Annotated in this window: 94 protein-coding genes (2 of these 94 only partly in view); 41 read left to right on the plus strand and 53 right to left on the minus strand. The window is 36.7% G+C overall.

All coding sequences use genetic code 11. The features are described 5' to 3' along the window. The 17 genes from PZ898_RS07045 to PZ898_RS07125 all read right to left on the minus strand — a co-directional run. A protein-coding gene (locus tag PZ898_RS07045; protein WP_277695150.1) for a hypothetical protein crosses the window boundary here: on the minus strand, positions 1 to 815 show its 5' portion. It extends 91 nt beyond the left edge of the window; the window shows 815 of its 906 coding nt (coding positions 1-815); it begins with the start codon at positions 813 to 815; the stop codon falls past the left edge of the window. Between the two features lie 112 nt (positions 816 to 927). Further along, positions 928 to 4,455, minus strand: a complete 3,528-nt coding sequence (locus PZ898_RS07050) for a hypothetical protein (protein ID WP_277695151.1) — start codon at positions 4,453 to 4,455, stop codon at positions 928 to 930. A gap of 85 nt (positions 4,456 to 4,540) precedes the next feature. Next, a complete protein-coding gene (locus tag PZ898_RS07055; RefSeq protein WP_277695153.1) occupies positions 4,541 to 7,543 on the minus strand; it encodes a PKD domain-containing protein in 3,003 nt (1,000 codons plus the stop codon). After that, positions 7,533 to 10,394, minus strand: a complete 2,862-nt coding sequence (locus tag PZ898_RS07060) for a hypothetical protein (protein ID WP_277695154.1) — start codon at positions 10,392 to 10,394, stop codon at positions 7,533 to 7,535. Before PZ898_RS07060 ends, PZ898_RS07055 begins: the two co-directional genes overlap by 11 nt. A 24-nt stretch (positions 10,395 to 10,418) precedes the next feature. After that, a complete protein-coding gene (locus PZ898_RS07065) occupies positions 10,419 to 13,469 on the minus strand; it encodes a baseplate J/gp47 family protein (RefSeq protein ID WP_277695155.1) in 3,051 nt (1,016 codons plus the stop codon). Positions 13,470 to 13,558: 89 nt separating this feature from the next. Next, positions 13,559 to 13,969, minus strand: coding sequence for a GPW/gp25 family protein (locus PZ898_RS07070; RefSeq protein WP_034699502.1), 411 nt, complete (start codon positions 13,967 to 13,969; stop codon positions 13,559 to 13,561). 153 nt (positions 13,970 to 14,122) lie between these two features. Further along, on the minus strand, positions 14,123 to 14,413 hold the full coding sequence (locus PZ898_RS07075; RefSeq protein WP_034699500.1) for a PAAR domain-containing protein: 291 nt from the start codon (positions 14,411 to 14,413) through the stop codon (positions 14,123 to 14,125). A 5-nt stretch (positions 14,414 to 14,418) separates the two neighbouring features. Beyond that, on the minus strand, positions 14,419 to 16,164 hold the full coding sequence (gene vgrG, locus PZ898_RS07080; RefSeq protein WP_120231701.1) for a type VI secretion system tip protein VgrG: 1,746 nt from the start codon (positions 16,162 to 16,164) through the stop codon (positions 14,419 to 14,421). Position 16,165: 1 nt separating this feature from the next. After that, on the minus strand, positions 16,166 to 16,885 hold the full coding sequence (locus PZ898_RS07085; RefSeq protein WP_123279999.1) for a LysM peptidoglycan-binding domain-containing protein: 720 nt from the start codon (positions 16,883 to 16,885) through the stop codon (positions 16,166 to 16,168). After that, positions 16,885 to 17,046 carry a DUF5908 family protein gene (locus tag PZ898_RS07090; protein WP_167348777.1) on the minus strand — a complete coding sequence of 54 codons (162 nt, stop codon included), beginning with the start codon at positions 17,044 to 17,046 and terminating at the stop codon, positions 16,885 to 16,887. The genes PZ898_RS07085 and PZ898_RS07090 overlap by 1 nt, the downstream gene beginning before the upstream one ends. Before the next feature lie 202 nt (positions 17,047 to 17,248). Further along, positions 17,249 to 17,716, minus strand: coding sequence for a phage tail protein (locus PZ898_RS07095; protein WP_047388278.1), 468 nt, complete (start codon positions 17,714 to 17,716; stop codon positions 17,249 to 17,251). Between the two features lie 2 nt (positions 17,717 to 17,718). Then, the gene (locus PZ898_RS07100; protein WP_034699490.1) at positions 17,719 to 18,150 is read right to left on the minus strand and encodes a phage tail protein; all 432 of its coding nucleotides are present in this window, start codon (positions 18,148 to 18,150) and stop codon (positions 17,719 to 17,721) included. A gap of 34 nt (positions 18,151 to 18,184) precedes the next feature. Then, positions 18,185 to 19,558, minus strand: coding sequence for a phage tail sheath C-terminal domain-containing protein (locus PZ898_RS07105; RefSeq protein WP_062671653.1), 1,374 nt, complete (start codon positions 19,556 to 19,558; stop codon positions 18,185 to 18,187). Positions 19,559 to 19,581: 23 nt separating this feature from the next. Continuing rightward, complete coding sequence (locus PZ898_RS07110; protein WP_034699490.1) at positions 19,582 to 20,013, minus strand: phage tail protein; 432 nt, start codon at positions 20,011 to 20,013, stop codon at positions 19,582 to 19,584. A 36-nt stretch (positions 20,014 to 20,049) separates the two neighbouring features. Continuing rightward, positions 20,050 to 21,771 (minus strand): phage tail sheath C-terminal domain-containing protein, encoded by a 1,722-nt coding sequence (locus PZ898_RS07115; protein WP_277695158.1) that lies wholly within the window; start codon positions 21,769 to 21,771, stop codon positions 20,050 to 20,052. Between the two features lie 86 nt (positions 21,772 to 21,857). After that, positions 21,858 to 23,576 carry a phage tail sheath C-terminal domain-containing protein gene (locus PZ898_RS07120; protein ID WP_277695159.1) on the minus strand — a complete coding sequence of 573 codons (1,719 nt, stop codon included), beginning with the start codon at positions 23,574 to 23,576 and terminating at the stop codon, positions 21,858 to 21,860. Between the two features lie 56 nt (positions 23,577 to 23,632). Continuing rightward, the gene (locus tag PZ898_RS07125) at positions 23,633 to 24,217 is read right to left on the minus strand and encodes a DUF4255 domain-containing protein (protein WP_062671648.1); all 585 of its coding nucleotides are present in this window, start codon (positions 24,215 to 24,217) and stop codon (positions 23,633 to 23,635) included. A 571-nt stretch (positions 24,218 to 24,788) separates the two neighbouring features. Between PZ898_RS07125 and PZ898_RS07130 the strand changes: the two genes are divergently transcribed. The 6 genes from PZ898_RS07130 (at position 24,789) to PZ898_RS07155 (ending at position 32,817) form a co-directional block, all read left to right on the plus strand. Further along, a complete protein-coding gene (locus PZ898_RS07130) occupies positions 24,789 to 25,109 on the plus strand; it encodes a hypothetical protein (protein WP_062671646.1) in 321 nt (106 codons plus the stop codon). 46 nt (positions 25,110 to 25,155) lie between these two features. Next, entirely contained in the window at positions 25,156 to 26,595 is a 1,440-nt protein-coding gene (locus PZ898_RS07135) for a contractile injection system tape measure protein (RefSeq protein ID WP_216444286.1), read from the plus strand. Positions 26,596 to 26,703: 108 nt separating this feature from the next. After that, positions 26,704 to 28,158: an ATP-binding protein gene (locus PZ898_RS07140; protein ID WP_120231707.1), complete on the plus strand. Its 1,455-nt coding sequence runs from the start codon at positions 26,704 to 26,706 to the stop codon at positions 28,156 to 28,158. A 24-nt stretch (positions 28,159 to 28,182) separates the two neighbouring features. Beyond that, positions 28,183 to 31,884 carry a glycohydrolase toxin TNT-related protein gene (locus PZ898_RS07145; RefSeq protein WP_277695160.1) on the plus strand — a complete coding sequence of 1,234 codons (3,702 nt, stop codon included), beginning with the start codon at positions 28,183 to 28,185 and terminating at the stop codon, positions 31,882 to 31,884. An 11-nt stretch (positions 31,885 to 31,895) separates the two neighbouring features. Further along, positions 31,896 to 32,411 carry a hypothetical protein gene (locus PZ898_RS07150; RefSeq protein ID WP_120231709.1) on the plus strand — a complete coding sequence of 172 codons (516 nt, stop codon included), beginning with the start codon at positions 31,896 to 31,898 and terminating at the stop codon, positions 32,409 to 32,411. Positions 32,412 to 32,478: 67 nt separating this feature from the next. Beyond that, complete coding sequence (locus PZ898_RS07155) at positions 32,479 to 32,817, plus strand: hypothetical protein (protein WP_062671637.1); 339 nt, start codon at positions 32,479 to 32,481, stop codon at positions 32,815 to 32,817. A 131-nt stretch (positions 32,818 to 32,948) separates the two neighbouring features. On the opposite strand, the gene PZ898_RS07160 is transcribed toward PZ898_RS07155, so the two are convergent. Continuing rightward, complete coding sequence (locus PZ898_RS07160; RefSeq protein WP_277695161.1) at positions 32,949 to 33,344, minus strand: Rid family hydrolase; 396 nt, start codon at positions 33,342 to 33,344, stop codon at positions 32,949 to 32,951. A gap of 182 nt (positions 33,345 to 33,526) precedes the next feature. Continuing rightward, a complete protein-coding gene (locus PZ898_RS07165) occupies positions 33,527 to 34,120 on the minus strand; it encodes a Crp/Fnr family transcriptional regulator (RefSeq protein WP_062671909.1) in 594 nt (197 codons plus the stop codon). A 529-nt stretch (positions 34,121 to 34,649) separates the two neighbouring features. Between PZ898_RS07165 and PZ898_RS07170 the strand changes: the two genes are divergently transcribed. The 3 genes from PZ898_RS07170 to PZ898_RS07180 all read left to right on the plus strand — a co-directional run bounded on the left by PZ898_RS07170 (position 34,650) and on the right by PZ898_RS07180 (position 37,249). Then, entirely contained in the window at positions 34,650 to 35,471 is an 822-nt protein-coding gene (locus PZ898_RS07170; RefSeq protein WP_062671912.1) for an alpha/beta hydrolase, read from the plus strand. A gap of 62 nt (positions 35,472 to 35,533) precedes the next feature. After that, complete coding sequence (locus PZ898_RS07175; RefSeq protein WP_131797481.1) at positions 35,534 to 35,632, plus strand: tetratricopeptide repeat protein; 99 nt, start codon at positions 35,534 to 35,536, stop codon at positions 35,630 to 35,632. A gap of 105 nt (positions 35,633 to 35,737) precedes the next feature. Then, a complete protein-coding gene (locus PZ898_RS07180; protein ID WP_277695162.1) occupies positions 35,738 to 37,249 on the plus strand; it encodes a serine hydrolase in 1,512 nt (503 codons plus the stop codon). Positions 37,250 to 37,352: 103 nt separating this feature from the next. On the opposite strand, the gene PZ898_RS07185 is transcribed toward PZ898_RS07180, so the two are convergent. The 3 genes from PZ898_RS07185 to PZ898_RS07195 all read right to left on the minus strand — a co-directional run bounded on the left by PZ898_RS07185 (position 37,353) and on the right by PZ898_RS07195 (position 42,202). Continuing rightward, on the minus strand, positions 37,353 to 37,871 hold the full coding sequence (locus tag PZ898_RS07185; RefSeq protein WP_062671916.1) for a DUF2911 domain-containing protein: 519 nt from the start codon (positions 37,869 to 37,871) through the stop codon (positions 37,353 to 37,355). Between the two features lie 34 nt (positions 37,872 to 37,905). After that, positions 37,906 to 39,597 carry a sodium:solute symporter gene (locus PZ898_RS07190; protein WP_216444280.1) on the minus strand — a complete coding sequence of 564 codons (1,692 nt, stop codon included), beginning with the start codon at positions 39,595 to 39,597 and terminating at the stop codon, positions 37,906 to 37,908. 100 nt (positions 39,598 to 39,697) lie between these two features. Beyond that, positions 39,698 to 42,202, minus strand: a complete 2,505-nt coding sequence (locus PZ898_RS07195; protein WP_277695163.1) for a PIG-L family deacetylase — start codon at positions 42,200 to 42,202, stop codon at positions 39,698 to 39,700. 459 nt (positions 42,203 to 42,661) lie between these two features. Here PZ898_RS07195 and PZ898_RS07200 point away from each other — a divergent pair, with 459 nt between their 5' ends. Continuing rightward, a complete protein-coding gene (locus tag PZ898_RS07200) occupies positions 42,662 to 43,879 on the plus strand; it encodes a hypothetical protein (RefSeq protein WP_062671921.1) in 1,218 nt (405 codons plus the stop codon). Positions 43,880 to 43,912: 33 nt separating this feature from the next. On the opposite strand, the gene PZ898_RS07205 is transcribed toward PZ898_RS07200, so the two are convergent. Continuing rightward, entirely contained in the window at positions 43,913 to 44,452 is a 540-nt protein-coding gene (locus PZ898_RS07205) for a hypothetical protein (RefSeq protein ID WP_277695164.1), read from the minus strand. Between the two features lie 90 nt (positions 44,453 to 44,542). Here PZ898_RS07205 and PZ898_RS07210 point away from each other — a divergent pair, with 90 nt between their 5' ends. The 4 genes from PZ898_RS07210 (at position 44,543) to PZ898_RS07225 (ending at position 47,145) form a co-directional block, all read left to right on the plus strand. Then, a complete protein-coding gene (locus tag PZ898_RS07210; RefSeq protein ID WP_002977873.1) occupies positions 44,543 to 44,776 on the plus strand; it encodes a helix-turn-helix transcriptional regulator in 234 nt (77 codons plus the stop codon). Between the two features lie 265 nt (positions 44,777 to 45,041). Continuing rightward, positions 45,042 to 45,863, plus strand: coding sequence for an FRG domain-containing protein (locus PZ898_RS07215; protein WP_277695165.1), 822 nt, complete (start codon positions 45,042 to 45,044; stop codon positions 45,861 to 45,863). A 40-nt stretch (positions 45,864 to 45,903) separates the two neighbouring features. Continuing rightward, the gene (locus tag PZ898_RS07220) at positions 45,904 to 46,515 is read left to right on the plus strand and encodes a hypothetical protein (protein WP_277695166.1); all 612 of its coding nucleotides are present in this window, start codon (positions 45,904 to 45,906) and stop codon (positions 46,513 to 46,515) included. Between the two features lie 144 nt (positions 46,516 to 46,659). After that, the gene (locus PZ898_RS07225; protein WP_277695167.1) at positions 46,660 to 47,145 is read left to right on the plus strand and encodes a hypothetical protein; all 486 of its coding nucleotides are present in this window, start codon (positions 46,660 to 46,662) and stop codon (positions 47,143 to 47,145) included. Between the two features lie 210 nt (positions 47,146 to 47,355). On the opposite strand, the gene PZ898_RS07230 is transcribed toward PZ898_RS07225, so the two are convergent. From PZ898_RS07230 to PZ898_RS07240, 3 genes are all read right to left on the minus strand, one after another. Beyond that, complete coding sequence (locus PZ898_RS07230; protein WP_277695168.1) at positions 47,356 to 47,994, minus strand: hypothetical protein; 639 nt, start codon at positions 47,992 to 47,994, stop codon at positions 47,356 to 47,358. Positions 47,995 to 48,406: 412 nt separating this feature from the next. Beyond that, on the minus strand, positions 48,407 to 49,078 hold the full coding sequence (locus PZ898_RS07235) for a hypothetical protein (RefSeq protein WP_277695169.1): 672 nt from the start codon (positions 49,076 to 49,078) through the stop codon (positions 48,407 to 48,409). A gap of 87 nt (positions 49,079 to 49,165) precedes the next feature. Next, complete coding sequence (locus PZ898_RS07240; protein ID WP_277695170.1) at positions 49,166 to 49,441, minus strand: hypothetical protein; 276 nt, start codon at positions 49,439 to 49,441, stop codon at positions 49,166 to 49,168. Positions 49,442 to 49,537: 96 nt separating this feature from the next. On the opposite strand from PZ898_RS07240, the gene PZ898_RS07245 reads away from it, so the two are divergent. From PZ898_RS07245 to PZ898_RS07260, 4 genes are all read left to right on the plus strand, one after another. Beyond that, positions 49,538 to 49,990 (plus strand): PA2169 family four-helix-bundle protein, encoded by a 453-nt coding sequence (locus tag PZ898_RS07245; RefSeq protein WP_277695171.1) that lies wholly within the window; start codon positions 49,538 to 49,540, stop codon positions 49,988 to 49,990. A gap of 107 nt (positions 49,991 to 50,097) precedes the next feature. Then, positions 50,098 to 50,646: a type 1 glutamine amidotransferase domain-containing protein gene (locus tag PZ898_RS07250; protein ID WP_120231722.1), complete on the plus strand. Its 549-nt coding sequence runs from the start codon at positions 50,098 to 50,100 to the stop codon at positions 50,644 to 50,646. Positions 50,647 to 50,768: 122 nt separating this feature from the next. Continuing rightward, complete coding sequence (locus tag PZ898_RS07255; protein ID WP_277695172.1) at positions 50,769 to 51,086, plus strand: hypothetical protein; 318 nt, start codon at positions 50,769 to 50,771, stop codon at positions 51,084 to 51,086. 47 nt (positions 51,087 to 51,133) lie between these two features. Continuing rightward, positions 51,134 to 51,304, plus strand: coding sequence for a lmo0937 family membrane protein (locus PZ898_RS07260; protein WP_047433678.1), 171 nt, complete (start codon positions 51,134 to 51,136; stop codon positions 51,302 to 51,304). 78 nt (positions 51,305 to 51,382) lie between these two features. Here the strand turns inward: PZ898_RS07260 and PZ898_RS07265 are convergent, their stop codons facing one another. Then, a complete protein-coding gene (locus PZ898_RS07265; protein ID WP_277695173.1) occupies positions 51,383 to 53,293 on the minus strand; it encodes an amidohydrolase in 1,911 nt (636 codons plus the stop codon). 487 nt (positions 53,294 to 53,780) lie between these two features. Between PZ898_RS07265 and PZ898_RS07270 the strand changes: the two genes are divergently transcribed. Together PZ898_RS07270 and PZ898_RS07275 are read left to right on the plus strand one after the other, a co-directional pair. Next, positions 53,781 to 56,177 carry a hypothetical protein gene (locus PZ898_RS07270; RefSeq protein WP_277695174.1) on the plus strand — a complete coding sequence of 799 codons (2,397 nt, stop codon included), beginning with the start codon at positions 53,781 to 53,783 and terminating at the stop codon, positions 56,175 to 56,177. Between the two features lie 371 nt (positions 56,178 to 56,548). Beyond that, on the plus strand, positions 56,549 to 57,025 hold the full coding sequence (locus tag PZ898_RS07275; RefSeq protein WP_277695175.1) for a hypothetical protein: 477 nt from the start codon (positions 56,549 to 56,551) through the stop codon (positions 57,023 to 57,025). A 111-nt stretch (positions 57,026 to 57,136) separates the two neighbouring features. On the opposite strand, the gene PZ898_RS07280 is transcribed toward PZ898_RS07275, so the two are convergent. Then, positions 57,137 to 58,798 carry a lamin tail domain-containing protein gene (locus PZ898_RS07280; RefSeq protein WP_277695176.1) on the minus strand — a complete coding sequence of 554 codons (1,662 nt, stop codon included), beginning with the start codon at positions 58,796 to 58,798 and terminating at the stop codon, positions 57,137 to 57,139. Positions 58,799 to 59,141: 343 nt separating this feature from the next. Here PZ898_RS07280 and PZ898_RS07285 point away from each other — a divergent pair, with 343 nt between their 5' ends. After that, complete coding sequence (locus tag PZ898_RS07285) at positions 59,142 to 59,627, plus strand: GNAT family N-acetyltransferase (protein WP_277695177.1); 486 nt, start codon at positions 59,142 to 59,144, stop codon at positions 59,625 to 59,627. A gap of 12 nt (positions 59,628 to 59,639) precedes the next feature. Here the strand turns inward: PZ898_RS07285 and PZ898_RS07290 are convergent, their stop codons facing one another. From PZ898_RS07290 to PZ898_RS07300, 3 genes are all read right to left on the minus strand, one after another. Further along, positions 59,640 to 60,443, minus strand: a complete 804-nt coding sequence (locus PZ898_RS07290) for an SDR family oxidoreductase (protein ID WP_277695178.1) — start codon at positions 60,441 to 60,443, stop codon at positions 59,640 to 59,642. 77 nt (positions 60,444 to 60,520) lie between these two features. After that, the gene (locus PZ898_RS07295; protein ID WP_062671945.1) at positions 60,521 to 61,078 is read right to left on the minus strand and encodes a Crp/Fnr family transcriptional regulator; all 558 of its coding nucleotides are present in this window, start codon (positions 61,076 to 61,078) and stop codon (positions 60,521 to 60,523) included. Positions 61,079 to 61,333: 255 nt separating this feature from the next. Continuing rightward, entirely contained in the window at positions 61,334 to 62,197 is an 864-nt protein-coding gene (locus PZ898_RS07300) for a LysR family transcriptional regulator (RefSeq protein ID WP_123279619.1), read from the minus strand. A gap of 202 nt (positions 62,198 to 62,399) precedes the next feature. Between PZ898_RS07300 and PZ898_RS07305 the strand changes: the two genes are divergently transcribed. Then, a complete protein-coding gene (locus PZ898_RS07305) occupies positions 62,400 to 63,269 on the plus strand; it encodes an alpha/beta hydrolase (protein ID WP_277695179.1) in 870 nt (289 codons plus the stop codon). 57 nt (positions 63,270 to 63,326) lie between these two features. After that, positions 63,327 to 64,289 (plus strand): zinc-dependent alcohol dehydrogenase family protein, encoded by a 963-nt coding sequence (locus PZ898_RS07310; protein WP_277695180.1) that lies wholly within the window; start codon positions 63,327 to 63,329, stop codon positions 64,287 to 64,289. A 105-nt stretch (positions 64,290 to 64,394) separates the two neighbouring features. Here PZ898_RS07310 and PZ898_RS07315 read toward each other — a convergent pair whose 3' ends face one another. From PZ898_RS07315 to PZ898_RS07325, 3 genes are all read right to left on the minus strand, one after another. Continuing rightward, entirely contained in the window at positions 64,395 to 64,856 is a 462-nt protein-coding gene (locus PZ898_RS07315; RefSeq protein ID WP_216444264.1) for a MaoC family dehydratase, read from the minus strand. 356 nt (positions 64,857 to 65,212) lie between these two features. Beyond that, positions 65,213 to 65,407: a cold-shock protein gene (locus PZ898_RS07320; RefSeq protein ID WP_123279622.1), complete on the minus strand. Its 195-nt coding sequence runs from the start codon at positions 65,405 to 65,407 to the stop codon at positions 65,213 to 65,215. A 55-nt stretch (positions 65,408 to 65,462) separates the two neighbouring features. Next, positions 65,463 to 66,179 (minus strand): DEAD/DEAH box helicase, encoded by a 717-nt coding sequence (locus PZ898_RS07325; RefSeq protein ID WP_228432471.1) that lies wholly within the window; start codon positions 66,177 to 66,179, stop codon positions 65,463 to 65,465. A gap of 444 nt (positions 66,180 to 66,623) precedes the next feature. Here PZ898_RS07325 and PZ898_RS07330 point away from each other — a divergent pair, with 444 nt between their 5' ends. Then, positions 66,624 to 67,571, plus strand: coding sequence for a beta-1,6-N-acetylglucosaminyltransferase (locus tag PZ898_RS07330; RefSeq protein WP_277695181.1), 948 nt, complete (start codon positions 66,624 to 66,626; stop codon positions 67,569 to 67,571). A gap of 110 nt (positions 67,572 to 67,681) precedes the next feature. Then, complete coding sequence (locus tag PZ898_RS07335) at positions 67,682 to 68,893, plus strand: crosslink repair DNA glycosylase YcaQ family protein (protein ID WP_277695182.1); 1,212 nt, start codon at positions 67,682 to 67,684, stop codon at positions 68,891 to 68,893. A 73-nt stretch (positions 68,894 to 68,966) separates the two neighbouring features. On the opposite strand, the gene PZ898_RS07340 is transcribed toward PZ898_RS07335, so the two are convergent. Beyond that, positions 68,967 to 70,475 carry an adenosine kinase gene (locus PZ898_RS07340; protein WP_277695183.1) on the minus strand — a complete coding sequence of 503 codons (1,509 nt, stop codon included), beginning with the start codon at positions 70,473 to 70,475 and terminating at the stop codon, positions 68,967 to 68,969. A 432-nt stretch (positions 70,476 to 70,907) separates the two neighbouring features. On the opposite strand from PZ898_RS07340, the gene PZ898_RS07345 reads away from it, so the two are divergent. The 7 genes from PZ898_RS07345 (at position 70,908) to PZ898_RS07375 (ending at position 82,487) form a co-directional block, all read left to right on the plus strand. Next, entirely contained in the window at positions 70,908 to 71,339 is a 432-nt protein-coding gene (locus PZ898_RS07345; RefSeq protein WP_131797483.1) for a hypothetical protein, read from the plus strand. Between the two features lie 105 nt (positions 71,340 to 71,444). After that, entirely contained in the window at positions 71,445 to 72,530 is a 1,086-nt protein-coding gene (locus tag PZ898_RS07350) for an efflux RND transporter periplasmic adaptor subunit (RefSeq protein WP_123279627.1), read from the plus strand. A 15-nt stretch (positions 72,531 to 72,545) separates the two neighbouring features. Further along, complete coding sequence (locus PZ898_RS07355) at positions 72,546 to 75,707, plus strand: efflux RND transporter permease subunit (protein WP_277695184.1); 3,162 nt, start codon at positions 72,546 to 72,548, stop codon at positions 75,705 to 75,707. Further along, positions 75,700 to 77,169: a TolC family protein gene (locus PZ898_RS07360; RefSeq protein ID WP_277695185.1), complete on the plus strand. Its 1,470-nt coding sequence runs from the start codon at positions 75,700 to 75,702 to the stop codon at positions 77,167 to 77,169. The genes PZ898_RS07355 and PZ898_RS07360 overlap by 8 nt, the downstream gene beginning before the upstream one ends. A gap of 545 nt (positions 77,170 to 77,714) precedes the next feature. Beyond that, complete coding sequence (locus PZ898_RS07365) at positions 77,715 to 77,867, plus strand: hypothetical protein (RefSeq protein WP_157885756.1); 153 nt, start codon at positions 77,715 to 77,717, stop codon at positions 77,865 to 77,867. Positions 77,868 to 78,058: 191 nt separating this feature from the next. Further along, positions 78,059 to 81,013 (plus strand): SusC/RagA family TonB-linked outer membrane protein, encoded by a 2,955-nt coding sequence (locus PZ898_RS07370; protein WP_277695186.1) that lies wholly within the window; start codon positions 78,059 to 78,061, stop codon positions 81,011 to 81,013. 10 nt (positions 81,014 to 81,023) lie between these two features. Beyond that, complete coding sequence (locus PZ898_RS07375; RefSeq protein WP_062671974.1) at positions 81,024 to 82,487, plus strand: RagB/SusD family nutrient uptake outer membrane protein; 1,464 nt, start codon at positions 81,024 to 81,026, stop codon at positions 82,485 to 82,487. 324 nt (positions 82,488 to 82,811) lie between these two features. Here PZ898_RS07375 and PZ898_RS07380 read toward each other — a convergent pair whose 3' ends face one another. Together PZ898_RS07380 and PZ898_RS07385 are read right to left on the minus strand one after the other, a co-directional pair. Continuing rightward, the gene (locus PZ898_RS07380) at positions 82,812 to 83,324 is read right to left on the minus strand and encodes a hypothetical protein (RefSeq protein ID WP_062671976.1); all 513 of its coding nucleotides are present in this window, start codon (positions 83,322 to 83,324) and stop codon (positions 82,812 to 82,814) included. A gap of 74 nt (positions 83,325 to 83,398) precedes the next feature. Beyond that, on the minus strand, positions 83,399 to 83,908 hold the full coding sequence (locus PZ898_RS07385) for a DUF305 domain-containing protein (protein WP_228432473.1): 510 nt from the start codon (positions 83,906 to 83,908) through the stop codon (positions 83,399 to 83,401). 174 nt (positions 83,909 to 84,082) lie between these two features. On the opposite strand from PZ898_RS07385, the gene bla reads away from it, so the two are divergent. The 5 genes from bla (at position 84,083) to PZ898_RS07410 (ending at position 88,397) form a co-directional block, all read left to right on the plus strand. Then, positions 84,083 to 84,973: a class A beta-lactamase gene (gene bla / locus PZ898_RS07390; protein WP_277695187.1), complete on the plus strand. Its 891-nt coding sequence runs from the start codon at positions 84,083 to 84,085 to the stop codon at positions 84,971 to 84,973. Continuing rightward, positions 84,974 to 86,014: a serine hydrolase domain-containing protein gene (locus tag PZ898_RS07395; RefSeq protein ID WP_277695188.1), complete on the plus strand. Its 1,041-nt coding sequence runs from the start codon at positions 84,974 to 84,976 to the stop codon at positions 86,012 to 86,014. 518 nt (positions 86,015 to 86,532) lie between these two features. Beyond that, a complete protein-coding gene (locus tag PZ898_RS07400; RefSeq protein WP_062671985.1) occupies positions 86,533 to 87,093 on the plus strand; it encodes a hypothetical protein in 561 nt (186 codons plus the stop codon). Positions 87,094 to 87,173: 80 nt separating this feature from the next. Then, the gene (locus tag PZ898_RS07405) at positions 87,174 to 87,893 is read left to right on the plus strand and encodes an ATP-binding cassette domain-containing protein (RefSeq protein ID WP_277695189.1); all 720 of its coding nucleotides are present in this window, start codon (positions 87,174 to 87,176) and stop codon (positions 87,891 to 87,893) included. 18 nt (positions 87,894 to 87,911) lie between these two features. Beyond that, positions 87,912 to 88,397 carry a hypothetical protein gene (locus PZ898_RS07410; RefSeq protein WP_277695190.1) on the plus strand — a complete coding sequence of 162 codons (486 nt, stop codon included), beginning with the start codon at positions 87,912 to 87,914 and terminating at the stop codon, positions 88,395 to 88,397. An 83-nt stretch (positions 88,398 to 88,480) separates the two neighbouring features. Here the strand turns inward: PZ898_RS07410 and PZ898_RS07415 are convergent, their stop codons facing one another. Both PZ898_RS07415 and PZ898_RS07420 read right to left on the minus strand, forming a co-directional pair. Then, a complete protein-coding gene (locus tag PZ898_RS07415) occupies positions 88,481 to 88,831 on the minus strand; it encodes a hypothetical protein (protein ID WP_147367576.1) in 351 nt (116 codons plus the stop codon). A 132-nt stretch (positions 88,832 to 88,963) separates the two neighbouring features. Then, positions 88,964 to 90,901, minus strand: a complete 1,938-nt coding sequence (locus tag PZ898_RS07420; RefSeq protein ID WP_062671992.1) for an SPFH domain-containing protein — start codon at positions 90,899 to 90,901, stop codon at positions 88,964 to 88,966. A 442-nt stretch (positions 90,902 to 91,343) separates the two neighbouring features. Between PZ898_RS07420 and PZ898_RS07425 the strand changes: the two genes are divergently transcribed. Beyond that, positions 91,344 to 91,781 (plus strand): hypothetical protein, encoded by a 438-nt coding sequence (locus PZ898_RS07425; RefSeq protein WP_277695191.1) that lies wholly within the window; start codon positions 91,344 to 91,346, stop codon positions 91,779 to 91,781. 135 nt (positions 91,782 to 91,916) lie between these two features. Here the strand turns inward: PZ898_RS07425 and PZ898_RS07430 are convergent, their stop codons facing one another. Next, on the minus strand, positions 91,917 to 92,717 hold the full coding sequence (locus PZ898_RS07430; RefSeq protein WP_277695192.1) for a patatin-like phospholipase family protein: 801 nt from the start codon (positions 92,715 to 92,717) through the stop codon (positions 91,917 to 91,919). Positions 92,718 to 92,994: 277 nt separating this feature from the next. Between PZ898_RS07430 and chrA the strand changes: the two genes are divergently transcribed. Next, positions 92,995 to 94,119: a chromate efflux transporter gene (chrA, locus tag PZ898_RS07435; protein WP_277695193.1), complete on the plus strand. Its 1,125-nt coding sequence runs from the start codon at positions 92,995 to 92,997 to the stop codon at positions 94,117 to 94,119. Positions 94,120 to 94,269: 150 nt separating this feature from the next. Here chrA and lpdA read toward each other — a convergent pair whose 3' ends face one another. Together lpdA and PZ898_RS07445 are read right to left on the minus strand one after the other, a co-directional pair. Continuing rightward, complete coding sequence (gene lpdA, locus PZ898_RS07440) at positions 94,270 to 95,658, minus strand: dihydrolipoyl dehydrogenase (protein ID WP_047378183.1); 1,389 nt, start codon at positions 95,656 to 95,658, stop codon at positions 94,270 to 94,272. A gap of 228 nt (positions 95,659 to 95,886) precedes the next feature. Further along, complete coding sequence (locus PZ898_RS07445; RefSeq protein ID WP_277695194.1) at positions 95,887 to 96,150, minus strand: hypothetical protein; 264 nt, start codon at positions 96,148 to 96,150, stop codon at positions 95,887 to 95,889. A 188-nt stretch (positions 96,151 to 96,338) separates the two neighbouring features. Between PZ898_RS07445 and PZ898_RS07450 the strand changes: the two genes are divergently transcribed. Together PZ898_RS07450 and PZ898_RS07455 are read left to right on the plus strand one after the other, a co-directional pair. Then, positions 96,339 to 96,725 (plus strand): hypothetical protein, encoded by a 387-nt coding sequence (locus tag PZ898_RS07450; RefSeq protein ID WP_277695195.1) that lies wholly within the window; start codon positions 96,339 to 96,341, stop codon positions 96,723 to 96,725. A 125-nt stretch (positions 96,726 to 96,850) separates the two neighbouring features. Beyond that, positions 96,851 to 97,738, plus strand: coding sequence for a hypothetical protein (locus PZ898_RS07455; protein WP_062672003.1), 888 nt, complete (start codon positions 96,851 to 96,853; stop codon positions 97,736 to 97,738). A 54-nt stretch (positions 97,739 to 97,792) separates the two neighbouring features. Here PZ898_RS07455 and PZ898_RS07460 read toward each other — a convergent pair whose 3' ends face one another. From PZ898_RS07460 to PZ898_RS07510, 11 genes are all read right to left on the minus strand, one after another. Continuing rightward, on the minus strand, positions 97,793 to 100,456 hold the full coding sequence (locus PZ898_RS07460) for a beta-glucosidase (protein WP_277695196.1): 2,664 nt from the start codon (positions 100,454 to 100,456) through the stop codon (positions 97,793 to 97,795). After that, positions 100,456 to 101,898 (minus strand): alpha-L-fucosidase, encoded by a 1,443-nt coding sequence (locus PZ898_RS07465; protein ID WP_277695197.1) that lies wholly within the window; start codon positions 101,896 to 101,898, stop codon positions 100,456 to 100,458. The genes PZ898_RS07460 and PZ898_RS07465 overlap by 1 nt, the downstream gene beginning before the upstream one ends. A gap of 50 nt (positions 101,899 to 101,948) precedes the next feature. Next, a complete protein-coding gene (locus PZ898_RS07470; protein ID WP_277695198.1) occupies positions 101,949 to 102,848 on the minus strand; it encodes a TIGR01777 family oxidoreductase in 900 nt (299 codons plus the stop codon). A gap of 123 nt (positions 102,849 to 102,971) precedes the next feature. Beyond that, a complete protein-coding gene (locus PZ898_RS07475) occupies positions 102,972 to 103,676 on the minus strand; it encodes a DUF2071 domain-containing protein (protein WP_062672012.1) in 705 nt (234 codons plus the stop codon). 17 nt (positions 103,677 to 103,693) lie between these two features. Then, on the minus strand, positions 103,694 to 104,170 hold the full coding sequence (locus PZ898_RS07480) for an SRPBCC family protein (protein WP_277695199.1): 477 nt from the start codon (positions 104,168 to 104,170) through the stop codon (positions 103,694 to 103,696). Between the two features lie 32 nt (positions 104,171 to 104,202). Next, the gene (locus PZ898_RS07485) at positions 104,203 to 105,015 is read right to left on the minus strand and encodes a DCC1-like thiol-disulfide oxidoreductase family protein (RefSeq protein ID WP_277695200.1); all 813 of its coding nucleotides are present in this window, start codon (positions 105,013 to 105,015) and stop codon (positions 104,203 to 104,205) included. Positions 105,016 to 105,538: 523 nt separating this feature from the next. Then, a complete protein-coding gene (locus tag PZ898_RS07490; RefSeq protein WP_277695201.1) occupies positions 105,539 to 106,234 on the minus strand; it encodes a hypothetical protein in 696 nt (231 codons plus the stop codon). An 11-nt stretch (positions 106,235 to 106,245) separates the two neighbouring features. Continuing rightward, positions 106,246 to 106,749 (minus strand): transcriptional regulator, encoded by a 504-nt coding sequence (locus PZ898_RS07495; protein ID WP_277695202.1) that lies wholly within the window; start codon positions 106,747 to 106,749, stop codon positions 106,246 to 106,248. 156 nt (positions 106,750 to 106,905) lie between these two features. Further along, positions 106,906 to 111,426 carry a TonB-dependent receptor plug domain-containing protein gene (locus tag PZ898_RS07500; protein WP_277695203.1) on the minus strand — a complete coding sequence of 1,507 codons (4,521 nt, stop codon included), beginning with the start codon at positions 111,424 to 111,426 and terminating at the stop codon, positions 106,906 to 106,908. A gap of 3 nt (positions 111,427 to 111,429) precedes the next feature. Further along, positions 111,430 to 114,198: a hypothetical protein gene (locus PZ898_RS07505; RefSeq protein ID WP_277695204.1), complete on the minus strand. Its 2,769-nt coding sequence runs from the start codon at positions 114,196 to 114,198 to the stop codon at positions 111,430 to 111,432. 66 nt (positions 114,199 to 114,264) lie between these two features. Further along, a protein-coding gene (locus PZ898_RS07510) for a T9SS type A sorting domain-containing protein (protein ID WP_277695205.1) crosses the window boundary here: on the minus strand, positions 114,265 to 115,343 show its final stretch. The gene runs 1,234 nt beyond the window's last position; only the last 1,079 of its 2,313 coding nucleotides appear in the window; its start codon lies off the right edge, out of view — the gene reads right to left on this strand; it ends in the stop codon at positions 114,265 to 114,267.

Consider the following 115,343-nt stretch of genomic DNA (forward strand, 5'->3'; position numbering starts at 1 on the left):
CTTAGGAATCGTATCCATCTTATTCCGCTTTTTTTGAAATTCTCAGGTGCATTTTGCTCAAACTCTCTTATATTATCCGGTATTGCGAGCATACCATTAGTCAGGTAGATCAAACTTCCTATACCTGGTCTAAAGGGACTTAAAGTTACTTTCATTTTCCAGGCAGGAGATGTTCCGAAACAAAGAGAATCCCGGTTCAGATCATCTACCCCAGACAAGCAGTAAGCTTCTACTCCCCATATTCCTGAGTCAAATTTCACAAAATCCGACCATTCCGAAATTCCATTGGGTCTGCAATATTTTCTTATTCTTATGTATAAAGGAGTTTTATCCGGAATATTTCCATTTCTCATGTCAATATTTTCAAATTGGGTATAACTTACATCACTAAAGCCCACCTTTGAATAAATAATATCTTCATCTTTAAAAGCAGGATCTTTCGCTATCTGGTACTCCAATGCCGCAAGATTACTGGTATTAAAGACCACGTAGTTCATTACCAGCTGCCCATCCTCCAGTACTTTTACATCAAGAACCTTCGGAGTTTCACAGGAAGAACTGCACCCTCCAACGTTCAATGTAGCATTGCTTTTAGCCACAACTCCATTTACTCCCAGTTCAACATCCAGATTGTAAGTACCCACCTCCTGTATACCAGGCAGTTTTATTGAATTACTATCCTGAAGCACTGCATTCCTTATATCAACAGTTTCTACATTTGTGGATCCCGGTGGATAATTGTATTTCACAGAAGCATCTGTTATTGTCTCGGAAGATTGATATTGTATTTTAAATGAAACATCACATTTTTCCATTATATTATGTTTATTGTTGTTATTTATTTTTCTAGTATGTAAGGGATGTTGTAATTATTCCAAAAAATAAAAAAACACCCCTTTATATCATATAGCACAAAGAATATGTTCCTTAATCCACTCTTATTTCTGCTACATCAACTTCAAATGCATCACTATTAGCATCTTTGACTAAAAGCTGGAATTTATATTTCCCAACCTGTAAATCTTTGATGGTAAGAGTCGGTTCATTAACATTTTCAAGGATTACATCCGGACCTTCTAATTTGCTCCAGAAATACAGAAGCACATCTGCTCCTCTACCCCATCCTTTCAGTCCCAATTCTCTAAAACGTAAATTAGACAAAAGAATATTCTGATTACCACCGGCACTGGCTAAAATAGTGGGCAGCTCAACAATACAGCAATTTTTATTAGGAAAGCTAATGCTATTGATTACAACCGTTGGACGATATTCATTTTTATAGGAAAGAATGTTTGAAGTCACTGAATTATTTTCTCCATCTACTACAACCGCTTTATATAGATTTGTACCAACCCCGTTTATAGAATCTGTAAATGTAGCCACCGTAAGATTGCCAATAAACACATTCCATGTAGCCCCGTTATTGGTGCTTTTATGAATCTGAATATTGGTAATATCACCATCAGGATCACTTGTATTTACACTAACTGTGTAACTACAAGCAGACTGTGTACATACCCTGTCTTCAATTCCGTCTGTATCAGTCCATTTGATCGACACAACAGGTGGGTTATTTTCTTTTTTATAAGACAGAATATTTGAAGTTGTTGTATTGTTCTTTCTATCTGTAACAATTGCTTTATACAATTGTGTACCAGCTCTGTTGATGGTATCTGTAAATGAAGTTCCAGTAAGATTACCAATAAACAAGCTCCATGAAGCTCCATTATCAGTACTTTTAAAAATCTGAATAGTTGCAATATCTTCATCCTGATCCGTTGCATAAACGTCAATGGTAAAACTACAAACCGACTGTCTGCATAACCTGTCCTCAATTCCTGAATTATCTTTCCATCTGATCAATGCAGTAGGTGGGTGATTATTCTGATCTTTTTCAATTCCAATATCATCAAATCCCGGAAGATTCACAGTGTCTCCCGCTTCTCTACATGAACCCACCAATCCGAATCTAATATCGTATTTACCTAAAGGCAATTTGATTGATCTTCGCGGATTGTATGATCCGGATTCATAATGCCATCCATTTTCCTGGTCATTTGAATCATAAATATTCAAGCCTGTTACTCCATTCAGATCTTTAGGTAAATCCCAATCAAATGTGAATGTCTGGGTACCATCACCATTATCAACAACGGAATATTTAATATTTGAAATCACAGGACACTCTTTGGTCAGTGGTAAATTTACAGCTACCGCCTGGGTACAGCCATTACCAATCACCTTCACTCTTACTGTTGGAATCCTTGAAGGATCCAGATTGTAATACTTATAACTCAGATATCCATTTTCATCCGGATTGACAGGGGTCCAAACATCAGTCCCCAGGAAATCCCAGCTGTATGCATAGTCGGCAAAGTTTGCTCCGGAAACTTTAAAGTTTACTATTGTTGCGGTTGAATCTCCTCCAGGATAAATAACAGGTTGAACAACTTCTACTTTTATATCCGGTTCCGAAATCACTTTAATGCTGCAATCAGTAGGTTTTCCATTGACAGTAAAGGTAATTTGCTGATCATAGAACTGTTCTTCCACAGCCTTCGGATCAAAGACATATTGTCCATTGATAAATTTCACACCATTACTGATATTTGCTTTCACAACACCATTCATTGGGGATACTGTAAAAGGTACAGGATTGGATTCAGCACAGATAACAGAAGTTGGCAAACTTAATTTGACAATCGCTTTTGGAGTACAACAGATGTATGGAAGTGAAAAGTCTGCAATAACTTTTGGATTTTTTATGGAATCATAAACCAGGATAAAAGTACCTCCACTTTTTACTCCCCGCTTATGTTCCAATCCCGAATTCTTTTCTACGTATTCATTGAAATATGCTTTTGACAGGTCTTTATTTCCTTTTAATTCTTCCAAAGACAAGAGCATAATATCAAATCCCAGCTGCAGCTTATCCTTGATTTCTTTTATCTGTTCAAAAGCAACCTGATAATCCATTCCCTGATGACCTTCTATATTATAAAACGAATAGTTATCTATGTTGAGATGTAAAGGATTTTCCTGTTCGGATTTTCCTATTAACACCCAATCCGTATCAAATGTTAGATTGCTGTCAGAAGACCTATTGCTTGTTTTATCAAAGTTCCATGCTTTTAAGAAATCTTCTGTAACCGTGTAATAAAAAGGAATTGCTTTATTACTCAGAGGATTTAATTTTTGTGATGGAGTAATTTTTACCTTTTCCTTATTTCTAATAATATTATCAGGATTAAAATATCCTACTTGCTGATTAAAGCGATTAATCAGGGTTTTAACTTTTTGGGTTGCTTTATCATCATCCAAAGCAGGCGAGTTATAAAACTGGTGTCTTGAGAAATCCAATTGGAGATCTGATTGTAATTTCCCAAGCATGATGTGTTTAGGAAAAGAAACAAAATCCGGAAGACATTTGGTGAATGCTTTGGGAAGCAATTCTATAATTTCAGAATAGGTATCCATTAAATCCTTTACGACATCATAAGCATACTGAAACCCTGAATCCTGATTAAAAATTCTGGTAAATGATGCTTTAAATGTATCATGGTTGGCGGTTGAAATCCCTACTATTTTACCGATTGCATCCATTCTATCAAAAACCATCTTCCCAAAATTTGTTTTATCCAGAGCTTTGATATATATATTCTTTAAATCAGAAGCGCTCAACTTTTTTTCTGAAACAAACTGTTCTAAAATAACCCGGTTTTGTTTCACCGGCTCCATGATATCTTCGATAAACAAAGGATGAGGCTGAAGACGATCTTTTCTTTTCAGTTGAACCTCACCTGTTATGGGGTCAGGTAGCGTAAAACCATCTTCTCCAAGAATATGATTGATCCCACTTGCTGTAGTAACTAATACTTTAAGGTTTCTGATTTGTTGTATTCCATGATTATCACAATCAACTCCTCTACAAGGTTTAATTTCTTTTTCATAGTCTTCCAAATACAGCAGCAGGTATTTGTCTTCTAAATTTGTAAGACTATTAATAGGTTGAAAATCTGATATTGCTTCCTGAGCTGTTGCCAATTCCCATAGTTCAATCTGCTCGCTTCCCTCGTAAAATGACGGGTATTTTATTTTAAAATTATCATATATTTTAAAATGGGTGAAGTCTTTATTTGCCAGATCAACCGTCTTCAGATCACTCATGTACAGATCTTCACTCTTCTTACTCGTATTGTTCAGGGTTAATAAATCGCCGTCGGTGGTAAGTGCTACTCCCTGAGAAAGCTGTATACTGCTGAGCAGCCTGTTTTTATAAATAAGGTTTGGTTTGAGACCGCATACAATACCCACTCCCTGCAGCAATACTCTGGACAAACGGTCCTGATCTTCGAAAAAATCCAGGAACTCATTGAACTGATCAGGATCTTCTATATACTGCCCTTTACTGAATTTACGGTATTGGACTGCTATATTACTTAATTGATTCTTCATTATTGTTCATTTTTAATGATTTATTAAGGTCTTTTAATAAACTTCATAGACAATTGAGACTGCCTATGAAGTTATTATCTGACTATTATTTTGTCACTCCTGTACAAGGGTTTATTTTCAGGAAATTCCCGTTTGGATATCCTTTATAAATAGGAACTGTAGCGTTTGCCAAGTAGATTTCCGTATAAGCAACATCCTGGTGGCAACCAGTAGGTGGTCTGTTATTAACTGGTAAAGCACATTCAAGAGAAAACTCTACAAAACCATCTGATGATTGTGATGCCATTTGCTTAGCTTCAGCCTGAGTAATGATAATTTCATTATATCTGCTCAATGCAGGAGTACCTGGTTTATGGTTACCTCTATCCTGATTACCTCCTGTATTACTTAAATGGATATTTCCAATAAAGCCAGGGTATGGATTGACCCCTCCTATTACAATATCATTTCCTTTTAAGTTGAAAGTAGCATCATTACAAACGTGGCCTTGGTCTACATCATCTCTGTACTGAATAACCACTCTCATCCCACTTAAACATGCAATAGTGGATTGACCTTTTAATTTTAGCGGAGCTAATTTATAGACCGTACTACAGCCGTTAGCATTGGTTACTGTAAGTGTTGGATTGAAAGTTTTTTCCTGTCCTGCAACAAGTTTATATACATGGAGTTTTTTATTAGCAGGTGCCTCATTATGGATGATTGGAGTACCATCATCAAAATTCCAGGTAAATGTAACCCCTGTAAAGTCTCCGGTAACATTAAATTCAACCGTAGCATCCGGATTGTTTGCATTTTCGTCCATCGTAGGAGCATCATAACTCACAGTACCGGTAGTAACAGATACGTTTGGCTGTGCGTACACTACCATTTGTGCTTCAACAGGATCATCATTAACGGTAAACGTAATCGTCTGTCCGAAATAAGCTGCGTTAACCAGACCAGGATCGAAGAAGCTTTGACCTCCGGATTGTGTAACTGCAGGAATCGGAGCACCATTCACAAATGCTTTTACTTGTCCGTCTAACGGAACAATGGTCATCAACACCGGAGCATCTTTCTGACATAGTTTGTTTGCCGGTAAGGACAGGAATGCAGGATCCTTTTTAGAACAACACAGATAAGGCAGTGAAAAGTCCGCAAGAACCTGATTTTCATCTTCTGAGTAATAAATCAATGCGAAAGTTCCGCCCGGCTCTACTCCTGCCTTATGTTCAAGGCCCGATTTTCTTTCTAAGAATTCGCTTAAAAGCTCACTTACCACATCGTCTTTTTTAGGATCCTGTTTTACTACTGTAACGCCATCTGAAGATCCTTCTTTTGAGAATTCAGCCTGGTTCAGCAATCTCAGCTGTTCATCCAGTTTAGAAATGTTCAGTAAAGTACTCTGTGAATTAAGTGTTCTGTTGCTGACATCGCTGGAAATGGATATCAGCTGCTTTCTGAGTTCATCAATAGATACTGTTTTTTCACGGATTGGCGGCTCGCTACCAGGCTTTCCTCCTTTTTCCAAAACCAATGCAATGACATCAAAAGCTAATCCGTATTGTGTTTTAAGATCATTGATGTTTTGCAATGCTGTTTTATAAGGCATTCCCAGGTGACCTTCAATTCTATAAAAATCATTATTGTCAATGTTATAATTCAGTGGATTCTGGATAAAATCTTCTCCTGCTAAATTGGCTGTATGATAGCTTAAATTGTAAGCTGCTCTATCTGTTTTTGTTTTTTCAAAATTCCATTGGGCTAACAAGGATTTGTCTACGTTATAGTAATATGGTATTGCCTTATTACCCAATCTTACATTCATATTTGAAGGTGTAATTTTAATTCGTCCGATATAGGTTTGAAATCCATTAACCTTCTGCACAAAACGATTGGCAAGCATTACAACTCTCTCATAATTCTCATCATCATTAGTAGTAATAGGTGAATTATAAAAACTGTGACGGAAAGGGATATATTTTCCTAATTCCTGCTTTGCTCCGACTGGCCCTAACATAAGGTGCTTAGGAAATGAAGCAATATCCGGACAACATTCAGCATTCAGATGCAGGATCAGCCCTTTTATTTCGTTGTAGGTGTCAATTAAGTCTTTTAATAAATCATATCGGTATTGATAATCTTCTAAGCCTGGAGAAGTGCTTGTCAGCAAAGGGTTCAGTTTATCAAAAAGCGTCTGCCCACCCAGATTCATATTTACGTTAAAAGCTCCTGCAATAGAGGTAAAACCATCACTTAATTCTGCAACAGTACTGATAGCACCTTGAAATTTTGTTTTTAACTGCGGCGCGGTTTTTACAAGAGGATCCAGAATAACTCTTTTCGCCTCTATATGAGGTAAACTGTCAAAAAGCTTTTCATAAGTATTGTGCTGCTTATAGATCGCATCTTTTGCGTCACCTTTCGTGATAAGCTCTGAAACAGATGCAGAATCTGCCAGAAGCACTTTAAGATTAGCAACCTGCTCTGCTCCATTGTTGTCACAATCTGCATCCTGACATGGGGTTTCATCATTAGAATAACTTTCCAGATACAGAATTACAATTTTATCATTTAATGAACTGTAAATCTCTCTTACCTGTTTAAAATCTGCAGCATTAGCTCCTTCGTTCACTAACTGTGTATACTCTTGTGTGGTAAACAATTCTAAAAGAGGAATTTGCTGTCCTCCGATACGAAAATGCTCATACCCCAGAACATCAACATAATTTCTATAGTATCTGTAATTTTTAGCATCGAAATCTATAACAGCCTCTGATTTTTTGCTTACTGCCTGACGCAGTGTTATCAAGTCTCCATCAGTAGTAACCCCGGCTCCCTGTGTAATCATAATAGTATCAAGAGGAATCTCAAGATCCATATCTCCGGGTCTGGATGTTTTTTCTGTTAAAGTAGGTAAGATTTCAAGTTCCACATATTTTGATTGAAAACCGCATACCACTCCTACGCCGCTCAGTCGGGTTCTTGATAATCTGTCCTGATCTTCAAAATAGTCTATAAATTCGTTTAATTGCCCTTCTGTTAACGCCTGATTGTCGTTGAACTTTCTATATTGGGTTGTTACATTGTCTAATTTAGTGTTCATTATTTTTCATTTTTTTTGATAAGTTCGATTGTCCTAATATGATCTTTCCGTCCAGCGTGTCGTTATCATTGGCATCACAGTCTAAAAGTCTTCCTGGTCGATAAATATTGTTTAAATGGCTGAGAGCATTCAGTAAATCCGTAATGCTGTTTCCAAGATTCGTAATATTATTTCTCGATTTATCTGAGAGGTATTTTTTAAATGCTGCTTCAAATTCGGCCAAATCGTTCTGAGCAGTTTGTTTTTCACTCAAACGGTCTCCCACCCAGCAGATTTTTGCTAAAACATGAGCAGGGATTTCCTGCCTGATCACGGTTTCCGCATAACGTCTGAAATCCGGATCCTGGAAACGGTAAGCAAACCCCGGAAGGACAACACTTACCCTGTAAGAATAAGGATCAAACACATCCACATCTGTTTCACAACCTTCACAAGAAGACATAAAGGCTTCCGAATATTCTATCGGATCTGTTGCAGGGTTTTCTTCCTCCAGATCATACATTATTCTGAAAGTACCTCCGATAGACATACAGCCAATACCTCCCATGAGTTTATAATCCTTAGTGGTTGGCTTTAATAATAAGTGCTCAACAAGGAAAATACCCTCTTCTGTAAATTCATACTTGAAATACTTCACCGTTGCCTTAATTCCGTCTTTCAATTCTTTCAAATCTGAATAAGGGTTGGTTTTTTTGTGGACAGCAATTACATTTTGTTCATCGGTATCATCTACAATTTCAAAATAATAGTTACCACCCAATGAAACACGGATTTTTATATTTCCAATGAAACAGTATCCCTTTTCACATGCTTTTAATTTTTCCAATGTAACTTCAGGATGTTTCTCATCTAAGATGTCTAATGCATTCTGAAGATCTTCCTCATCAATCTGAATGGTTTGATAAATGGCATCATTTAGGTTTTTTATAGCAATATGCTCAGTCGTATAGCTATTTACAGATGATAAGATAATATTACTGCCGGCATCTTTTATTTTCCAGGTATAAGTATTTTTACCAGCATTATCTGTTGTTTCAATAATGGATACCGGTGTTTGAGATAAGTTTCTCTGAGTATAATCTTTAATCCCCAGCAAGCGGGCAATTCTTTTCTGAACACCTGAAATATTACTGGTATTCCAAAGATCTGAATCTCCAATTAAGGTATAATTATATCCCAACCCTCTGTCTTTACTTAATGATGAATATTCTTTCAGGAAATTTTCTTTGTTGTTTAAGACAATTTCATCGGTGGATTTCCCATACAATGATTTCATTAAGAAGGTATAGTCGCTGAATGTTTCAGCAAAACGGGAGATCAGATGATCCAAAACTTCGTTACGGCGTTCCACGCTGTTATCCAGCTCTTCATATAACGAATCTGTAAGTTGATCATCACTCTCAGTATCATAGTCAGAAACCAGTTCATCAAAGCCTTTAATATTCTTAAGAGCCTGGGTAAAAAAGGTTCTTTTTAACTTACCATTAATGCTTAACACTTCTTTTACTTTTTCCAGGTGTTTGAAATAGCCGGCAAGGATCTGATCAAAAAATAACAAATACCCTTTCATTTGTTTGGCCAGGGCTTCTCTCTCCGGGGATGGATTTCCAATAATTCCAGATTCTCCTACTCCATAGGTATCCGGGAATTCATTCAGAATAGTAGCGTAGTTCGCAATATCATATGAAGTTCCTTGTGGCAATATCAATTCTTTATTCTGCCTTGCATCTTCTCTAAGTACTTCTTCTTCTCTTTTAAGGGTTTCTAAGTAATCCTGAACTTTTTTGTCATTGATATTTAACGGAAGAGATCCTTTGCTGTAACTGAATGAACTCAGTTCACACAGTTCCGGTTTTCTGCCTTTTTCAATACAGATCAGCCAATCATTATTTTGTTTGATCACACTGTCACAACCTGCAATAGACACGTCATGAATTTCTTTAACCCCATCAATTTTCATGATTTCACTGATGATATCGGAAAGACGAACTTCTGTTCTTAACTGGCTGTTTTTAAGCTCTTCCGTATCGATAAAGCCATTCTCAAGAAGCGGACCTTCAAAAATCTGATCTGTAGTCAGACCTTTGTCCAGCATTTGTTTCAGCGAATAAAAATGAACCTCCGGAGACAGATAATTATTGATTGTTCTGATGACTTTAGCATGCACCAGTTCTTCATCTGCTTTGCTGACAAGTCCGATACGGGCACACACTGCAACCTTCTGTATTTCAACTTCTTTAATTTCTGCCAGGTCTTCACAAAGCCCTCTATTAGCATGATAACTGTCTAATATTTTGATATTGACATTGGATTTTTCACATCCGACACCATCCGCATCAATATCTTCAGCGTAATCTACATAAAGGTCGTACAATCCTTTTATGTTAAAACTTTTTGTCTTTTCTCCGATAGGTTTAAAGTCTAAATCCCCGGTTTTACAATCGACATATAATTTTTCATTTTTAGGAACCAGCCAACAGTTACGGATTGGTCTTTTAAGACTTCCAGCCGTGCTGATATCGATAAACAACTTTCTGTAGTCCAGTTCGTTTAAAGGTCTTGAGGGTAAAATTTCTGCAGCCTTTAAAAACTGGGTATGAATGTCTTTATTTGCATCATCAGATGCTAAGATATCTTCCATGTTCAGGTTCATCCTCATCCCAAGATCCGTTATGGCATAACTTAAAACTTCCAGAGTGGTGATACCAGGATCATGAGAGTTATAATCGGTCCAGAGTTTTCCTCCTAACTTTTCTATATATTCAATTCCTGTTTTGCGTAGAAAATGAAAATCTGTCTGATCCCCGGTTTCTATATTTTTTGATATACTAATATGTTTATTTTCTGACATGATTATGTTTCTTCTTGTTTATTATTAAATACATACCTGTTCTGTAATCGTGACATTGTGCTGCTTGGCAGATACCAGAATTGATTTCGGATCTACTTCAATTAAAGATTGTCTTTGCAGGACATTATTCACAAATATTTTAATCTCATCAATGTAATCCACATAATACAACTGCTCCAGATAATTAACCAACTGATTAATATTCAGTTCTACATTAAAATCAATATTTTCAGAATCTGTAAAAGCCCATGGCGATATATATTTTTTAATATCTTCGTCCAGCTGTTTGATGTAAAATGCTTCATCATACTGCTCAAAGAACCTGACCTTTGTTTCTACTTTTGCTTCTTTATAATTGGGATTAATGACCTGAGCTTTCACGTGCATTGTATTTAATTCGTTTACATAATTTTGAATTTTATTCAATGAAGCACGGCTTACTCTCGGCTGATAGACATCAAAAGCATTTTTATTTTTAATATTCGGAACCACCATCAGGGTCACATGGCCCGGCGCCATATATGAATCTTCGGAAGTATGATTTAAACATTTTACCTTAAAGACTTCCGGGAATTCCTGCAATACCAAATGTTCGTAATCCCATTGGGTAATGGCTCTGTGCTTATGTCTTAATCGTTCACTTACCCGTCTGTAAAACTCCGTATCTGTTTCCTTGTATTTACCATCAAACGAGTTATAAGGCTGGCTGACAGATTTTACCTGAGGAACTCTGGTGATAAGCTTAGTAATGGTTTTCGCTTCCAGTCCGTTATTGAGATGAGACAGGTCATTATCCTGATTCTCGAAGGTTGCTAAAGCAGCCTGAGTGTAGATTCCCTGGATTTTGCATACGGCATCATAACTTCTTTGTGATCTGGCTCTGATCCAGACTAATCCATCGGTAAATCTTGTATGACTTTTATCGATATCTTTAGGTACTTTAAACTTGACAATCCCTGATTCCAGGAACTTTCTGGGCTCGTTTTGCAGCATATAATCCGACAAACTTTTCCATGTATTGTTTGAAAGGATATTCCATTCTATAAATTCTTTTTCAAGGAAAGTATCCACCAGAGGGTTTTCACTTCCTTCCAGCATTTGAATTAATAGAGACACGGTAGTCTGAGGCATTGCTTCCAGACCGATGTACAATTCACCTCCGTTTTGGTGTACCGGTACAATGCTTTTGGTTTCGACTTCCTTTTCGTATTGACCGAACACGTCTTCGTGATACAGCTGTACTTCTTTATTTTTTGAAGCTTCTCCGGCAGATTCTTTTTCCAGATACGAATACACATTTTCTTTCGCGCTGTAATTCAGCTCTATATCTTCAGCAAAAGGAATATATGGCTCGTTAGGAATAAGTTTTTTAAAGCTCGGATTACTTGATAATGCCAATGTATACAGTTTAGGGTATACATCCTGTAATGACGACTGGTTCAGCGTTACTCTGATCGTCTCACTTGTTCCGGCTTTATTACTTGCATTATTTACGGAAAACTGGATTTTATAAGCGTCTTTTACTTTCGTGAATACATCAATATCATTAGCCTTTTCATACCAGATTTCCTTATCCAGCAAGGCAATATCTGCTTTAAAATAAGCGTCAGAACCTACGATTGAGGAGCTTTTTAAGGCCTCAAAATCAGTTAAGCTGATATTTTGATTTGGCTGAATAACATATCCGCTGTATAAATCTTTTATAGAGTCCGGAGCATTCTTCCAATTGATCGTGATGTCTGCATTTTGCCATTTTTTGGAAAACAGTTCAGGACATTTGATATAGAAATTAGATCCTTTAACAGGTTGTGCGGTGAAAGGATAATAAGGCTTTTCTGAATTTAACGCCCCATTGTCATTTTCTAGCTGAATAGATTTTACTCCCTTTACATCAACTGCTATTTCGATGTTCTTTATTGATTTTTCTGAAAGAGCTTCATACACATCATAGTATTTTTCTCCTTCAATCATCAATCTTACTACAGGAAAGCTGGTTTGAAATGTTTCTGCCAGCACTTCTTTATTGTATTTAACAACAGCCGGGAACTCTTTTTGTAATGTAATAGAAAGTTCTAATCTTTCTTCTTCGTTTTTAATACATGTTAAATCAGCACCTGATAACCATTCTTTCTCTCCGCTGCAAAGCACTTTGATATTATTTTTAATCTCTGTTTTTGAAAGGCTTTGTAATTTCTGGGTTGAGTTCTTATTAAAATCAATCTTAAGAGTAATGGTACGCTCTCCTTCTTTTAAATCAAGTAATGAGGATGCTATGGAAAAACCCAGTTTGGCTTTTGGAAGTTCCTTATAAATAGATTTATTGGAAACGGTTTCATCAGAATTATATCCAAACGGCCACCAATAATTGTTGTTTTCCGGCAATTTATCACCCAATCCGTCAGCAGAGTTGGCTACGGGAGCCATTTTCAGTTCTCTGTTTTCCACGTCATTTAAAAAACTTTTGATCTCAACTACTTTTGCCTGATTGGCTATAAGTTCATCACCTGTTTTATAAATTCGTTTTTTGCCATTAGCATCTTTATTCCCATCCAGTAATGTACCGGCTGGAATTTTTTCCTGAATCGCTTTTTTGGCGAGTTCAAAAATCACATAAACTTTGTCTGATTTGGCATCATTTTTCTCAATTTGAAGAATTTCATTATAATAGAAATCCAGGTGCCTTTTCGTCAGATTATTGAAGGCTTTTTTTGAGAAATCCAATAATTTTAAAAAGCAAACAAATAATGTCAGGTGAGGTGTCAGGCTGCTATCCTGTTCAAACTGGGACATAAGATCTGTAACCTGTTTTTTCATACTTTTATACTCAACGCTTTCTCTACGCGGGATAGGGTCGGCATCAGCACCCAGAAAGAAGTTTCCCCACTTTCCTTTGGGTTTTGTATTATCATCTTTGTCAAAATAGTTTACATGTTGAGCAAAATTGTTTGCGAATAATAGCCAGTCAAACAAATCGAAATCGTGTAACTCAAGATTCTCAGGATCTAGTTCTGCTAAAAAGCGCTGCATTTGTGATTTTCCTTCACGATAATGTGAAAATGTATCTGTTTTTTTCATTTGTTTATATTTATCTTTCTATGGTCAGATGCAATACTTATTGTAGTGTTTGGTAGTATTCAAAATGGCTACAGACATCCCGTAATTCATTATATTTCGGTAGCTTCTCCTTTGTAAAAAGGGAAAACCATATTGCTTCTTGTATTAGTATTTCTTACTTCGTAGTCAACTTGTATTAAAACTTCACCCTGAAGTTCTTCCTGAGTATCAATTTCAATACTTAGAATATTGATTCTGGGCTCATGATATAAAATAGCACGCTCAACGATTCCTTTCATTTGGGTAATCAGCGTTAAGTCCAGAGGTTTAAAGAGCATTTCCTGCAAGTCACACCCATAATTTGGGAACATGACACGTTCACCAGGGCGTGTTGACAATAAAATCTTAAGGCTGTTATTGATGTCTTCTACATCTGTGGTCATGACCAGTTTTCCTTCAGTCTCGTTAAACTCAGGCGGAAAACTCCAGCCTGTTCCTAAAAAATCTGTATTTATTTTCATACGTTATTTGTTATATTGAATGTTCACATCCTGCATCTGTGCATAGAGTTTTTGGTTATTCTAACCGCTTTATTATTGATGTTTTACATTTTTATGTTGAGTCGGATTCTATGTATATGGGAGCTTATGATGGCATTAAAGCTGTCTTCCCTATTATCCGCCTATTAAAACAGTAGCGTCACCTGCGGTTATTACCCCTCCATGAGCGGTAGAATCTCCCATTCTGGCGGCAGGTTTCCCGCCTATCAATACGCTTGAAGATCCTGACGCAATGGTGTCCGGTGGCCCTGTACATACTGCTTTATCTCCTTGTCTTGCTGCAGGCATTCCGCCGATAAGGACCGTGGGTTCTCCTGCCGGAATGATAGGACCTCCTACATGGGGAACTGTTCCTGTTACCATAGGACAGGTATGCATATCTGTAATTCTTGCTGCCGGTTTCATGATTATTAATTAATTTTAACTTGAGATCCTTTTACTACGGTTACTGCTCCTGATTTAAGCTCTGAACCAGAACTTCCTTCTGCTTTGAACTGAGCACTTGCTTTTACATTGATATTCGTTCCTTCCATATTGATATCACCCTTTGCTTTGATCTTGATGTCTTTCCCGCTTTCCATACTAATACCATCTTTGTTAAGGGTAAGAATATTAGAATGTTCGTCTTCTATTTTAATAACATCTGCATCTTCATCTACAATCACTTTTTTGCCTTTTGGGGTTTCGAGCGTATATGAAATTTTGTCATCATTAAAGATCATTTTCATTTTGCTTCGGGTCACAAATCCTTTTTCATGATTATCATCAGAAGCTACAATGGGAGCAGGTTTTGCACTACTGTTCAGCATTCCAAGTACCACAGCATCATTGGGATCATCATTAATAAATCCGATAATGACTTCGTCTCCGATTTCCGGTCTGAAGAATGATCCTCTGTTTTCTCCTGCATCAAGGGTGGCTATTCTTGCCCAAATCCCTTCTTCTTCGTTATTAATGATAGGAATCTGCACTAAAATTCTATCTTCTCCGTCCGGATCTGATTCCAATTGAGACACTACTCCTACATGCAATCCGCTTATGGCAGGAATAATTCCTGAACCTGGCATTTCACTTACATCATAGGTTTCTGAGAACCATGTTGGAGAAAGTCCGAACTGAGCGTCCACCAGCCAGTTTCCTTCAGCAATTTCATGACGGACACCGGTTACGTATATTTTTCCGTTGAATCGGTTTCCAACGCCTTGCAGTGTCAAAGTAACTCCCGGTTTCACAGATGGAATTCCCTGGAATTTTACTCTTCCTCTTGTTTTGGCTAATTGCTGGAAGGTTGCTTTGGCATCACCCCATTCCTGCAGTTCTCCCTGAGTGAGGTTTCCACCATGTTTAAGCTGCAGGTCTTCGATTCCGAAAACATCTGCTAAATCACCTGATGAAAGATTTCCGTTGAGGTTGACAGCAGGATCCTGAGCTTCCACTTCAGTCAGTTCCTGATCGGTATAGCTCCATGTTTTGGCTGTAATCTTGTTGAACTGGTCTCTGGCATCAATTTCTCCGTCAAATTCATGTACAGATGATCCATAAACCACTGTTTCTACGGCTTCACCACTAAAATCAGGTTTAGCGATTTTGATGGTTCCGTCTTCAACGGAGCAAAGTTTACCGTTGACCTGTGCTCTGGTGAGCATAAAATCCCAATCGGAAGCCTGGTACTGAACCAATTCCTTATGTGAATTCGAAGTCGTTTCAACATCGGCAGTAAGTCCGTTATTACCAACCAATTCTTCAATAACATCACTGTCTGTACTTTCGTAGAAATATTTGCTTTTTCTTCCTAAGGTCATTTTTACAGCCTTATCTCTGCATTCTACAATCAGATAAGAAGAACCGTTTCTGATTTTGATATTGTGCTTTACGACAACTCCTTTAAAAATGGTTTCTTCTTCAGAATGGTATCCAGCGGTGATCTCGATTTCTTTTCCGGGAATTAACAGATCTTCATTACTGAGCTTGAAATCCTGCTCCGGTACACTTCCATCTAAAATAACAATGCGGGCATAAGGAATTCTGTTGAATTCTTTTTCCACGATAATGTTTTTCACTCCGTACTTCCCCGGCAGTTCTGTGCCTCCAGACATCACCTTATAGGTAACTAAATCCGGATTTTTTGCTGTTTGTATGTATCCGCTATTATTCATATTATGAAACTTTTTCTAACGGCGGAAAGAATAATTCCTGCCCTGGTTTTAGCTGTCTGAAATTGACAAGATTGTTTATTTTAGCTACCTCCAGATAGTATTTGGAATCTCCGTAAATTCTTTCGGTCATTAAGGGCAATGTATCCCCGGCTTGTACTGTTCTTTTATGAGTAAGATCCGGAGATTGCAGATTTTCAATTTTACCGGCAAGTTTCGGACTTGTAGATTCACTGAAGGTTGCTTTTCCTATAGCTCGTAAAGGCTGGCCTTCGTTGTCAAATAGTTTATATTCTAACGTTAATTCAGAAAGCACTCCTTTAAATTCAAAACTCCCCCAGTTAAGGATAACATTATAGGGTTTATGGATAGAGCCTTCGAGCTCACCTGTCGCCTTATAAAAATCTTCAATCTGTTTTGTTACAGCTGTTTTTGCAAAAGATTTTCCTTTAATTTTATTGATCAGTTTAATACCGGAATTTGCTTCCGTAACTCCTGTCCCATCAAATAGAAATTCTAATTGCAAATCAGGTGAAGCTGATGAGGTATATCCTAAATTAGGTTTAGAATTACCATCTGCCTGGTCTTTATTATATTTCGTTTTATAGGTCATGGAAAAACCTGTCGGATTGATAAAAGCTTTAAAAGCACCGCTCTGAATTCTTTTATCATAATCAGAGTTTTCGTAGGTTCCGATTGTTAGTTTTTGAATTGCTCCTCTCATTATCTTTCTTTTTTACGGTGTTCTATCTTTGCTGCCTGTTCTACACTTTCGCTGATGGCGCGCATGAGCTGTGCTTCATCTACCGATGTGGCAGTTGTAGTTGCTTCTGCTTTTTCGTCCACATTTATTTTAATGTGAAGCTCTTTTATTTCTATTGGCATTTCGTTTGTTTTTTAATGATCATTAATATTCAAAACACTAATAACCAATGATTTAACATGTTTATTTAAAAAAATCCAAGCACATGAAGGGTGTGTTCAGTCTCTGTTATAGACCAATCTGTTGTTTTTTTATGAAAAAAGATTTGGGTAAAATTTATCTTTAAACTAACACACGTTCAAGTGCTTAGATTTGATTTAGAAATTACAAGCCTAAGCTTGCTAACGATGAGGGTATTGTGAAATATCTATATTTCAGTTCTATTGTTTCAATAGCAAGTTTGCTTTCTTCTGCGTTGAATTCGGATACTTCCCATCTTACGGGGTATGCTCCCACTACATTCCAAACCATTAGGGGTGCTGTAGACTGAATCCCGCCTGAAAGAGTAATGATCAGGTCTCTGGGTTCAAACTGGAAGTTTTCCATCGCATTTCTACACCAGCTTATCAATCCGGAACTTACGATTAACCCACGCTTAAGAACTAAATTAGGATATTTGGGTCTCAAAGGAAGCTGGTGTGTAAACCTGTTTTCGCCTCCTTCGGCATATTCTTCAGTTCCAATTTCTGTTGATAAACCAGATATAGATTGAAATCTGGAGTCAATACCCTCTGTTGTTGAAATCCCGTTAACAATAAAAGAGAAACTGGTTGGAGGATATAAAACTGCCATGATTAGTTATTTTCAATAGTTAATCCTTCGTGGGCAATTTCTAAGGTTTCGATAGCCACCTCATTCCCTTCAGCTTTCAGATCTGTTGATTGCAATTTAAGCGGGAATGCATTTTTCACTTTCCACGTTACTGCAGGAGCTCCTGTTTCATCCAGAAGGGAGATCGTGATAGATCTGCGCTCTACTGTACTTAGCTGAATACTTTGGAACCAATCGAAATATTCGTTATCAGTTTTGAAAGTTCCTCTTTTTAAAGTGATGTTACTGAAAGTTTTCATTCCAGGCATCTTAATCTTACTGAAATCAGGACTTGCGCCATGTCTGTATTCAATTAAAGCTGCTTCAACATTTAAACCGCTGACTTCCTGAAAACCTACTTTTGTTCCTCCCCAATCTACTTCAAAGGCAAACTTTACTAATGGATATGTACTCATAATATTTTTATATTTAATTGTTATTTAATTGATTTTATGCTTCCTGTAATTTATGTGAAAAACGTAACACAATAAATTCAGCAGGACGTACTGCAGCCATACCGATTTCGATGTTCATTCTTCCTTCTAAAATATCCTGAGCCGACATTGTTTTGTGCAGACCAACGCTTACGTAATAAGCTTCTTCCGGCTTGCTTCCTGCTAATGCTCCATCTCTCCACTGCTGATCAAGGAAATTCTCAATCATAGCCTGTACACGAACCCATGTATTAGCAGTATTCGGTTCAAAAACGAAACGTTCTGTAGCTTTCTTCACAGACTCTTCTACCATGTTGAAGAATCTACGTACAGGTACATATTTCCATTCGTTACTGTTTCCGTCTAACGTTCTTGCTCCCCAGACTAATGTTCCTTTTCCGGTAAAAGTTCTGATCGCGTTGATTGATTTTCCTGCTACCGCATCTACGTTCAATCCTTCTTGCTCTTCATGAGAAATTTTCGCTACAGGTGCCAGTACATTGCTGATTGCTAAGTTGGCAGGTGCTTTCCATACTCCGGAAGTACTGTCTACTTTAGCATAAATCCCAGCCATTGATGAAGATGGAGTCAGTACCACTCTTTTAGAGGCAATGACTGTCTGAGCCTGATTGTATAATGCTGAACTTTTTGATTTCAACCATGCTAAATTGTTTTCATTCTGAGGCATTGTAACGTCTACAAGTGCTCCTGCAGCATTGATTTCTTTATAGCTATCGATTTTAACGTCTTTATCATCAAAGCTATAGCTTAACACTGTTTCTAATTTTGGATAATATGCAGCTCCATATTTTAATCCTGTAGCGTTTACTCCGGCTCTAAAAGCAGCAGCATCTTCAAAAACATCCATAATAACGAATCTGTCTTTCAAATCTTCTGCCTGATCCAACGCTTTATTGTAAAGTTTATAAGCATCTGCTCCTAGAACTTCAGCATCCGGGAAAACAATAAGCGTTGGTTCGTCTTCTTTTTCCAATGATTTTAATCCGAACCATAAACCGCCGGCAAGTGTTTCTGTTCCTAAGGCAGGAGTTTTATCATAATCTGCCACTGAAACGACATAACATGGACCTCCACCATTGGCAAAGTACATTTGCATCGCATAATGCATTTTATAAGGACTTAGTTTGGCGTTGTCTACTTTTGCCGTTACCACAGTATCTTCAATCGAAATAGAGATCGCTGTTTTTTCATTTTTTGCTCCTCCAAAAATGGTTTCATATTCCAACATAGAAGAGATTCTTGTCGGTTCATTTCTTGGTCCTTTATCCGTATGTCCGATAAAAGCAGGGATAGCCGTTTCTACTTGTGCTACAGAGGGTGGGAATTTCGCAATTTCTTCTACGTAAACTCCAGGTGTTTTGTAATTCATTTGTTAAAAATTTAAAGTTAATATTAGTTATTTTCAATAGTTAATCCTTCGTGGGCAATTTCCAGTGTTTCAATAGCCACCTCATTCCCTTCAGCTTTCAAGTCTGTTGATTGCAATTTAAGCGGGAATGCATTTTTCACTTTCCACGTTACTGCAGGAGCTCCTGTTTCATCCAGAAGGGAAATCGTGATGGATCTGCGTTCTACTGTACTTAGCTGAATACTTTGGAACCAATCGAAATATTCGTTATCAGTTTTAAAAGTTCCTCTTTTTAAAGTGATGTTACTGAAAGTTTTCATTCCAGGCATCTTAATCTTACTGAAGTCAGGACTTGCGCCATGTCTGTATTCAATTAAAGCTGCTTCAACATTTAAACCGCTGACTTCCTGAAAACCTACTTTTGTTCCGCCCCAATCTACTTCAAAGGCAAACTTTACTAATGGATATGTACTCATAATTTATTTTTAATTTTAATTGTTATTTAATTGATTTTATGCTTCCTGTAATTTGTGTGAAAAATTGAGGACGATAAATTCAGCAGGACGAACTGCAGCCATACCGATTTCAATGTTCATTCTTCCTTCTAAAATATCCTGAGCCGACATTGTTTTGTGCAGACCAACACTTACGTAATAAGCTTCTTCCGGCTTGCTTCCTGCTAATGCACCATCTCTCCACTGCTGATCAAGGAAATTCTCGATCATAGCCTGTACACGAGTCCAAGTATTGGCAGTATTCGGTTCAAAGACGAAACGTTCTGTAGCTTTCTTCACAGACTCTTCTACCATGTTGAAAAATCTACGTACAGGTACATATCTCCATTCATTGTTGTTTCCGTCTAATGTTCTTGCCCCCCAGACTAACGTTCCTTTTCCTGCAAAAGTTCTGATCGCGTTGATTGATTTTCCTGAGGTAGCATCTACATTAAGCATCTCCTGTTCTTTGCTGGAGATTTTTACAGCAGGTACATCTACCAGGCTAAGCCCTAAATTAGCCGGTGATTTCCATACTCCGGAAGTACTGTCTACTTTAGCATAAACTCCGGCAATTGCAGATGACGGTGCCAGTACTACTGACGCAGACTGAATTGCTTTTTTAGCCTGATTATACATTTCAGAATTAGCAATCTTCAATTCTGCTAAAGTTGTAATACCAGATGCACCGGTAACTGAAATATCAGCATCTTTGAAATCATAGCTTAAAACAGTCTTCAGTTTTGGATAATAAGCCGCACCATATTTCAGACCTGTAGAAGTTACTTTGTCTCTAAAAGCGGCAGCGTCTTGAAGAATATCCATAATGACGAATCTGTCTTTTAATAATTCTGCCTGATCTAAAGCCTTATTATACAAAGCATAGATTTTGCCGATAGCAACAGAATTACCCGCTCTGGAAGTAACAAGACTGCTGGCAGCAAGAGCATCAGTCTCCATAGTAGAAGCTGTAGTAAAATCTGTTTCAAGAGCAGTAGCAACAGCCTGAGCAGCAGCCTTAACCGTAGCAACCGTAGCATTAGCAACAGCAGCAGCCACCTTAACTGCGGCTACAACAGCCTGACCACCCTTAGCACCAGCAACCTGTAAATCGTTAGGATTAGCAACATTAAACTCAGCTGCCTTAGCAACTGCAGCCGCAACTGCAGCGTCTACATTAGCCCCTGCAACAGCATCTGCAACCACACCTGCAATACTTTTAGCGGCAGAGGCAATATTTTTAGCATATACCGTTTTAGCAACAACAGATTGAGCATCAGCAACATCAGCAGCAGAAGGAGCTAAACTTTGAAGATCCGGGAAAACGATCAGGGTAGGTTCGTCTTCTTTTTTTAGTAATTCAAGACCTGATAAAAAAGCTTCTGCCGGTGTAGGAGCACCTACAGCCTCTGGACTTTTATAATCTCCTACAGAAACAATATAACAAGGACCTCCACCATTGGCAAAATACATCTGCATGGCATAATACATTTTAAAGTCGCTTACCTTAGTTGGAATTGCTGTTGCAACACCATCTTTGAAAGCTACAGCGAAGATTTCAGGGTTTGCTTTTCCAAAAATTTCTTCATACTCCAACATGGAAGCAATTCTTGTTGGTTTATTTTTCGGTCCATCCGCTGTATACCCAATAAAAGCAGGGATAGCCGTTTCAACTTGCGCTACGGAAGGGGGAAATTTTCCTTGTTCCTCCACGTAAACTCCAGGGGTTTTGTAATTCATTTTAAAAAATTTTACGTTAATATTAATTATTCCTCGAAGTAAAACTTCGGGTATTTATTCGTGATTGATTTATTGATTTTATCTTTCTAGAACTGTTGTAATTTGTGCGAGAAGTTGAGTACAATAAACTCTGCAGGACGCACTAATGCTATTTTAAGGTCTACATTCATTATAGTAGTTCCTTCTACTCCTTTCACAGTTACTTCATAAGCTTCTTTCGGAGTACTTCCTGCCAATGCACCTTCCATCCATTGCTGGTTAAGAAAATTTTCCAGCATTGTTTTTGCCCGTAACCATGTGTGAGGGATATTAGGCTCATTCATAAACTTGTTGAGGGCATCGTTGACCGATTGTCTGATCATATTATAATAGCGGCGTACATGTACATACTTCCATTCGTTATCTTTCCCTTCATCATTTTTATCTTTTCCTTCAAGCGTTCTGGCTCCCCAGATTAAGGTACCTTTTCCTGTAAATGTTCTGATCGCATTGATGGATTTCCCGAAAGCATCTATATTTAAAGCAGCCTGTTCCTGATCTGAAATTTTTTCTGTCGGGGTAATAACGTGGCTGATATTGATATTTGCCGGAGCTTTCCACACTCCTCTTGTGCTGTCTATTCTGCCATATACTCCTGCTATTGCTGATGATGGCGGTAAAACAACTTTTAACGACTGCATTTCTTTTTTCACCTGATTATATAATGCCGAATTGGATGATTCCAGATTTTTAAGGGTAATCCCATCTGCATTTCCTTTTTCGTCTTTTACCCCGAGAATTGCCGTTTTTAAATCAGTAAACTCTCCGGTGAAACCAGGTGCATTTTCATCTGAGCCATCAGGGACCATAAAATCATCTATTGTTCCGTCATAAATGGCTTCTAATACAATCTGTGCCTCAGAAATTGCTACGGTTAAAGCATTTTTTTTATCACCTGCATCTGCATTTTCATTCACTTCTTCTGCTATCGCAATAGCCTGCCCTAATAAATCGGCAAGGACGTAAGCATCCGCAGATCCGGTTGAGATTTCGGCACTCGCCAAACTTTTTAATTCATCTAAAGCAGCAGTCTCCCCAGCGTAAAAAAGAGCACTTCCTTGCCCTGCTTTTTGCAAACCGGCATGTACTATAGGTGTTTTAGTCTCATCAAAAGTATAATTCAAAATGGTTTTTAAGTGAGGAAAGTAAGCGGCTGCATGATTGGTTGGGTTTACTTTATTTCTAAAAGATTCAATCGTGGTAAGATTGTCTGATTGGATCACAGAATTTCCGTAATAGGTATCCAGTATAACAAATCTGTTTTTAGTCTCATCTTTAGCTTTATCAATAGCCTGATTGTAAATGCTATAAAACTCAGATTCATTGGTAAGCGAAATAGCATCAGGGAAAATAATAAGAATCGGTTCTTTAATTTTTTTATGATCGATTTTAGCCAGTCCCGCTTCCAATGAGGATAATTGTACTTGTACTGATGTATAATCCCCTACAGAAATGATATAACACGGTCCTCCGCCATTGGCAAAATACATTTGCAGCGAATAATACATTAAAAATTGTACCTGAGGTGCTACAATAGTTGCTCCTTTGCCTTCTACATCCTGTAGCTGGATATTCTCTTCTTTTGCTTTTCCAAAATATTGCTCATATTCTAAAAGAGAACGGATGATGAATGGCTCATTATACCCAACAGGGAGTAATTCGGTATACCCGATAAATACTGGCATAGCCGTTTCTATGTAGGCAACTGAGTATGGAAGTTTCGTAATTTCTTCAACAGAAACACCTGGTGTTGCTGGATTTAACATGTTCAAAAGTTTAAAGGGTTATTAGTTTTTAGTTTTTTAGTTTTTTGTTTTTATGATTAATCAACTTTAATACTCTGTATATTAATGTCATTAATTAATTTAACAGGAACTACCTCCTTAGCTGCAATTTTTATCACACTGATTTTATATAAAGCGGAAGGCATTATTTTTCCGCCTAATAAGCCCCATACGTAACTTAGCTGTTCAAAGGGAATGGAATGCAGTTCAATTCTGAAGCTGAAATTATTTTCAGGCTCAAGGTCAACATACTCCAGAACATTCTTAGCCTGAAATATCTCAATAACTTTTGAAATACTCAGTAAAGATTTGCTGTACGTACTTCTGTTGGCAGCAATCATTACATATAGATTTAAGTAGGCAGGAGTACTTTCCTTATCATATCGGACCGGATTGTTTTCCACTACAACCGGCTGATACCTTGATCTGTTTTTCAATGTTGATTCTTCCTCAATATTGAGCAGACTAATTACTACTTTGTTACTAAGTCCTTCAGTGTTTTCATCATGTTTTGCGATGTCATCAACGATAGCAATTTCAATCTCACCAGGAACGTTAGGATCCCATAAACCATCCGGAGCATTTAGCTGATTTTTTAAAACTGTTAATACTTTATTAATCATAATTTCTGTTCTTAATTATTATGGTGCAAACATACAATCACCCCCCGTCAAAAGACAAATATTTTGGGCGCTCAATACAGTCTTTGCAGTAAATAGGATTTTAATTCTTATCAAAGAAAACTAAAAACAACACCATTAATTCACTGAAGATAAATGCATTAAAAACGACATTTAAAAATAAAATTCTAACCTGAAGATTTTTATCCTTTAATTATGGTCAATTTCAGTCTGCCAACTGGGCTTTTATTCTGTTTAAAAAGTCCTTTGTATTTCAACCTAAGATTATGCCTTAATGAAATAGTTGTTTTTAGTGGTTTCGCATTTTTTGAATGGTACGTATTCGAATATGGTGATTGATTTTCTAAAGTATAAGTTCACCAAAAAATATAGGCTTTCCTGATGAGAAAGATCAGCTTTTCTGCATCCGGTAATTTCCAAAAGGTATAAATCCGCATCCTTAGAATATGATTTTGTCTTTTACTGCAAAGACAGAATAGAGCGGCCTTATAATTCGAAAAATAGGATCTCTTCTTTCTAATTTTGACCCAATAATTTTAAAAACATTAATCATATGAACATTAAAAATCTTTTCAGTAAACGCAATGAAATCATTGGCGGTCATTTTAATGAACTACGTTCCAAATTGGGTATGGCAGATCAGAATGAAGAAGCTATTTTCTCTTTAAGGGAAGAAATTTGTAATGCATGTCCTCTAAAAAACGGTAACAATTGCAACGCAATGAAATGGCTTAATCCAGAGACTCTGGAAGTAATAGATGGTCCAAAAGATGGATTTGTAAGAGGCTGCGGATGCAGATTGAGTGCCAAGCAGAGATCAAGATTCAGTCTTTGTCCTGCAGGTTTCTGGGGTGGAGAATTCGACAAAAAGTAGAACTGTCCGATGTTTCTCAATATTGTATCATTTAAACCTATTTAATGTGAAGCAAAATCATATCATTCAGAAAGTTTTTCTTGAAATCACCGTCAACAACAAGGAAAAGGCTCTTCGTATAAAAGACGATATTAACAGCTTTTTGTCTATTGATGTTTTCCCGGAAATAGAAAAACATATTAAGGCTTTAGAAGATAAGCTGGCTGGTCATACCCTGCAGATTCCCCGTTTAGAATTAAATGTGGAAGTAACAAGCAGCGCATTAAATACGGAGTTAAAAGGTCAAATAGCTGAACTCTTTAAAGATGAATTGTCGGAAATTACCAAACCCGTTGAAACTCCCCATCAGGTAACAGAAAGTGATGCTAAATCCTATGTGATAGATCATCAGGAAAAGATGCTCAAAGCATTGATCTATTTTTTAGAAAAAGGAACGATGCCCTGGTGGAGTTCCGAGAGCAATGCGATGTCTGTTTTGGAACCAGCCGTTTTTGATCGCCTTATTTCGGTCGCCGGCTTTCAAAAAAGTATCATATCTGCTTTATCAAAAGAAAATGTCCGAAACCGACTTATCAATCAGTTTTCCAATGAACAAATTGCACAATTATGTCTGGCAGTTTTGAAAAATAAGAAACTGACCATCAACCTGGAGCCTGGTACAATACGTCGTTTATCGAAGCTGAGCCATGTGGATAGAAATGCAATATGGAATTTGGTCTTCAGTGTCATATCGGAGTATCTGAATACATCCGATAATCAGCCCCGGGAGTATCTTTTACAAGCAATTTCAACAATAGAACAGATTGGTTTATCAACAACAAACAATCATCAGAACAGGAAAACAATAGTTAAGATATTCCCCTTTATTACAGAAAATGAAATTTCTGAAAACATCAGAACGAATGCAGCGGGTCAATCTGAAAATGCAGGAACCTCAATAGAAACCATTCAGGAAAAAAATGCAATCATTCAGGAAGATGTAAATCAGAACGAGGGACAATATATTCAAAATGCGGGGCTTATTTTGATCCATCCATTCATCAGACCTCTGTTTGAACATTGTGAACTCCTGGATGCCAAAACCCAGCAGCTCATTGATCCGGAATTGTGTGCCCATCTATTGCATTATATTGCCACAGGAAAAACAAATGCTCCTGAATATGACATGATTTTTGAAAAATTCCTGTGCAATATTCCTATACATCAAACGATTAACAGACATATTAAACTTTCACGGAAGCATAAATCGCAGGCCAAAAAAGTTATAGAAAGTGTACAGCACAACTGGGCTCCCATGAAAAAATCATCTGTTGCATTACTACAAAATGAGTTCTTCCAGCGTACAGGAAAATTAGTTATCACGGACTCAGATGATACTCTTATTGTAGAACGAAAGACACAGGATATTCTTCTTGAAAAACTTTCCTGGGGAATTGGTCTCGTAAAACTTCCCTGGCAGAAAAAATTCATATTTGTAAACTGGTAATAACAGGTTACATTTTCTAAATACTCTAAAGCTTTCCAAATACTCTGAAGTTGCTGATTTTACATCAGCAATACCCTCACTGCAACCCTATTAATTCAAAATAAGATTATGAAATCTCCTAATAACCATGAACATTCACCATTAATAAAAACCACTATTAATGAAAAAACAGAAATAACCAATCCTTTATTTCAAGCCAACCCTGTCAATCATAACTCTTTAAATGAAGAAATGAAATGGCTGCAATCGCTTATTGAAAAACGATGCAAAGAATTGTTTCTGGAAGATGAAACCGAGTTGAATATGGGCTACGAAATACCTGAAACTCCGGAATCAGATGACCAATCTCCCTATTCTGTTACAATAGAAAAACACCAGCTTACTGTTCTGGACAGAATCATCTTAGCGCTGGGCATTGCTTCGGCTCATTATCCGTCCGTCCTGAAAACATTTGTACAGATAGAAGAAAGCAGCAATGCTTTTGCTATTGAAGCAGGTGGTGAATATGATAGAATCAGCCGCAGTTTTAAACCAACATTTCAAACCGCTCTTTTTTTGCTGGCGGGTAAAGATTTATCACTGTGGTCTCAGTATGGTGCACAACTCGTCAATGGTAGTGTACTCTTGAAAAATGATATTATTTACAATCGTTCTTCAACAGAATTTATTCATGGAAAAATTGAATTGGATACCGCTTATCTGAATTATTTCTTATCAGGGCAGAAACCACAACTGGATCATGGTTCTTACTTTCCCGGCAGGCTTTACAAATCTGATCTTACCATGGAAGATATTATTTTGGAAGATAATGTCCGTGAACAGATAAAACCCATCGGACATTATATAAAAGCATTGGAAAACGGCTTTTTCAAAACCAATGAGCATAGCTTTAAACCAGGCTTTATTGCTTTATTCTACGGTACGCCGGGAACGGGAAAAACAATGCTTGCCGGAATTCTTGCCAACACTTATGGTATTGATATGTACCATGTAGATCTCTCACAGGTTGTGAGCAAATACATTGGTGAAACGGAGAAAAATCTTGAAGTGTTATTCAACAGACTGCAGGGTAAAAACTGTATGCTATTTTTTGACGAAGCTGACGCTTTGTTTGGGAAACGTTCTGATGTAAAAGATGCCCATGACCGCTACGCCAACCAGGAAGTCTCCTATTTATTGCAGCGAATAGAAAAATTTGACGGACTAACAATTCTGGCCTCCAATTTTGAAAACAATATGGATGACGCTTTCAAGCGCCGTATAGATGTTTCCGTCAATGTAATACGCCCTACAGAAACAACCAGAAAAGCCCTGTGGGAGCATTATTTGCCTAAAAACATAACTTTTGAAAGTAATGATCTTTTGCAACATTTGACCAAAGAATACACTTATACGGGGGCTAACATCCGAAACATTATGAAAAATGTAGCGATGGCACTGCATGACCGTAATGAAACCTGCATTACCTATTCATTAATAAGCACCTATTTAATGATAGAAAACGAAAAGGCTTTTGGAAAAAATCAATCCCGTCTCAGCCCATTTGTACAAAAACAAGAATAAAAAACTCATCTAATAACCAATAACATGAGCAGACACAAAAAGACATTTGCACCCAGGGCTGGCAGGTCCGGGAAGCAAAATACCAATAGTAAAGAGGATAAAGATAAGCATGAGCAAATCACCGATCAGGACAGCAAAATATCTCTCGCTAAAGCAGAAAGTACCCAAATAACATATGAACCTTTTAAAAACAGAGCATTCAATAAAGTAGAAAAAAATGCCTCTGTTATTCAATTATTTGACAAAGGGCAGCATGTTTCAACGCTTCATAACGCCCTTAATAAATTAGGACATCAAACTCCTGAAAATAAGAATCTTTTCTGGAACGAAACCAAGACCGGAATCATCAACTTTCAACGCAAAAATAATATTAATACTTCCGGCACTCTTAATAGGGAAACCTTGCTGAAAATGAATGAAGCATTGAATTTCTTAAACAGTCGGAAAGAAGTTGGACTTCCTGTTTCTGAACGTGCAAAAATGCTGTACGAAGCCTTTGAGCACAGAACAATGGGGATTTTTGCAGGAACTGATGAAGATAAAGTTTTTATGGCTTTAGAAAAACTTTCCTATGAAGAAAGATACGAGCTTATTCAATATTATGACGCAACATACAAACCTAAAAGAAAAGTAGGTTTAGTACAGGATTTATATGAAGAATTAGGCAACAAAGACTTATTTAAAGCAATCCAGTTATTATATGCAAACTATGAAGAGCCACAACCAGTGCTGGAGCCAGAGCCGGCACATCCTGAAGGTGAGCTGCTGCAGGAAGTTGTGGTCACAGGTAAAGGATCATGGATTAAGCCTAAGACAAAGTATGCCATAGAAGGACAACCTATAGAGTTTGATTGTACCTATCAATATGAAACTCCTGTTATGTATGCTGAAGGAAACAAACCAAAAGTTCCGGAAGTTGTCCGAAAAGTATTGATCCGGAATAACGGCAGAGTATACAACCTGTTTGAATATCCTTTTAGAAAGGACACTAAAACATTCAGACAGGATGGAACGGCAATCAGCCAGTTTTCAATCAATACCCATGAATCAGGGAACTTTACATTTGTCTTCATCATAGAAAATACCCTAACAAAAGAATTCAGAGCTTATACCAAAGAATATCAGGTTAAGACCCTTGAAGAGGCGGCAGCGGGTGATTTGAAAAATAATAAAATTCAAAATTATTCAGATTTCAGACAACAGGTAGCTTTTATTGAGTTCAATCTTTCGAAAGGAGCAGCTGAAGAGCAGAAAAGCAATCCAAATTTCTTTATTAAATCCGAATCTAAAAACCCTGAAGAAGTTGGAAGTGTTTCTCCTAATCATATTCCACGTTTGTATTATTCGATTAAAGGACGGCCTATTCCTAAAGATCATCATTATTTCTGGTTTGCTGAAATCAATACTCCAAAAGAAATGGGAGTAGAATATGCTAAAAATGCGGATGTCTACGGTTATAAAAGAGGAGAATACTTTGGCCGTGATGGCTGGAATATGAATTCGGCTCAGGCAACAGCTACTTTTGTAAACTCACTAACAGGAGTTTATACCATTCATTGTCTGGTATTAGACAAAAATAATAATCTGACAGGACAGGAAGCATCTTACCGACAGGTTATCTTACCCAAGGATGATTATCAGGCTCTAAAAAACATACGAGACTATAAGAAAAACATTGACAAAAGCTTTAATACCATTGCTCCCCAAACAGCATTAGCTATTAATGCCGTAGCCATCAATGAGGAAACAACAGAAACCCTGTCTCTCAATTTGTTTATAGGAAAAAGCAAAAAGAATCCGGGCAATTATGTATTAACAGATCTTACTCCAGGTGTACAGCATCAGCGTACTTATGAAGGAAATAATTTAAAAGATTTATTTGAAGAATTTGACAGCAGAAACACCTATCCGGATGGGATTCTGGCTTATGAAATTCCGTCCAATAGATTAGGTTATCCTACTCTAAAAGGGAATTTCACTACTAACGGGGCATCGTTCATGGAATCGCTTTCCACGGGAGCGGGTTGGGCTTCTTTAGGTTTCGCAGTAGCAGGATTGGTTGCTTCATTTACTCCGGCAGCACCTATTGCTCCTTACTTATTTATAGCTGCAGGTGCCACAGGTGCCACTTCCGGAACTGCCAGCATTATTGATAAAGTACAAAAAGGAACATTGACCAATGAAACCCTGACTTTAGATGTCATTATGATAGCTTCCAGCTTTTTAGGAATGGGAGGCTCATTGTCCAGCATCGCTAAGGCTTCCTCTATTATAAAAATATCATCAACAGGGATGCAGTATATCATTTTAACTGATTTTGCCCTTAATGGCACTGCTGCAGTGATGATTACAGTTGATGGCTTGGAAAGCATACAAGATATCCATGATAATAAAAACTTAACTACTGCAGAAAAAATAGATGCGATTGTTAAAATTTTAGGACAGCTGACATTAACTGCAGGATTGGTCATGCTAAGCAGTAAAAACTTAAAAGGAGGAGAATTAGAGAAACTGCCAAAGGTAAAAAGGCAAACCTCAAAAAAACCTTACAATCCGGAGCAGCATAGTGAGTTTATTGATACGCCTGAGAATTTAACGGGCGGAAAAACACCTAAAAATACAGCCACCAATAAACCGGCAGTACACGCTCTGGAGAATACTTATAAACAACCCGATTTTAATCAGTTCCTGAAATCCGTTGAAACCGGTTTCCCATCTGATGAAATCGCAAAACAGGCTTATAATTTATTTAAAAATAAAAACTGGAAACAATTAGAACAATTGTTTACGGATAAGAATCTCAATGAAAACTGGCCTCCGAACCGTGGGGCAACAAGTACCATAGAGGTTACCTTAAAAGAAGGAACTATTTTTGACAGATACGGCGGATGGATCGATGAAAATGGAGTTTTCCAGGATAAAGGAACCTTTGCAGGAAAAGATGGTACTCCTTATACAGACAGAGCTTTATCTAAAGGGACAGATAGTAAACCATATACAAGGTATAAAGTTCTGAAAGACATACCTCTAGTCAGTGAAGGGGAAATCATTCCTTGGTTTGGAGAAAAAGGCGGAGGTATTCAATATGAACTTCCGGTATCTATCAATGATTTAATAAAAGAAGGATATATAAAACCTATCGCTAAAACATCAAAAAACACTACTTTAGCTGAGTCAAAAGTTATTACAGAAGGTGAACATACATCAGGAATTAAAGACTTAGGAGAAGAAAGTACACCAATCAATAGCAAGGAAGAGGTAGTTCAGGTTGAAAAAGTAAAAACCACAGGATATCCAGAAGACCAATTGACTTCAACGGGAAAAAACAAGCCTCCGCTTACTCCCGAAGAACTGCAAAGAGTAATTGATTGGCAGAACTATAGAAATAATTTCTTAAAGAAATGGAGAGATTTGGATTTTTCTCATCATTTGCAGGATTTAAAGAGAAAGCTTGAAAAAGCTCGGAACAGTATTAAAAAAAATCTAACACCAGATGATTTAGCTGCTGTAATTAAGGAGAAAAGAGGAGAGCAAATTTTAGATTCAAATGGAATTCCTTATGATCATCTGGCTGAAAATGAACAAGCAATGAACAGTATTATAAATGCTACGAAAGCTTTAAAAAGCCAGATGTCTAAAAACCCATTAAACTATCAGGAATTTGAAGATTTACTAAAAGATTTAAGTAAATTAAAAGAAGAAATAAATAAAACAATAAAAAATTAATTACAAATATCATGAATGTAAAAGAAATGCAGCAATTACTTGAAAATGAATCAGACGGAAACGAATTATATGATTTGTTAATAGATTGCGGAAAAAAATATTCTTGGACACCTCAGGAAAAAAATCAGTTAAAGAATACGATTGTAAAAATATGTGACGATCCCAACGAACAAGCACGCAGTGCATCCATCAGAGTTTTGTGCTTTTATTGGGGAATGGAAGAATTTAGAGATAAAGCATGGGAAATGTTTTCTTATGATAAAGACGATGACGTACGATCAGATGCCCTGATAAGTTGGGCAAACACATATCGTAAACAGAATAAAGCATCAGTTATGAAAACACTTTATTCAATTCTCGAAAATAAAAATACTGAAGTTAATATTAGGGAAACTGCTTACCGATGTATATTTTACGTCTCTCCTTTACCCCCTGAAAACAGACCAAACCAAATTTCAGATTGGGATCATTTTGATGAAAATGTAGATTGGAAGTTAATAGAAAAATTGATTTCAGAAGCACAATAATTTTAAATTGAAGCTTAAAGAACATATCCTTTAGTAAATTATTATATTAAATCTAAACTAAAAAAATATGATCAGAAAAAACGATATAACCAGGCAAAAATTATTTGATGGCGATGAACAAGAATGTCTAAAAGAAATTTTTGAAATTGAAAATCAGAAAATCAAATTGATTGATTTTTACAACAGTCCGTTAAGAGATTTAAAAAAAGAAATAGATGATGAAAGCTTTGAAACCATCGTCAAAGAAAGTCAATTTAATGTAAAAAATACTTTTATTGAAAAATACGTATCTGAAGAAGGATTAGAAGTTCATTATCTGAAAAAGAATGATGTGATCTGTCTGTTTTCATATGGAGAATTTCAACCCGGAAGGTATATGCTGTTTTTAGAAGGCATTTATCAATAAGTAAAAAATACAATCAGAGCAGATTATTTCTGCTCTGATTTTTTATCTGAAAACCTCATCAATATTACAATAAATCAGTTTTATCAATCCGCATCCGTTTTCATCTTCCTTTTCTCTTCAAGACCAGAAACTCATACAGTTGCCACAATTTTAATTTCAACAAGCTGCTCAGGCAATGCAAGCCCGCTTACTCCAACCATTGTACTGGCAACAGCTTTAGGGTTATCATAAAATTCTGTTTTGAAATTTTTTCTCGCCTCAAACGCCGTCGTCATATCCATTGCATAGATCACTTCTTCCACCACATTTTCCATCGTCATATCATATCTTGATAATAATTCTTTGATGTTTGCATAAGTTTGTTTCATTTGTGCTTCCATTCCTTCTGCCAATTCGCCTTTCTTGTCATGACCCAACTGACCGGAAATCCAAACGGTATTTCCTTTTTTTACCGCCTGTGCATATCCGTAGATATCTTCCCAAGGCATTCCTAAGCCTTCTGCTATTTTGTTGTTTTCCTGTAACATTTTTTTATTGTTTAAATTAATAAAGCAAATATAGAACTGATAAAAATCTCAGAAATTGAACTGGTTTAATAAATGACTTTTTCTTGTATTCTCAATAAAAAAGTGATTTACACATTTTGTATAAACCACCCTAAAAATTCTTAGAATTTTCGTTTTCACCTCGGGAAAGGAAAATTTTCTGCTTATTGTTTCTGTTTTTCTTTATTAGCTAAACGTTTTCGAATTGTACTCACAAACTCTTTAGAAACGCCAAGGTATGATGCAATATAATACTGCGCTACACGCTGCGGGATGGTAGGATAAACTCTGATAAATTCCAGGTAACGGTCAGTGGCAGGTTGAGAAATTGTATTGATAAGGCGATTTTGAAGCGTCACCACATACCGCTGCATCATTAGCCGGAATGCTCTTTCAAACTTCGGAACCTTCTGCAGTAATTCCTCTTTGGTTTCCGGATTCAAAATATAAATTTCGGTATCTTCCAGGGCTTCTATAAAAATCTTCGAAGGCGTTTTATTATTAAAAGAATCAATATCCGTAATCCACCAATCTTCAACAGCAAACAGAAGGGTCACTTCAAAACCGTTTTCATCAAGATAATATGTTCGTGTACAGCCCTGCTTTATAAAACCTTCAAACTGACAAATTTCTCCTTCACGCAGAAGGTGTGTTTTCTTCGGGTACTTCTGAAGTGTGAGCAAACCTTCATAAATGTTTTCCTCTTCTTCTGTTAAAGTAACAAATCGTGAGATGTTTTTGATAATATTTTGAAACATAAATTTATTTTACAGCTGCAAATTAGGCAAAAGTGTGTAAATTTCAATCTTCGGGAGCCCTGTGCCACAGCCGTAATGATCAATTATCTTCATATTTTCGGTTTATATTTTTACATTTTTTTAAAATCTCATTTTCAAACTTTTTTACAATCCGGAACCAAGCAAAATAATATCTGCTTCATTTTCTTTGACATAACCCAGACAAACTCTTTCATCATGTTGTATTTTCCCTTTTCAACCTCCATTGTTTTCGATCATTCTTTCTAGAATTTCATGTTTTTTTACAATCATAAAAAAATTAGGTGGCTGCGTTAGTTTTGAAGAGAAAGTAGCTACAGATTTTGAAAGCAGCATGATAAGTGGGGCGAATGGAAGATAGAAATAGCTATCGGAATAAAAAAAAATTATAAAAATGCACGAAATTAAACTAGATTAATTTCTATCTGCTTTATCCACCATACATTTGCTAAAGAAATAAGAAAACAAATACTTATCAAATAAATTAACCCAACATTAAAAATTAAAAACAATGAGCACATTACAATTAAAAGACGGAACAGAGATTTTTTATAAAGACCAGGGAGAAGGGCCAGTATTAATGTTTCACCACGGATGGCCATTATCATCAGACGATTGGGATGCACAGGTAATTTTCTTCCTTCAGAGAGGCTACAGAGTAATTTCACACGACAGAAGAGGCCACGGTCGTTCCAGCCAGAATATTTACAATCACACCATCGAGCAATATGCTTCTGACGCTGCAGAATTGGTTGAATTCCTTGATCTGAAAGATGTCGTTCACATTGGTCACTCTACAGGAGGTGGTGAAGTGATCCGTTACGTTCATAAATATTCTAACGGAAGAGCCAAAAAAGCAGTTTTAATCAGCGCCGTTCCACCAGTAATGGTAAAAAGTGAAAACAACCCTGACGGTGTTCCGATGGAAGTTTTTGATGGAATCAGAGAACAGACTTTGAATAACAGAAACCAGTTTTATTTTGATTTGACTTTCCCTTTCTACGGATACAACAGAGAAGGAGCTAATGTAAAAGACGGGGTACAGAGAAACTGGTGGAGACAAGGAATGATGGGCGGAATCGTGGCACATTATGACGGAATCAAAGCATTTTCCGAGACTGACTTTACTGAAGATTTAAAAGCTGTAGATATTCCTGTTTTGGTTCTTCATGGAGAAGATGATCAAATTGTTCCCATCGAAAACTCTGCCATTAAATCTGCAAAACTGTTGAAAAACGGAAAACTGATTACGTACCCGGGTTTCCCTCACGGAATGCCTACTACGGAGCACGAAACCATTAATAAAGATCTTTTGGAATTTATTGAGGCTTAATATAAACATAAAAGGGGAATCGAAAATGATTCCCCTTTTTTTATACAAGATAAAATAGTCTATTGAATAGTCTGGGAGAAGTGTATTATACCAATCAGCAATATGATGTAGCATTAGATTATTATAAAAAAGCAATAGGTCTTGGGGGAACGAAGAAATGACAGAAAAAATGGAGAGGCAAACGGAAAAGTAAAACAAGTACAAAATGTAACAACATCTTCTTTTGAATTGTCTTATTACATACATAACCAATTCAATATTTCTAAATGAAAAAAATACACCTCATCCTACTGCTTTCTTTATCGTTGAATGTTTTCGCCCAAAGTGTGAAGGATAAAATAAAATCATTCGAAGATAATCTGCTGAGCTGGGATACATCGAAAACAAAAAAGTGGACGCTAAAAGAAAGAATGGCTTTCTACAACATGAATGCAGTAAGCATTGCGGTCATAAAAGATTATAAGATAGAATGGATAAAAGCGTATGGCTATGCAGATGTTGCTGAAAACAGAAAAGCAACCCAGCAAACGCTGTTTCAGGCCGCATCTATCAGCAAGTCTATCAACAGTCTCGGTCTTTTAAAATTGGTTGAACAAGGAAAATTTAACTTGGACAATGATATCAATAAGTATTTAAAAACCTGGAAATTTCCATACGACTCGGTTTCAAAAGGCAAAAAAATTTCCCTTGCTAATCTGTTGAGCCATAAAGCAGGTTTATCCGTTCATGGTTTCGGAGGCTATCAAAGAGGGAAAGAATTACCTACTCTCCTACAAATTCTCGATGGACAAAAACCTGCCAATTCTCCTGCGGTGCGGTCTGTGTTTGAGCCCAACCTTAAATTTCAATATTCAGGAGGGGGAACAACCATTTCACAATTAATCCTTGAAAATACTACAGGAGAAAAGTATGAAGATTATATGTTGAAAAATGTTTTGACCCCTTTAGGGATGAATGAAAGTTCTTATAATCAACCGCCTTCTTCAGATAAAGAAAAATTACTGGCAACGGCTTATGTTAACGGAAAGGAAGTAAAAGGTAAATATCATATTTATCCTGAAAAAGCAGCAGCCGGTTTATGGACCAACCCCAATGATCTGGCAAAATATATCATCGAAACCCAATTGTCATTTGCAGGCAAATCGAATAAAGTTTTATCAAAGGAAATGTCTGTAAAGAGAATTGAAAATAATTACGGCGTGTTTCTGAATGATTTCAAAGGCACAAAATATTTCGGACACAGTGGTGGGAATGAAGGTTTTGCGTGTTACTATATTGGAAGTGTTGAAGACGGAAACGGTCTGGTTGTAATGACTAACGGCAATAATTTCAAACTCATCGATGAGATTCTTTTAAGTATTGCCAGTTTGAACCAATGGAAAAATTATCCCATTGAGCCTCAAAAAGAATCCATTGCCTTAACCATCAGAAAGGAATGTTTAAAAAATATTGACAAAGGAATTGCATTGTACCAGGAACTGAAAAAGAATAATCCCAATGGCTACAACTTCTCCAATGAAAACGAACTCAACGAGCTTGGCTATGAATTGCTAAGAGACAACCAATCAGAGGCAGCACTTAAGATTTTTAACTTAAATGTCAATGAATTTCCAACGTCAGGAAATGTATATGACAGTCGTGGTGAAGCTTATTTTAACAAAAAAGAATATACATTGTCAAAAAGCGACTATCAGAAATCATTGGAACTTGATCCGACCAATCAGAATGCGAAGGAAATGATTTTGAAAATCAATCAACTTTTGACTGCTCAAAAATAAATTACACTTTTTTCGATGTAATGACAATAATCTTGGATACAATATCAAAATGACAAACAAAAAATCCCGGTTAATCCGGGATTTTCATTTCTTATACTTACATTTATTTGATCTCTACAGGCACTGAGATTTTATCCCAATCCATTGTAAATCCATTATTGTTTATTTTATAAACTAAAGTTTCCTGTGTTGCCGGCAAAGCCTTTGTTTTTACATCAACACGTAAAGCATCTTTAGATTGTTCGTATTTATAAGCACCCCATTGTTTTGGCTCCTTGTTAAAAATCGCAGTCCAGGTTCCGCTTTGTTTAGGGATTAAGAAAAAGCTGTATTTACCTGCAGGTAGTTTTTTACCCTGAACGGTAATATCTTTATCCGTTTCGAAAGTGGTGGCTTCATTAGCACCTGCACGCCAAACTTTATCATAAGCTTCCAAACCACCCCAGATTGTACGTCCTTTTACTGAAGGACTGCTATAGGCAATTGTAATGTTTGCATCTTTAATTTTTCCTGTAGCAGTAGCCGGAGGGCTGGCAGGTTTTTTAGTTTCCTGTGCAAAAGCGTTTACGGAAAGCGTCACTGCTGCAAAAAGTACAGTAGCTGATTTAATCATTGTTTTCATAATATTTTATTTGTTTGTTTTTATTATTATTTGCTTACGAATTTACTGTTTTCTGCTTATAAAACAGCAATCCGATTGCTGAAAATATAATCACCGCTGCTGCCCCTATTACATTAAGCCAAAGGAAGGAAACAATATCAAACTGATAAATGGCAATGACCGTAATTTCTGATAAAATTGCAGCAATAAATACATTCGGTCCGTCAATTTTTTTATAGTAAAATGCCACCAGAAAAATTCCCAGGATCGGACCGTAGAAAAGAGAACCTAATACATTCACCGCTTCAATGAGAGAACCCATTTGCGTGGCAAACATGGCTACACCGATTGAGAAAATACCCCATGCTAAAGTGTGCAGGCGGCTGTACTTCAATTCGGTTTTCTCATCAGGAAGTTCTTTTTTAAATAGTAAATGAACATCTTTTAATGAGCAGGCAGCAAGGGAATTAAGCGCGGCCGAAATGGAGCCCCAGCTGGCCAGAAAAATAACGGCAAACAGTAAACCGATCATCCCTACAGGCAATGTATTTTTTACGAAATACAGGAAAATGTAATTCGTATCTGTTTTCTCTGTAGTATAGTTGGAATGATTGATAGCTTCCTCTACCCTGCTGTGTAATGCTTTGACTTCTGTCTGTGTATTTTTAAAATCCTGAATTGTTTTTTGAAGTTGTGGAGAATGCGTTTCTTTTAACTTGAGAATTTCCTTCGATTCTGCATTAAATTTTAACTGTAAATCCTGATGTTCTTTTTCAAAAGCCGCAGCCTGTTCAGGATTTGCTTCCTTTAAATGTTGATAGGAACGTTCGTTAAAATAAATCGGAGCAGGTTTCAGAGAAAAGAAAGCGAAAAGCAAAGCACCAATCAGGAGAATAGCAAACTGCATCGGAATTTTAACCAATCCGTTCAGCAGCAAGCCCATTTTTGCATTAGTATTATCTTTTGCAGTGATATACCTACCGACCTGGCTCTGGTCTGTCCCGAAATAAGAAAGCGCCAGAAAAAAACCACCAATTATTCCACTCCAGATATTGTATTTATCTTTCCAGTCAAATTCCGTGGTGATGACATTAAGCTTCCCGGATTTCCCCGCCAGATACAGCGCATCATTAAAACCGATTCCATCCGGCATATTCTGAATAAGGAGATACCCTGCAAAAGCCATAGTTCCGAGAATAATAAGAAACTGTAATTTCTGGGTGTGAGCGATCGCTTTTGCACCTCCAATATAAGTGTAGATCAACAGAATGCCACCTGTTAAAACATTGGTTAAATAAATATTCCAGTTTAAAACGCTTGATAAGATAATACTCGGAGCGTAAATACTGATTCCGGTTGATAACCCTCTGGAAAAAAGAAAAAGCAGTGAAGTGAGCACCCTTGTTTTTTTATCAAAACGGTTTTCTAAATATTCATAGGCAGTATAAACATTTAAGCGTTGAAAAATCGGGATGAAAGTAATACAGATCACAATCATCGCCAAAGGCAAACCGAAATAATACTGCACAAAGCGCATTCCGTCTGTATAAGCCTGGCCCGGTGCTGAAAGAAATGTAATGGCACTTGCCTGGGTAGCCATAATACCGATGAGCACAATATACCAGGGCATTTTATTATCTGCTTTCAGGTAGGATTCGTTGCTTTTTTGGCCACGACCGATGAATACGCCGTAAACCACCACTGCAACAAGTGTAACAATAAGAACCGTCCAATCTATATTACTCATGCCCAGAATTTAGTAAACCCATAATAAAATACGATCTGTACTACTAATGCAACGGCTAATAGTATGTACCAGATATTCCAGTTTTTAAGTTGTTTGTTCATCAGTTTTTCTGTGCAGATAAAAAGTTTAAAAATAAACGTGCAGCTCCTACATTTCCCGCAGGCAACTGTCTGAAAAATGCTAACGGTGTATAAATAAAATTACCCTTTCCGTATCTGGCATATAAAGTTGATCCCTGAAGAGGCTCTTCATCCGTATCATGCATTTCAAAAAGCGGTTCATATGCGGCATCCCATTGAGCAGGGAAATAGGCCCCACGTTCCTGTACCCAGCCTTTAAAATCATCCGCAGTTATTTTATTCGGAAAGTTCAGTAATTTATGATTGGGATTTAAAAACCTAACCGCAGCATTTTCTTCAGTAACACGCTTATTGGCAATAGTGAAATTGTACATTCCCAATTTGTCAACGGTTGTGTCCTGGTTGGTATTATACTGCATTACCAGATTGCCTCCGGCTTTGGCATAGGACCATAAAAACGGCATCCAGCGGCCCAGCTTTTTTTCGGTGTTATTGGCACGAACACCCAATACAATGGCATCATATTGTGATAGTTTGTTTTGATTGCCGTTTCCGCCGGATTCATCTATGTTTCCATAAAAATCTTCGTCTTTCAGGATATCTACCTGAACACCTGCAATGCGCAGAAACTCGGGAATAAAATCACCTGCACCTTGTATGTAACCTACTTTTTTTACTTTCGCCTGAATATCGCCTTTCATCACTGTCACAGTGGCAGGCGCAAAATATTGCAGGGAAGGCAAATGCGGATACTGAATTAATATTTGTTTTTTATTATAGATAGCCCCATCTGCAACATAATTGGCGTCCAGTTGCAAACGGTTTGAGCTTAGGGAAGCAAGCTTAGCTTTTGGAATAACGTAATCGAAAGTAAAATCTTTCTCTTTTATAGAATTTACTTCAGCACTTCCTAATCTTTCTCCGTTATACATAAGGTTCAAAACACCTTTATTGAACGGTTTGTTGGAATTCACCTTAAAATGTAAACTCAAACGTAAATCTTCATTTTCTTTGACCCAATAAAGTGACTGTGTAAATTTCAGTTCCAGTGCAGGAACAATGCGCAAAGCTTCGACCACATCACCACGCACCGGATCTAATTTCTTGAAAGATAAAGGAAGCTTAACCTGAAACTTTTCTGAACCGATTTTTAAACCAAGTAAAACATTCAGAGGTGATTCTGCCTCCGGTAAACCGATTAAAGTATCATTGGGAACGGAGAATGTGGCGGCATTCACGGGAGGTTTTGCCAACCAGTAAGGTTCTGTGAGTGCTGCATCAGCAGGAATCTGAATGTCGTGCTGAATGGTAATTAAAGAATCTTTTGATAGTTTTCGGTTGAAATTTTCTGATTGACTTAGCCATTGTACATCCTCTAAAATAACAGGATCTGCAGCTCTTGAAATCAGATTTAACCTGAAAGTGTAATGATCTCCGGCAACCGCTTCAGCCTGATTGGTAACAACCTCACCCATAAATCCGGCACAGCTTAAAATAATATGGTCAAGAGATTTAATTTTATCCTTTTTAAAATCTCCATCTTTGATTGCCATAACCTTTTTTCGCAAAGCAAGCAAAGCAGGTAAGCTGAGGTCTGGATGATTGAAATTGAAAGCAGAAATAATCTGATCTAATGACTGATCAATATCAGCGTTTCCTTGTGAAGTCCAGGTTTTAGTAACTCCGTCAAAAAGAGTTGCTTCTGCAGGCTCACCGGCAACGTGGGCAAAATATTCTGTTCTGATCCCGGCTACAGACTGTGTTCCTGCTCCCTGGCTTTTATGCAAACTTCTGCTTAATCCGGCCAATTCTCCGTAACCCATTCCCAGTTGAGCGTCATATTGCCCAACGGTCACTTTCAGTTGGTTTTCAGCAGTGGTATTCACTCCACCAAAGCGGAAAGTATTCCACAATACGCGTTTTGGCTTCCACGCATTCACATATTTCAGTTGATCCGGGAAAGCCGTTTTATCACCTGCCAGCTTAAAGGCTTTTTCCGCTACCACAGCCGAAGCTGCATGTTGTCCGTGCCCTGCCGCAGCAGTAGGAGGAAAACGACAAATGATAATATCCGGACGGAATTTACGGATTACCCAGACTACATCTGCTGTAATACTGTCTGCATTCCATTGTTTAAAAGTGTCGGTCGTATTTTTAGAAAACCCGAAATCAATCGCACGGGTAAAAAACTGTTGGGCACCGTCTAACTTTCTTGCTTCCAAAAGCTCATGTGTTCTGATTAAACCCAATGCAGCACCTTGTTCTGTGCCTAATAAATTCTGCCCGCCATCACCTCTGGTTAAAGACAGATAGCCCGTTTCTACATTTTGGTCGTTGATTAACCAGGAGAGCAATCCCGTATTCTCATCATCGGGATGAGCTGCAAGGTATAAAACTTTAGGAAGATGTTTCAGCGTTTTGATTTCACGGTAAATTTCAGATGATTGGGAAGGCCGGACCTGCTGGGCCGAACAAAATACCGTATAAAAGCCAAGGATAAATACAGTGCTTACTTTTTTGAACATTTAAATTTGCTTTGCGGCAAATATAAGTAAATCCTCTTTCTTTCAACATTAAAAGAATCAGGCTGTGAATTTTACAGATTTTTTTTTAAAATTAACCGCAAAGGCAGAAAATTTTATTGTTTAAACACTTTAGTACACTTCACAAAGTCTAAGGAAACACTACATAATGAAGTTCACATAAGATGAATATCTTCGATTTTCTACAAAACTTTAGTGGACTTCTTATACACAAAGTAGATTAGCTTACATAACTAAAGTGTTTAAAAAGCTCTTGTGCCTTTTATTGCTCATAAAAAATGAAAATTAGCCGATAAAAAAAATTAAATTTTTATCTTAAAAAACATATCATAATGATACTCAATATTACCAATTAGTTAATTTTTATCAATCACAAACTTCTTTTTTTCATTTTTCACAAAAAAAAGAATTATATTTGGTTCACACAAAATACACCCTCATATGAAAACAAAATTTACACATCTCACTGCTATTCTTATTTCAGGTATTTCTTTTGCCCAAGTAGGGATCAACACAGCTTCACCTAAAACAACATTGGATGTATCTGCCACAAGGGACACTTCAGGAGTGATTACGAATAACACACAAACATTCGGATTACAGGCCCCAAGGCTTACCAGAGCTGAGCTTACAGCCAATACCGCTACCTATGGCACCAATCAGACCGGCGCATTAATTTATATTACGGACGTCACCGGCGGAGATGCCACAGGGCAACGTATCAATGTTACTGCTATGGGTTATTATTATTTTGACGGAACAGTATGGCAAAGACTGACACAGGCAACCAATGCCGTAGCTCCGGCAATTTCTACATTACAGTGTACCACAGCTTACTTAAGTCCTTCTACTTATACTCCCGGTACTCCTTACACCGGAAACCTGAGAGTTACTTATAGCGGAGGAAACGGCGGAGCATATAATTCAGGAACTCCTTTTACCATCAACGGATTGACTTTCCAGTTAAGGCCGGGAACTTTAGAGTTTGGTGATGGCGAACTGGTATTCTCAGTAAGCGGAACTCCCACCACTGCTAATGACATGACTATTCCGATGACCAACAGTACGGTTTCTTTCCTAACAGCAGCGCAAAACTGTACCGCTACAGTGGGAAATAGCAGCCGTGCAGACATTGCACCTGTTGCAGCAATGGGATATCCTACTCTGACAACTGATTCCAATGGGAAACAAGCTTATACCTTCCCTCTTGCTACCCCGGATGGTAAGTATTCCATCAGAGTAATATTTGACACCACAAGTGGTACAACCGCCGCAATTCCTAATGTACAATTATTTAACAATACAGGTTCTACCGTAAATCTATATTGGAATTACAATACCGAATATGGCGGTTATATTGGAGCAGCTCAAACTACCAACAATATTACTTCAGGAGTATGGGGCGGTATGGGAGATGCAACAGCTACCTGGTTTCCTCAAGGTACCGGAGCAGTAGGAAGCGCTTACTGGGGGAACGTAGGGATTATAGATGGTTCCAGTGGCGGACCTGAGCATAGAAGATATACCTGGATAGACAGCAACGCTTCTTCAAAAACTGCTTATACCGCAACCATTATGGCAGGAGCCCCCACCTCAGGGAGTGCCCAACCCAACCTTTCTAAAATTTACATAAAGATAGAGCAAGTAAAAGCTCAATAATATAATGCCCCTGAAAAAGGGGCATTTTTATTTTTAACGGGTTTCAGCTATCTTCTTTTCTCTTCTTCTCTGAAGAATAAGATGTGCCGCATCCAGCATTTTCACCATATGGATGTAGGGCATCACGATATTTCTTTCCGGTAGATTTTCATAAACACCCATTGAAAAATAGACGATTCCGGACATAAAATAATCAAATTCTTTGAGGGTGTAGGCACTGAATGCTTTTTTGAAAACCAGCAGAGGATTCCGGTATTCTTTCTCCGAAAGCAGACCAAGAACCCATGGGGAAATTTTTTCCGATTGTGTATCGACCGTCCATTTTCTGTCCTTCAGCATCATGAGATATCCTGCCCGGATCAATGACCTCATCGACTGATGAAACTCAAAGATCACCGCCGGATCTTCATGGATCCAGCTATTTCTCTTTACCGCATAATTCATAATGTTGCTGAGCCTTTCTTTGGAAACATCCAGCTCATTGAACTGAAAGAAAGTTTCTATCAGCTGCAAGCCGGAGTTCTTCTTTTCTGCCCGAAACCGGGGATCGAAGTTTGTTCTGCTTTTTTTCATTGTTTGTATTTTTTTATAAATGTAAGAAAAGAAATCCAATTACGGTCGATCGACCGTAATTTTTTATTATTTAATTATTTCATTTGTTCCATGACAGATATAAACGAAAAAATTTGTTCATACATTACAAAAAAATGGTTAATACCTTGGCTTCAGGAAGGCAAGTCACAAAACTCTTTTGCCAAAAATCATGGTGTAGAAGAAAGTACCATTAGAAAAATTAAAAGTGAAGAAACTTACAGAATACCCGTTGAAACACTTTTTAAAATATGCGAAGCAAGAAAAATTAGTTTATCTGATTTCTTTAAACTTATAAATGAATAATCCTGACGAGAGTTGGGATTTTTTTGTGACTAAGCTTTTGAATCTTTAAGGAATTCCGTAAAAATACTGATTAAAAGTTTTAAGAGGGTTCTTATTTTTGGTGTTTACGGTAAGCCGTAATCATCTATAATAGAAGATGTATATCTTGCACACAAAATTTATTAAAGTAATAACACAGAAAAAAATTCAGCTACTATTAAGTACTAATAATAATTAGTTTAAAATATCAGAACTACAATATTAATTTAAAATTTATTTTTAAATAATGGAAAAATTTCGTCCAAATAATTTACAAGAGCTATTATCTTTTAATCAATCAATAAGAAGAGATGGATTCTCACCATACTTAGCATTCTTTAGAGGGCAAATAAATGACTGGCCAATAAAACCAAACATTACCAGAAATCCTAAACTTACTGATGCTGACATTCTCGAAAAGGAAAAAATCTTTTTTGAAAATTATAATGAAGAAACATTAGGGGTAAAGGTTTTACAACATTTTGATAAAGAATATACAAAATATGCACAGGACTGGCATAATCTATTTCAAGCGCAGCATTTGGGATTTTATACAAGACTGACTGATTGGAGCCAAGATTTCAACACTGCAATGTTTTTTGCAATTGATGACGAATCAGAAACTTACTTAGACATTGATGGTATAATATACTTATATAAATGTCCTTACTATGAAGACCAATTAATTAATTTTCAAAGAGAAGAAGACTGCAGATTTTTTGATCAAAATCCATTTGATCTTGAAAAATCTTATATGGTGAAACATTATTCTCAGTTTCCTGATGATTTCGAAAACTATGCTGGAGAAATTAGAAGATTTAGACAAGATGGAAGTTTCATTATTTTAAACTCAGAGGATATCAACAAACCAATTGAAAAAATACCTTATATAAGTCAATATCTAACAAAAATATATATATCACCAACTGTAAAAGCTGAAATTTCTAATTATTTAGATGAAGGTTTTAAAGAATTTATTTATTTTGCTTCAACAGATGATAATAAGACAGAAGTGGAAAGGATTAGAAAAATAACGTCCGAAAGCAATAATAAAATTTATTGGAAATAATAGAAATTTATTCAGCACAAAATATTAATTACAAAATAAGATGAACAAAGATTTGTATAATGAACTACAATTTTTATATGTTTCTTTAACAGAAAGATTTTCAAAGTATTCAGATTATCATTATGATGGGCTCTATAAATGTTATAACGGAAAATATTTCTTTCTACGAGATGAAAAAAGAAAGTTTTTAAAAAAACTATCAACAATTAAAATCGGAGAAATCTACTCAGATAAGTATAAAGAAGAAATAGGATTTCCTCAACAATATATAAATAGTTTTCTAGTAATATTTCATGAAGACAAAGTGTGCATTATTGATGGATTAGGACAGATTATTCTTTACTATATTTTGTTTTTGCTTAAGTTAGAATTGGAAGCTTTTATAAACGAATTGAATGATGCTAAAGAAAGATTAAAAGGCTTTATAACTTCTGACGAAAATTTTATTTATTTTGATTATGTTACTTTCTTTGAAAATTGGGCTAAAAAATTTAAAGGAAATAATGGTATGGAAATGCTAATACACCTTTTCACAAAAACAAATTCGAATATTATAACAATTAGCTTTAGTGGTAAAATAGAGATTAATTTCAGTAAAATTAAGGAAATGTACAGTAGACTAGAATATTTTAACTTTACAAAATGGCAATGAATTATTTATACCATTTATATGGCAAAATATCATATTTTTTTTCATTAATTTCACTGATAAAGAACTTCTGGAATATAAAGAATATATCAGAAATTTAATGTCATAGCACTACATTTTTATTTAATTTATTTTTAACCTAATTAAATGTTTGAAAATTTACCTCTAAAAGAAATATTATTATTAATTCTTGGAACACTTTCTACCTACCTAGTATGGCGAGTTCAATTCCAAAAAGATAAAATCAAGAATATTGAAACTCAACTTTCTGAAAAAAAATTTCAAATCTACTCTGAGCTGGTGTATATAATATTTGATACGATGCACGGTGAAAAAGTTGGAAAGAAAATTACTGATAAAGAATTATTGAAAAGAATTTTAGATATTAAAAAAAATATGTTTCTGTATGCTTCCGATGAAATGTTCGAGTCTTTTAAAAATTGGACACTTGAATTACAAAAACCTGGAAATAATGGAGTAGACCATTTTAAAAAGTATTTTGAATTAATGAAACTTGTACGTAAAGACATGGGTCAGTCAAATTCGAAAATAAGTTTAGATGATTTTATGATTTATATAATGCAAAATGAAGAAGAATACCAAAGGTTTAAAAATTTATACAATTGGGATTAGATGAATTAGTCAATATTTAATCACCCGCTCTCCAAAATCTCCCGACTTCGGAGTAATTTCAAAGAAAAAAACTTATTTCACCAGCTTAAAATTAGAATCATTTCCATACCAAAATCAAAAAAATCCCAACTTTCGTTGGGATTTTTAAGCAAAACAAACTGCAAGTCTGTACTGTCACAAGATTTACCTTATTTTTCCACCATCTTCACTCTACGGTTTTGTGCCTTGCTCAACCGGGGCTTTCTGTAGAATCTGTATGGCTCCGGTAGAAGTATTTCCATAAAGCTGAATATAAATATCATCGCCATTTGTTCTTCTGATGACATATACTTTTACGGGTTCATTCCAATAATCTATAGAACCTTCCTCTCCAAAGTATTTGGCATCTTCTTTTATTCTGTCAAGCTCTGGCTGAGAAACTTTACCATCAAATATTTTCACACCGCCAACTTTTGTAATAGCATCATCATAACTTTTCAAAAAATACGGCAATGACCATTCTTCCGTATTATCTTTCCCATTGACTACATATGTTTTCCATACTTTTCCTTCTATGGGCGTCATTACGCCGTTAAGTGGAAAATACAGCCTGTCAAAGCTTCTTTGTACGGGTTTATTTTGAAAGTCCAGTCCTTTGGGAAAACTGAAAAAGGGAAAATCTCCTACCTCAGCGGTGGAAACCGGCACAGAGTTGATATCAAACTGAGTAGTTTCTCCCGGAGATTTTTCTGTGGCTGTACTATTTCCTATGGCGACAGTATCCTTAGCGGCCTCTGTTTTCTCTTCAGTCTTTTTGTTGCATGCAGCAAGCAAAGCGCCTATTGATAGAATAATCAGTGTCTTCTTCATTGTAATACATTTAGTTTTTGGGTGTATAATTTTTTTAAAACAGTGAACGATAAAACAATACGAATCCTTCTTCATCAGAATTGTTCTGTATATTTTATCCTGTACTATTTTTGCGGCACTAACTTACAAATAAAAATAAGGATAGGAAATCCCTAATTTTAAGGAATTTAGTAAATAAAAAGATAATATACTGATGATATTTGACGGAGATTTTTACTTTTGAAACTGATGATTTTTAAGATAGCAAAAATGTAGAATCAACTTGCTGATTCCCGAAACACATAGATAAGCAAACCGCTTCATGAGCAACGAAGCCGAAGCACTTAGCCCACTTACAATACAACAAAATGATCAATGAACCTTTGCATTAAAAAAAGAATTCCAGTCTTGATCTGACGAAAGATGTAAAAACTTACGCCTTCCTGATGATATCGCGGGTAAGATAAATATAATTAAACATACAAAACGTCGCCACCGCCCCGAAAGTATGCCACAAAAAGTGGGTCCCGAAACTGAACCATTCCCACTTATCAGCGATACGGAAGGTCAGTGCAAAAACAAATGACAATACCGCAAAGCCTACCCATTTGCCAGCCTTCCATTGGGTATAGATCAAATACCTTAGTACCGAGAAAACTACCAATGAAGCCATGATGGCATAATTGACGTTGATAAAAAGAGAAGGGTTATCTGCCAAAATCCAGTTTCTCAAACCCACCATAATTGCTGTATATACCAGAACCAGAACAACAGCATAGTACCATCGGGTACTCTTCGCTATAAAATAAAATCCGGCAGACAGACAGAGCAGCATAATAGGCAGCCAATCCATCATGATAAATACCGGCCATTGCCTGAAAGAATGGTAAACCGTTCCCCCTATGGCACCAATATATAATAATACCAGGCAGTAGGTTAAAAAAGGATGTTTTTTAAAATTACCTTTCATTTTAAAGGTCCAGAAAATAGCGATGGCTAAAAATAATAGAGCTGTTATTGCATTGAAGGGCTCAGGGAAAAACTGAGTCATATCTGTTTCCTTATATAACAGGCCTCCGTCCGGAGGTATTAGGTTTATTGGCATTGTCTTTTTTTATATTATTTACAGGCATGTTCTAGAGTGTACAATACAAACACAAGCCATTTTTCTAACCATTAGTAAAACATATACTTACTTATTATAAATATAGAAAAAATTATGGCATTGTACTCCGGGATGCCACATTATATTTTTATAAAGCACCCCTTCTACTCTATCTAAAGAAGCTGAAACCTTTATCAATTCTCTTTGCTGATCAATCAAAACATCGCTTGCAAAAATATTGGCCGATAAATGTCTTGTCAGAGAACCATAACTTTGCTGCACAAATTCTCTATACCTCTGGCCACTTTTGATTGTGGTGTTTTTGCAGTTCTTCAGGTATTTATAATTAAGATTTGTTTTCAAAATTTTAAGTTTTTTTTAAATACCACATCTTTGCAGATATGGTGTTTGAGGCACGGCGCTTGCAAAGTTCATAGTACCAATTTAAAATATAAAAATATGAACAACGAGAAAACAGTTTCAGTATTAAATGATTTACTGAACATTACCAACGACAGAATTCAGGGATTTTCAAAAGTGGAAGACAAAGTATGGGATGAGTATCCACAGCTGAGAGCAGATTATGATACGATGGTGGCCCAGTCTCACAAGATGAAAAACGAATTGAGCAATCTGATTACAGAAAGAGGAGGCACACCGGATCAATCCGGATCTACTTCAGGAGCCATCCACAGAGCATGGATTGATGTTAAAAATTCTTTTGCCACAGATACAGCCGGCTCTACGTTAGGAAATGTTGTATATGGTGAAAATGCTGCTATTGATGCTTATCAGGATGCTTTAGACAGCGGTGATCTTTGCCCGGAAAGTTCGAGAGTGGTACTGGATCAGCTTCATCAGCTTAAGGCTTCTCATGATAAATTTGAAGTTCTTGAAGATTTAAAAAAGTAGATATCCTCTTTCTCATGAGGTAAGTTTTTATTTAATCATCACACAACAATCGAACGTTGTAATCGGAGGTCACAGACCTTCCGATACTTAACACAAAAAACAGTACTATGTCAAAGAAAATCGCAATACTGGCCACACATGGCTTTGAAGAGAGTGAATTAAGCTCACCAAAAGAATATCTTGAACAACAGGGATGGACCGCCCATATCGTAAGTCCTGAATCCGGAAGTATTAAGGCATGGGCAGAAAAAGACTGGGGTAAGGAATATCCGGTAGATCAAACGCTCGACAATGCAGCGGCTTCAGATTATGATGCGCTGGTATTACCGGGAGGCGTTATTAATCCGGACCTGCTGAGAACCAATGAAAAAGCACTCACCTTTGTAAAAGATTTTTTTGCCCAGCATAAACCTGTAGCAGCCATTTGCCACGGACCTCAGGTACTGATCAACGCGGGTGTGGTAGAGGGAAGGAATCTGACTTCCGTCAACTCCATTAGCCAGGATCTAAAAAATGCCGGTGCACAGTGGGAAGACAGCGAGGTGGTAGTAGATGCCGGACTCGTGACAAGCAGAACACCAAAAGATCTTCCTGCCTTTAATGCCAAAATGGTAGAAGAGATCAGGGAAGGAAAACATACAGAACAAACGCTCTGAAACAAATAAAGTCTGGCTCTGCCAGGCTTTTTCTTTTCATCAAACATTTATATGCCTAAAAAGTACCACATTTCTATCTTATGGCAAAAAAATTGTAATTATTAAAATCAAATCACAATCGTATGAACAATATAGTAAAAATTACATTGGCTCTTGCAGCAGGAAGTTCTTTGCTTTATATGGGCCTGCGAAAGAAAGGCAAGAAAAGCAAAGTATATCTTGCCCCTGACGGAAACACTTATAAAGAAAACCAGATTTACCGGACTTACGATAATAAGCTTTATAAGAACGGCAAGGAGTTTCATTATTCCATGCCAAAGTTAGAGGATGATCAGTCTTTCAATAAAAATTACAGTACTACCACTGATACCATTTATTCAAATTATAAAACTGATCATAAAAGCACACAATACCACCATAAAGGTTTAAGGCATCAATAAAGTGAAGCCGCCACTACACCACAACACTAACCACAAAAAATAATATTATGAGAAATCTATTATGGCTTGTTGCAGTCATCTGCATCGCTGTCTGGCTACTGGGAATGCTCGGAATCATTCCCGGTATGGACACAGGAAGTTTAATCCACACACTCTTGGTTGTTGCCATTATTGTTGTTCTGATCAATATTTTTACCGGCAGAAAACCTCTTAATTAAAAACAAAAAATCAGAGCAGAAATAATCTGCTCTGATAGGTATTTAATTAGCAACTATTTAAGCTCTTTTCAGAACCTTTTATGATTTATCTGAAAAAACAACATCTTTCTCTGTTAGTGTTTTTTCAGTCTTATGATTCACATACACAGGTATACCGCCTACCCAGGTTTCCAATACCGGAATGTCTCTCATTTTCATATACTGTAATGAAGGTGTATTCAATGAAAGAGGATCCTGTTCCAAAATAACGAAATCAGCAAAGTATCCTTCATTTAACGATCCTACCCATTTATCTGCATAACACTGCCAGGCAGCATCATAAGTAACGGCAATTAAGGCCTGCTCCGGGGTAATACGTTCCGCGCTGTTTAAGACCTCAATATCGTTTGGATTTTTTTCCATGATTCTGGTAATGGATTGTTCCATCATTCTCAGAGGACCTAATGGACTCACCTCATTGTCGCTGTGAAGGGTAATTCTCATACCGGCAGCAAGCGTTGAACCACAAAGATCAAGCATTTGTGCTTTTTCCCCGAATATTACTTCTTTAAAAGCATAGCCCCAGTAGCCTACGTGGCCGATCAGGAAACTTGGAGATACTCCCATTTGAAGCATATTGGTAATTTGCTCTGATGTCAGCAGTGAACAGTGCTCAATACGGTTACGAAGCTCCGGACCTCTATATTGAGCCAAACTACGCTGATAAGCATTAATGGCAAATGTTACGGCCTGATCTCCATTAGCATGAACCATCAGCGGCCAGCCTTTTACAGCGACCACGCTGTTGATTAATGTATTATAGTTCGGAGGAATCGTATGGGCCGGAATACCTGTCTGCGGAAAATTAAATACCCCTGTGTTGTTCGCAGGATTACACAGATAAGGAGCGCTCTGATAACCTGTCAATCCCTGGTTGGAACCATCTGAAACCACTTTAATATGCCCGTAATATACAGGTTTATAATGCTCCGGCTCTTTATAAGGTTCCAGTTTATCAACATCTTCCTGGCTGGAACACAGATAAGCACCTCCTGTTCTTACGCGTTCCGGGTGAGTCTCGAAGTATTTGGTTAACAGTACTTCTGAACCTTTATTCAGTCCGGCATCATACATAAAAGTAACCCCTCTTGAATTGGCTGTATTGAAAAGATTGGTAAGATATCTGTTAATCTCTATGCTCATCGCAATGATCTGCAGCTTTACCGTCTTCAATGCAGGAGTCATTTGTAAGCCTTCCTGCAGCTGACCTTTGGTCTCAGCAATATAATTTTCAACGGTTTTATACTCGGTACTGATATCGGAATTATGTTTAAATACATATTCCAGCGCCTTGGTATTCAGATAAAGTGTATGCATAGAAGCACTTAACAACATCATCGGTGTCGTATGATTAATACTGTCAAGTAGTATATTATCGATGGTTATTAACTCTTTTTTACCATCTTTTTCCTTAAAAGGCATTAATGACGGGTCTAGACCTCTCCCTAAAATAACAGCCCCCGGAATTTTAGGAACATGATTGTTGATGATGGTCCCTACAGAGGTCAGGTCATAAACAGCCTTTAAATTCTGTCCTTCAAAAGGGCTCAGATCCAGCCAGCCCTGCATCATTGCTGTTGGAACCATATGAACATGGGGTTCTATCAGCCCCGGAAGTAAAGTTTGAGTACCGGCTAGTTCCTTTCTTTGAAACCCTTGAAAATGCTGCTTCATATACTCTTCTACCTGATCTTTTGTACCGGTCACCACTACTTTTCCATCAGCGATCCCAACAGATTCAACGGTAGCTGTTGATCCTCCAATCATAGGACGGATAATTCCTCCGCATACCATCAGAGTTTGTGGTTTTTCGTGGGTGGCTTTTCCGGAACCCGGATTTATTTTGGTCATATTTTCTGCACTGAAAAGTTCTTCTTTAAGAACATCCAAAACAGGATTGTGGCAAGAGCAATGAGTACAGCCCTGCGTGTGATTGTGTGATTTTTCCATGGGAATAATTGGATTTAAGGATTGTGTGTAAGCTTAATTTTGTTTGTATTGATTTTGAATTATGCTTTATTTTGATATACATAGAACTACAGGCCTCTCATCAGATGAGGCCTATTGGTAATTTAAATTAAAAGGATTTTTTAAGGTTCTATGTCAGGTTGAATTCGGGAAGGGTAATAAATTTCATATATTTTCATGTTTTAGTTTATTTTATAAAAATAATAAAAATATTCATTCAAAATATTTTTTATCACTAAATGTTGATTAAATTCACATCTCTAAAATTTTAATTTACAGCACGTTCCTGTTTAATTCACAATTCTCTATTGGTATTTTCCAATACCTCACCATGCACTGTATCTCAAGATTTTTGACTTGAAAACATCATCAATTTCTTTTCACTCTTGTGAAATAACATATAAAATATCAACTCCAGAAGTCTTTAAATGATTACATTAGCAAAGAATTAAAATGTGCTGAGATTTCTATGAAAAATATGTTCTGTGTATTGCTCCTTTCAATGGTACAGCCTGTACTGGCACAAACCAAATTAGAAAAAGCAATTACCAATCTTGAGGATCATTACGAGCAGGAAAAAGTATATGTACTTACGGACAAACCGCAATATGCAGCTGGTGATAAAATCTGGTTCAAAAGTTTTGTATTTGACGGATATAACCGCTCTGAATTATCCACTACGCTTTTTGTTGAGCTGTATAATTATGATAAAAAATTAATAGACTGGAAAACGGTACTTCTTACGAATGGTGAAGGCAGCGGAGATTTTCAACTGAAAGAAGATCTTCCCGAACAGGTTTATTTTGTAAGAGCTTACACCCCTTACATGACCAATTTTAATGAGGATTTCCAAATTGTCAAAACAATTCCGGTTTACAATCCAAACTCTACAGAATCATTGGTAATCTCTAAAAGTTCTGATTGGTCTGCCAAGGTCTTCCCGGAAGGCGGAACTTTCATTAACGGTATGCCTACAAAGTTTGCTGTAAGATTATCTTCCAATTCTTCTCTGCCGGAAAACTGGTCCGGAAAAATTATAGACAGCCAAAACCCCAATACTCCTGTTACTACATTCAAATCTTTTGATAAAAATGTCGCTTCTTTTAAGATAACTCCGGCATCCGGAAAGAAATATCAGGCCATTATTCAGGACAATGCAGGAAAAAGTCATACAATAGATCTACCACAAGTTGCCGACAGCGGCCTGAATATAGAGGTTTCAAGCTCTAAAGAAGGGATAAAGTATAATTTAAAAGGTGTCAATCTCAAACAACAGCTTCAGGGTTATAAAATTATTGGACTGATCAACAACCATCTTGCTTACAGAGCCAATATCAACCACCTGACGAATGAGGCATCAAGCCTTATTCCTACAAAAATCAGTAGTGGTGCCAACGGTATCCTGCAATTGGTTATTCTTGATGAACAGGATAATGTGGTGGCACAGAGGCTTTGCTTTATAAAACCTGGTAATTTAAAGGTTGAGAAAGCAGAAATAGTAGGTCAGAGTTTAAAACCAACACCAAGAGCTTTCAACAGTATCGATCTTTCTCCGGAATCTTATTTCAAAAATTATACAGTTGTGGTAAGCGAAGATAATGGTAACCCAACTCCTGAAGAAGACAATATTCTGAGCGGGCTCTGGCTAACGGGAGATTTTACCACAAGAATAGACAGCCCTGCACAATACTTCGCTAAGAATGCCAACACTGAAGCTTTGGATGCACTTCTTATTTCAGAAAACTGGAAAAGATTCGACTGGAATGCTGTACTCAGCGGAACTGTACCCGCCATTAAAACCCAATCTCAAAAATACCTTTCTTACAGAGTAAAACCTATTAAAAATAATGCTCTGCTGCCCAACACGAGTATCAATTTATTATCAAAATCCGGTCAAAGCCAGCCTGTATTCAGCCAATTCAAAACAGATCAAAACGGATATATCTATTTAAATAACCTCAATAATGATGAACCGCTGGAAGTTTCAGCCTTTGTCAATTCAGAAAATAAAGAATCAGGGAATCAGGATTTGTTTGTCACCATAGAACCGTTAGTCACACCTTCCCCATTTAAGGGCAATTTCCCGGCTACAAAATATACATTGGTAAAAGCTGATAAAAATAAAACTCTTCCTCCAACTATTTCCAGAGCCATCAATACGCAAAAAAATATAAAAAAGAAAGAGAGTAATGATATACAAATTCAGGAAGTTGCTTTAGTTGGAAAAAAGAAAGATGCGAAGGCAGATCTTGATAAACAACTTTCCAGCGGAATGTTCAGTTCTGTCAATTCTACTGTATTTGATTTCGTGAATGAAGACCAGCATACGTCAGGATACACCAATATTTTAGACTGGCTGCAGGGAAAAGCTGCCGGCCTGACATTTCAGAGAAATAATTCAGGAGCCAACGTTCCTTATATCCGGGGACAGCAAGCCAAGCTCTTTTTAGATGAAATAGCTACCGATCCCAGCATGATCTCCACTCTTCCCATCAACAATATTGCAATGGTAAAAATCATCAAAGGATCAGGATTGGTAGGTGATGCCGTAGCCATCTATACAATGAAGGGCAATATGCAGGCTAAAAGCAACGAAAAAGAAGTAAAAAAGAACAACTCATCCATCATCAAGGGATATGATAAACCTTCAGAATTTCCTATTGAAATGATAGATAATGATGCTCCTGAAAAAATTGAAAATGATACGCGTGAGACACTGTACTGGAATCCTAATTTATTTGACAGTGATTATGTTCCGCCAAGAATTAAATTTTTCAATAATGACAGCGCCAAACAATTTAAAGTGTTGATCATAAGCTTTGATGAAGACGATAATATTCTTTATGACCAGCAGGTTTTAAAATAAACATATGGGACAAGTTATATTTAGCTTGTCCCTTTTTATTACTTTATTATTAAAAACATCTCATTACAAGCGGCTCTTAGCAAGGAGGTCCTACCCATTTATTGCTCCAGTTGATGAATAAGATTTTTTATTTCAGGCGGGCTTAGCTCTGTTTTTGTTTCTGTTTTTAAAATATGCTTTAAAATTGTAATATGGGCTGCTTTTAAAGCATCTTTAGCTCTCTCTGCTACCGCAAGAAAGGATTCGTGCGATAGCAGAGAAATGTTATAGATATGGATGATACCTGTCTTACATGCGGTGAAAAACAATAAAAAAACATCATCTTTCAAAAGAAACTCCCAAATATTCCGTTTAATTCTTAAATTTGGCTTATGCGAAAGAATCTTTATTTCATCTTTATATTATCTACGCTTACCAGCTGCTATACCTATCAGGTAAAAAAGCCAGTGGATCCGGCTGTGGCAGCTAACAATAATCAAGGCCCTAAAAAGAATACCGATATAGCGAATAATACTTCTTCTCAAATGATGGGGACAACTACTGCCGCTCCAACCATGAATGCACAACCAGCCCCTGCACCGGTGAATGTTCAGGAAAAACTGGCTGCCGGTAAAAATGTCAGAATTGAAGTAGACAACAAGAGTTATAAAGTCATTGTTGACCGTTGGGAAGGAGACAGTCTCATAGCACACCCTGTTCGCAATGCTAAGAAAAGTCTGAAATTCCATAAGAATCAGATCAATAGTGAGAGAATTGCAGAAAAACGATTTTCGCAGCCTATTGCTGATATTCTTACCGTTACGGCTTATGCCGCCATTGGGGTAGGAATCTATCTCCTGGTCAAATAGGTCCCAACCAAAAAAGTCTGAAAATTGACAGAATAAAAAAACTCGAATTAAAATATAGCAAAATAGACTGCCTTGTTGAGACAGTCTATTTTATTATACGTATTTTGTTGTTTAAGGCCAGATCACCCCGGATTGTTTAGGGCTTGTCCATGGTTTTCCTGCAGGGCTTGTTCCAGGATGGGCAGCAAGACAGTCACTTACCCATGTAGCACCCACAGCGTGAGATTTTACTTTTTTTACAGAACAATAAGTAGTGCCGAAGTTATCATTATACAGCTGATAGTTGGGATAAGCTCCTTTAGCAACTAACTCTTCATCATTAAGAAATTCAACGTCATCACTTACCTCAGCCGGATAATCCACAACCGCACCCAGAACCCATGCTATGGAATCTCTGTTGTTACCAGCCACCAGACTTGGCGGAGGACTGAGTGTAATCTTGATGGAAGATTTAGAATGGTCTACAGAGTAGGAAGAAGAATACGTAGATTCTTTAACGCTTGCCAACGGAATTCCTAAGAAAGAAAGCGTGGCCGAAGAAGATTGCTCAAAAGTTTTCTGAATACTTTTATAATCTTCACCTGTTACCGTGATCTCTACAGTAGGATAATTGGAAATCGCTACTCCATTCAGTAACCCGAAAGGTCCTTCCGGTCCGAATTTCATCCCCGGATCCGGAGAAAACTTATATCCTGAGATATTCTCTTTGTCAGCGCTATTAATCTGCGCTTTACGGATAGGGTCAAACCACGCCCAGTACATATTGCTGGCAATATTAAAGTCTTTGGGTCCAAAATTCACAAGCGTAACTCCCGTAAACATCATCGAGATCTGGATGGAGTTTTTGCTGATTGCAATATCTTCACTGAAATAATTGGCATTCCCCCCAATTCCTAAGGTAAAGAAATCAAAGATAGGAATAGAAAAACCAGTCTTCCCTTCTACGGAAACACTGAAACGGCTTTCAGATTCACGGGTCACTTGCATATCAATCTGAGCGGTCTGAGAAGTATTTTTAAGCCCGTTTAAAATTTCGTTAAGCGGAGTGGTCACCTCAAAAGCCGGTAAAATACTATCGTCATTCAATAGCAGTCCGCCATTTTCTTTTTTAGGGTTCTGTACATTCTTCAATGCTTTGGAAAGGTAACCGTTATTCATCGTTACATTGTTCTGTAATGATATCGTAGCTCCCAGCGCATCCAGATAATTGGCTAAGACAGGGAGAATAGGCTTACCGCTTGCCGGGGTCTTATTCAGTAGCGCATCAAGGTTATCACTCTTCTGAATCTGGTATAAAGTAGTGGAAGGATTCGCCCATTCCGTAGCTATTTTATCCATAATGATATCAATAGGCTGCATGGTATCGGTAGCAGGAGGAAGCGTATTATAAGCCGCTACCCAGGCATTGAGTAAAGCCATTTGCTGATCTGTAGCTCTTGTATGGGCATCATTCAGGACAGCAGTATCTTGTACAGATAAAGAATAATTGACTTTTGAGAACGCATCAATAAAATAATTGGTAAACACCTGATCCAGCTGCACTGGTTCAGTATTGGCTCTAAGGTTGGAAGAGATCCAGTCGTAAGTTTTCTTATTAAACTTCAGATTAGAAGGGTCCTGCCAGTAATAAGGAAAATTTCCTTTTCCGTTAATGGTGATCGCAGACAGTTTTGTACTTAAAACACTGGAAAGAATATCATTAGCTCTGTCTTTCAGTTCTGTAATAATTTGTGATGCTTCTACAAAGGGAGCAACATTTTCTGGATTTTTCATGATAATAATATTGATATGGTTCCTACTCTTTTCTTGGCTTTTCGGATGCTGCCGTTGTTCAGGGTTTTGAAGCTTCTTTTGAACATACCAAAGTAACGGCGAAAAAAGAGCGAATTTCAGAGTATAAGTTTCCGATTTTGAAGCCAAGTATTTGTACTGTAGACGATAGGCATTTGTACGTATAAAAAACAATTGATTACTTTAAACATCAACATCTGGGAAAATCTGTTTCATCCGTGGGAAAAATAAATCTTCTATAATTTAATTTTTAAAGATCAGACCACTAGGTAAATAGCTTAAATAAATTCTATATTTGAAAACCAATCAACACCTATCTCACACCATGAAAGATATTCAACATGACATCAAACTCAGGCCGACTGTAGTGGAAGATTTAGAAACTCTTTTTCAGTTTCAGCTTGATTATGAAGCCAATCATCTGGCAGCATTTACATCAAAAGATTCTACCAATAAAGAAGCCTATATCGCCAAGTTCACCAAACTACTGACTGATCCCACCATCAACAACCAAACGATCATTGCCGGTACAGTGATCGTTGGAAGTATAGCCAAGTTTATCATGGAAGATGATGTCGAAATCACTTATTGGATTGACAAAAATTTCTGGGGAAAAGGTATTGCCACAACCGCTCTAAAAGATTTTCTCACAATAGAAACCACAAGACCAATTTTTGGACGGGTTGCCTTTGATAATCTGGGTTCACAAAAGGTTTTGGAAAAATGTGGTTTTATAAAAATCGGTACCGATAAAGGGTTTGCCAATGCCAGACAAACGGAAATTGAGGAGTTTATTTACAGACATGACTAAACTATTGACTCATTAGCAAAAAAAATGTTCATTCATCTCATTAATTACCGTTTCTATTCCTTCTTTTCTCAACCATTCATACTCAGAAGTTGCCAGTTTGCCAGCAATATAATGAAGCTGCTCTCTGTTGTCTGTGGCGGCTTCATACACAATATCAGCTATGGTTTCAGGAGCATCACGTTTTGAGGATGAATCGGCTCTCATGGCTGTTATATATTGATTAAAAATAGACTGGTAATCCGGATGCGAAACCATTTGTGCATTATTTCCGAAATTGGTCTGCATATAAGCAGGAACTACTGTTTTAATCTTAATATTCCACTCTTTCAGTTCGTAGCTCATTCCTTCAGACCACTTTTCCAATGCAGATTTTGTGGCAGCATATACGGAAACAAACGGGTAAGGAATATTGGCAGTAGATGATGTTACCGTAATAATTGTTCCATTTTTTCTGGCTCTTAAATAAGGAAGAAATGACTTTGTCACCAGTAGTGTTCCTAAGAAATTGGTATTGATCTGGCTGGCAAGCTGTTCATCCTCAATTCCTTCAAAAGGTCCCATAAGTCCGTAAGCAGCATTATTAAGGACTACGTCTACCGCACCTATTTTTTCTGCTTCTGAAGCAATTTCTGAAATCTGTTTCGAATCGCTGATATCTAATTTCAGGAGATGAATGTTAGACCATTCTGTAAGTTCAGTTTCTTTTTCAGGATATCGCATTGCTGCAATTACCGTCCAGCCTTTTGATGCAAACAGTTTGGCGGTGGCTTTTCCCAGTCCTGATGAAGCGCCGGTAATGAAAATTGTTGGGTTCATTTTTTATTGTTTTAGATTGATATTGCAAAGTTGCAACGATAAAAAAAGAACCTGTTTACCATTTGGTAAAAAGCACCTTACCTGATATTTTTCCTGATTCTGCTTAATGACTGCTGCGTGATTCCAAGATAAGAAGCGATATAGGACAAAGGAATACGATTGACCAATGTGGGGTATTTTTCCATAAATTCCAGATAGCGGGTGGTGGCATCCTGAGAGACTAACGGGCTTACTCTTTCCAGCTTTTGGGCAAGGGCTTTATTGGTCACTTTTTGAATAATATTTTCCCAGTCGATAATGGTATCTGAAATTTCTTTCCAATCCTGATTAGAAAACACAAGAAGTTTACAATCCGTAGCAGCCTGAATATATTCTGTGGAAGGCACATTTTTCAGATTGAAGAGCAAATGTTTTTCTTCAATAAAGATCTTGGTAATTTCTTCTCCTTTATTGTTATAATAGCAGATACGAATGATTCCGTCAAGAATAAAACCTACCTGCCTGAGGACTTTTCCTGCTTCTGCAAAATACTCATCTTTGCTTAGCTCAACCTCTTTTGCTTTGCTTGTGATGAGGTCTATTTGCTGCTGGTTCAAATGACCAAACTGCAGAATAAATTCTATAAACTCTTTCATAACAACAAAGTTAGCCATTATCATTTGGATGTATTTACCAATTTGGTAAAAAATGACATCATTAAAATGACTGTAGCGCTATTCTTTAAAATCTGTGGATGAGGAAAGTTCCTTCCAATATTGTATCTTTTCTGAAGACATTAAACTGTCCGTCATTTTTGGGAAAATCGCCTGATAAAGCTTCCTATTTATTCCTGTAAAACTCATCAAGTGTCTCGGTAGTTTTTGCCATAGCCTTTATTTTCCCGGTAAAATTTATACCTCTAAATGCATATCAATAAAACATTGTAATGCTCTTGACTGTGGTCCGTCTTTTCTGAAAACAAGAATGGTATTCATCGTTCCCAGCTGCTTATTCAGTTTATAGGTCTTAATGCCTCTTCCGGCATAATATTTAGTAACCACTTCTTCCGGCAATATGCTGACTCCCAATCCTGCTTCCACAAAGTTGATGACTCCTTCAATGGAATTCAGAACTGTACTTTTGTAGTTAAGAATTCCTTTGTGGCTTAACCAGGATTCTAATCTTTCTCTGAAAATACATCCTTCATCAAATACCACTATTTTTAAGGGTTCTTTATCCATCAACGTCTGCAGATCCGGACCTTTTGAGGAAGCCAGAATCACAAGCTGTTCTTCCTTAATGCAGATTTTTTCCAGTCCTTTGGCATTCACCGGAGCAGAAACAAAGGCAGCATCCAGGTTGTAATTCAGAACATCAGACAACACTGAATCTCTGGTATCTGATTTGAATTCAAGCTCAATATCAGGATATTTTTCATCAAAAGTATGGAGGATTTCCGGAACTTTCAGCGCCATGGTTGTTTCTATACAGCCTATTTTCAGACATCCTCTGATATTATCACCACTCCGGATATTATTTTTTGCTTCTTCCACCAAATGTTGAATCTGTTTTGAATACTGCATCAGGATCATCCCTTCAGAAGTAAGCTCTACCCTTCTGGATGTACGGGAGAAAAGCTTTGTATCAAACTCATCCTCAAGATTTTTTATTCTTGCCGTAACGTTTGACTGAACCGTAAACATCACAGAAGCAGCCTTTGTAAAACTTCCCGTTTCAGCTACGGCTTCAAATATTTTTAAATCATTAATATTCATCTTAATCAATCATTATTAGTGATTCAATTCATTCCAATTAATCGTTTTTAATAATCAAATATCCGTATTAATTTTGGACTATCAAAAAAAATAAATGAAAATAATTTCAAGACCATTCATTGCAGGTGTATCAGTTGCCCTTTTCACTGGCACTATGACAATGGCATAAAACAATCAAAAATTATATGTAAATAATCACATTATGGAAAATCACCTTGTTCACTACCGCAACATCAAACTAAATGATTTAAATCTGTTTTACAGAGAAGCAGGTCCAGCCAATGCGCCTACGATACTTCTTTTACACGGCTATCCTACCTCATCTCATATGTTCAGAAATCTGATCCCGATTTTAAGCAAAAAATACCATGCCATAGCACCGGATCTACCGGGATTCGGTTATTCTGACGCTCCTGATCATAAGGAGTTCTCTTATACCTTCGACAATCTTGCAGCAACCGTACAGGCATTTGTAGAAAAGCTGGATATGAAACGTTTTGCTATTTACATCTTTGATTACGGCGCTCCGGTAGGTTTACGTCTCGCGATGAACAATCCTGAGAAAATTACAGGGATCATTTCACAAAACGGAAATGCATATGAAGAAGGATTAAGCAGTGAATGGAATCCGATCCAAAAATACTGGCATGACACAACGGAAGCCAACCGTCTTGCATTAAAAGGTTTTGTTTCTAAAGAAGTTACTTTGTTTCAGTATCAGCATGGTGTGTCTGATCCTTCTTTGATTGCTCCGGAAGCCTATACCCTTGATCAAAAATTCCTTGACCGACCTGGAAATATTGAAATCCAGCTGGATCTGGTTAAAGATTACAGAACCAATGTGGCTTTATATCCAAAATTCCATGAATATTTCAGAAAGCATCAGCCCAAATTATTACTGGTATGGGGGAACAAAGATCCCTATTTCCTACCTGCAGGAGCTGAAGCTTATAAAAAAGATCTGCCGGAAGCCAAATTAAAATTTTATGACACCGGACATTTTGCCCTGGAAACGAATGCGGAAGAAATAGGTGCTGAAATCTTTGAATTCATGGGAACATTACCTCGATAGTGGCTATAAGGCTATAAGCTATTGAATCAATTTAAGAAATAATCGAAACATTTCATTATGAAGACAATTGTCATTAAAAACTTTGGCGGACCTGAAGTTCTGCAACTTGCAGAAATGCCTGTTCCTATGATAACAAATCCTTCTCAGGTATTAGTAAAAGTACGAGCAACATCTATTAATCCTCTTGATTATCAGATAAGACGGGGAGATTATAAATCATTTTTCGAACTCCCTATTATAACGGGTCATGATATCGCTGGTGATATTATGGCTGTAGGTGAAGCGGTAAAACAATGGAAGCCTGGTGATAAAGTCTACTATTCTCCTCGCTTTGGCAGCTCAGGCAGTTATGCGGAGTATCACCTTACTGATGAGTCTTCATTATCCAGAATGCCGGATAACATCAGCTATGAAGAGGCTGCTGCCATTCCACTTATTGGAGGAACAGTTTGGGAAATGCTTGTAGTAAGAGCTCAATTGAAAAAAGGAGACAGCATTCTCATTCTTGGTGGTGCAGGTGGCGTAGGAACACTGGCTATACAAGTTGCGAAATCACTGGGTGCTTTTGTGTATACAACTGGACAAAGTGTTCTGCATGAGGAATTAAAAAAGCTTGGAGCAGATGTAGTCATTGATCACCATAAGGAAAACTGGATTGAAGAAATAAAAGCACATACCAACGGAAAAGGAGTTAATGTGATTATTGATACTGTAGGAGGAACAACACTTTCAGACAGCCCACTTGCTTTAGCAGATTATGGTTCTGTTGTAACACTGGTAGATATTCCACAACCTCAAAACCTTATTAATGCCTGGGAAAAAAATGCCACCTATCATTTTGTTTTTACCCGACAAAGCAGAGATGAGCTGTATCAGATCACTGAATTAATTGAGAACGGACAAGTAAAACCTGTGATAGACAGTATATATCCGCTTGAAGAGGTTCAAAAAGCTCATCAAAGAATAGAGGATTCTAAACGGGACAGACCTTTATTGGGGAAGATTGTACTTACAGTATAATTATTTTATTAGAAGGTCATCAAAATCGAAAACATCATTGTATTCAATGATGTTTTGTTATTTGTAAAATGCAAAATATCAACAACTTGAACATTCACAATAAAATCAATCTTTAAAATGATAAAGGAAAATCACATCTCCAGTATAGGCAGGTTTCACATGGTCTTTAATCAGGAGTTTGGCCTCCACGATTGCTTTTACAGTTCCTCTGAGGTTAGTAACAGATTTTACGGTTGCCTGTAGTTTTACCTCACTATTTACGGGAACAGCTTCTCCGAACTTAAGATTTTCTATTCCGTAATTGATTTCCATTTTTACATTTCTCACATCTGCAATCTGTTTCCAGAGATAGGGAATCAAAGATAATGTTAAATACCCATGAGCAATGGTTGATTTAAAAGGTCCTTCTTTCTCTGCCTTTTTCTGATCCGTATGAATCCACTGCTGATCCAGGGTGGCATCTGCAAATCTATTAATCTGATCCTGACTTATCGTATGCCAGGCAGAATCTCCCAGCATTTGCCCTTCAAGAGACTTATACTCACTAAAATTATTAATAATAATCATATCTTTTTCTGAACCTTTTAGGAATTACAATATGTACAGCTCAATCATTATCATCGTAGCCGAGTGTATATCAAGTCTGCATATTTATTTTCCAGGCATCCGGTCTTAGTCTGTCAATATTCAGACCAATTGCTGCCTTATTTTCTTAAATCCCTGAAAACCTCTTACATAAAAGTAAGAGGCTAATGAACATCATGAAAATAAAAAATAAAAAGTAATCCGTATTACATCAATGTTCTTTCAGACAATATATCCAGATCCAGAAGTTTCATGGATTTGAATAAGAAAAAATATAAAATATGAGGCTTGATATGGCAAAGTATATTATTTCAACATATTTGCAATTAAGACTTTTATTATGCCAACTTTACGTTAACAGCATTTAAACCTTTATCGCTTTTTTGTATATCAAAAACTACTTTATCATTTTCACGGATCATTCTTGTGTTTAATCCTGAAGAATGTACAAATATATCTTTACTTCCGTCTGCCGGAGTAATAAAACCGAAGCCTTTTGCTTCATTGAAAAATTTTACGGTGCCTTCTTGCATTGTAATTGTTATTAAAAAATTGTGTATTATGATCTGTAAACGCTACAGATTTTATTTATGATATTCTGAGGGGTATTGTGCTTCCCATCAATGGTTGAATATTTTTAAGATCCGGGTGCTTCATCGTCTGTGGTATTGAAGATGCAGGATCTGCAATAATCTCTACAGGCTTGTTCAGGATTGCTTTGGCGAAATATTTTAAACTTCCCGGCATTGCAGCAGAAAAAAGCAGGTTTTGTCTTCTATGAGAAACCAGATTTAATATTTTTTTTATATGATTAGCGAATCCCATATCAAGCATTTTATCGGCATCATCTAAAACAAACAGCTCAATTTTAGAAAGATCAATATGTCTCTGATTTTCTACATCAAGCAATCCTCCGGGTGTTGCCACAAGAACATCTACTCTTTTTCTCAGTGCAGCAAGCTGGCTTCCAATGGAAACCCCTTCATAAATAGAAAGCAGAGATAATGGTAAATATTTACTGTAGATTTTAAAATTCTCTTCTATCTGTATTGCCAGTTCCTGAGTGGGTGTAAGTATTAAAGTTCTTATTTCTTTATGATCCGGAGTTTGTCTTTTCAGCAGCTGTAAAATAGGCATCGCAAATGCAGCTGTTTTTCCAGCACCTGCCTGTGCAGACACTATAATATCTCTTCCTGCCAAAATATGCGGAATTGCAGAATACTGTATTTCAGTAGGCCTGGAATATCCGGCTTCTGTCACTGCACGGATAATAGGATTAATTAGATTTAAATTTTTAAAATTCATTATAAATCCGGCATTCCCGGTATCTTAACACAAATCTGTTGATCAGAATTTGAATCGGTATATTATAATGACAAACAAAAAGAGTATTCTTTTCTGTTCATCTTTCTCTTGCTTCAGCTACAATAATATTTTTATCTATATTACGAATGGCCAGGCAATAACGTGTCGCTCTTATCTACAATAGAACTTTATAATCTTTTATTTCCACTATGAAAACAAAGGCTATAAATTGGTAGCTGAAAAAGCAAAACTGAAAGAAAAAAGTGATTTTAAACTATGACAGAATAGCAAAGGCAGTGACCTGTTTTTATAAATGTTCTGCAAACCTACAATAAAAAAAAAGAACACCATATTATTTAATTAACTGATTATCAAAAATTTATTCGTACCTTCTGCAAATTAACCAAATTATTTGCTGACGCGGATGATTTTAAACTCCGGAATATGCAAGCTTTTTCACCCATCCCCCAACCTTCTCCCAGAATATCAGAATCCCATTCCGGCCCACATGTAAGAATTGCTTATTTCATTATGATACATCATAAACCTGAAGTATTTAAAAGCATGTTTGAGAAAATCTATACAAGGGATCAGTTTTATCTTATCCATATTGATAAAAAAGCGAAACAAGAGTTCATTGAAGAAATACAACTTTACATCGTTCATTTTCCCAATGTCTATATTCTGGACAGTATGAATATAGTTTCGGGAGGTTTCAACATCGTTCAGGCAGAATTGAACGCTATGGAATTCCTCCTGAATGTAAGCAAAGAATGGGATTATTTTATTAATCTGAGCGGTGAAGATTATCCATTGAAATCACAAAATATTATCCGTAAATTTCTTACGACCAATAAAGGCAGGAATTATCTTTTTTATTATGATCAGAAGTTTTACAGACCCGACACGCTGAAAAGAATACAAAATCACTTTACAGAATTGGCTTATGTTATTTCATCTTTCATCTACAAAAGATCTTTTATGAAAGATGTGATTCCTTATATAGGTGGTAAATGGTTTATGTTTACAAGAGAAACCTGCTTATTTTTAACAAACAACAAAATGGTAATGGATTTTGAAGACTATTATCTTCATACTTTTTTACCTGCAGATTCATTTTTTCAGACTGTTCTTATGAATACATCGTTCAATGATATTATCGTCAATGATGATAAAAGAGCAGTACTTGAGAACTCCTTTTTTCAAAATACACAGAATACATTCAATTATATTCAATCATTAAAATCCGGTAATCAGCTTTTCATCAGAAAGGTTAACAAAAAAACGGATGAAAGTATCAGAAAGTATATTGAAGAAAGCTACCTTACTCCCCTTCCTTATATAAATGAAGTAGAAAGAGAATTGAAAAGAAATAACCGTCAAAACAACTGATCTTTGCACTTCATCCTCAATATACTTAAGTCAGAAACTCTTTAATGTTTTTCTGCCAAATCATTATATTTGGAGGAACATCATCAAACGTGTTTTATTCAAATTAAAATATGGAAAAGAAGCTGACACCGGAACACTTAAAACGGCTAACATTAGACAGTCAGGGATTAACACAAAATACACCATTCGGAACCGGAAAAACTGCAGTTTTGAACGCTTTGGAACATCTCGGATATATACAGATTGATACATTATCTATAGTGGAGCGGGCTCATCACCATACGCTATGGACAAGAATCCCGGATTTTAAGACAGATAATCTGGAAGAACTGGTAGAGGACCGTAAAGTATTTGAGTATTGGTTTCATGCTGCTTCTTATCTTCCGATGCAGGATTTCCGATATGTTTTGCCTCAGATGCTGATGATTAAAAGAGGAGAATCCCGTTATTACAATGCTGATCCTAAAGTGATGAAGTATGTAGTAGATACCATCCGCAATGAAGGTCCTAAAAGAGCAAGAGATTTTGAGAATGAAAGCCATAAAGCAGGAAGCTGGTGGAATTGGAAACCTGCCAAGCTGGCTCTTGAGAGACTTTTCATGCAGGGAGACCTGATGATCAGCGGACGTTCCGGAATGCAGAAAACGTATGATCTGGCCGAAAGGGTTCTGCCATCTTCCACGAATACCTCAGAACCTACTCCATTGGAGTTTGCAGAATATCTGGTAAAAACCAATCTGAGAGCCTATGGATTTACTACATTAAAACAAATCACTCACCTCAGAAAAGGAAATGCTTTAAAAACGAATGTCAATAAGGTTTTACAGATGATGCTTGAAGAAGATACAATATCAAAAGTGACCAGTGAAGGAGGATCTTCTGTTTTTGTTCAAAATGAAATACTGGAAAAAACATTTGATCAGGCAAGCTCCAGTGTATGGCTGTTGTCTCCGTTTGACAATTCCATTATTCATCGGGATAGAATCAAACAGATTTTTGATTTTGATTTCCGTCTGGAATGCTATACTCCAAAAGAAAAAAGACAGTATGGTTATTTCTGTCTGCCTATCCTGTTTGGAGATCAGTTTATCGGAAGGGTTGATTGTAAAGCGCACAGAAAAGAAAAAAAACTGGAGCTTATTCATTTACATATTGAAAACAGTACTATTAATCTTGATTTATGGCTTAAGCCTTTCGTAGAGACCTTAAAACGCTTTGCCATTTTCAATGGTTGTGAGTCTTTGGCTCTGACTCAAGTAAGTCCATCAAAATTGACCACTGTTATCAAAAAAGAATTATCCAAAGTAAAGTTTAAAAAGTAATGGAGAACTATTAAAAAGACAAATCGCACTATTGACTTCAATAATGCGATTTTATTTTCTAGAAAAACTCCGATTAATTTAATTTCTGATTCGTTTTCTGAACAAAATCATTCCACTGCTGGTTCAGATAAGTTATTGCTTTCTTTTTTTCACCATCGTTCATAGAAGAATAATTAATGGAATTAAAAACCAGTTTTTTCAATGCTTTCACATTAAGTTCCCAATAGATCTGTGTAACCCAGAAATCATAACTCAGACCTGTGTATCCATACACTGAAGGATCATCACTGTTGATGGAACATTGTACTCCATTGCTCAATAAAACCCTTGCAGGATGGTTCCTTAAATCACTTACATATCCTAAGATCTGATTACTAAGTGGGCTTACTTCCACCAGCCTATCCTGTTTTCTGATCTGTTCCATCGTTTTGGGGAAATAGATCAGATTCAGTCCATGACCAATTCTTTTATTGTTGAGCAGCGCTACATCCAGAATATTTTTATTCAGGATAGAATTGCTTTCTCCGGCATGAAGGAAAAGAGGCAGTTCTACTCCGTATTTTTTATGAAGTCCACTCATTTTGGCCCAGCTTTTCTCAAAAAAACTGATATGATGTCCCGCTGCTTCATCTGCCACAAGGTCAAAGCCTGAGATCATATCCGGAAATTCCTTCTTCATTTCAAATGCCGTTTCCAGCTGCTTCTCAATACTTTCATTATCTAAGAATTTAAAACTCGAATAGATCAGTTTAAGGGTGAACTGCGGATCTGACTGATGTACTTCTTTAAGAATATCCTGCAGATCTGTAATCGTCGTCTTCATAGGATATTTTCCATGTTGAAAATCATAAAGTTCATCAAAGATATATCTGATTTCTACGTGCTGTACTTTGTCTTTTATCAAATCCTGAAATCCTTTCAGATAATATGCCTTAAAGAAAGGACGGTACGGAAGCAGCAGACTGATGCGCTTAAAACGTTTTTCAAATTCAATCCAATAATCTGTGTAAGAGCAAAGATTGTCTCGTTTCAATGTAAGAAGGTCCTGCAGTTCTTTTTCAAAACCAGTGGTTGAGGCCAGCTTTTTATCAAGGCTTACAAATCCTTCCGGAACTTTTCCTTTTTCAAAAAAAGCCAGCTGTCCGAAAATGTACTGATCATTATCTTTCTGATCAAAAACATAGCATTCCTGATATTTTCTGGCAGTCGAAATAATCCATTTCACATCTGTAATTCCCCCACTGTGGGTATGCAACAGACCACCTTTCGGCATGGTCTGAAGGATTTCAAACAGTTTGCTGCTTTCTATTAATGGTTTTAATTCATTAAAAGAACTGTTATATAAAGATATTTTCTTTGCTTCCGAATCACTGAGAAACTGTTTACGGATCTGGAAGAGTTTTTTATCCAAAGTCATTTCTGCATCGGACAATTTTATATCGGCATCAAATGCCATTGCTGCATTTTCTTTCTCTGATAATGTCAGGTTCTGCTGGTATGCAGATTCTTCAGTTACTTTACCTTGCCCCCAAAATAAGGGTGCTGCAAAAAGTGATATATAAATAAGGTATTTTTTCATCATACTAAATATTGGAGGGGTTTGTACTGTCAGTTATGTTTTAACCGATAAAATAAAAGTAGCTTGTTATAGCAAAAATTGTGCAAAGTAAAGCTAATTCAAAGATAATATTATTTTTTTGAGCCTCCAGCTAGAAATATTATGCTTTAATTTTTTTGTTCATGCTCATATAAAAAATATAATCCTTTTGTAAATGGTTTAAGAGGTTCCCTAAAGCACCTGTTATTTTTTTGCATAGACAAAATTCCGAAATATTCATCAGAAGACTTCACTAAAACCTATTTTCTTATTAGCCAAAAAGGAAACATCATAAACAGATGTATTTTTTCAATGAAGCAATCAAATTTTTAACACTTTTTTAATCTTTAGCCGTTGCACTTATTTTTAAGTTTAATTACCTTTGTCTCTGGAATGCGGAAAAGATTTTATCAATATTTGTACAGTTTGTTATTTGCGTTGCTTACCGTTTTAGGATGGTACTATGGGCAAATTCAGCAGTATATTTCAACGGATATTTCTTCTGACCTTCATTTCACTACGGATCTTCTTGTTCATGAAAAAAAGAGCATCAAAGAATCTTTTGCATTTCTTAAAAATGAGTCTAATGATGCCTACAATGTCAGCCATCCCCGCTACAATAAAATCAGAGCTAATCTTTCTGAAAACGACAATGAAAATGACGACAACGTAGAGTCCTCCGGTTCTACAGAACTTATTGCTCTTTTCAAAGATGGCTTCTGGCATCTTATTTCAGGCTTTGTTACGACATTTCATAACAAACAAATTGCTGTTTCACTTGCTCAATCAGAACATTTAAAGACCTTACATGATGATCTGTACCTTCAGTACAGGGTCATCCGACTGTGATTTTATACTAATTTTTTCGAAAACCTTATCTGCTTTCATGCTTTATTGTGAGAGCCGGTAACTCTATTTTTTCAATTATAAATTATTATAAAAACAATATTTATCATGGTCAAGAAAAGTCTCATGTATATCAACTTGTGCCTTATTCTCTTGTTTGTAAGCTGTCAATCTGAAAAAAAGGAAAAAACAGAAGCAGCGTCATTCAACGTAACAAGCCCGCTTATTAAAGATACTTTAGTCAACAAAGATTATGTTGCACAGATCCGTTCCATCAATCATATTGAGCTTCGTGCCCAGGAAAAAGGATACATCCAGTCTATTTATGTAGATGAAGGGCAGTTTGTACAAAAAGGGCAGCTGATGTTCAAAATCATGCCTAATCTTTATGAATCTGATGTAAACCGTGCCAAAGCGGAATCCAAATACGCGCAAATCGAATATCAGAATACCAAAAACCTTTCTGACAAAAACATTGTTGCCCCTCAGGAAATGGCTATGGCTAAAGCAAGGTATGAAAAAGCACAGGCCGAACTTGCTTCAATGAATACCCATTTAAAATTTACCGAAATCCGTGCTCCTTTCAATGGAATTGTAGGAAAATTACACGTACGTAAAGGAAGTCTTGTAGATGAAGGTGAGCTTGTAACCGAGCTTTCCGACAATAGCAAAATGTGGGTATATTTCAATGTACCGGAAGCTGAATATCTTAATCAGATGGATGCCAAAAAGGATAATAATCCAATGCATGTACGTTTAAGAATGGCCAATGGTAAAGAGTTTACACAAGACGGTATTGTACAAACCATAGAGTCTGATTTTGATAATGAAACAGGGAATATTGCTTACAGAGCTACTTTTCCGAACCCGAAAGGACTGTTGAGATACGGAGAAACCGGAAACATCGTTATCACCTCACCTTATGCCAATGCAATGATGATTCCACAGAAAGCGACTTTCGAAGAGCTGGAAAAGAAATATGTCTATGTGATTGGTAAAGATGGTAAAGTACATGCGAGAGAAATAAAAGTGGCTGCTGAATTACCCCATATTTATGTCGTCGCTTCAGGGCTTGGAAAGGATGACAGAATCCTTTTGGAAGGGCTTAGAATGGTTCAGGAAAACCAGAAGATCAGCTCAAAATACCAAAAGCCTGAAAAAGTAATGTCGAACCTGGATCTGTACGCCGAGTAACCCAAAAACAGCATTATGTTTAAAAAAGTAATACACCGACCGGTTTTCGCCATTGTGATATCGGTTGTGATCCTGTTTATGGGAGGGATTGCTATGAAGCAGCTTCCTACGGAACAGTTTCCAAAAATTGCCCCTACCACCGTAGCCGTTTCTATTGCCTATCCCGGCGCGAGTGCAGATGTATTGGTAAAATCATCTTTGATTACGATTGAAAATGCCATCAATGGAGTTCAGGGAATGCGTTATATCACCACCGATGCTACCAGTGCCGGGGAAGCTACGGTGAACGTTGTCTTTGATCCCGGAACCGATCCAAACGAGGCAGTAGTTCTGGTAAAAACCAGAGTAGATCAGGTAATGCCTTTATTACCGGAACTGGTACAGAAAGAAGGGGTTGTAGTAAACCCGATTCAGCCCAGTATGCTGATGTACGTGAACCTTTACAGCACGAATAAAAGTATGGATGAAAAATTCCTGTACAACTACTCTATGGTGAATATCATCCCGGAAATTAACCGTATCCACGGAATTGCAAAATCTCAGATCCTGGGAAGCCGAAGATATGCCATGCGTATCTGGCTGAACCCTGACCGTATGCGTGCTTATGACATTTCTGTAGATGAGGTGATGAAAGCTATCGGCGAACAAAGTATCATTGGACGCCCGGGGAGAATCGGACAAAGTTCCGGTATTGCAGCACAGTCACTAGAATATGTACTGACTTATAAAGGGCAATACAACAAACCGGAAGAATATGAAAATATTATCGTGCGTTCCAATGCCGAAGGAGAAAATGTAAAGCTAAAAGATATTGCCAAAGTAGAATTGGGAAGTGAATTCTTTGATATTTATTCCAATCTTGACGGACATCCTTCTGCTTCCATTGTATTGAAACAAAACTACGGAAGTAATGCCAATGACGTAATCAGAGATGTGAAAGCAAAACTGGCAGAAATGAAAGGGAACTTTCCTCCGGGAGTTGATTATAAAATCAGTTATGACGTTTCCCAATTCCTTGATGCTTCTATCGAACAGGTAATGCATACGTTGAGAGATGCGTTTATCCTTGTGGCCATCGTGGTTTTCATTTTCCTTGGTGACTGGCGTTCTACTTTGATTCCTATTATTGCCGTGCCGGTTTCTTTGATCGGAACATTCTTTGTGATCCAATTCTTTGGGTTAACCATCAACCTTGTTACTCTTTTTGCTTTGGTACTGGCCATCGGTATTGTGGTTGATAACGCGATTGTAGTGATAGAAGCCGTTCACGCCAAAATGGAAGACAGTAATATTTCGCCTTATAAAGCGGTAAAAGAAGTGATGGGTGAAATTGCCGGAGCTATTATTGCCATTACAGCCGTGATGGTAGCCGTATTCATTCCTATTTCATTTATGACAGGTCCGGTGGGAACTTTCTACCGTCAGTTTTCTATTACCATGGCAAGCTCTATTGTGATTTCTGCGGTAGTAGCCCTTACTCTGACTCCGGTTTTAGCTGCAATGCTATTGAAAAACCATCATGGAAAGCCTAAGAAAGTCAATATTTTCACCAAAGCTTTAGACTCTTTTAACAGCGGGTTTGATAAAATAACAGGAAAATATGCTTCATTCCTTAGAAAAATCGTAAGCCGAAAGGTGGTAACATGGGGAATTCTGATTGCTTTCTGTGCCGGAATTGTGATGATCAATAAAGTACTTCCGGGCGGGTTTATCCCGAATGAAGACCAGGGAACTATCTATGCTATTATCCAGACTCCTCCGGGTTCTACCCTTGAACAGACGAATAAGGTTTCCAGAACATTGCAGAAAATCTGTATGGGTGTAGACGGTGTGGAATCTGTATCATCTCTGGCAGGATACGAAATCATGACGGAAGGCCGTGGTTCGAATGCAGGAACCTGTCTGATTAACCTTAAAAGCTGGAACGACCGTGATCATTCTGTGAAGGAGATCATGGAAGAACTGGAAGAAAAATCAAAAGATCTTGGAGCTACCATTGAGTTCTTTGAACCACCAGCTGTACCAGGATTCGGATCTTCGGGAGGTTTCTCTATGAGACTTCTGGATCTGAACAGAACGACAGATTATCAGGAATTTGATAAAGCCAATAAAGATTTCATCGCACAGCTTAAAAAGCGTAAGGAGCTTTCTGGAGTCTTCACCTTTTTTGCGGCTAATTATCCTCAGTATGAGCTGGTATTTGATAATAATGCAGCCATGCAGAAAGGAGTTTCTATCGGAAAAGCGATGGACAACCTCAACATTCTGATCGGTAGTACCTATGAACAGGGCTTTATCCGTTTCGGGCAGTTCTTCAAGGTGTATGTACAGTCTTCTCCAGAATTCAGAAGACTTCCGACAGATATTATGAATCTGTATGTGAAAAATGACCGTGATGAAATGGTGCCTTATTCAGCATTTATGACGATGAAAAAGACACAGGGACCGAACGAAATCACTCGTTACAACATGTACAATTCCGCAGCAATCCGTGGTCTTCCGGCTGCAGGCTATACAACGGCAGATGCTATTCAGGCCATCAATGAAACCGCGGCCAAAACACTTCCTCACGGATATAAAGTGGCGTGGGAAGGATTGTCTTATGATGAGGCACAACGTGGTAATGAAGCGATCTATGTCTTCCTTGTTGTTTTGGTATTCGTGTATCTGGTTCTGGCGGCTCAGTATGAAAGTTTCCTGATTCCGTTTGCGGTACTTTGCTCTTTACCGGTGGGAGTTTTCGGGTCTTTCTTATTATTAAAAGCAATGGGACTTGAAAATGACATCTATGCACAGGTAGGATTGATCATGATTATCGGATTACTGGGTAAAAACGCAGTACTTATTGTAGAATTTGCCGTGAAAAGGCGTCAGACAGGAGATTCTATTCTCGAAGCTGCCGTAGAAGGCTCCAAAGCCCGTTTCAGACCGATTCTGATGACTTCTTTTGCCTTTATTGCAGGATTGGTTCCGCTTGTTTTTGCAAGAGGTGCGGGAGCGATCGGAAACCATACCATTGGGGCATCTTCACTGGGAGGAATGCTGATAGGAACACTGTTCGGAGTGATTGTAATTCCGGGGCTTTACTACATATTTGCCAAGTGGTCTGATGGTAAAAAAATGATCAAAGACGAAGATGAATCTCCATTAAGCGAAGACATGATCCATTATGAATAAAAGAAAAATATATCAATATGCAGGTCTGGCAGTCGTCTTATTAAGTCTTACTGCCTGTAAACCTATAGAAATAGCACAGCGTGCTGAAAATAAAACCGTCCCTGAAAAATACGGTTCAGCAGAAAACGACACTATCAATACCGGAAAAATGAAGTGGAATGAATATTTCAGTGATCCGCATCTCCAAGAGCTGATCAGTCAGGCCCTTCAGAATAATCAGGAACTGAATATTGTCCTTCAGGAAATTGAAATGTCTAAAAATGAAATCAAAGCCAGGAAAGGGGAATATCTTCCTTCTGTAGGTTTAAAAGCCGGAGCTGGTGTAGACAAAGTAAGCCGATACACCAATATCGGAGCTATGGAGGCCAATACCGAAATAGAGCCCGGCAGAGAAATGCCGGAACCTTTATTTGATTTTGGAGCAGGTGTTCAGGCACAGTGGGAAACGGATATCTGGGGAAAGCTGCATAATGCGACAAAAGCACAGGTACAACGATATCTTGCCAGCATTGAAGGAAAGAACTTCATGACCACTCATCTTATTTCTGAAATTGCAGATTCTTATTATGAACTGTTGGCACTGGATAATGAGTTGGTAATCCTGAATCAGAATATCAAAATTCAGAATGATGCGCTGGATATTATCAAAGAATTAAAGAAGAATGCGCGATCCAATGAACTGGCAGTACAGAGATTTGAAGCCCAGGTTCTGAAAACTCAGGGAATGCAGTATGACATTCAGCAGAAGATAGTTGAAACGGAGAACAGGATTAATTATCTGGTGGGAAGATTTCCACAACCCGTGGAAAGAAGTCAGGATTCTTTTGATTCTGTTATTCCGCAAGCTGTGTATGGAGGAATGCCTTCCGAACTATTGGAAAACCGTCCGGATATCAAACAGGCTGAATATGAACTGGCTGCTGCCAAGCTTGACATTAAAGTGGCCAAAGCAAGGTTCTACCCTTCTCTTGATCTTTCTGCAGGAGCCGGGTTACAGGCTTTTAATCCGTTGTATATCATCAAACCTCAGTCGTTTCTCTTTTCTCTTGCGGGAGAACTTACGGCACCATTGATCAACAGAAGAGCGATTAAAGCGGCTTATTATAATGCCAATGCCAAACAGATTCAGGCAGTATATCATTATGAGCAGACTGTTTTGGGAGCTTATATTGAGGTAGCGAATCAGTTGTCTAAGATTCATAATCTGGAAAGCAGTGTGAATATCAAAACGAAGGAAGTAAATGCTTTAACAAAGTCTATAGATATTTCCAACGACCTGTTCAAATATGCCCGTGCTGATTACATGGAAGTTTTACTGACTCAAAGGGATGCCCTGGAATCCAGGTTTGAGCTGGTAGAGAAGAAAGTGAACCAACTTAAAGCGAGTGTTGCTGTTTACAGAGCGCTTGGCGGTGGTTGGGATCAGGCTCCGTTGGCAGTTCCGGATATTAAGAAAGAATAAATCCATATTTTAATCTTGTTTTCATAAGAAGTCTATCGAAAGATGGACTTCTTTTTTTGTTATCACCGCAGATCTCACAGATTGACACAGAGGTTTGGGATAATTTTATATTATGATTGATCATTGATCATTTATCACTTATAACTCAAATCATCCTTAGCCCTGATAGCAGCGGTTACCCCGCAGCAGAAAGTGGATTCAGCCAGGTGCGAGGAGTATGAGCGGATAGCAGGATGACGCTCCTGATCCTTATTCTCATGAAAATACAGCTATAAAATAAATAAAAAGTCTACAAAATAAATAGACTTTTTATTTTAAATTTAATTCACACTTGAAAAATTAACTTTTTTATCATTTTTTAACATTTTCAAACATGGAATTAATTAATTAAAAATCAAATATTTACGATTCATAAATTTAATTCAAATCAATTAACCTACTAATTTAGTAGACTAATATGATTTATCTCATGCTCTTGTTTTATCTGGGTTCGTCATTTATTAGATAATTTTGACCCAGTTAAAAAAATCATAAACTTTATTCTCATGAATAAGAATACCTTTAATTCTTACCTATGCACCATTACGGTGGCAGCTTCTGCACAGCAAAATTGTTGTGGAATGTCTGCCCTTTCACAGCACAACTGCATTTCTCAAAACATGTGCTTTGATATGATGTGCATGATGATGATGTGCTAACTTTTTAAGAGATACATTCATTACTGTAGGAATTAAAGCCAAAGAGTTCAAGGCTTCTTTCATCCGGGTACCTCTCCTGTAATTTTACTATTCGTTTTATAACCTCCCTGAAAAAAGGAGGCGGAAAGTCACATTTTTTACCGGGAGATCAGCAGTAATACACAATTCAGTTTTAAACCTAGATTAATATAATGAAAAAGAAACAATGCAAGCTTGGTGTATTGGCCTTACTCCTGTTCGCGGAATATGGTTTTGCACAAAGCAAAGACAGTCTTTCCAAAGAAACTTCCATCAAAGAAGTGGTGGTGGTAGCTTTTGGGAAGCAGAAAAAAGAAGAAATTACGGGATCTGTACAGTCGCTGAAGGCTAAAGATCTTTCTAATCTTCAAAACGGAAATATTCTTCAGGGAATTGGAGGAAAAGTAGCGGGGGTACAGGTGATTTCCTCAGGACAGCCGGGCTCTCAGCCGACCATCAGAATGAGAGGAATAGGCTCTATCAACGCTTCCAGTGACCCCTTAATTGTACTGGATGGCATTCCGTACAGCGGAAACCTGAACAGTATTGCCGCATCGGATATTGAAAGCATCTCTTTTCTTGAAGATGCTTCTTCGAATGCTTTATACGGTTCCAGAGGGGCTAATGGTGTTATTATTGTGAACACCAAAAGAGGAAAAAGTAAAGGGGTGAGCGTTGAAGCTGATGTAAAAACAGGGGTTAACTTCAGGTCTATTGAAGATTATTCGGTTTATACTTCTCCTCAGGATTATTACACAGCTTATTACAACAGAGCAAGAATTGGTGAAATTGCAAGACTGAAACAGCCGGGAGCTGTTCCTTCCGGCCCTTCTCCTCATGATGTGGGACTTTCAGCACTGACAAAACTGGGATATAATGTATACAATGTTCCGTTTAATCAGCTGATATCAAAGGATGGTTCTTTTAATTCTGATGCGAAATTATTGTATCAGGACGATTGGAAGAAACTGCTTTTCAGACCTGCTTTGCGAAGAGAAGCCACGGTAGGTATCAATGCTAACGGGGATCAGATAAAATCTTATACTTCTCTTAATTATCTGGATGATAAAGGATATCTGATTTCTTCAGGTTTCGAAAGATTCGGGATCAGGTCTAATGTAGACTATACTATTACTTCAAAACTGAAACTGACCAGTGCTTTATCCTACACTTACAGCAAGCAGGATTTCGGTGAGACCGGAGGTTTCTCCAACCCGTTCCAGTTTGCCAGAAATATTGCTCCTTTCTATCCTGTTTTCCTGAGAGATAACAATTACCAGAGGCTTTATGATAGTTATGGAAATGCTCTATATGATTACGGAGACGGCCAGGGTCCCAACGGAGCCACAAGATCTTATGCGGTGTTTGAAAATCCTGTAGGGAATCTTCAGAAGAATAAATCACAAATCGTAAGTAATGTGACCAATCTTAATCTTGGGTTAAATTATGAAATCATCAGAGGACTGGATTTTACTTATAATTTTGGTGCCTATCTTGAAAATACAAGAAACCTTCAGTTTGGAAATACGGAAGGAGGAACTTCATCTTCTGTGGGAGGAACTATTTCGCAGAGTTCAAACTTTAAATATACACTGAACCATCAGCAGTTGCTTACCTACCAGAAAAAACTGGGAAATCACAGCTTCAACCTCCTTGTAGGACATGAACTGAATAAAATAAAAGATGATGGCTTTTCAGGATCAAAACAGCAGCTTTTATTACCTGACTCACAAGCTTTTGATAATGCCGTGAAAATTACCGGTTTATCAGGAAGCGGTTATGAATATGCGGTAGAAGGCTATTTCACAAGGTTACTCTATAATTATGACGGAAAATATTTCTTCAATGCCAATATCCGTAGAGACGGTTCCTCTGTATTTTCTCCGGAAAGCAGATGGGGAAATTTCTATGGACTGGGACTGGCATGGAATATCGCAAAAGAGAATTTCCTTAAGGACAACAGTGTGATTAATTCTTTAAAATTAAAAGCTTCTTACGGCCAGCAGGGAAATGACAACATTCTTTTAGGTAGTTCCAGCAGAGATTATTATGCGTATCAGGATATCTACGGAATCAACAACTTCGGGGACGACAAACCTGTTCTGTCGCTTAAAAAACAAGGAAATAAGGATTTAAAATGGGAAACCTCCAAAAACCTGAATGCCGGTTTTGAAATTTCACTTTTAAAAAACAGAATCAACCTGAATGCTGATTATTTTGAAAGGAAAGTTTCGGATATGATTTACACGCTTCCTCTTCCTCCCTCCAATGCAGGCTCCTATGTGAAGTATGGAAATATCGGAGATATGACCAACAGAGGTGTTCAGGCGAATGTCAATGTAGATATCCTTCGCGGTGATGAGTTCCAGTGGAGTTTTTATGCGAATGCCACTCACTATAAAAATAAGATTACCAGATTACCGGCTGAGCAAAGAAATACAGGACTTGTTTCAGGTTTATTTATCCTGACAGAAGGTGGAGACCGTTACACCTATTTCCTAAAAGAATTTGCCGGAGTAAATCCTGAGAACGGTGATGCTTTATGGTATCGCACAACCATCAACCCAACTACCCAAAAGGAAGAAAGAACAGTGACCAATAATTATAAGGAGGCCACCGACTATAACACCGGAAAGTCAGCGATTCCAAAGGTATATGGAGGATTCGGAACAGATTTCAGCTTTAAAAGATTTAATCTTGCAGTGAATTTCGCTTACCAGTTCGGAGGCTATGGCTATGATGATATTTACAGAAGCTTATTCCATTCTGACAGCTATGGTTCCAACTATTCAACAGATCTGGATAAAACCTGGACTCCGGAAAATCCAACGGCTGCCTTACCGAGAGTAGATCTTACCGCTACAAACCAGAACGGAAATTCAACGCTGTATCTGATCAAATCGGATTATATCAGCCTTCAGGACGTAACCCTCTCCTATCAGCTTCCCGATGGTTTTGCACAACAGGCAGGCTTATCAGGTTTGAAAATCTATGTGACAGGAAACAACCTGTACCTATGGTCCAAGAGAAAAGGCTATGATCCGAGAGCTTCGCTGACGGGAGTTTCAGATTCGTACCGGTATTCTCTGTTGTCAAGCGTCTCTTTAGGCTTTAAACTTAACTTTTAAAAGAACAGGAATGAACACAATACAATACTTTATAACAGCTGTAACCCTAAGTTTTTTGGCTACCAGCTGTGCTAATGATCTCAATACGTTACCGGAAGGGGATATTTCCGGAGAGCAGCTCAATAACGATGCAAACAGTCCGGAAAAAATTCTGGGTGGAATCTATCTTGATCTTCGAAGCAATGGTGCAGGCGGTACCACCGTTCACTCAGATTTCGGAATCATGGGAATTAAAGCAGGTGCTGATCTGATGTCTAATGATGTGATCCAGTCTACCAACCAGCATTTAGGAATGTTTTATAATTATGAAGCCACTAATGCCAGTAATATTGCTTCTGAGATTGTATGGACTACTTTTTATGCAAGAATATTCGTAATCAACAAGCTGCTGGATGGTCTGGATAAAAATGCCAATGCAAAAAACAGAGCCATTGCAGGCCAGCTGCTCGCTTTAAGAGCTTATTCCTACTTTTATCTGGTGCGTTTTTATGCCAATGATTATAACGGACATCAGTCTGAGCCCGGCCTTCCATTGGTTCTTACCGCAGCTAATCCAAGTCAGGGACTTCCGAGATCAACAGTTGCTGAGGTATATACGCAAATCAAAAAAGATATAGAAGAATCTGTAACGCTTTTGGATACTTACACCAGACCTTCCAGAGCCCAGATAGACCAAAGAACTGCTAAAGCTATTGCCGCAGAAGTATTTCTGGAAACACGGGATTATATCAAGGCAGCCCAATATGCTCAGGAAAGTAAACAGGGAATTGCCCTGATGACCGAGGATGATTATACCAATACCGGATTTTCCAATATCAATAATCCTGAGGTAATATGGGGTTTTCATAATACCATTTCCACGATGAGTATCGGAAATTATTATGCTTCTTTCTTCTCCATGTTTGATAATACGAATGAAGGATATGCCGGAGCCGCACAGATCCGTAAGCTGATTGACAAGCGTCTTTATGAAGCCATTCCGGCAACGGATTACCGTAAAAAAGTATTCAATGGAAACCAGAATGCTGCATATACATTCAACGGAAAAACGAAGAATTATCCGCCTTACGTAAGCTGGAAGTTTAAAGATCCCACGCTTTTTGAAGGAGATTATATTTACATCAGAGCATCTTCACTATATTATATACAAGCGGAAGCTCTTGCCAGACAAGGAAGAGAAGCCGAAGCAAGACAGGTATTATTTGACATTACTTCCAAAAGAGATCAGGCTTACACATTATCTACGAAATCAGGCAGCGAGCTGATTAATGAAATTGTCCTGCAAAAGAGAATAGAACTTTGGGGTGAAGGCTACGCCTGGTTTGATATGAAAAGACTTAATACTCCTTTAGAAAGAGTATACACCGGAACGAATCATACTTTTGGAAGATTCAACCTGACTCCTGATAAATTCAGATTCCAGATTCCTAATAAAGAGATTAACAATAACCCACAAATCAAACAGAATGAGTAGATAAACAGAAACAATTTTACATTCAAATATATTCAGTGACGAGGCGCCATTTACTTGTAAGTGGCGCCTTTTTTATTGACTAAGGTAAGGTGCTGATATATTTTTGACTTTCACTTGCTAAAAATCTTTGATTTTTTCGCGCCTTAAAATTATTCATAGAATTAAAAAGCTTCGCGTCTTTGCGTTTTCAAAAAACACAAATAATAAAGGTATAATTGAAAAACGTAAAGACGCAAATTCTATTAAGAAGACTGCTATAAGGCGCAAGGATTTTATCTGCGATAAAATTAAATACTTTTTATTTCAAAGCCTCTTGCAGATTCTTTATTTTATAATAATATCAGACTTGTAATGATCTTTTACGAGTTCACCATTTTTATACAATCTCTGGTTAACCACTTTTCCCTTTTCATTAAAATAAAGCCACAACGCATTTTTTCTTCCTAAAGAATCCAGACGTCCCATTTCTTTCGGCATTTTGTTGTTATGAAGAATCTTAACAGGATACAATCCTTTCAGGTCTTTCAGGAAATCCACTTTTTCAGGGATCAGTTCAGAGTCATTCCCGATTTTGAAAATATATTTTTTCCCTTTGTCACTATTCAAAATCAGTTCATCACCTGATATCTTATATTTACCTTCTGAAAAAGGTGCTGTTAAGATTTGATCATAGCTTACAAGTTCTGTTTTTAAAAACTCAAAATTCCCATCTTTTATATAAAGTGAATAGCTTCCATTTCCCGATTCCAATTCAACATATTTAGGGTATTCTTTATCTTTTTTACAGGAAATAACGGAGAAAAGAAGTACAAAAAAGCAGATAATTTTAATTTTCATACGAACTAAATTATTAAAATATCCTGAATAAAATGACAGTAGATCACCATTCTTGTTGTTTTCTGCCTCCTACTCTACCTTCTTTCCAACTCCTTAAGTTTTCTTTTCATCAGCTTAATTTCTGCAGATTGGGTTTTAAAAATATTTCTCTGAAGAATAATCAGTTGTGGATCGCTGAGGTGTACTTTTTCAGATATCAAAAGGGCAGCTGCATGATGAGGAATCATACTTTTTACAAACTGCCTGTCATCCACATTCACCTGTTCTCTGATTCCAAACCAGGAAAAAAGACTTGTCATCACTCCAATACTTACAATGATACAATTGAGTTTTCTGTTTCTATACCTCTTTCGCATAACCCATAATTCAATAAGTAACATGGCTGAAACCATCATGAGAGTCATGTATAAATTATTAATATTTGAAATAAAATTTCTCGGGTTGTCTATCATCGTGTACATAATGATGTACATAAAACAGAACATCATCAAAGCCATAAGTACAAATCGGCTGTACATTACAGAAGAATTAATTGAATGTTTTTTATCTTCTTTTAAAGAAGAGACTTCATTTTTATGCTTCATAATTTCCATAAGAGAGGGCACTGTAAATAATTATATAATTCAAAAACTTGTGATAAAAATAATACTATTTATCTGACAGGTTTATGCTTATACTCATAATAATTGACGAAAATATTTTATTGTGTAATCAAAAAAAAATATATTTGGAAACCTAAAAATTAAGACCAAACTCACATGAAAAAAGGAATTATTTTCACATTCTTCGCTCTGTTATTCCACTTATCTCTTTTCTCTCAGGGTTCTAAACTTCCGGATCTAAAAAAAACAATTGAATCCATTCTCTCCAATAAAAAGGCAGATGTAGGAGTTTCAATTATTGATCCTTACCACAAAGAAAGAATACAGATTAATGGCAATAAGCTTTATCCAATGCTCAGTACCGTAAAGTTTCCAATTGCATTAACGGTTCTGAACAAAATAGAAAAAGGTGAACTTTCTTTACAGCAAAAACTGCTCATTAAAAAAGAGGAATTATTGGAAGATACCTGGAGCCCATTCAGGAAAGAATATCCTGATGGTAATATAGAAATCAGTTTGGAAGAAGCTATAAAATGGATGGTTTCTTACAGTGACAATAATTTAACTGATATTTTGCTGAGGTTAATTGGCGGGCCTGAGCCTGTACAACAATTCATCAATAGTAAAGATTTCATAATTAGGAACAATGAAGAAGATATGCATAAAGACTGGGAATCTCAATTTGTAAACAAAATAACACCCAATGAGACTACCAAACTGCTTGAGACATTCAACAATGGAAAAATTCTCAACAAAAAACATACATTGTGGCTTTATAACGCCATGCTTAACAACACTACAGGAACAAAAAGGCTGAAGGGCAATTTGCCACAACATGTAAAAACAGCCCATAGAACAGGAACTTCCTTTACAAATAAAGAAGGAATGACGGGCGCTGTTAATGATTTTGGTATTATAGAAATTTCCGGTAAGAAAAAGTTCTACATCGCTGTTTTTATTCATGATACTTATGAAAAATTCGGTGATGCGGAAGCTATTATTGCTGATATCTCCAAAGCGGCCTATGAATATTACAACAAAAAATAAATGATGACCATAACAAAATTACTCTTCACAGGTGCAATTTCTACCCTGCTATCTATTAACGCGACAGCTCAGAGAAAAGACACTTATGCCCATAAAATTGACAGCATTATCACAGCTTCCAGCCCGATACAGTTCAATGGCGTTGTTCTGGTCACTCAAAAAGGAAATATACAATATCTGAAATCCAACGGTTACAAGGATTTTGAAAAAAAAATTCCTTTGAAAACAGATGATCAGTTTGAAATCATGTCAAACTCCAAGCAGGTGACCGCTGTTTTGGTTCTACAGGCTGCCGAACAGGGAAAACTGGATCTTCATACTCCTATCAAAAAATATCTTCCCACTCTTACACAAACCTGGGCAGATACAGTAACAATCCATCATCTCCTTAACCATACTCACGGAATTACCAAACTGGAAAAATCCTCAGCTTTCAAAGCCGGTTCACAGTTTAAATATGGAAATCTCTCTTATATGATGCTTGGAGAAATTCTTAAAAATACCACAGGAAAAAGTTTCACAGAACTTGCCAGTTCTCTTTTTAAAAAACTAAGAATGGATCAGACTTTTGTTTATAACCCAAAGAATAATCAATCTCTCGTTCCCGGTTATATGAATGAAAACAATCAGTTTGAGAAAGTAAAAGAGTCTTTTCTGAATGATGACATTGCTCCTGCCGCAGGAATCATTTCCACCGTACAGGATCTGGCAAAATGGGATCAGGCATTATTTAAAGGTAAACTTCTCTCCCCGGAATTTCAGAAATTAATGATGACCCCTTCCACCCGTTCTCAGCATGATGTATTTGGAAAAGAAAGCATGGGATTCGGGTACAATATAAGGTTCATCAAAGAATCAGGTCTGGATTATTTTGCCGTGACTGGTCTTGGCGATGGCTTCACCTGTCTTAACACCTACTTTCCTTCCACAGATACAACATTGATCATCCTAGAAAATCAGATGCCTGAAAACCGTGAATACTGGAGTTTCAAAGAGGCTGCAATAAAAAATGCTGTTCTGAAGGCAATAACTTCTAAGTAAACCACAAAAAGCTTTTAAAACAAACAGTATTTAATTTTATCGCAGATAAGATCTTTGACTGCTTTCAACAATAATAAACTGATTGTCAACAAACACCAGATCTCTGTTGGGAGAAGCTACAAACAAGAGTTTGATGCTTTTGTAGCCACTGTTTCTAAAAACAAACTGTTATAATTTCTCTAATTTTACTTCACAAAATTTCAATTTTAATATTTATTTTAAATTAATTTTTTAATTAAATCTTACGTAAAGGTTTTTCAAACTGTTTTTCAACACATTACATCCTTCCAACGAGCAAAAACATATCGCAAACAAGCATCGCAGCACTTTAATAAAAAAGAATTAATCTCATGGTTACCAAACTTTTATACAAACCATGAAATCCATAGCATCAGCAGATGATCACGTATCAATATTAAAAAAAAGTGTTACTTTTGCTTTAACGAATAAAATTGTTTTTTAGCTTTTTTATGAGTAAATTTATGTGCACCAAGTTATAAAACATTAAAATTCATTCCATGAGAAAAATAATTCTACTTATTACATGTATGTTCGGTATTTCAGTTTTCTCACAGATCAAAGTGTTGAAAAATGAAAGTTTGGTGGAAATTGGTAAAGATAATTCCGTTGGTCTCTATAAAAAGGAAGATAAATTTACAGTCAACTACCAGGATCTGAACACCAGCAACCTGAACACAATCCGCTCTTTTTCATTCCAGAATCTTAATGGTGATGTGGCCGGATTATATAAGCTTATTATGGATGGTTTTGTTACCACTCCAGAAGAAAATGTTGTATTGGAACTTCCCAATGACATCATAGAACTTCATTATGAAAAAAACTATGGTCAACAAACCATGCAGTTTATCCAGGTGATCAACAAAAACAGAAAGTACATTGGAAAATCACAGTTTTTAACCCAAAAACAGGTCGAAAAAATTTTTGGAAGAACCAATGGAAAGTATGCGATGTATGACAAACCGGCCACGATAAACCCAACGGGTAATAAGGGAACCACAAATACAGCCTCTACAGCAACTCCGGCATCAGGCGGAGCCAAGAAAAAATCAAGAAAATAATTATATTTTATAAATATTGCGAAACTCATTCTATCGGATGAGTTTTTTTATTTTATTTTTGCAGAAAGATAGTAAAACTTATGCCGCTTCAGATAATCAATTTAACCAAAAAATTTGGTGAACAGACTGCCCTTGACAACATCAACATTTCTATTGATAAAAATGAGGTCATCGGTCTTCTTGGCCCAAACGGTGCCGGAAAATCTACCCTGATGAAATCTATTGTCGGTGCACTGAAAATTGATCAGGGAGAAATTATTTTCAATGGAATGAATATCTCAGACCATGAGATCGAAAGCAAAAAGAAAATCGGTTTTCTTCCTGAAAATAATCCGCTTTATCTGGAGATGTATGTGAAAGAATACCTTCAGTTTGTTGCCAACATCCACAAAATTTCTGAATCCAGGGTAGATGAGGTGATCGATCTGGTAGGAATTACTCCCGAAAAATCTAAAAAGATCGGCCAGTTATCTAAAGGATATAAACAGCGTGTAGGGCTTGCACAGGCCATTATTCATCAACCGGATTTACTGATTCTGGATGAGCCTACCAACGGTCTTGATCCTAACCAAATCATTGAAATCCGTAATGTGGTAAAAGAAATCGGACAGCAAAAGACTGTTTTACTTTCTACCCACATTATGCAGGAAGTGGAGGCGCTTTGCTCTAGAGTCATTCTGATCCATAAAGGAAATATTCTTCAGGACTGCCCTATTGATGAGTTTAAAGGTAAATTTGAAAGCCTGGAAGATGCTTTTGCAAATTATACGCAAAATTTTGAGGTTGAACCTAAAAATTAAGAGTACTATTTTGTAATTATGAAGACAAAATTTACTTTTAAAGCATTTTTAACATCTTTATTGTTAATTCCTTTTTTATATCTTATTATAGTAGTTATCCCTGGGATCATTATCACAGAAAATGATAATACCCCATTATTTCCAAGAATATTTATCCCAAGTATACTTATCTTTTCATTTCTAATAGTATTTGGAGAAGTAAGAACAAAATGTATCAGCGCAACAATTAACAAAAATGAAATCGTTGTAAAAAGATTTTTTGGGCTTCAAGTTAAAATTTATAAATTCTCTGAGATTGAAGGCTGGAAATATAGCCATTTGACAGGTAATGGAGGCACTTACGAATACCTTTATTTGTATAAAGATGGAACTAAAGTCGTAAAAATATCGCAATTCTATCATAAAAATTATTTTAAGATAAAAAATCACATTCAAGGAAATTTTAAGTATTTAGGTTACGAAAAGTTATCTTATACTGATGAGTTCAAAGAAATATTTAAATAATCACTTCACATTATTTTTAATTACTTTAACTAAAACAAATTATTATAATTAAGAAATCGCCCGAAAGTTTTTCGGGCGATTTTTTAGTTTTTAATGATATATCCTACAGGTGCTGTAAATTTTAAAATCTCATACTTTTTATAGTGGATCCAGAATTTATTCTTGTTATTAAAATCCTGATTCATGTAAAGTGTATCTTTTTGAGGCATAAGCACAACATAAATATCTTTATCAACAACTCTCATTTTCTCGCTTACAAGATGAATATCCGACAATTCTCTTTTTGAAAAAAGTGAATTTTTCTGTTCTATTTTTGAAGCATTTATATTTTTTACAAGTTCATTTTTAACCATATGATTGCGTACTGTAATCATTAAAAAAAATAAAATCAAGCTGATAAGCATACCCAAAAAGGCCCAAGAACTTTTTTTCACAATTTCACAATAGATTTCAATAATAGAGAAAACAAAAAAACTAATAATCAGTAATGTTATAATGAGCTGAACGATATAAATCATTTTAAAAATTCAAAATTTGAGTTAAGTTTAAATTATTTGTCAATTGAGTTAAGAATTGTTATCAGGCTTTTCTTCAGAAGTAGAAACAGTCTCTCCATTTTTCTTCTGAACCTGTTCCAACAGCTGAAGTCCTAAAAGCCCGCTGATTCCTCCATTCGCAGAATCTCCGCTTCCTCCGATTAACACTTCAGGCATTATTCTTACATTCTGATTCGCTATATTTTCCATGATTTTTAATTGGGTAAAATTATTGCCGCCCATTGCTTCCACAGACAGTTTGTAAGATTCTGCATTAGATTTACCGATAGCCAGAATTTTTTCTGCTTCAGCATTACCGGTCAATGAAATCTGCTCAGCACTTGCTTTGGCCAGCAACTCTATTTTTTCTGCTTCGGCTTTTGCGAGAAGTCTAGTTTTCTCAGCTTCTCCGGTTGCCAGCAGTTTCAATCGGTCTCCTTCCGCGTTTGCCTGCAGTCTTACAGAATTGGCGTCTCCGGTTGCTTTTTTCACCGATGCATCTGCAATCCTTTCTGCAATCACAACCCCCTGATCTGCTTTTACAATTTCTTTCTGCATATCCGCAACAGCCGTTTCTTTTTCCAGTGCCTGACGGGTTTCCTGAGCCAGCATTTCAGTTTCATAAGTTATTTTCTGCTCTTCCGCCAGTTTTCTGTCTGTTAGAGTTTTCATTAAACTTTCCGGTGGAACAATAGCTCCAATCAAAGTATCAACAGCATTCACGTTATATTGTTCCAAAACACTGCTGATGTGGTCTTTTGCCGACTGTTGTCTTTCTTTTCGTGTCCCTAAAAATGCAATCACATCACTGTCCTGCGCTGAGTTTCTGAAATAATTCCCAATCGTAGGCTCTAAAACCTGACTTACAAGATTGATCATATTCCCGAAACGGGCAATTACTTTTGGAGCTTCATAAGTTGGAATATGAATGATCTGGGAAACATCAAGATTAAAAGGGAAACCGTCTTTACTTCGAACGGTAATCGTTGAAAGATTTTTATCAAGTTGATGAGATTCGCTTCTTTCATAAGCCCAGTTCAAAACTAAGTTGGTGGTAGGAACAAGCTCAACCTTCATAATATAAGGATTAATAGGATATTTTCCCGGACCAATGGGTTCTGCCCATACACCTTTATGGCCTTTCTCTACGATATTTCCATGTTTAAAATCGACTCCGCTGAGGTCTTTTCCTTCTTCACCTACATAGCTGATGATTACTCCGACATGACCGATCGGAATTTCCGTCATTTTTACCATTTCAACTTTTGTAAACCAGGGATTCAGAAAATAGGAACCAGCCAGGATTACCTGCTCCTGAAGGCCTTTATATCCTCCGTTACTTAAAAAAGTGTCCACATCCTGGAACTTATTATGATCATTGATAATTTTACCGGCAATCTGACCTTCTTCTAAAGGACTTCCTTCCATTGTTGTGATAATTCCCACCGCATTGTCAGGAATTTGAGTCATCTCCGTTAATTCTACTTCAAATAATAATGTATTGATCCTGTATGATCCCGGTGCAATAATCGCAGTCTGGCGGCCTTTTCTTCCTCCGTTTTTTAAAAAGGCTTCAGCATCCTGAAAAGAATCGCAGTCTACTTTTCTGGCTAAGATCCTTCCCGTTTCCAGTTCTATACCGTCTTTTGCCAGCAGTAACCCTATTTTACCCGTCGGAATCACTGTAAAAGATTGAAAATCGATAGAATACTGCCAGATCCATTTTCCAAAATATACTCCCGGAGCCAATGTCTGAGCCTGAAAACCTGCTTCTCCGTTGGTGGCAATAATTCTGCCTTCCGGAAGTTCCTGTTTTCCTACCAACACAAATTTTTTGGTCACCAAACCGATTTTGTCCTGGGGAACAATAATCAATCCAAAGAAAATTCTTAAAATGAATTTGTAAAAAAGTACGCACAAAAGCGCCATTACGGCCGGAATCATCCAGCCATGAAAACCTAATTCCATAGTTTGTTTTTGTTTTTTAGTTAAATTTTAAAACGGGGATTGCGCTCTGATTCTTCAGAATACGAAAAAACAGAGTACGAATTATGTGATAATTCTTTCGAAAAAATTAAGAAATTACAGGAGGAGATGTATTAAAAATCGTGAAGATGATTTCTGATACTTTTAATAGAAAAAACTTAAAGTTAATTAGTTTCATTTTGATAATAAAGGAACGAGATCCTTTGATGATACAAATGTACATAAGAAAAGTATTCAGTTGTTTCAGAATTTGATACTATTTCGCCAACAAAATAGTAATCAACTGAAAATCAACAATATTATTTTCAATAACCCATAAATAAAAGTCCTAAGAACTTCTTTTTCAGAACGATACCCGGTCTATTTAACGAAAATTGGCTCTATATTTGATAGAGTCTGAAATGTTAACCAATAACCACTCAATATGATAAAGCATATTTTATTAGGGACTTTCTGCTTAGTTCAGTTTTCTTTTGTTCATGCTAAAGAAGTTCCCGCTCCAAAGACAGACGGTTTTATAACTTCTTCTACCCTTCAGCAGGTACCGAAAACTGTTATTATTAAAACCAAAAAGTTCAAGATCAGAATCGACAAACAACCGAATGGCAAGTACCTTTACCAGTCATGGAATGCCAACGCAAAGATTACGGCAAAACCAAGCATGATCATCAGTGACGGAGAGTTGATTCCTGATGGTACAGGAGGCAACTATTATATCAACTTCAATAATGAGGGGCACAGTTATCAGATCTGGAGAAATTATCTTACAGATTCTCCGAAAAAAGCACCTTATACATTAGTTGTAAATGATGCGGATGACCGTGAAATCGTTCGCCAGGACGGATATGTCGTGAAAAATTAGAATTATAAAAGAGGGAAGCTGAAAGAATGAGGCTGAAAAGTTGTTATAGTCTGCCTATAACTTCTCTTTTAGAACCCAAGATTGTTTTCCTTTCTTATAAAATAAAAGTCCTGTATTGATTAATGCAGGATTTTTTTATGTTCCGGATTGTTTTAATTCTGTGAAAAAAGTACTTTCTTCATAGCTTTCTTTTGCTGCTTTGTAACCGATATTGAAAATCTCTTCCAGTCTGTCTTTTCTCCGTTCGAAAGTTCCGTAGGAAGATAATTTTTGGGAAGAAATGAACCAGTCGCAGTAATCAAATTTTATTTTTTCGATCCTGTAGGACAGAAGGTCGTAAGAGCGGGAAACAATAGCTTTAATAGAGTTTAGATCCTTAATCTTTGCTTCATTGGGTGGAGATACAAATACACCGATCAGCTTATCACAGTCTTCTCTGATGATATCTGCCGGAAAGTTATTCAGTACTCCTCCATCACAATACATTTCATCACCGATGATATAAGGAGTGGTAATTCCCGGAATAGAGCATGAAGCAATAATGGCATCAACAACCTCAAAGTCTTTATCAAAAATCTTCTGGGTTCCGGCGACAAGCTCTGTGGCTACAATTTTCACCTCGATATCAAGATCACCCAATTTCATATCATGGAAAATAGGTTTCAGATAGTTTCTGAAGATCACTGAAGAAACCAAGCCCGGCTGATTGAAGGTAAAGTGCTTCCAGTTGAAAAAATAGACGGAATTGAAAAATTCCAGGATTTCTTCCGGAGTTTTTCCTATAGCATGCAGACATCCTACAATAGAACCTGCGCTACAGCAGGAAAGGATATCGACTTCAATTCTTTTTTCCTGTAGGAATTTTAATACTCCTGCATGAGCGATTCCTTTGGTACCGCCTCCTGATAAAACAAGTCCTACTCTCTCAAAATTCATTGAATAAATGTAAGAAAACAGGCTGAAATAATTAAGTTAATTTTTATAAATATGCTGATTTTAAAATTATTTTAAGAAAAATCATTAAAATCACATCAAAATTCAATCAAAATAATTTTAACGCCTTAAGCAGCATGTCCTTCTATCTGCTATTAAAACCCATACTTTTCAAAATTAATGTAAAAATGATCATTCAGATATTAAAATATATACTGTAGTTTTTTACTTTTATCAAATCAATTTTTAAGAATGAGCCTTGTAAAACAAATCATTTAAAGTGAACAATAATAATGACTTAAAAGACCTTGCCAAATTATTTCTGAAGCTGGGAATCATTGGATTTGGAGGCCCTGCAGCCCATATTGCAATGATGCAAAAAGAAGTGGTAGCTGAAAAGAAGTGGCTGACAGATCAGGAATTTCTGGATCTTATTGGAGCTACCAATGTTATTCCTGGTCCTAACAGTACTGAAATGGCAATACATATAGGACGTGAAAGAGCGGGCTGGAAAGGGCTGATAGTGGCCGGGCTTTGTTTTATATTTCCTGCGGTTATTATTACCGGTATTTTTGCATGGCTATACAAAGAATATGGCCAACTTCCTGAAGTTTCTCCTTTTATTTATGGAATAAAACCTGCCATTATAGCAATTATAATAGGTGCTGCCTTCCCATTGGCAAAAAAATCAGTAAAAACTTTCCCATTAGCAGCTGTGGGAGGAATTGTTCTCCTATGTTCTTTTTTTAAAATCAATGAGATAGTATTAATGTTCGGAGCCGGACTTTTAATATTGATAATAGAGTATCAAAGAAATAAAAAACTGAACAATTTTATTTTTATTAGCCCACTTCAGTTTTTACTATCCGATGCTTCTTCTCTGCTTAATTTAAAATTATTCTGGATCTTTTTGAAAATCGGAGCCATATTATACGGAAGCGGATATGTTTTATTCGCCTTTCTGGATACAGAGCTTGTTTCAAGAGGGATTATTACCCGTCAGGAACTTATAGATGCAGTCGCGGTAGGCCAGTTTACTCCGGGGCCTGTGTTTTCTTCGGTGACATTTATCGGATATCAGATCAATGGACTTTCGGGGGCTTTGGTATCTACTTTAGCCATATTCCTTCCTTCTTTTATATTTGTTGCTTTATCTGGTCCTTTCGTAAATAAAATGAGAAATTCTGCAACATTTTCTTCTTTTCTTAACGGTGTAAATGTGGCTTCTGTAGCTCTCATTCTGTCTGTATGCATCACTATGGGAATTGACAGCATTACCGACTGGAAAACAATCCTTATCGCCTGTATAAGTATAGCTGTTGTATTCCGATTAAAAAAAATAAATAGTGCTTTTGTAGTTATTGGAGGAGCGTTACTGGGTTATTTGTTATATTTTCTGACGTGAATATGGAATAAACAGTAAACATTTTCCATAAAAAAACCACCTCAATACATGCGCAGGGATAATTATAATTACTAAAAAACCGGAAAAACTATTGTTTCTCCGGTCTCCTTATTATTTAATTGATGTCAATCGATGACAGCCAATACTTTATTAAATGTGAATTACCTCACCATAAGCAGCAGCAGCAGCTTCCATAATCGCTTCAGAAACTGTTGGATGCGGGTGGATAGACTTGATGATCTCATGACCTGTAGTCTCTAGTTTTCTGGCTACAACAGCTTCAGCAACCATATCAGTTACTCCTTCACCGATCATGTGGCATCCTAACCACTCACCATATTTAGCATCAAAAATCACTTTGATAAATCCGTCTGTGTTTCCGTTTGCAGTAGCTTTACCACTTGCAGAAAGAGGGAATTTACCTACTTTGATTTCGTATCCTTTTTCTTTAGCCTGCTTTTCAGTAAGACCTACAGATGCTACTTCAGGGTGGCAGTAAGTACATCCAGGGATATTGCCATAGTCGATTTTCTCAACGTGCATTCCTTTGATTTTCTCAACACAAGTGATCCCTTCAGCAGAAGCCACGTGAGCCAATGCCTGAGTTGGGATGATATCACCGATCGCATAGTAACCAGGTACTGAAGTTTCATACCATTCGTTTACCAATACTCTTCCTTTGTCTGTCTGGATTCCTACTTCCTCTAATCCGATGTTCTCGATATTAGCAGCAATACCTACAGCAGATAATAAAATATCAGCTTCAAGGGTAATGTTTCCGTTAGCTGTTTTCACAGTAGCTTTTACTCCTTCTCCGCTTGTATCAACACTTTCTACAGAAGCGTTTGTCATGATCTCAATTCCTGTCTTTTTAAGAGATTTCTCTAAGTGTTTAGAGATTTCTTCGTCTTCTACAGGGACGATGTTTGGCATGAATTCAACAACAGTTACTTTAGTTCCCATTGTGTTATAGAAATCAGCAAATTCTACCCCGATAGCTCCGGAACCTACAACAATCATAGATTTCGGTTGCTCAGGAAGAGATAATGCCTGTCTGTATCCGATTACTTTTTTACCATCCTGCGGTAAGTTTGGTAATTCTCTTGAACGAGCTCCTGTAGCGATAATAATGTGAGTACCTGTATATTCAGTTACTTTTCCTTCTTTATCTGTAACAGAAACTTTTTTACCTTTCTGTACTTTTGCAGTACCAAGAATTACGTCAATCTTATTCTTTTTCATCAAGAATTCGATTCCTTTGCTCATTTTGCTGGCAACACCACGGCTTCTCTGAATTACATTCGGGAATTCAAAGCTTGCCTCCACTTTATTCAAACCATAATCTTCAGCATGGTTGATATAATGAAAAACCTGAGCAGATTTCAATAAAGCTTTAGTTGGAATACATCCCCAGTTAAGGCAAATTCCTCCTAAATTTTCTTTCTCGATAATTGCGGTTTTGAAACCTAATTGCGCTGCTCTGATCGCAGTAACATATCCACCAGGACCACTTCCAATGACAATAATATCGTAATTCATTACTTTAAAAATTTTTATGCGAATTTAAGGAAAAATATTGGATGTTTCATGTTTCTTCAGACTGATCTTAAAATGCATCAATAAAGCCATTTTTATTCAATTCCAAATAAAGAAAGAGAACACAAAACGCATTCTCTTTCAATAAATTTTCTTTTACATTGAAAACTTCTTAAATTCCAAAATATAAAAAACAGCTTTTTTTATTTTAATAACTTTAAAAATTCTGTATTATTTCGCCTGTCTAAGTAATCGCTTTTCAGTCGCATATCTTTGATTTAAGGCTTTCATCTGGTCTCTCTTCATCTGTTTGGTAGCAAGCGGATGATTAAGGATCAGCTTTTTCTCAAGATTGTATTTTTTAGTAAGCTCCTGCATTTTAATATTCACCAACTCGCTTTTTGAAGGATGTGGGGGAGCTGGTGGATGTTTCTGTGCAGAAACACTCATGGATAAACCTAATAACAGTACTGTTGAAATTAATAACTTTTTCATAATGCTCATATTTTTGAATGATTTCAATTAATTCAATATTATTAATGAAATTCATTCCGGTTCATGATAAATCTTGCATATATCATACCAAGATTTTCATAAGAAATAAAAAGGGGAATGTATTCATGGTTATTTATTAAAGGACGATCAATTTTTCATACATTTATTTATCTTTTAAATAAGCACTTATGAAGACTTTTCCCAAAAAAACTCATCTTACCAGAGACAATATCTGGCTGAAAGAACCGGAAGATCATGATTTTCCGGCAGCTCAGGACTATCTGGAATTGGTTTTTCAACCTGATGAAGTTGAAAAAATGGTTGAAAAATTAAAGGCTGCTCCTACTATTATAAAGAAGTCGAAAGACATTTTAAGAGCCAGTAAACTTACCTTGTTACCGGAAACCAATATTCATGTGAAAGAAAACCTTAAAAAAGTAGAGAAAAACAAAAAACTTTCCCCGATATTGCTTGTCAGAGGGCAAAATGAGCTGATCATTGCGGATGGTTATCATCGCCTGTGTTCCAGCTATTATCTTACTGAAGACTTGGAAGTCCCTTGCAGATTGATTTAATTAATTTTCAAAGAATAACTCCTATCACCAACGAGTGATTTTTATTAAAATCATCTTAAATATTCATTTCTGAGTGATTTTTAGCTACTTTTTTTTATATTTTTGTCTTAATTAAATTATACAATATGAAAAAATACATTTCGATTTTTTTATTGGCTGCTGTTCCCTTAACCGCACAAGTAGGTATTAATACAACAACACCTAACAGTACGCTTGCTGTAAACGGTTCTTTAAGGGCTGGTTACACTCAGATTACTGCTACAACGTATAATATTCTGGCTACTGATCATTATATTACTTATAATGGAACTGCGGATGCCACGTTTACTCTTCCCGTCATAGGAACAGGGACCACCAGTTTTACAGGAAGAATTTATAAGATCAAGAACATTTCAGCAAATGCTATTACACTGCAGGCTTCCAGTGGAAATACCTTAAGAATAGACAACACACCGGTGGCATCTTTTGTAATTCCTACAGGAGCATATGCTGAGGTAGTAAACAACAGCAATACTTCCGGAGGAACATGGGACCTGTCTTTCACAGTTCTGCCTAAACCAAGCAATGTAGAGATTTATGGTACACAGCTTTTCATTCCTCCTCATGCCCTTGGAACGGCGGCTCTTGCTGACTGGACCAATCACGCTAATGCAGGTTACGATTCAGGTACTGCAACAGACAGATGGTGGATCGTGAGTAAAACATCTGTGGACAGAGCCCAAACTGCTTCCTACTCCAATGCCAGTAGAATGACCCTTGTTTATGAATATCAGGGAACTCCTTTCAATGTTACCAATATGTATCCTATTCTTACTGCAGGAAACAACTCAAGTTTCCCGGATGTGTTTACAGCATCTTTTGTAAGTCTGGCCAATAATGGTACAGGTGGTAGAACCAGGCTTACTGTATCTGTTGCCCGTGTAGACTTTATTGGTACAAATGGTGCCACGACCAATAACAGTAACTGGGCAGGAACATTCCTGTTGAACGTGTTATTGGCCAGAAAATACTAATATATTCAAAACTATATATGTAAAAAGAGCAGACTTTTCTGCTCTTTTTTATGGTTATAAAACTTCAATATTTTGTTTTAAAGGAAGGTTCTTCGACGAATTACCGATCATAATTCTGTACGTTCCTTTTTCTACAGTCCAGTCCAGGTTTTCATTTAAAAACTGTAGTTGTTTTACCGGAACTTCTATGGTGACCGTTTTTGATTCTCCCGGTTGTAATTCTACTTTCTGAAAGCCTTTGAGCTCAATAATTGGTCTTGACACTGAAGCCAATACATCTCTTACATATAGCTGAACGACTTCACTCCCAGCTTTTGAACCTGTATTTTGTACTTTGACTTTAGCAATCACAGTGTCATTTTCTGAATATTGGGCTTTGCTCAATTGCAGGTCAGAAATTTCAAAAGAGGTATAACTGAGTCCGAAGCCAAACGGATATAGTGGTTCTCCACTCAGATCATAATAATCATTTCCTCTTCCTGTTGGATGGTGATTGTAAGTTAAAGGTAACTGCCCTTCCTGAACCGGAAAAGTGACCGGTAGTTTTCCGGATGGATTTTCAGCTCCGAAAAGCGTTTTTGCTACTGCATTTCCGCCTTCTTCTCCCGGATACCAAATGTCTAAGATGGCTCCTACTTTATCTTTCCACGCTGTTGTTTTTATGGCAGAGCCGCCTACCAGAAGAACTGTTACAGGTTTCTTCAGTTTTGAAACCTCATGAATAAACGCTTCCTGATTTCCAGGCAAACTTAGCGATGATCTGTCCTGAAATTCACCTTCATGAATTCCGGCCGTAACAAGAATATAGTCTACTTTTTGGGCAAGATCTAAAGCTTCCTTAAAATCTTTCTGATAATCATATAAACCATAGTTCCAGATCAATTCTAAATTGGCTTCGCCACGATTTTCATGAAATTCAATCTTAATATCATATTTTTTCCCCTTTACGAAGTCTACCTCCACAGTTTTTGTGGAATAGCTCAGCTTTTCCCATTGATCAATCACCAATTTCCCATCCAGGTATAATCTGAAGCCGTCATTTCCACGTAAGCCTATCTGATATTTTCCGGAATTGGGAGCTTCCAGCTTTCCGGTCCACCGGATACTATAATTATCCGGCTGCAATTTTTCCGGATCAGGAGAATACAAAGTCCATTTAAAATTGAACTGTTCATCCTGCTTTTCAAAGACCGGATTGCCTTTTAAATCCGTATTGGAAAAATAGTTTCCTTTTAATCCTTTTTTATTTTCGGAGGATAAATATTCATTTGAAATGGAGGTAAAGTCTTTTACATTCCAATCAATTCCTTTCGAATATATAACTTCAAGGTCTGTATTGTTCACATAACTTTTAAGGCCATCCAGTATATTTATTTTTTTGTTTCCGGGCCCTGAATAACCGCCTAATCTTGCATCCACAGCATCCGCTCCTACCACCAGAATCTTTTTAACATTTCCAAGAATAGGAAGCGTATGATTATTATTCTGAAGCAAAACAAAAGACTCTGCAGCTGCTTTTTCTGCCAAAGGTTTGTGATTGAGTTTTTTTAATTCTTCAATTTCCTTAACAGAAACATAGGGGTTTTCAAATAATCCAAGTTCAAATTTCGCTCTTAATACTCGTGAAACAGCATCATCAATTCTTTCTTTTGAGATTCTTCCATCCAAAAAAGGAGGAATAAACAGTTGGTAATGTTTATATTCCGTCTGAAAAATCACATCAAGCCCGGCATTGATTGCCTGTGCAGACGCATCATCATAATCTTTTGCGGTAAAATGGAGAACATTGGCTCCTCCTACCGCGCTTGCATCACTGATAACAAAGCCTTTGAAATTCCAGTCTTTTTTTAGTTTTTCAGTCAATAACCAATGATTGGCGGTTGAAGGTCTTCCATCAAGCAAATTATAAGAAGTCATCACAGAACGGCTTTTTCCTTTTGTAAAAGTATTGTGAAAAGGAATTAAATGGGTTTCTTCCAGATATCTTTTGCTCCAATGAATAGGGTAAGAATCTCTTCCTCCTTCTCCTACATTCGCTAAAAAGTGTTTAGGTGTGGTAATAATTCCCATATTTTCAAATGAATTGACAAAGCTGGCTCCCATTACGGAGGTCAAAAATGGATCTTCACCATAGGTCTCTTCTGTTCTTCCCCATCTCACATCGCTGGCAAGGTTTACTACAGGGGTCAGAATCTGGCGGATTCCTCTCAATTTTGATTCTCTTGCAATGGCTGTTGAAACATTGGTCATTAATTCCGGATTAAAAGTAGCTGCCAGACCTATTGCCTGCGGAAAAGCGGTAGCACCTTCCCGAACCAATCCGTGTAAGGCTTCATCAAAAGGAATGATGGGAATTCCCAATCTTGATTCTTCAACGAAATATTTTTGAATGGCATTGATCTTTCTCACCAATTTCTCTGCATCTTCGCTGGCATTGTATTTTAGCAGTTGTCCTGCTGCTCCGCCCCCCTGATTTCCTGCGCTCACCTGAAGTCCAAAAATTCCATGTGAATATTTTCCTTTCGGGACGTTATCCAAATCTCCGGGAATCATAAAACACTGCCAGAATTTTTCTTCTGGGGTCATTCTCTTCAACAGATCCTGAATTCTGGTTTCAATGGGCTGCTTGGGATCTTTATACAAAGGTTTTTGAGCAAAAGCAATCACAACATTCAACAATAATGCGGCTCCGGCAAGTTTAAAACAAATACATCTCATTATTGAACGATTTGAATTACAGTTGAATATTTTAATTGAGTTCTTTCTTTCGGCAAGTTAATTTCAATTGAATTCCCTGATTTTTTCCATTGAATTTTGTTTGATAAGCCTAAAACTTTCAAAGATTTCGGTTTAAAATGATCAGGAATGGTAAACCTTAATGTTGATGGAGACTCATAATTTGTCTTTTCATCCAAGTGAAAAATATTCAATGTCTTTCCATCTTTGCTTTGTGTATAATAAAAATTTCCGTCGTGATAAGGTGCAATACTTCTTGTTGCAAAAACCGCAGACTGATTTTTATCCATCCAGCCTGAAATTTGCTGTAACCTTTCATATACAATGGGATCGTAATCTCCGTTAGGTCCTGGTGCAATATTCATAAGGTAATTTCCACCTTTTGAAATGATTTTCACCAATGTTTCAATGATCTTCTGGGAGGTCTTATAGTTGTCATTGGGAACATAAGAAAAGGAATCTCCCATGGTGATGCAGCTTTCCCAGGGAATGGAAAGAGCATGTTCCGGAACTGCCTGCTCAGGAGTAACATAGTTTTCCCATTTTCCCGGAACGGTGCGGTCTACAATGATGATTCCCGGCTGATTTTTTCTAGCCATCGTGCCTATTTTGTCCATATTGATGTCCTGCTCTACTTTGATGGTGCGCTGCCATTCTACTTTTGGATCTATGGTATGAAAAGGACGTACCCAGCCTCCATCCAGCCAGAGAATATCAACTTTCCCATAATTGGAAGTAATTTCGTTCAGCTGATTGAAAGTGAATTTTTTAAAGTTCTCCCATCTTTCCGGGTATTTCTTTGGATCGTAATTGACATTTCTGTCTTTGGGCGGAAAATAAGACCACCAGTAATCATCGGAATGCCAGTCTGGTTTTGAAAAATAAGCTCCTATTTTAAATCCTTCTTTTCTGAAGGTATTGAAAATTTCTCTCGTCACATCAGATTTTGGATTTTTTGAAAAAGGGGTTTTAGGAGAAGTGATTTTATAATCTGACTGACGGGTATCAAACATGGCAAAACCATCATGATGCTTGGTGGTAAAAACCACATATTTCATTCCGGCCTTTTTTACTGCATCAGCCCATTTCTGAGGATTAAACTGAGTTGGATTGAAAGTTGTCTGAAGATTTTCATAATTCTTCACATATTCGTAGTAAGATTTCCCGTGTTCAGGTTTTCTCTGTGTCCATGATTCATCTTCCGGGCATAAGCTCCAACTTTCAACAATTCCCCACTGGCTGTAGGTTCCCCAATGCATAAACAGCCCGAATTTCATATCCTGCCACTGCTCCAGATTCTGGACAACCAACGGGTCTGTAGGCTTCTGATAACCTTCTGATACATTATGAGCTTGTGAAAAAGCGATTGAACTTATTAAAAAGGATGAAAGAAAAAAGGGTTTTATTTTGGATATAACCAGCATATGGAATAGTTTTCCGCTAATTTAATTATCCTTAGGGAAACCCGCAAACATTAGGATTCCAGGAGATTAAGAATCGCTTCATCAAATGTAGAATATGAAAATTTAAATCCGTTTTTTATAAGTTTTTCAGGATAGACGTTTCTGCTTTTTAATAATAATTCCGTTTCTGTATTCAGGAATATGGAGGCTATTTCGAGCTGCCATACAGGAGCATTAAGTCCAAAAGGAATTCTTATTTTATTTCTCAGTTTTCTCATCATGCTTTGATTGGAAAGAGGGTTCGGAGCGGTTATATTTACTGTTCCCGAAAGATTCTCATTCTGAATAATACAGTCTACTGCTCTACAGAAATCATCAACATGAATCCAACTTACCATCTGATTTCCCCCTCCCTGTTTTCCTCCTAAACCCAGTTTTGTAATCATTTTCAGTTTGGGAAAAGCACCGCCCGTATTTCCCAGAACAATAGAAGTTCGGAGAGCAACTTTTCGTATTTCTTCATTTTTAACTGCAAAAAATTCGTTCTCCCAGCTTTTGCATATATTCATGGAAAAATCATCTCCTACAATTCCGTTTTCTTCTGTATTGAGGTGCTTTTCAGAATGAACGTAAATGGTTGCAGAACTGGCATTCAGCCATATTTTTGGCTTTTCAGAACATTCATCCACCGCTTTCTGTAATATTCCTGTGCTGTTGATTCTTGAAGAATAGATTTCCTGTTTATTTTTCTCATGATAGCGGCAATCCACAGATTTCCCTGTAAGGTTGACGAGAACATCTGCGCTTTCAAGGCTGGTTTTCCATTCACTTAGTGTTTGAGCATCCCAATAGATTTCGTTTTTACGTTGAGGATTGCGGGTAAGGATGTAAACATGATTTCCTTTTTCTGTAAAGTATTTTTCTAAGTTTTCGCCGAGAAATCCGGAGCCTCCGGCTATGATTATTTTCATGGTTTGAGATTTAATGTTTTGGGTTCAAAGTTCAAAGTTTGAGGTTTATGGTTTGCCCACAGATTTCACTGATTGGCACAGATGATCCTGGAGAGAGAAAGATGTTCTTTACTCTTGTACTTTTTAATGAATGTATTTTTTGGTTTTGACCTGAATTTCTGAACCTTCGGCAAGCATTACAGAAAGAGGTTTCTGATGATTCAGGCATTCAAAATCATTTCCATAGATCTTTTGAAAATCTACTTCTAACTGATATTCTTTTACAGTATACCATTCCCATTTCGGATGACAGACTTCATATTCAGAAGTTGTGTTTTCTTTTTTGGTAAAGCCAAAATAATGTTCTGTGATGAATTCAAATTCTGAATTTTCTTCCATAGGTTTTGTTACATTTTCAGCCATAATCTGAATGGAGTGCCAGTTTTTATCCTTCCATGAATAGCGGATCAGCAGTTCATCCTCTCCTTTTTCCATCTGATTTTTCATGGGCATGGTATGATAATTTTCTTTGTAAATAGAATTGGCGACCATGCTTAATGCAGGTTTGGGGACAATTTCTTTAATAAACACCACTCCTCTTTTCCAGATTCCGTTTTCTTTTTTCTTTACATAAAACCTTAGATTCACTTCTTCAAAATTTCGGTGAAAAGGAATTGGTAGTCCCAGTAGTCTGGTATTTAAAAACATGAATCCTACCAGGCTTACATAACATTTGCTTTTATAAAAATCGAGTTCTGTTCCTTTTGGAAGATAGGGCTGCAAAATTTCAGGATTGATCTCGTAATTGATGATGGCCAGTTTTCGCCATTCTGCTTTTAAAAAGTTCATAACTCTGTTTTTTTAGGTTAAAAAATCGCAATTCCGTCACGGACAGAAGATTCTGCAATAGTTTTGATCATTTCATTTCTTCTTAGTAAAAAATTCCTTAGATATCCTTTAAGAAAAATTGAGTTAAATAATTTCCCTAAAATGCCAAGCGGAGATTCAAATTCGAAAATATCTGTCATCAACGTATTTCCGTTTACAGATTTAAAAATATGTCGGTGACGCATAGATTTGAATCCTCCTTTCTGCATGACATCAATAAACTGAAACGGTTTTTCCATGCTGATAATTTTTGTGGTAAGATTTTGATAAATTCCAAGATGTTTTGCACGCCAGGTTACAGTTTCATTTTTTTCAATCAATCCTGAAGTACGCCCTGCAATGGCTTTTTCATGAGACTTAGAAGTGGATTTCTGATGGAGATCAATATTTCTTGCCAGATCAAAAACATAGTAAATATCTGCTTTGATGACTGTGTTTAAATAGATGGTTGACATTTTTTAATAGGTTTTAGCGATTACATTTTAATTTATATAGTTGACAGAATAATTAATACTAATGCTGTTATTCTAAACAATATCCATGAAATGGTGGGAAGATAATTCAGTTTTAGAATTCTGCATCTCCTTGTATGCTCCAGAAACATGATCAATACTACAATTCCAAAATAGATCATATAAAAAACAGGAGTAAAACTGGTCATCAGCACAGGAATTAAAAGTAATGTTCCGATTAAAGAAACAGTCATCATATTTCCGAGATAATCCCAGATTTTATCTTTGAGATAAGTTTTTAAAAAGATAGTCTGCCAAAGGATCTGGCCAAAGCAAACGGCAAATTCTCTCACGAAATTCCGCTCTAAATTCAAGTTCAGTTTACCGGAAAATATACTTAGGATATATGCTGAAAAAATAACAACAAAACTGATGTATGCCATTCTGTATTTCAGATTAAAATCCGGAACACAGGATTGTTCTGTATAGTCTTTTTGAGAAGGAATGATCTGTTTCCGGTTATAAGAAATTAAGGAATACAACTTTTTGAAAAACCAATACAGAGGTTCTGTCCGTGCAATTTTTGCCAACAATGGAAAAGAGTTTCCAATGATGAGGAGCAGACTGTCTAATCCGTAAACGACTTCATTTTTGTTGTGATCTACCAGAGCAATTTCATTTTTCGCACGGTTGAAGTCTATCAGACTTTTATTTCTCAATGAGATTTCTGTAAAAGCTTCTCTTCCATCTTCATCCAACATTCCGCATGTTGTAAAACCTTTGGAATATAGATTACACATTGGGCATTCATTGTCGTAGATCAAAGTGTGATTTTTGAGTGTTTTCATAATAATTATTTATAAGGTTCATACGTATTATAACAATCATACACATAGAGAATAGCCATTATTGGAGTGTACAGTAGCGATAAAAGCAGGAAAATTCCCATAAGAGCCATTGTGAGTTCATTATAAATTTTTTGGTCAACAGGAGTAAACATATCCAGACCGGCATGATGGTTAATCCATATACTCTGAATTCAGATGATTGTTTTAGTTTTAAAAACAACCTGATCAAATAACTTATCAATTGCGCTCCTCCAACCACATAGTAGAATTCTATAAACTTCCAGTCTTTGTAATGTATCACAGCACCTACGATACAGACTATGAGAATGACCAATTGGATAAAGTAATCGTATTTCAGACATGTTTTCATGGTGGTTATTATTTAAAGTGATCCTTTTCTTCTGAAATAAATAATCAGGAATAAGTGAATGATTAAATTTTTCATAATTATTATTAATTTTATATTTTCAGTAATTTTTGAAAGTTTAATTGAAATAAAAAAGGATTTTCATCCAGATTTATTTTATTGTAGCTTATTCTTTTTTAAATAGTCTTTCAGTGTATACCAGATAGAAAATTTACATGTCTCATCATAAATGGTATCTGATTTCCCTTTATGGTAGAAAATATATTCATCTTTGGTGGTACAACCTCCATCTTTAGGGATTTCCCTTATTTTGTTTTCAGTTTTTACAAAATATGCCCATACTGCTTTATCTATGGGTTTCAAATTTCCGTCTTCTCGACGAAGAAAGTAATTGTTGTTTTTATTAATGATTACTATTGAATCATTATCCTGATGAAAACATCCAATGGATCGAAATACCAATTTTGCTTCCGAATCTTTTAGATTTTCAAAAACAGTTTTTTTATTTTTTTTTAATAAATAGTCAGGAGTAATACTAACTCTGTATGTTTTAGATTCATCAACTTTTATTTCTTTTTTTATGGTTTCTCCAAAAAGATTTTCATAAACAAATGAATATTTTCCTTCTTTTAAACTGTCCAGCTTTATATTGGAATACAGGGAAGGAGCAAATTCTTCAGGTTCTAAAATTTTGAATATCTTCTCATCTTTATAGATTTCTATTTTATGTAAATCATGCAGTTTATAATCATATGAATCTGAATTTTCTATATGAATATCAAAATTGGCAATTACATTTTTCTGACAACTCATTGCAAAGCATAGAAGACATAATAACAGAAGATTTCTCATTTTTCGAAAATTTATTTCAACAGATTGGTAATCTTTCCTACCAGCCAGTGGTCATCACTTTTTATCGCCAGATCCATGATATTGTTGATTTTTCCGGTTACAGAACTGAAGTCGTTCATCAACTTGATAAATTCCTCTGCTTCTTCGGAGTCTTTATCCTCAATATTTTTTAATTCTTCAAGAAAGGAAATGACAGGTTCTATCTCTCTTTTTCTTCTTTCTTTGGTAATTTGTTTAAACAGATACCAGACATCTTTTTCTGCTACGAAATATTCTTTACGGTCCCCTTTAACGAACTCTTTCTTCACGATTCCCCAGTCTATCAGAGCACGAAGGTTCATATTGGCATTTCCTCTTGAAATCTCCAGCTGTTCCATAACTTCATCCGTAGAAAGAGGTTTTCCGCTCGCCAGAAGCAATGCATGCACCTGTGCCATCGTACGGTTGATTCCCCAATTGGTAGCAAAGGTTCCCCAGGTCTGAATGTATTTTTCTTTTGCTTCTGAAAGTTGCATTTTGTTTCCTTTTTAATTTCTGTAACAAATGTAATTATATTTTTTGAATTTTCAATAATTATTGAAAATTAATTTTAGAAAGATTTTCTATGATCCTTGTCAAGGTTCCAAACTTATCACAAGGATCAATGGATGTCTGTTTCAGTTTATAAAAAATTAAGGTTCAATACTGGTTGTAATTCCTTGGTTCCAATACTTAGCTTCCGGCATATAATAGAGGTAAACATTACTTGATTTTCCTGTATACGTTCCTGCAAATTCCACTTTGAGATCAAGATTAATAGTCTTTGTTTCCTCTGCATTGAAATGTTCCCAGTATAAAACCAGATAGTTGTCAAAAATCTCATAGTAAGAAACCTGTTTTTTGTCCACCATATCTTTCAGCAAGGCATTTTGCAGCGTCAATCCTGCCGGGATACCAATTTTTGCTATGGTCATTGGCAGCTCATCGTTTATTTTGTTTTTTACGGTAATGGTCATTCTCTTGGTCTCCCCTATTTTTGACGTTCCGGATTTTAATCTGGTCTCCATGGTAAGTGGAATATCCTTGCTTTCCGGAGCTTGCAGCGTGTAATATTGATATTCCAGCTTATAAGGAAGTCCTTTTTGTGATAGATAATGAATATTGATATCATTTTCCCCTGTTTTATATGCTGATGACAGACTTATATTAGGATAAGTATTCGCTTTGTTAATCTTAATAACCGGTTTTTCAGTTCCATACAATTTCTCATTTTTAGAGAAAAAATCAGATAATGCCTGGATTGCCAGTGTTGTGGCCTGTGTAGAGCCGAATCCGAAATAACCATTCAAACCAATAAGCTGATCAGCTGCTTCAGCAATTTTCAACTGGTTGAGTTTCTCATCTTTCTGAAGCGCCATAATATATAATGAAAGTGTCTCCGCATCCGCAGACATTCCCCATGAACCAGTAAAAGTAACTTCAGATTTTACCTTCTTTGTTTCATATTGTTTGTCCAGAATTTTTATCATATCATCATATTCTTTTTGTTTCCCAAGATATGCTGCTGCATTAGCAAGTAAAGCCAATTGATAAGAATCTTTTGTAGCCAAAGCTCTTTTCAGCATTACCTGAAAGGAATCTTCAATTTCATTTTTAAACCCAAGTTTGGACAGAGCATATACAACATACATATTTCTCGACCAGGAAAATTCAGAAAAGTCTTTTTTGGATTCATAGGGTTTTCTTACTTCGAATAATCCGTTTGCATTCTTTTTTGACAAAATAAAAGAGGAAAGTTCCTTGATGAGCTTAGCATCCGGATTCACGTACTTCTTTAATTCCATAAATTCCAATAACGCAAATGCTGAAAGGGCGACATCTGATTCTGCGGAGCTGAAATATCCGAAACCTCCGTCCTTATTTTTATAACTCAGCAGCTTCTGGAAGCCTTTTTTCAGATTTTTTATCACCAGATTTTCAGTTGCGATGTTTATTTTTTTACTTGATTTTAAATAGTCAAGAATAAAAATGTTAGGATATACTGTTGAGGAAAGCTGTTCAAAACATCCATGAGGTTCTTTTTTCAGTTGTTCTATGTCTCCAAACATCTTCAGAGCTGTATTTTCAAATACATAATAGGATGAATACAGGCTTCCATTAATATACTCCGGAATATTGATTTTGAGATCTTCTGTTTTACTATTAATGATGGAAAACTGATGGAGAAATCCTTTTTCTTCTACTTTAAACGGAAGAATCATCGTTTCTCTGAACTCTCCTGATCTCACCGAAAACTGAATATCAGAATTCACAATCTCATCAGTCTGTATTTTTACAAATAATCTTCCTGATTCTAGGGGTTTCAGGGTAATCAGACTATCAGAGCTGATGAGTTTTACATGGTTGGGAACAATGACATCCATGGTCATTTTGCGGGTTTCTGGAGAATTATTTTTAACTACCACAGGAATTGTCATTTGATCTGTTCTCGTCAGGTACTGAGGAATTTTAGTATCTATCGAAATCAGGCTCTGGGCAGCATACGTCGTTTCATCTCTTCCCAAAAGTCCTGATGCAGAAATTCCTTCTGTTATAATTCTGAAAGTGGAATTCGCATCCGAATTATAAAACTCCACTCTGGCCTTCCCATTTTTATCCGTTTCTACTACCGGATTCCAGTAAAGCGCTTCTCTATAGTCAAAACGGTAAGAGGTATTGGTTGTTTTATATTCGGGATAAACAAATTCTCTTGCTCCGGCATATGAAATAAGCTTTCCATAGGGCACAGTTTGTATGGCGAGGTAAGATTTCGGGGTAATATCAATACTTATTTCTGATTTTCTATTTTTAGCTGAGTTGACGATCACCACTCCATTCACAGCTCTGCTTCCGTAAATAGCGGTAGCAGCAGCATCTTTCAAAACGGTAATACTGTTGATATCATTTGGATTAATCGTCGTATTAAAATTTTCGACAGGAATACCATCCACAATGAATAAAGGGTTTTTATTGGTAATGGAGGCCGTTCCTCTGATATTGATCTGCTCTCCTGCTCCCGGCTGCCCGGCACTTGTTACCATTAATCCCGCAACTTTTCCACTCAACAAAGAAGTTACGCTGGCATTCTGCATCTCCATAGAAGATGTTATTGTTGTAGAAGCCACTGCTGCTTTATCATTCTTTACACTGTAGCCCACAACAACTACTTCTTCAATACTTGTATTCTTTCTGATTGTATCAGTTTTTGATCTTCGTGATTGATTTAACTGAGTGGTATTGTTTTTATTTTCTGTTTTTATTTCTTCTTTTCTTTCAGCTTCCTTTACAATTTCTTCTACGTCTATGTTGGTAAGTTTCTGTTTTACTAAAGGATTAATATCCAGATTGTAAGACAGAATTTTGATTTTCAGCTGATGTTTAGGCTGAAAGGACTTTGCAATAATTTTATAAGAATTATTTGCATTTAAATCCGAAAAATAGAACTTTCCATTTTCTGCAACGGCCTGCTTCAGAATCATTTTATTATAGATATCCAAAAGAAAAACATCTGCTTTCACCGGTTTTTTGTTTTCATCTTCTACCACGCCATAGATTGTGTTTTTCTTTTCAGGAAGGTATTTGTATTTATTGGTCTTCAGAATTTCCGGAATAGGTTCAAAATATCGGTAACCGTTTGTCAGCATCACAAGATCTAAGCTTTTATCTGCTTTTTCTTCTTTTTTATCGAAATAAAACTGAGGCCTTTCAATTTTCCCTTTGAGCTCAGAATCCATCAAAAGCCAGGAAATAATATGATTCTGTCTGTCGTCAGCATAGGTCCATAGTTTATCATCTACTACGCTTACTCCAAGATTAGCAGGAACAGGTTTGTTATTCTCATCCGTGGTTTCAATGTCCAGAACCACCTTTTCTCTTGGCAGATAATGCTGCTTTACAGGGGTAACTTTTATATTCAGATGGTTTACTTTATTAGTAAAAACAATCCTTTCTGCAAGCGGCATATTATTTTCCAGAATGGTAAACCTACAGATTCCTGTGGGGAAATTCTTTTCTGCAGTTTCCAAAGAATTCATTCCTTTTTTCAGCGAAATGATTTTGCTGTAAACGTCTTTTCCGCGGAAACTTCCCAACAGGGTAATTGTTTTTTCCTGGGTAGAAAATATCGTAAAATTCAGGTTTTTATTTTCATTCCGAATATTTAAAACCAGTCCTTCATTTTTTGCCACCGGGAGATCAAAAGTCTGGGTAATATTTTCCGGCTTTACAACTTTTGCATAGTAATTTTCTCCATTTTTCGGGGTAAAAAGAAAGCTTCCCATTCCAAAATTATAGGCTGAAATTTCTTTTATTTTTTCATGATTCTGATTGTAAACAGCCAAGACAGCATCTACAGGCTTTTCAAACTCATCCAGAATTTTAAAGGCGATATTCTGTTCTATTCCATTGATAAAAGTTCCGCCTTCCGGTAAGAATTTCACATCCAGATTATTCAGAACAATAGGAATATTTCTGGAGATAGATTCTGTAAATCCATCAAAATTCACTTTGATATTCAAAAGAGCATCAGAGGATTTCAAAACTTCAGGAAGCTTAAAGGTCAACAGTTTTTTACCTTCTTTATCGGTAATGAGTTTTCCTTCTGAAATAGTTTCTCCGTTGTGCATTATGGTATAATCAGCTTCATAAAAAGGAATCGGAAGATTGCTAAGACTTCTCATTGAAAAATCTGCACTTACCTCATCTCCCGGGCCATATCCTTTTTTAGGAAAATCAAGCTTCATTAAAATTCTTGGTGATACAATTTTCTGGAGGGTAATTTCTTTTTCGAAGGTATTTTTTCCTTCTTCATTCTGCATCCAGTTGGTAAAAGCTCTGATTTTATAGATCCCCCCCTTCATGTCTTCAGCAAAATAGAAGTCTCCCTGGGCATATCCATTGGTAATTTCGTATTTCAATTTTCTCACAACACTTCCTGCAGGATCTGTTATTTCGAAATTTACGACCCTGCTTTCTTCGACCGGTAAATTATTGTTTCCTTTTACAACATATATTTTAAAATACATTTGCTCCCCAGGTTTATAAAAAACATGATTGGTCTGAATGTAGGTCTTTTCTTTTTCAAAATCCTGAAATGGTTGCTGTCCTTTCACAGAAAAGGCTGAAAACAATAAGCACAGCAGGATGATATAGGTGGATATAAACTTGAGATTCATGAGTTAAAATTTAAGTGAAACAATACAGCCAAATGTTTTAAAAGAGGGAAGATTAAAAAAATCCAGTCCTCTTCCATTATTCATATCGTAGAAGTTCTGATTAGGATCTGCGCCTTTATTAGCCTGCCAAAGCATGATATTATTTACATAAAAAGTCAGTCTGAGAGCCTGTTTATTATGGTTAATCGGGAAATCTGAGGAAAGGGATATAGTATTGATTCTTATATAATCTGCTTTTTGAACATAATTTTCAGCCACCCCTAAATAACCGTACCTCGACCATCTGTTTTCCATAACATCCTTGTTGGGATCATAGAAATCCACAGGAATCTGGTTGACAGTTCCATTGGCCTGTACGCCTTCAAAAATATAATTTTTGATATTCCTTTCTTCTCCCGAGCCATAAGAACGTCCGTAATAATCAAGGACAGCCTGGGTTCCGTTCCAAAGATGCCCTCCTTTTTTCCATTCCCAATTGATATCTAAAGACCAGTTTTTATAGGCAAAACTGTGGTTGAATTTCATCACAAAATCCGGTGTAGGATCTGCAATAATTTTCATTCCGTCTGCTTTTTTAGGAAATCCAAACTCATCAATGACCAATTGTCCGGCTGCATTTCTTTCAAAGTAACTGCCCATCACAGCACCCAAAGCCTGACCTTCCGATAGTGTTTTATAAATGTCTTTAAATCCCGAAACGGCAAGGTTCTGATATCCGGGAGCCGTGCGGTCTACAATATCTTTGTATTTAAAGAATGAAACTTTATTGGTGATATACAAATCATATCCAAGCTGCAACTTTTCGTAAGCAAAATTGAATTCATATCCGCTGTAGGTATGATCTGCTACATTCTTTAACCTCAGCTGATTGTTTTCAAAGACAGGAAATATATCGTCAGTATTCTTTTTATTAAAATATTCTCCATCTACACTTATTTTATACCCAAGATTCAGCCTGGCTCCAATTTTCCATTCCTGTGTATTAATATTAGATAAACCCCGGAAGCTTTCTACTTCCTGCACCGGAAAGTATTGATTGTAATTCTCTGCTTTCAGCAAAGTAGTAGAATACGAAGCATAGGATCTTGTAATTTCCGGCTCGGAGCTTAATTGTGTGTAGCTTCCCAATAATTTAAAATTGTAATTATACCAATTGAAGATGCCATTGAACTTCAAATAAAAGTTAGCTTTTGGAAGCCAATAATTATTTTTAAGTGAAGTATTGGAAATATAAAATGAATTCCCAAGATTAAAACCTGCTTCAAAATCATAATCGCGGATGTTCATATTATAATTAAAAATATGATCCTGTGAAGTTCTCTGATAGAAATATTTTTGATAAGTCAGGCTGTTATAAATGTCGGATTTTTTATCATTTAAAATAAAATTCAGGCTGAAAGTATTTCTAAAGTCATAATCTCCCAATGAATAAGAGCCCTGTATATTGGAATGATAAGAGCTGTTGTTTTGAATCCTTTCATTCGATACACCGCTGATGAAACCATAAGTAGAAGGTTTATATTGATCCTGATTCCAGATCGTAATACTTTCATAGGACTGAGTAATATTCCATTTAAATTGATCCCAGTCTTTCGCTACGTTGAGACTAAACTGTCTGTCCCGATTCTTATAGCGGTATTTGCTATCCTGTGCAAAAAGGAATGAAGGATTGTCTGCATATTTGCTGTAGCTTCTCTGTAAACCGTTATTCAGCAAAGTATTTTGTTCATTTGAAAAAGAAACCGGTGTTAACAATGAGTTTTGGTAAGCTCTGTTGAACAGGCCTGTTCTATTGGTATTCGTAGCTTTATCTTCTTCGTAATTAAAAGCCAGATTAATGTAATACCTACCCAAATCTGCATTCAGTTTTGCTTTAAGGGTATTGGTAATATCAAACTGGTCAATAAAATACATCTGATTCTTTTGCTGCCCCAGATTCAGTGCAAGACGGAGTTTTTCATTGTTACCCTGTTGTATAAAAGCATTTACATTCAACTGGTTATTATATCCTACTGTGGTTTTAAAAAGGTTATTATTATATCTTTTTGCACGCTGAAGTCCATCAATCCACGGAATCAGTTTTCCATTCTGATCGTACTCATAAGGCAATCCATTAAATCCAAGTGTAGATAGATCTGGTCCAAAACTGAACATTTCATCCGTTTCAGGACCTTTCCAAGCAAGATTTCCATTTTCAGATCTTCCCTGAACATAGTTATTTTGAGTCTCCGGAACAGCATTCCTGCTTTTAATATCAAAAGACGTGGTAAAGCTTCCGTTAAAAAGCAAAGTTGTCTTATTGATCCTTTTTAAAACATAAACACTATCATTCTTCTGCTTTAATTTTCTTATTTTATCAAAATAAGAATGTGATCTTTTACTGAGATGGGTTTTAGTTTTTTCAATACTGAAATCGTCTTTAATCTCCTTTGAAACAAGACTGTCATAGGCTTTACTGTAAATATTATCTACACTTTTATTTCCTGTCTGATTTTCCAGAATCGTTTTTAATTCCCTGAGTTCATAAGAAGAAATAACATGGGTATTTTTCCCTTGGTTCCATACAAGGGTATCATAAGGCTTGGCAGCGATGATGGCAAACCCTTTCTCATCAGTCAGTTCATAGATACCGCTGTTCTTATTATAAACCTTTAAAAAATTCTGTTCTTTATCCTTAGATGTTAAAAATTTTCCGGAATAGTACAATTGTGAATTTTGTGCCTGTAACAAAGTAATCGTAAATGGCAGCAACAGCAAATAATTCTTTTTCATCAGTTATTAGTATGCTTAAAAATATAAAAAAAGAAATTTCCCCGGAAATTTCTTTTTTTAAGACAGTTAATTTTTAATGACCTTAAATGTTTCCCATTGATCATTAGTATGAATACGGACAAGATAAATCCCTTGAGGATAAGAAGTTAAATCAATTGTATTTTTACCTTCCGGAAGTTTTTCTTTTCTCATAATAATCTTTCCGGCAAGATCATACACAAACAGTTCTTCAATTGGTTTTCTTGTTTTAATCTGCAGCTGACCTTTTGTAGGATTTGGAAATAGCACAGTTTTAATATCAATCTGACTGTCAATTTCTTTTTCCATTTTTTTGTTGATGTTATCATTTGAAATTCCTGCGCTGCATTCTGGCAAAACAGCTCTCTGAAGGATTAATCTTAATAATAAATCATTCAGTTTTTCAACTTCATAAGAATCTATGGTAGGTTTAATATGGCTGTTTCCTATTCCACTGTCATCTGTAAGGAACGTATAGGTTCCATTGGTGAGTAAAGCAAATGTACGCATCAGATATTCTGTTTGTTTATCGGTATCACTGGCTGCCAATGGTATAATGGTAATCCCTTTCTTTGTCGCAGTCTTTATTGTTCTGTATAAATCCTTTATATTCTGCTCCGAATGGTGTGGAGGAGCATCCAGAATTAAAAACATAATTTTCGTTGAATTTTCATCACTCCACTTCAGCTCATCAACAGAAACTTCCAATGCTTCAACAACCGCTTCCGGTGTATCTCCGCCACCCCCAGCGTTCTGTTTTTTAATAAACCCAACAAGATCTTCTGCATTATCAGAAAAGTCAAATTTTCGGGTCACATATTCATCTCCCTGATCTCTGTAAAAAACTGATCCATATCTTACCGTTGTATTTTTAAGCTGTCCTTCAATCTTTTTCAATACATCCAAAAGTTCAGACTGGAGATAAGAAATTTCATCCCCCATAGAACCTGTAGCATCAACTACAAAAGCAAGATCCAATACACGCTTTTGCAGACAGTGTTTATCAAGAATAATCAGGTTTTGTCCATTTTTAAAGGTTCTGAGATTACTACTGATGATCTGCCCTGAACCATCAGATAAATAATATTTCTCTGAGTCAGGTTTCTCATCAGTCATCGGTGATATCC

This window comes from Chryseobacterium sp. WX (genome assembly GCF_029542485.1).
Lineage (GTDB): Bacteria > Bacteroidota > Bacteroidia > Flavobacteriales > Weeksellaceae > Chryseobacterium > Chryseobacterium cucumeris.

What these genes read in the sequence shown, in the direction of transcription:
- PZ898_RS07050 (WP_277695151.1), bottom strand. Translation starts at nt 4,455, where the DNA reads ATGAAGAATCAATTAAGTAATATAGCAGTCCAATACCGTAAATTCAGT.
- PZ898_RS07055 (WP_277695153.1), bottom strand. Translation starts at nt 7,543, where the DNA reads ATGAACACTAAATTAGACAATGTAACAACCCAATATAGAAAGTTCAAC.
- PZ898_RS07060 (WP_277695154.1), bottom strand. Translation starts at nt 10,394, where the DNA reads ATGTCAGAAAATAAACATATTAGTATATCAAAAAATATAGAAACCGGG.
- PZ898_RS07065 (WP_277695155.1), bottom strand. Translation starts at nt 13,469, where the DNA reads ATGAAAAAAACAGATACATTTTCACATTATCGTGAAGGAAAATCACAA.
- PZ898_RS07070 (WP_034699502.1), bottom strand. Translation starts at nt 13,969, where the DNA reads ATGAAAATAAATACAGATTTTTTAGGAACAGGCTGGAGTTTTCCGCCT.
- PZ898_RS07075 (WP_034699500.1), bottom strand. Translation starts at nt 14,413, where the DNA reads ATGAAACCGGCAGCAAGAATTACAGATATGCATACCTGTCCTATGGTA.
- vgrG (WP_120231701.1), bottom strand. Translation starts at nt 16,164, where the DNA reads ATGAATAATAGCGGATACATACAAACAGCAAAAAATCCGGATTTAGTT.
- PZ898_RS07085 (WP_123279999.1), bottom strand. Translation starts at nt 16,885, where the DNA reads ATGAGAGGAGCAATTCAAAAACTAACAATCGGAACCTACGAAAACTCT.
- PZ898_RS07090 (WP_167348777.1), bottom strand. Translation starts at nt 17,046, where the DNA reads ATGCCAATAGAAATAAAAGAGCTTCACATTAAAATAAATGTGGACGAA.
- PZ898_RS07095 (WP_047388278.1), bottom strand. Translation starts at nt 17,716, where the DNA reads ATGGCAGTTTTATATCCTCCAACCAGTTTCTCTTTTATTGTTAACGGG.
- PZ898_RS07100 (WP_034699490.1), bottom strand. Translation starts at nt 18,150, where the DNA reads ATGAGTACATATCCATTAGTAAAGTTTGCCTTTGAAGTAGATTGGGGA.
- PZ898_RS07105 (WP_062671653.1), bottom strand. Translation starts at nt 19,558, where the DNA reads ATGAATTACAAAACACCTGGAGTTTACGTAGAAGAAATTGCGAAATTC.
- PZ898_RS07110 (WP_034699490.1), bottom strand. Translation starts at nt 20,013, where the DNA reads ATGAGTACATATCCATTAGTAAAGTTTGCCTTTGAAGTAGATTGGGGC.
- PZ898_RS07115 (WP_277695158.1), bottom strand. Translation starts at nt 21,771, where the DNA reads ATGAATTACAAAACCCCTGGAGTTTACGTGGAGGAACAAGGAAAATTT.
- PZ898_RS07120 (WP_277695159.1), bottom strand. Translation starts at nt 23,576, where the DNA reads ATGTTAAATCCAGCAACACCAGGTGTTTCTGTTGAAGAAATTACGAAA.
- PZ898_RS07125 (WP_062671648.1), bottom strand. Translation starts at nt 24,217, where the DNA reads ATGATTAATAAAGTATTAACAGTTTTAAAAAATCAGCTAAATGCTCCG.
- PZ898_RS07130 (WP_062671646.1), top strand. Translation starts at nt 24,789, where the DNA reads ATGAACATTAAAAATCTTTTCAGTAAACGCAATGAAATCATTGGCGGT.
- PZ898_RS07140 (WP_120231707.1), top strand. Translation starts at nt 26,704, where the DNA reads ATGAAATCTCCTAATAACCATGAACATTCACCATTAATAAAAACCACT.
- PZ898_RS07145 (WP_277695160.1), top strand. Translation starts at nt 28,183, where the DNA reads ATGAGCAGACACAAAAAGACATTTGCACCCAGGGCTGGCAGGTCCGGG.
- PZ898_RS07150 (WP_120231709.1), top strand. Translation starts at nt 31,896, where the DNA reads ATGAATGTAAAAGAAATGCAGCAATTACTTGAAAATGAATCAGACGGA.
- PZ898_RS07155 (WP_062671637.1), top strand. Translation starts at nt 32,479, where the DNA reads ATGATCAGAAAAAACGATATAACCAGGCAAAAATTATTTGATGGCGAT.
- PZ898_RS07160 (WP_277695161.1), bottom strand. Translation starts at nt 33,344, where the DNA reads ATGTTACAGGAAAACAACAAAATAGCAGAAGGCTTAGGAATGCCTTGG.
- PZ898_RS07165 (WP_062671909.1), bottom strand. Translation starts at nt 34,120, where the DNA reads ATGTTTCAAAATATTATCAAAAACATCTCACGATTTGTTACTTTAACA.
- PZ898_RS07170 (WP_062671912.1), top strand. Translation starts at nt 34,650, where the DNA reads ATGAGCACATTACAATTAAAAGACGGAACAGAGATTTTTTATAAAGAC.
- PZ898_RS07180 (WP_277695162.1), top strand. Translation starts at nt 35,738, where the DNA reads ATGAAAAAAATACACCTCATCCTACTGCTTTCTTTATCGTTGAATGTT.
- PZ898_RS07185 (WP_062671916.1), bottom strand. Translation starts at nt 37,871, where the DNA reads ATGAAAACAATGATTAAATCAGCTACTGTACTTTTTGCAGCAGTGACG.
- PZ898_RS07190 (WP_216444280.1), bottom strand. Translation starts at nt 39,597, where the DNA reads ATGAGTAATATAGATTGGACGGTTCTTATTGTTACACTTGTTGCAGTG.
- PZ898_RS07195 (WP_277695163.1), bottom strand. Translation starts at nt 42,202, where the DNA reads ATGTTCAAAAAAGTAAGCACTGTATTTATCCTTGGCTTTTATACGGTA.
- PZ898_RS07200 (WP_062671921.1), top strand. Translation starts at nt 42,662, where the DNA reads ATGAAAACAAAATTTACACATCTCACTGCTATTCTTATTTCAGGTATT.
- PZ898_RS07205 (WP_277695164.1), bottom strand. Translation starts at nt 44,452, where the DNA reads ATGAAAAAAAGCAGAACAAACTTCGATCCCCGGTTTCGGGCAGAAAAG.
- PZ898_RS07210 (WP_002977873.1), top strand. Translation starts at nt 44,543, where the DNA reads ATGACAGATATAAACGAAAAAATTTGTTCATACATTACAAAAAAATGG.
- PZ898_RS07215 (WP_277695165.1), top strand. Translation starts at nt 45,042, where the DNA reads ATGGAAAAATTTCGTCCAAATAATTTACAAGAGCTATTATCTTTTAAT.
- PZ898_RS07220 (WP_277695166.1), top strand. Translation starts at nt 45,904, where the DNA reads ATGAACAAAGATTTGTATAATGAACTACAATTTTTATATGTTTCTTTA.
- PZ898_RS07225 (WP_277695167.1), top strand. Translation starts at nt 46,660, where the DNA reads ATGTTTGAAAATTTACCTCTAAAAGAAATATTATTATTAATTCTTGGA.
- PZ898_RS07230 (WP_277695168.1), bottom strand. Translation starts at nt 47,994, where the DNA reads ATGAAGAAGACACTGATTATTCTATCAATAGGCGCTTTGCTTGCTGCA.
- PZ898_RS07235 (WP_277695169.1), bottom strand. Translation starts at nt 49,078, where the DNA reads ATGCCAATAAACCTAATACCTCCGGACGGAGGCCTGTTATATAAGGAA.
- PZ898_RS07245 (WP_277695171.1), top strand. Translation starts at nt 49,538, where the DNA reads ATGAACAACGAGAAAACAGTTTCAGTATTAAATGATTTACTGAACATT.
- PZ898_RS07250 (WP_120231722.1), top strand. Translation starts at nt 50,098, where the DNA reads ATGTCAAAGAAAATCGCAATACTGGCCACACATGGCTTTGAAGAGAGT.
- PZ898_RS07255 (WP_277695172.1), top strand. Translation starts at nt 50,769, where the DNA reads ATGAACAATATAGTAAAAATTACATTGGCTCTTGCAGCAGGAAGTTCT.
- PZ898_RS07260 (WP_047433678.1), top strand. Translation starts at nt 51,134, where the DNA reads ATGAGAAATCTATTATGGCTTGTTGCAGTCATCTGCATCGCTGTCTGG.
- PZ898_RS07265 (WP_277695173.1), bottom strand. Translation starts at nt 53,293, where the DNA reads ATGGAAAAATCACACAATCACACGCAGGGCTGTACTCATTGCTCTTGC.
- PZ898_RS07270 (WP_277695174.1), top strand. Translation starts at nt 53,781, where the DNA reads ATGAAAAATATGTTCTGTGTATTGCTCCTTTCAATGGTACAGCCTGTA.
- PZ898_RS07275 (WP_277695175.1), top strand. Translation starts at nt 56,549, where the DNA reads ATGCGAAAGAATCTTTATTTCATCTTTATATTATCTACGCTTACCAGC.
- PZ898_RS07280 (WP_277695176.1), bottom strand. Translation starts at nt 58,798, where the DNA reads ATGAAAAATCCAGAAAATGTTGCTCCCTTTGTAGAAGCATCACAAATT.
- PZ898_RS07285 (WP_277695177.1), top strand. Translation starts at nt 59,142, where the DNA reads ATGAAAGATATTCAACATGACATCAAACTCAGGCCGACTGTAGTGGAA.
- PZ898_RS07290 (WP_277695178.1), bottom strand. Translation starts at nt 60,443, where the DNA reads ATGAACCCAACAATTTTCATTACCGGCGCTTCATCAGGACTGGGAAAA.
- PZ898_RS07295 (WP_062671945.1), bottom strand. Translation starts at nt 61,078, where the DNA reads ATGAAAGAGTTTATAGAATTTATTCTGCAGTTTGGTCATTTGAACCAG.
- PZ898_RS07300 (WP_123279619.1), bottom strand. Translation starts at nt 62,197, where the DNA reads ATGAATATTAATGATTTAAAAATATTTGAAGCCGTAGCTGAAACGGGA.
- PZ898_RS07305 (WP_277695179.1), top strand. Translation starts at nt 62,400, where the DNA reads ATGGAAAATCACCTTGTTCACTACCGCAACATCAAACTAAATGATTTA.
- PZ898_RS07310 (WP_277695180.1), top strand. Translation starts at nt 63,327, where the DNA reads ATGAAGACAATTGTCATTAAAAACTTTGGCGGACCTGAAGTTCTGCAA.
- PZ898_RS07315 (WP_216444264.1), bottom strand. Translation starts at nt 64,856, where the DNA reads ATGATTATTATTAATAATTTTAGTGAGTATAAGTCTCTTGAAGGGCAA.
- PZ898_RS07320 (WP_123279622.1), bottom strand. Translation starts at nt 65,407, where the DNA reads ATGCAAGAAGGCACCGTAAAATTTTTCAATGAAGCAAAAGGCTTCGGT.
- PZ898_RS07325 (WP_228432471.1), bottom strand. Translation starts at nt 66,179, where the DNA reads ATGAATTTTAAAAATTTAAATCTAATTAATCCTATTATCCGTGCAGTG.
- PZ898_RS07330 (WP_277695181.1), top strand. Translation starts at nt 66,624, where the DNA reads ATGCAAGCTTTTTCACCCATCCCCCAACCTTCTCCCAGAATATCAGAA.
- PZ898_RS07335 (WP_277695182.1), top strand. Translation starts at nt 67,682, where the DNA reads ATGGAAAAGAAGCTGACACCGGAACACTTAAAACGGCTAACATTAGAC.
- PZ898_RS07340 (WP_277695183.1), bottom strand. Translation starts at nt 70,475, where the DNA reads ATGATGAAAAAATACCTTATTTATATATCACTTTTTGCAGCACCCTTA.
- PZ898_RS07350 (WP_123279627.1), top strand. Translation starts at nt 71,445, where the DNA reads ATGGTCAAGAAAAGTCTCATGTATATCAACTTGTGCCTTATTCTCTTG.
- PZ898_RS07355 (WP_277695184.1), top strand. Translation starts at nt 72,546, where the DNA reads ATGTTTAAAAAAGTAATACACCGACCGGTTTTCGCCATTGTGATATCG.
- PZ898_RS07360 (WP_277695185.1), top strand. Translation starts at nt 75,700, where the DNA reads ATGAATAAAAGAAAAATATATCAATATGCAGGTCTGGCAGTCGTCTTA.
- PZ898_RS07365 (WP_157885756.1), top strand. Translation starts at nt 77,715, where the DNA reads ATGAATAAGAATACCTTTAATTCTTACCTATGCACCATTACGGTGGCA.
- PZ898_RS07370 (WP_277695186.1), top strand. Translation starts at nt 78,059, where the DNA reads ATGAAAAAGAAACAATGCAAGCTTGGTGTATTGGCCTTACTCCTGTTC.
- PZ898_RS07375 (WP_062671974.1), top strand. Translation starts at nt 81,024, where the DNA reads ATGAACACAATACAATACTTTATAACAGCTGTAACCCTAAGTTTTTTG.
- PZ898_RS07380 (WP_062671976.1), bottom strand. Translation starts at nt 83,324, where the DNA reads ATGAAAATTAAAATTATCTGCTTTTTTGTACTTCTTTTCTCCGTTATT.
- PZ898_RS07385 (WP_228432473.1), bottom strand. Translation starts at nt 83,908, where the DNA reads ATGAAGCATAAAAATGAAGTCTCTTCTTTAAAAGAAGATAAAAAACAT.
- bla (WP_277695187.1), top strand. Translation starts at nt 84,083, where the DNA reads ATGAAAAAAGGAATTATTTTCACATTCTTCGCTCTGTTATTCCACTTA.
- PZ898_RS07395 (WP_277695188.1), top strand. Translation starts at nt 84,974, where the DNA reads ATGATGACCATAACAAAATTACTCTTCACAGGTGCAATTTCTACCCTG.
- PZ898_RS07400 (WP_062671985.1), top strand. Translation starts at nt 86,533, where the DNA reads ATGAGAAAAATAATTCTACTTATTACATGTATGTTCGGTATTTCAGTT.
- PZ898_RS07405 (WP_277695189.1), top strand. Translation starts at nt 87,174, where the DNA reads ATGCCGCTTCAGATAATCAATTTAACCAAAAAATTTGGTGAACAGACT.
- PZ898_RS07410 (WP_277695190.1), top strand. Translation starts at nt 87,912, where the DNA reads ATGAAGACAAAATTTACTTTTAAAGCATTTTTAACATCTTTATTGTTA.
- PZ898_RS07420 (WP_062671992.1), bottom strand. Translation starts at nt 90,901, where the DNA reads ATGGAATTAGGTTTTCATGGCTGGATGATTCCGGCCGTAATGGCGCTT.
- PZ898_RS07425 (WP_277695191.1), top strand. Translation starts at nt 91,344, where the DNA reads ATGATAAAGCATATTTTATTAGGGACTTTCTGCTTAGTTCAGTTTTCT.
- PZ898_RS07430 (WP_277695192.1), bottom strand. Translation starts at nt 92,717, where the DNA reads ATGAATTTTGAGAGAGTAGGACTTGTTTTATCAGGAGGCGGTACCAAA.
- lpdA (WP_047378183.1), bottom strand. Translation starts at nt 95,658, where the DNA reads ATGAATTACGATATTATTGTCATTGGAAGTGGTCCTGGTGGATATGTT.
- PZ898_RS07445 (WP_277695194.1), bottom strand. Translation starts at nt 96,150, where the DNA reads ATGAAAAAGTTATTAATTTCAACAGTACTGTTATTAGGTTTATCCATG.
- PZ898_RS07450 (WP_277695195.1), top strand. Translation starts at nt 96,339, where the DNA reads ATGAAGACTTTTCCCAAAAAAACTCATCTTACCAGAGACAATATCTGG.
- PZ898_RS07455 (WP_062672003.1), top strand. Translation starts at nt 96,851, where the DNA reads ATGAAAAAATACATTTCGATTTTTTTATTGGCTGCTGTTCCCTTAACC.
- PZ898_RS07460 (WP_277695196.1), bottom strand. Translation starts at nt 100,456, where the DNA reads ATGAGATGTATTTGTTTTAAACTTGCCGGAGCCGCATTATTGTTGAAT.
- PZ898_RS07465 (WP_277695197.1), bottom strand. Translation starts at nt 101,898, where the DNA reads ATGCTGGTTATATCCAAAATAAAACCCTTTTTTCTTTCATCCTTTTTA.
- PZ898_RS07470 (WP_277695198.1), bottom strand. Translation starts at nt 102,848, where the DNA reads ATGAAAATAATCATAGCCGGAGGCTCCGGATTTCTCGGCGAAAACTTA.
- PZ898_RS07475 (WP_062672012.1), bottom strand. Translation starts at nt 103,676, where the DNA reads ATGAACTTTTTAAAAGCAGAATGGCGAAAACTGGCCATCATCAATTAC.
- PZ898_RS07480 (WP_277695199.1), bottom strand. Translation starts at nt 104,170, where the DNA reads ATGTCAACCATCTATTTAAACACAGTCATCAAAGCAGATATTTACTAT.
- PZ898_RS07485 (WP_277695200.1), bottom strand. Translation starts at nt 105,015, where the DNA reads ATGAAAACACTCAAAAATCACACTTTGATCTACGACAATGAATGCCCA.
- PZ898_RS07490 (WP_277695201.1), bottom strand. Translation starts at nt 106,234, where the DNA reads ATGAGAAATCTTCTGTTATTATGTCTTCTATGCTTTGCAATGAGTTGT.
- PZ898_RS07495 (WP_277695202.1), bottom strand. Translation starts at nt 106,749, where the DNA reads ATGCAACTTTCAGAAGCAAAAGAAAAATACATTCAGACCTGGGGAACC.
- PZ898_RS07500 (WP_277695203.1), bottom strand. Translation starts at nt 111,426, where the DNA reads ATGAATCTCAAGTTTATATCCACCTATATCATCCTGCTGTGCTTATTG.
- PZ898_RS07505 (WP_277695204.1), bottom strand. Translation starts at nt 114,198, where the DNA reads ATGAAAAAGAATTATTTGCTGTTGCTGCCATTTACGATTACTTTGTTA.